This window comes from Bacillus sp. WC2503 (assembly GCF_052682895.1).
Map to the genome: position 1 here is coordinate 4486200 of NZ_JBQYMD010000001.1, position 115343 is coordinate 4601542.

Annotated in this window: 101 protein-coding genes, 1 pseudogene and 1 riboswitch (2 of these 103 cut by a window edge); of the genes and pseudogenes, 37 read left to right on the forward strand and 65 right to left on the reverse strand. The window is 35.3% G+C overall.

The features are described 5' to 3' along the window. Positions 1-2039 carry the 3' portion of a DUF4084 domain-containing protein gene (locus ACUN26_RS23200; protein WP_000609945.1) on the forward strand. The gene continues 640 nt to the left of window position 1, outside the view, so 2039 of the gene's 2679 nt are visible here — the last part of the coding sequence; its start codon lies beyond the left edge, outside the window; it ends in the stop codon at positions 2037-2039. Positions 2040-2055: 16 nt separating this feature from the next. Here ACUN26_RS23200 and papR read toward each other — a convergent pair whose 3' ends face one another. Continuing rightward, positions 2056-2202 carry a quorum-sensing peptide PapR gene (papR, locus tag ACUN26_RS23205; protein WP_000734723.1) on the reverse strand — a complete coding sequence of 49 codons (147 nt, stop codon included), beginning with the start codon at positions 2200-2202 and terminating at the stop codon, positions 2056-2058. Between the two features lie 89 nt (positions 2203-2291). Beyond that, positions 2292-3149: a helix-turn-helix domain-containing protein gene (locus ACUN26_RS23210; protein WP_000542899.1), complete on the reverse strand. Its 858-nt coding sequence runs from the start codon at positions 3147-3149 to the stop codon at positions 2292-2294. Positions 3150-3314: 165 nt separating this feature from the next. Here ACUN26_RS23210 and ACUN26_RS23215 point away from each other — a divergent pair, with 165 nt between their 5' ends. Beyond that, a complete protein-coding gene (locus tag ACUN26_RS23215; protein ID WP_001109521.1) occupies positions 3315-5063 on the forward strand; it encodes a M4 family metallopeptidase in 1749 nt (582 codons plus the stop codon). 40 nt (positions 5064-5103) lie between these two features. On the opposite strand, the gene ACUN26_RS23220 is transcribed toward ACUN26_RS23215, so the two are convergent. The 4 genes from ACUN26_RS23220 to ACUN26_RS23235 are packed head-to-tail and all read right to left on the reverse strand — an operon-like array spanning position 5104 to position 8467. Beyond that, positions 5104-5706, reverse strand: coding sequence for a response regulator transcription factor (locus ACUN26_RS23220; protein ID WP_000619274.1), 603 nt, complete (start codon positions 5704-5706; stop codon positions 5104-5106). Continuing rightward, complete coding sequence (locus ACUN26_RS23225) at positions 5703-6833, reverse strand: sensor histidine kinase (protein ID WP_000570637.1); 1131 nt, start codon at positions 6831-6833, stop codon at positions 5703-5705. Before ACUN26_RS23225 ends, ACUN26_RS23220 begins: the two co-directional genes overlap by 4 nt. Next, positions 6834-7568 (reverse strand): ABC transporter permease, encoded by a 735-nt coding sequence (locus ACUN26_RS23230; protein WP_000646291.1) that lies wholly within the window; start codon positions 7566-7568, stop codon positions 6834-6836. Continuing rightward, the gene (locus ACUN26_RS23235) at positions 7565-8467 is read right to left on the reverse strand and encodes an ABC transporter ATP-binding protein (RefSeq protein ID WP_000416592.1); all 903 of its coding nucleotides are present in this window, start codon (positions 8465-8467) and stop codon (positions 7565-7567) included. The genes ACUN26_RS23230 and ACUN26_RS23235 overlap by 4 nt, the downstream gene beginning before the upstream one ends. A gap of 157 nt (positions 8468-8624) precedes the next feature. Here ACUN26_RS23235 and map point away from each other — a divergent pair, with 157 nt between their 5' ends. Together map and ACUN26_RS23245 are read left to right on the forward strand one after the other, a co-directional pair. Next, positions 8625-9419 (forward strand): type I methionyl aminopeptidase, encoded by a 795-nt coding sequence (gene map, locus ACUN26_RS23240; RefSeq protein WP_002106654.1) that lies wholly within the window; start codon positions 8625-8627, stop codon positions 9417-9419. Between the two features lie 515 nt (positions 9420-9934). Next, positions 9935-11332 (forward strand): M28 family metallopeptidase, encoded by a 1398-nt coding sequence (locus tag ACUN26_RS23245; RefSeq protein WP_000749151.1) that lies wholly within the window; start codon positions 9935-9937, stop codon positions 11330-11332. A 425-nt stretch (positions 11333-11757) separates the two neighbouring features. Here the strand turns inward: ACUN26_RS23245 and ACUN26_RS23250 are convergent, their stop codons facing one another. The 3 genes from ACUN26_RS23250 to ACUN26_RS23260 all read right to left on the reverse strand — a co-directional run bounded on the left by ACUN26_RS23250 (position 11758) and on the right by ACUN26_RS23260 (position 21446). Continuing rightward, a complete protein-coding gene (locus ACUN26_RS23250; protein WP_445540889.1) occupies positions 11758-18060 on the reverse strand; it encodes a Cna B-type domain-containing protein in 6303 nt (2100 codons plus the stop codon). 1278 nt (positions 18061-19338) lie between these two features. Then, a complete protein-coding gene (gene argS, locus ACUN26_RS23255; RefSeq protein ID WP_001086438.1) occupies positions 19339-21009 on the reverse strand; it encodes an arginine--tRNA ligase in 1671 nt (556 codons plus the stop codon). Beyond that, entirely contained in the window at positions 21009-21446 is a 438-nt protein-coding gene (locus tag ACUN26_RS23260) for a DUF1934 domain-containing protein (RefSeq protein ID WP_000744343.1), read from the reverse strand. Before ACUN26_RS23260 ends, argS begins: the two co-directional genes overlap by 1 nt. A 148-nt stretch (positions 21447-21594) precedes the next feature. Between ACUN26_RS23260 and ACUN26_RS23265 the strand changes: the two genes are divergently transcribed. After that, positions 21595-22635, forward strand: coding sequence for a S66 family peptidase (locus ACUN26_RS23265; protein WP_002040072.1), 1041 nt, complete (start codon positions 21595-21597; stop codon positions 22633-22635). Positions 22636-22660: 25 nt separating this feature from the next. Here the strand turns inward: ACUN26_RS23265 and ACUN26_RS23270 are convergent, their stop codons facing one another. After that, positions 22661-23023, reverse strand: coding sequence for a YxeA family protein (locus ACUN26_RS23270; protein WP_000779927.1), 363 nt, complete (start codon positions 23021-23023; stop codon positions 22661-22663). 234 nt (positions 23024-23257) lie between these two features. On the opposite strand from ACUN26_RS23270, the gene ACUN26_RS23275 reads away from it, so the two are divergent. Beyond that, positions 23258-24295, forward strand: coding sequence for a PTS sugar transporter subunit IIC (locus ACUN26_RS23275; protein WP_000996326.1), 1038 nt, complete (start codon positions 23258-23260; stop codon positions 24293-24295). A gap of 388 nt (positions 24296-24683) precedes the next feature. Here the strand turns inward: ACUN26_RS23275 and speB are convergent, their stop codons facing one another. From speB to ACUN26_RS23295, 4 genes are all read right to left on the reverse strand, one after another. Then, entirely contained in the window at positions 24684-25556 is an 873-nt protein-coding gene (gene speB / locus ACUN26_RS23280; protein ID WP_001209829.1) for an agmatinase, read from the reverse strand. A 218-nt stretch (positions 25557-25774) separates the two neighbouring features. Continuing rightward, the gene (speE, locus tag ACUN26_RS23285) at positions 25775-26602 is read right to left on the reverse strand and encodes a polyamine aminopropyltransferase (RefSeq protein WP_000424693.1); all 828 of its coding nucleotides are present in this window, start codon (positions 26600-26602) and stop codon (positions 25775-25777) included. Between the two features lie 186 nt (positions 26603-26788). Then, on the reverse strand, positions 26789-27952 hold the full coding sequence (locus ACUN26_RS23290; RefSeq protein WP_000444237.1) for an MFS transporter: 1164 nt from the start codon (positions 27950-27952) through the stop codon (positions 26789-26791). 5 nt (positions 27953-27957) lie between these two features. Beyond that, on the reverse strand, positions 27958-28365 hold the full coding sequence (locus ACUN26_RS23295; RefSeq protein WP_000276559.1) for a MerR family transcriptional regulator: 408 nt from the start codon (positions 28363-28365) through the stop codon (positions 27958-27960). 151 nt (positions 28366-28516) lie between these two features. Here ACUN26_RS23295 and ACUN26_RS23300 point away from each other — a divergent pair, with 151 nt between their 5' ends. Continuing rightward, entirely contained in the window at positions 28517-29242 is a 726-nt protein-coding gene (locus ACUN26_RS23300) for a glycerophosphodiester phosphodiesterase (protein WP_001039753.1), read from the forward strand. A gap of 100 nt (positions 29243-29342) precedes the next feature. After that, the gene (locus ACUN26_RS23305; RefSeq protein WP_001077069.1) at positions 29343-31394 is read left to right on the forward strand and encodes a transglycosylase domain-containing protein; all 2052 of its coding nucleotides are present in this window, start codon (positions 29343-29345) and stop codon (positions 31392-31394) included. Between the two features lie 35 nt (positions 31395-31429). On the opposite strand, the gene ACUN26_RS23310 is transcribed toward ACUN26_RS23305, so the two are convergent. Next, a complete protein-coding gene (locus ACUN26_RS23310) occupies positions 31430-31939 on the reverse strand; it encodes a YwhD family protein (protein WP_000136676.1) in 510 nt (169 codons plus the stop codon). A gap of 25 nt (positions 31940-31964) precedes the next feature. Then, on the reverse strand, positions 31965-32639 hold the full coding sequence (locus ACUN26_RS23315) for a site-2 protease family protein (RefSeq protein WP_000372440.1): 675 nt from the start codon (positions 32637-32639) through the stop codon (positions 31965-31967). Positions 32640-32748: 109 nt separating this feature from the next. Here ACUN26_RS23315 and ACUN26_RS23320 point away from each other — a divergent pair, with 109 nt between their 5' ends. Beyond that, the gene (locus ACUN26_RS23320) at positions 32749-32934 is read left to right on the forward strand and encodes a 2-hydroxymuconate tautomerase (RefSeq protein WP_001147171.1); all 186 of its coding nucleotides are present in this window, start codon (positions 32749-32751) and stop codon (positions 32932-32934) included. A gap of 39 nt (positions 32935-32973) precedes the next feature. Here ACUN26_RS23320 and ACUN26_RS23325 read toward each other — a convergent pair whose 3' ends face one another. The 6 genes from ACUN26_RS23325 to ACUN26_RS23350 all read right to left on the reverse strand — a co-directional run bounded on the left by ACUN26_RS23325 (position 32974) and on the right by ACUN26_RS23350 (position 38987). Beyond that, entirely contained in the window at positions 32974-34278 is a 1305-nt protein-coding gene (locus ACUN26_RS23325; RefSeq protein WP_000262735.1) for an HD domain-containing protein, read from the reverse strand. A gap of 146 nt (positions 34279-34424) precedes the next feature. Then, positions 34425-35363, reverse strand: coding sequence for an ABC transporter substrate-binding protein (locus ACUN26_RS23330; RefSeq protein ID WP_000787722.1), 939 nt, complete (start codon positions 35361-35363; stop codon positions 34425-34427). Between the two features lie 189 nt (positions 35364-35552). Further along, positions 35553-36365, reverse strand: a complete 813-nt coding sequence (locus tag ACUN26_RS23335; protein WP_000212075.1) for an ABC transporter ATP-binding protein — start codon at positions 36363-36365, stop codon at positions 35553-35555. Between the two features lie 15 nt (positions 36366-36380). Continuing rightward, positions 36381-37397, reverse strand: coding sequence for a FecCD family ABC transporter permease (locus ACUN26_RS23340; RefSeq protein WP_001260585.1), 1017 nt, complete (start codon positions 37395-37397; stop codon positions 36381-36383). Then, positions 37394-38449 (reverse strand): FecCD family ABC transporter permease, encoded by a 1056-nt coding sequence (locus ACUN26_RS23345; protein ID WP_000388290.1) that lies wholly within the window; start codon positions 38447-38449, stop codon positions 37394-37396. Before ACUN26_RS23345 ends, ACUN26_RS23340 begins: the two co-directional genes overlap by 4 nt. A 313-nt stretch (positions 38450-38762) precedes the next feature. Next, positions 38763-38987: a DUF1450 domain-containing protein gene (locus ACUN26_RS23350; RefSeq protein ID WP_000526075.1), complete on the reverse strand. Its 225-nt coding sequence runs from the start codon at positions 38985-38987 to the stop codon at positions 38763-38765. A 427-nt stretch (positions 38988-39414) separates the two neighbouring features. On the opposite strand from ACUN26_RS23350, the gene ACUN26_RS23355 reads away from it, so the two are divergent. Beyond that, positions 39415-40107 (forward strand): RsfA family transcriptional regulator, encoded by a 693-nt coding sequence (locus tag ACUN26_RS23355; RefSeq protein ID WP_000868366.1) that lies wholly within the window; start codon positions 39415-39417, stop codon positions 40105-40107. A 151-nt stretch (positions 40108-40258) separates the two neighbouring features. Continuing rightward, a complete protein-coding gene (locus ACUN26_RS23360; RefSeq protein WP_000071939.1) occupies positions 40259-41104 on the forward strand; it encodes a lipoate--protein ligase family protein in 846 nt (281 codons plus the stop codon). 49 nt (positions 41105-41153) lie between these two features. Here ACUN26_RS23360 and pta read toward each other — a convergent pair whose 3' ends face one another. Further along, positions 41154-42125, reverse strand: a complete 972-nt coding sequence (gene pta, locus ACUN26_RS23365) for a phosphate acetyltransferase (RefSeq protein WP_000067215.1) — start codon at positions 42123-42125, stop codon at positions 41154-41156. A 279-nt stretch (positions 42126-42404) separates the two neighbouring features. On the opposite strand from pta, the gene hemQ reads away from it, so the two are divergent. From hemQ to gerQ, 4 genes are all read left to right on the forward strand, one after another. Continuing rightward, positions 42405-43148: a hydrogen peroxide-dependent heme synthase gene (gene hemQ, locus ACUN26_RS23370; protein WP_001287596.1), complete on the forward strand. Its 744-nt coding sequence runs from the start codon at positions 42405-42407 to the stop codon at positions 43146-43148. A gap of 203 nt (positions 43149-43351) precedes the next feature. Then, positions 43352-44623, forward strand: a complete 1272-nt coding sequence (locus tag ACUN26_RS23375; protein WP_000722862.1) for a serine hydrolase — start codon at positions 43352-43354, stop codon at positions 44621-44623. Between the two features lie 328 nt (positions 44624-44951). Then, complete coding sequence (gene cwlJ / locus ACUN26_RS23380) at positions 44952-45374, forward strand: cell wall hydrolase CwlJ (RefSeq protein ID WP_000538166.1); 423 nt, start codon at positions 44952-44954, stop codon at positions 45372-45374. A gap of 27 nt (positions 45375-45401) precedes the next feature. Continuing rightward, positions 45402-45830: a spore coat protein GerQ gene (gene gerQ, locus ACUN26_RS23385; protein WP_000068641.1), complete on the forward strand. Its 429-nt coding sequence runs from the start codon at positions 45402-45404 to the stop codon at positions 45828-45830. 32 nt (positions 45831-45862) lie between these two features. Here the strand turns inward: gerQ and ACUN26_RS23390 are convergent, their stop codons facing one another. The 3 genes from ACUN26_RS23390 to ACUN26_RS23400 form a co-directional block, all read right to left on the reverse strand. Further along, entirely contained in the window at positions 45863-46231 is a 369-nt protein-coding gene (locus ACUN26_RS23390; protein ID WP_000688313.1) for a DUF423 domain-containing protein, read from the reverse strand. 64 nt (positions 46232-46295) lie between these two features. Continuing rightward, positions 46296-46592, reverse strand: a complete 297-nt coding sequence (locus ACUN26_RS23395; RefSeq protein ID WP_001167342.1) for a YwdI family protein — start codon at positions 46590-46592, stop codon at positions 46296-46298. 6 nt (positions 46593-46598) lie between these two features. Then, positions 46599-47591 (reverse strand): potassium channel family protein, encoded by a 993-nt coding sequence (locus ACUN26_RS23400; RefSeq protein WP_000994012.1) that lies wholly within the window; start codon positions 47589-47591, stop codon positions 46599-46601. Between the two features lie 95 nt (positions 47592-47686). Between ACUN26_RS23400 and ACUN26_RS23405 the strand changes: the two genes are divergently transcribed. The 3 genes from ACUN26_RS23405 to ACUN26_RS23415 all read left to right on the forward strand — a co-directional run bounded on the left by ACUN26_RS23405 (position 47687) and on the right by ACUN26_RS23415 (position 50525). Further along, positions 47687-48970 (forward strand): purine/pyrimidine permease, encoded by a 1284-nt coding sequence (locus ACUN26_RS23405; protein ID WP_000847016.1) that lies wholly within the window; start codon positions 47687-47689, stop codon positions 48968-48970. Positions 48971-49198: 228 nt separating this feature from the next. Then, complete coding sequence (locus ACUN26_RS23410; protein WP_000221386.1) at positions 49199-50020, forward strand: Cof-type HAD-IIB family hydrolase; 822 nt, start codon at positions 49199-49201, stop codon at positions 50018-50020. 211 nt (positions 50021-50231) lie between these two features. Then, complete coding sequence (locus ACUN26_RS23415; RefSeq protein WP_000953396.1) at positions 50232-50525, forward strand: DUF3817 domain-containing protein; 294 nt, start codon at positions 50232-50234, stop codon at positions 50523-50525. Positions 50526-50634: 109 nt separating this feature from the next. Here the strand turns inward: ACUN26_RS23415 and ACUN26_RS23420 are convergent, their stop codons facing one another. The 5 genes from ACUN26_RS23420 to ACUN26_RS23440 are packed head-to-tail and all read right to left on the reverse strand — an operon-like array spanning position 50635 to position 55100. Beyond that, a complete protein-coding gene (locus tag ACUN26_RS23420) occupies positions 50635-51312 on the reverse strand; it encodes a uracil-DNA glycosylase (protein WP_000432533.1) in 678 nt (225 codons plus the stop codon). A 19-nt stretch (positions 51313-51331) separates the two neighbouring features. After that, positions 51332-52324, reverse strand: a complete 993-nt coding sequence (locus ACUN26_RS23425) for an ABC transporter permease subunit (RefSeq protein WP_001206471.1) — start codon at positions 52322-52324, stop codon at positions 51332-51334. Beyond that, positions 52317-53234 carry an ABC transporter ATP-binding protein gene (locus tag ACUN26_RS23430; protein WP_000207703.1) on the reverse strand — a complete coding sequence of 306 codons (918 nt, stop codon included), beginning with the start codon at positions 53232-53234 and terminating at the stop codon, positions 52317-52319. Before ACUN26_RS23430 ends, ACUN26_RS23425 begins: the two co-directional genes overlap by 8 nt. Next, a complete protein-coding gene (locus tag ACUN26_RS23435) occupies positions 53231-54112 on the reverse strand; it encodes an SGNH/GDSL hydrolase family protein (RefSeq protein WP_002092964.1) in 882 nt (293 codons plus the stop codon). Before ACUN26_RS23435 ends, ACUN26_RS23430 begins: the two co-directional genes overlap by 4 nt. A gap of 10 nt (positions 54113-54122) precedes the next feature. Then, on the reverse strand, positions 54123-55100 hold the full coding sequence (locus ACUN26_RS23440) for a LacI family DNA-binding transcriptional regulator (protein WP_000181952.1): 978 nt from the start codon (positions 55098-55100) through the stop codon (positions 54123-54125). Positions 55101-55198: 98 nt separating this feature from the next. On the opposite strand from ACUN26_RS23440, the gene ACUN26_RS23445 reads away from it, so the two are divergent. Beyond that, positions 55199-55825 (forward strand): YczE/YyaS/YitT family protein, encoded by a 627-nt coding sequence (locus ACUN26_RS23445; RefSeq protein ID WP_000943407.1) that lies wholly within the window; start codon positions 55199-55201, stop codon positions 55823-55825. Positions 55826-55995: 170 nt separating this feature from the next. Here ACUN26_RS23445 and ACUN26_RS23450 read toward each other — a convergent pair whose 3' ends face one another. From ACUN26_RS23450 to ACUN26_RS23460, 3 genes are all read right to left on the reverse strand, one after another. Beyond that, entirely contained in the window at positions 55996-57291 is a 1296-nt protein-coding gene (locus ACUN26_RS23450; protein ID WP_000659113.1) for a homoserine dehydrogenase, read from the reverse strand. A 141-nt stretch (positions 57292-57432) separates the two neighbouring features. Then, positions 57433-58338 carry a homoserine O-acetyltransferase MetA gene (metA, locus tag ACUN26_RS23455; RefSeq protein ID WP_001121528.1) on the reverse strand — a complete coding sequence of 302 codons (906 nt, stop codon included), beginning with the start codon at positions 58336-58338 and terminating at the stop codon, positions 57433-57435. Beyond that, complete coding sequence (locus ACUN26_RS23460; protein WP_000504770.1) at positions 58322-59620, reverse strand: bifunctional O-acetylhomoserine aminocarboxypropyltransferase/cysteine synthase; 1299 nt, start codon at positions 59618-59620, stop codon at positions 58322-58324. Before ACUN26_RS23460 ends, metA begins: the two co-directional genes overlap by 17 nt. A gap of 92 nt (positions 59621-59712) precedes the next feature. After that, positions 59713-59817, reverse strand: a riboswitch (SAM riboswitch). Between the two features lie 311 nt (positions 59818-60128). Between ACUN26_RS23460 and ACUN26_RS23465 the strand changes: the two genes are divergently transcribed. Then, positions 60129-61358 carry a chloride channel protein gene (locus ACUN26_RS23465; protein WP_000185593.1) on the forward strand — a complete coding sequence of 410 codons (1230 nt, stop codon included), beginning with the start codon at positions 60129-60131 and terminating at the stop codon, positions 61356-61358. Between the two features lie 197 nt (positions 61359-61555). On the opposite strand, the gene ACUN26_RS23470 is transcribed toward ACUN26_RS23465, so the two are convergent. Beyond that, positions 61556-62251: a YjjG family noncanonical pyrimidine nucleotidase gene (locus tag ACUN26_RS23470; RefSeq protein WP_000760212.1), complete on the reverse strand. Its 696-nt coding sequence runs from the start codon at positions 62249-62251 to the stop codon at positions 61556-61558. 106 nt (positions 62252-62357) lie between these two features. On the opposite strand from ACUN26_RS23470, the gene ACUN26_RS23475 reads away from it, so the two are divergent. Continuing rightward, the gene (locus tag ACUN26_RS23475; protein WP_000868705.1) at positions 62358-63029 is read left to right on the forward strand and encodes a transcriptional regulator YeiL; all 672 of its coding nucleotides are present in this window, start codon (positions 62358-62360) and stop codon (positions 63027-63029) included. Positions 63030-63088: 59 nt separating this feature from the next. Here ACUN26_RS23475 and ACUN26_RS23480 read toward each other — a convergent pair whose 3' ends face one another. The 3 genes from ACUN26_RS23480 to ACUN26_RS23490 all read right to left on the reverse strand — a co-directional run bounded on the left by ACUN26_RS23480 (position 63089) and on the right by ACUN26_RS23490 (position 66146). Beyond that, positions 63089-63715, reverse strand: a complete 627-nt coding sequence (locus ACUN26_RS23480; RefSeq protein WP_000246726.1) for an FMN-dependent NADH-azoreductase — start codon at positions 63713-63715, stop codon at positions 63089-63091. A gap of 191 nt (positions 63716-63906) precedes the next feature. Beyond that, positions 63907-64554 (reverse strand): response regulator, encoded by a 648-nt coding sequence (locus ACUN26_RS23485; RefSeq protein ID WP_000695810.1) that lies wholly within the window; start codon positions 64552-64554, stop codon positions 63907-63909. Between the two features lie 20 nt (positions 64555-64574). Further along, a complete protein-coding gene (locus tag ACUN26_RS23490; RefSeq protein WP_000488134.1) occupies positions 64575-66146 on the reverse strand; it encodes a GAF domain-containing sensor histidine kinase in 1572 nt (523 codons plus the stop codon). Between the two features lie 134 nt (positions 66147-66280). Here ACUN26_RS23490 and pdxK point away from each other — a divergent pair, with 134 nt between their 5' ends. Next, the gene (gene pdxK / locus ACUN26_RS23495) at positions 66281-67105 is read left to right on the forward strand and encodes a pyridoxine/pyridoxal/pyridoxamine kinase (RefSeq protein ID WP_000174247.1); all 825 of its coding nucleotides are present in this window, start codon (positions 66281-66283) and stop codon (positions 67103-67105) included. A gap of 88 nt (positions 67106-67193) precedes the next feature. On the opposite strand, the gene ACUN26_RS23500 is transcribed toward pdxK, so the two are convergent. From ACUN26_RS23500 to ACUN26_RS23535, 8 genes are all read right to left on the reverse strand, one after another. Then, complete coding sequence (locus tag ACUN26_RS23500; RefSeq protein ID WP_000942910.1) at positions 67194-68249, reverse strand: diguanylate cyclase; 1056 nt, start codon at positions 68247-68249, stop codon at positions 67194-67196. 147 nt (positions 68250-68396) lie between these two features. Continuing rightward, positions 68397-68600 carry a YbdD/YjiX family protein gene (locus ACUN26_RS23505; RefSeq protein WP_000914411.1) on the reverse strand — a complete coding sequence of 68 codons (204 nt, stop codon included), beginning with the start codon at positions 68598-68600 and terminating at the stop codon, positions 68397-68399. Beyond that, positions 68593-70668, reverse strand: coding sequence for a carbon starvation protein CstA (gene cstA, locus ACUN26_RS23510; RefSeq protein ID WP_000854304.1), 2076 nt, complete (start codon positions 70666-70668; stop codon positions 68593-68595). Before cstA ends, ACUN26_RS23505 begins: the two co-directional genes overlap by 8 nt. Before the next feature lie 122 nt (positions 70669-70790). After that, complete coding sequence (locus ACUN26_RS23515) at positions 70791-71507, reverse strand: LytR/AlgR family response regulator transcription factor (protein ID WP_000698261.1); 717 nt, start codon at positions 71505-71507, stop codon at positions 70791-70793. A 141-nt stretch (positions 71508-71648) separates the two neighbouring features. Next, positions 71649-72848: an MFS transporter gene (locus ACUN26_RS23520; protein WP_000521088.1), complete on the reverse strand. Its 1200-nt coding sequence runs from the start codon at positions 72846-72848 to the stop codon at positions 71649-71651. Between the two features lie 151 nt (positions 72849-72999). Beyond that, the gene (locus tag ACUN26_RS23525) at positions 73000-73740 is read right to left on the reverse strand and encodes a WecB/TagA/CpsF family glycosyltransferase (protein ID WP_000290755.1); all 741 of its coding nucleotides are present in this window, start codon (positions 73738-73740) and stop codon (positions 73000-73002) included. Positions 73741-73755: 15 nt separating this feature from the next. Beyond that, positions 73756-74856 carry a glycosyltransferase family 4 protein gene (locus ACUN26_RS23530; protein ID WP_000865929.1) on the reverse strand — a complete coding sequence of 367 codons (1101 nt, stop codon included), beginning with the start codon at positions 74854-74856 and terminating at the stop codon, positions 73756-73758. 77 nt (positions 74857-74933) lie between these two features. Then, positions 74934-76352: an O-antigen ligase family protein gene (locus tag ACUN26_RS23535; protein ID WP_000943143.1), complete on the reverse strand. Its 1419-nt coding sequence runs from the start codon at positions 76350-76352 to the stop codon at positions 74934-74936. A 271-nt stretch (positions 76353-76623) separates the two neighbouring features. Here ACUN26_RS23535 and ACUN26_RS23540 point away from each other — a divergent pair, with 271 nt between their 5' ends. The 3 genes and pseudogenes from ACUN26_RS23540 (at position 76624) to ACUN26_RS23550 (ending at position 78687) form a co-directional block, all read left to right on the forward strand. Beyond that, positions 76624-77256 (forward strand): trimeric intracellular cation channel family protein, encoded by a 633-nt coding sequence (locus tag ACUN26_RS23540; protein ID WP_000924369.1) that lies wholly within the window; start codon positions 76624-76626, stop codon positions 77254-77256. A gap of 249 nt (positions 77257-77505) precedes the next feature. Further along, positions 77506-77883: pseudogene (locus ACUN26_RS23545) on the forward strand (protoglobin family protein); the annotation flags it as partial. Beyond that, positions 77881-78687 carry a methyl-accepting chemotaxis protein gene (locus ACUN26_RS23550; protein ID WP_370512683.1) on the forward strand — a complete coding sequence of 269 codons (807 nt, stop codon included), beginning with the start codon at positions 77881-77883 and terminating at the stop codon, positions 78685-78687. The pseudogene ACUN26_RS23545 and the gene ACUN26_RS23550, both read left to right, overlap by 3 nt. A 67-nt stretch (positions 78688-78754) precedes the next feature. Here ACUN26_RS23550 and ACUN26_RS23555 read toward each other — a convergent pair whose 3' ends face one another. Further along, entirely contained in the window at positions 78755-80068 is a 1314-nt protein-coding gene (locus ACUN26_RS23555; RefSeq protein WP_001015657.1) for an ArnT family glycosyltransferase, read from the reverse strand. A 321-nt stretch (positions 80069-80389) separates the two neighbouring features. Between ACUN26_RS23555 and ACUN26_RS23560 the strand changes: the two genes are divergently transcribed. The 3 genes from ACUN26_RS23560 to ACUN26_RS23570 all read left to right on the forward strand — a co-directional run bounded on the left by ACUN26_RS23560 (position 80390) and on the right by ACUN26_RS23570 (position 83657). Continuing rightward, complete coding sequence (locus ACUN26_RS23560) at positions 80390-80902, forward strand: acyl-CoA thioesterase (RefSeq protein WP_000412115.1); 513 nt, start codon at positions 80390-80392, stop codon at positions 80900-80902. A 451-nt stretch (positions 80903-81353) separates the two neighbouring features. Further along, on the forward strand, positions 81354-82808 hold the full coding sequence (locus ACUN26_RS23565; protein ID WP_002040054.1) for an oligosaccharide flippase family protein: 1455 nt from the start codon (positions 81354-81356) through the stop codon (positions 82806-82808). A gap of 27 nt (positions 82809-82835) precedes the next feature. Continuing rightward, positions 82836-83657 (forward strand): glycosyltransferase family 2 protein, encoded by an 822-nt coding sequence (locus ACUN26_RS23570; protein WP_000672689.1) that lies wholly within the window; start codon positions 82836-82838, stop codon positions 83655-83657. Between the two features lie 47 nt (positions 83658-83704). Here ACUN26_RS23570 and ACUN26_RS23575 read toward each other — a convergent pair whose 3' ends face one another. Then, positions 83705-84640: an SDR family NAD(P)-dependent oxidoreductase gene (locus ACUN26_RS23575; RefSeq protein WP_002046064.1), complete on the reverse strand. Its 936-nt coding sequence runs from the start codon at positions 84638-84640 to the stop codon at positions 83705-83707. A 56-nt stretch (positions 84641-84696) separates the two neighbouring features. Continuing rightward, the gene (locus tag ACUN26_RS23580) at positions 84697-85269 is read right to left on the reverse strand and encodes a TetR/AcrR family transcriptional regulator (protein WP_000075002.1); all 573 of its coding nucleotides are present in this window, start codon (positions 85267-85269) and stop codon (positions 84697-84699) included. Between the two features lie 169 nt (positions 85270-85438). Here ACUN26_RS23580 and ACUN26_RS23585 point away from each other — a divergent pair, with 169 nt between their 5' ends. Beyond that, positions 85439-86992, forward strand: a complete 1554-nt coding sequence (locus ACUN26_RS23585) for an ABC-F family ATP-binding cassette domain-containing protein (protein WP_000055386.1) — start codon at positions 85439-85441, stop codon at positions 86990-86992. A 94-nt stretch (positions 86993-87086) separates the two neighbouring features. After that, a complete protein-coding gene (locus ACUN26_RS23590; RefSeq protein ID WP_001191900.1) occupies positions 87087-88544 on the forward strand; it encodes a glycosyltransferase family 39 protein in 1458 nt (485 codons plus the stop codon). A gap of 74 nt (positions 88545-88618) precedes the next feature. Here the strand turns inward: ACUN26_RS23590 and ACUN26_RS23595 are convergent, their stop codons facing one another. Then, complete coding sequence (locus tag ACUN26_RS23595) at positions 88619-90079, reverse strand: glycosyltransferase family 39 protein (protein ID WP_001048187.1); 1461 nt, start codon at positions 90077-90079, stop codon at positions 88619-88621. 322 nt (positions 90080-90401) lie between these two features. Here ACUN26_RS23595 and ACUN26_RS23600 point away from each other — a divergent pair, with 322 nt between their 5' ends. After that, entirely contained in the window at positions 90402-90785 is a 384-nt protein-coding gene (locus tag ACUN26_RS23600; protein WP_002092954.1) for a GtrA family protein, read from the forward strand. A gap of 36 nt (positions 90786-90821) precedes the next feature. Continuing rightward, positions 90822-91793, forward strand: a complete 972-nt coding sequence (locus tag ACUN26_RS23605; RefSeq protein ID WP_000413116.1) for a glycosyltransferase family 2 protein — start codon at positions 90822-90824, stop codon at positions 91791-91793. Between the two features lie 30 nt (positions 91794-91823). On the opposite strand, the gene ACUN26_RS23610 is transcribed toward ACUN26_RS23605, so the two are convergent. After that, positions 91824-92696, reverse strand: a complete 873-nt coding sequence (locus ACUN26_RS23610; RefSeq protein WP_000659602.1) for a TetR/AcrR family transcriptional regulator — start codon at positions 92694-92696, stop codon at positions 91824-91826. A 152-nt stretch (positions 92697-92848) separates the two neighbouring features. Between ACUN26_RS23610 and ACUN26_RS23615 the strand changes: the two genes are divergently transcribed. After that, entirely contained in the window at positions 92849-95965 is a 3117-nt protein-coding gene (locus ACUN26_RS23615; RefSeq protein ID WP_001033538.1) for an efflux RND transporter permease subunit, read from the forward strand. A gap of 28 nt (positions 95966-95993) precedes the next feature. Here the strand turns inward: ACUN26_RS23615 and msrB are convergent, their stop codons facing one another. The 6 genes from msrB to lytS form a co-directional block, all read right to left on the reverse strand. Continuing rightward, positions 95994-96959: a peptide-methionine (R)-S-oxide reductase MsrB gene (gene msrB, locus ACUN26_RS23620; protein ID WP_000290143.1), complete on the reverse strand. Its 966-nt coding sequence runs from the start codon at positions 96957-96959 to the stop codon at positions 95994-95996. A 91-nt stretch (positions 96960-97050) separates the two neighbouring features. Beyond that, positions 97051-98094: an AI-2E family transporter gene (locus tag ACUN26_RS23625; RefSeq protein WP_001166022.1), complete on the reverse strand. Its 1044-nt coding sequence runs from the start codon at positions 98092-98094 to the stop codon at positions 97051-97053. A gap of 317 nt (positions 98095-98411) precedes the next feature. Then, positions 98412-99104, reverse strand: a complete 693-nt coding sequence (gene lrgB / locus ACUN26_RS23630; protein WP_000168869.1) for an antiholin-like protein LrgB — start codon at positions 99102-99104, stop codon at positions 98412-98414. A gap of 34 nt (positions 99105-99138) precedes the next feature. Next, the gene (lrgA, locus tag ACUN26_RS23635; protein WP_000104898.1) at positions 99139-99570 is read right to left on the reverse strand and encodes an antiholin-like murein hydrolase modulator LrgA; all 432 of its coding nucleotides are present in this window, start codon (positions 99568-99570) and stop codon (positions 99139-99141) included. A 132-nt stretch (positions 99571-99702) separates the two neighbouring features. Then, positions 99703-100443 carry a LytR/AlgR family response regulator transcription factor gene (locus tag ACUN26_RS23640; RefSeq protein WP_000921837.1) on the reverse strand — a complete coding sequence of 247 codons (741 nt, stop codon included), beginning with the start codon at positions 100441-100443 and terminating at the stop codon, positions 99703-99705. Further along, entirely contained in the window at positions 100421-102190 is a 1770-nt protein-coding gene (lytS, locus tag ACUN26_RS23645) for a two-component system sensor histidine kinase LytS (protein WP_000933605.1), read from the reverse strand. Before lytS ends, ACUN26_RS23640 begins: the two co-directional genes overlap by 23 nt. A 327-nt stretch (positions 102191-102517) precedes the next feature. Between lytS and ACUN26_RS23650 the strand changes: the two genes are divergently transcribed. Next, positions 102518-103813: an MFS transporter gene (locus ACUN26_RS23650; protein WP_001028013.1), complete on the forward strand. Its 1296-nt coding sequence runs from the start codon at positions 102518-102520 to the stop codon at positions 103811-103813. Positions 103814-103872: 59 nt separating this feature from the next. Here the strand turns inward: ACUN26_RS23650 and ACUN26_RS23655 are convergent, their stop codons facing one another. Both ACUN26_RS23655 and ACUN26_RS23660 read right to left on the reverse strand, forming a co-directional pair. Continuing rightward, complete coding sequence (locus ACUN26_RS23655; RefSeq protein WP_001242402.1) at positions 103873-105441, reverse strand: BCCT family transporter; 1569 nt, start codon at positions 105439-105441, stop codon at positions 103873-103875. A gap of 365 nt (positions 105442-105806) precedes the next feature. Continuing rightward, positions 105807-106877 carry a nitric oxide synthase oxygenase gene (locus ACUN26_RS23660; RefSeq protein ID WP_000047638.1) on the reverse strand — a complete coding sequence of 357 codons (1071 nt, stop codon included), beginning with the start codon at positions 106875-106877 and terminating at the stop codon, positions 105807-105809. Between the two features lie 215 nt (positions 106878-107092). Between ACUN26_RS23660 and sodA the strand changes: the two genes are divergently transcribed. Further along, complete coding sequence (gene sodA, locus ACUN26_RS23665) at positions 107093-107719, forward strand: superoxide dismutase [Mn] (protein ID WP_000094062.1); 627 nt, start codon at positions 107093-107095, stop codon at positions 107717-107719. 88 nt (positions 107720-107807) lie between these two features. Here the strand turns inward: sodA and ACUN26_RS23670 are convergent, their stop codons facing one another. Beyond that, on the reverse strand, positions 107808-108701 hold the full coding sequence (locus tag ACUN26_RS23670) for an NAD-dependent epimerase/dehydratase family protein (protein WP_000847857.1): 894 nt from the start codon (positions 108699-108701) through the stop codon (positions 107808-107810). Positions 108702-108795: 94 nt separating this feature from the next. Then, positions 108796-109386, reverse strand: a complete 591-nt coding sequence (locus tag ACUN26_RS23675) for an AmiS/UreI family transporter (RefSeq protein ID WP_000542573.1) — start codon at positions 109384-109386, stop codon at positions 108796-108798. Between the two features lie 372 nt (positions 109387-109758). Between ACUN26_RS23675 and ACUN26_RS23680 the strand changes: the two genes are divergently transcribed. Beyond that, complete coding sequence (locus ACUN26_RS23680; RefSeq protein WP_001128273.1) at positions 109759-110160, forward strand: hypothetical protein; 402 nt, start codon at positions 109759-109761, stop codon at positions 110158-110160. Between the two features lie 167 nt (positions 110161-110327). Here ACUN26_RS23680 and galE read toward each other — a convergent pair whose 3' ends face one another. Then, positions 110328-111344: a UDP-glucose 4-epimerase GalE gene (gene galE, locus ACUN26_RS23685; protein ID WP_000996154.1), complete on the reverse strand. Its 1017-nt coding sequence runs from the start codon at positions 111342-111344 to the stop codon at positions 110328-110330. A gap of 221 nt (positions 111345-111565) precedes the next feature. Continuing rightward, positions 111566-112213: a PAQR family membrane homeostasis protein TrhA gene (trhA, locus tag ACUN26_RS23690; protein WP_000995370.1), complete on the reverse strand. Its 648-nt coding sequence runs from the start codon at positions 112211-112213 to the stop codon at positions 111566-111568. 164 nt (positions 112214-112377) lie between these two features. On the opposite strand from trhA, the gene ACUN26_RS23695 reads away from it, so the two are divergent. Then, on the forward strand, positions 112378-112938 hold the full coding sequence (locus ACUN26_RS23695) for a DUF1836 domain-containing protein (protein ID WP_000427895.1): 561 nt from the start codon (positions 112378-112380) through the stop codon (positions 112936-112938). A gap of 42 nt (positions 112939-112980) precedes the next feature. Here ACUN26_RS23695 and dbpA read toward each other — a convergent pair whose 3' ends face one another. Then, entirely contained in the window at positions 112981-114426 is a 1446-nt protein-coding gene (gene dbpA / locus ACUN26_RS23700; protein WP_000037213.1) for an ATP-dependent RNA helicase DbpA, read from the reverse strand. A 188-nt stretch (positions 114427-114614) separates the two neighbouring features. Continuing rightward, positions 114615-115343: the 3' portion of an acyltransferase gene (locus ACUN26_RS23705; RefSeq protein ID WP_000827026.1), read on the reverse strand. The gene runs 303 nt beyond the window's last position; 729 of the gene's 1032 nt are visible here — the last part of the coding sequence; the start codon falls outside the window, past its right edge; it ends in the stop codon at positions 114615-114617.

Consider the following 115343-nt stretch of genomic DNA (forward strand, 5'->3'; position numbering starts at 1 on the left):
TAAACACAGGAATAAAAACTTCTGCTGAATTCTCTTATTTAATACATACTGCTTCGATTTTATTAATTGGTTTATCGTCCATACTATACATTTTAGATAAGCCAATGCAACATGAAACAAAAACGAAATATTATCGATTTGATTATGTACGCTTTATATTGCCTTATTTTAGTATAATCATTACTTTTTCCTTTATTATCATTCAGCCTTGGGATGATAAATTCATGTTAATTGGTCTTGTATTATCACTTATTTTATTATTCTTGCGACAACTTTACATGTGGAAAGATAATAAAGTCTTAATTGATACATATGAACAGCTGACTACACAACTAGAAGATGAAGTTGAAGAAGGTGCTTCTGCGTTATCAAAAAGTGAACAACGTTATAAATCTTTATTTGAAGATCATCCTGATGCCGTTTTCTCTTTAAATATGCATGGTGTTTTTCAGCAATCTAACACAGCTTGTGAAAGCTTATTTACTGCTTACTATTGTGAAGTAGCAAGCTATTCCCTTCTGCACTTTATTGATCCAAAAGATCATGACTTACTAAAAAGAGCATTACAAATAACAAAAGAAGGTAGACCACAAACTTTAGAGGTTCGTACGAAAGAACAAGAAGGCTATTACTATTACCTTCACATTACACTCATACCTACTTTTATAAATAAAGAAGTTGTTGGGATGTTTGGGATAGCGCGTGATATTACAACTTTATATGAAAAACAAAAACAAGTAGAACATTTGGCATTTCATGATGCACTTACTGGATTACCAAATCGCCGCAAATTCGAAAAAGATTTAAAAACTATTTTAAATACAGCTCAAACTAGCGCAAATGATGTTGCCGTCATGTTTCTTGATTTAGATCGATTTAAAAAAATTAACGATCGACTCGGTCATGATGTCGGAGACTTATTACTAATTGAAGTAGCAAAAAGGTTACGCGGATGTTTGCGTTCAAAAGATATCGTTGCCCGCCAAGGCGGAGATGAGTTTACAATTCTATTACCAGATATGTACTCAGAAAAAAGTGCGGTTTTTATAGCTGAACAGATTTTAACTATTTTAAACAAACCATTCTTCATTAAAGATGAAGAACTATCTGTTACACCGAGTATCGGCATTGCAATGTATCCTGATTACGGAACCGATGTAACTGAATTAATGAAAAATGCCGATTTAGCTATGTATCGTGCGAAAGCAAATGGAAAAAACAGATTTGTTTTCTTCTCGAAAGAAATGAGTATTGCACAAAATGAGATTGAGTTCTTAGAAGGTGAACTTTCAAAAGCATTACAACAAAATGAATTTTTCCTTGAATACCAACCACAAGTAAGCACAAAAACAAAACAAATTATCGGTTTTGAAGCGTTAATTCGTTGGAAACATCCAAAACTCGGTATCGTATCTCCTGCCCAATTTATTCCTCTAGCAGAGGAAACAGGATTTATTATTGAACTTGGAAATTGGATTTTACGTACTGCCTGCTCAGAAGCAAAAAGATGGCATAATCAAGGTTTTTCTCACTTAAAAGTTGGTGTGAATTTATCTGTTGTTCAATTTAACCATACAGATTTAATCCCAACTATTTCAAAGGTGTTGAAAGAAACAGAACTAAAACCGGAAGCACTAGATATTGAAATTACAGAAAGTATCGCTATTAACCAAAATCAATCTGTAGTTGCAAAGCTAGAGCAGCTTCAAAATCTCGGTATTCAAATTTCAATAGATGACTTTGGAACTGGTTATAGTTCTTTAGCTTATTTAACAAAATATCCAATCAACACATTAAAAATTGCTCGAGAATTTATTTGTGGAATTACAACAAGTCCTTTAGAGGAAGCAATTATCTCTTCCATTATTACACTATCAAAAGAATTAAATTTAGAAGTTATTGCAGAAGGTGTAGAAACAGAAGAACAATGGAAATTTCTTTATGAACAAAACTGTGACCACATTCAAGGATTCTTTATTAGCAAACCTGTTTCTAGTAAAGACGTTTGGATGTTACTCCATAAAAAAACAACCGCCTAAGTAAGACGGTTGTTTTTTAGTACTCATAAGGTACCTCTTGAGCTAATTGTACCTCTTGATCATTATGAGAAATTATTTGGCTTTTCTCTAATGCTATATCTCCTAATGAAATACCCCATGCCATCGCTAACGTTAATAGACTACCAATAAGCAGTTTCTTCATATTCCATCACCTGCATTTTTTCTTTAAATATACCATGAAAATTTATCCACATTTTATGCAATTATGCATATTTGTTTTTTAGGTCTTTTTTATTTTTTCATTTTTTTCATAAGTGATTCTTTTAATGCGTGGTTTCCTAACATATCAAAAAAGAAGCATGCTTTTTCGTAAGCATCTTCAATTTCTGCTCTATCAGACCCTAGCTTTGCTAAGCATTCACCTTTTCGAAAGTATAGCTGTCCAATCAATGTCATACTATTAATTTGACACGATAGTTCAATAGCTTTATTTGCGTGGCAAAGCGCTTCTTCGTATTGATTATCTGAGTATAATGCTTTTGCATGATTATGTCTCACCTTTACATCAAATTCTTTATTATCATGCAATGTCTCTAACTGTTTTAATATATTTTCAAATAACTCAATAGCCTTCTTCAAATAGCCATTTTCAGCATAAATGTTTGCAATTGCGTTTTCAATATAAAGATTCTGATATACATCTATTCCTGCCAATTGTTGATTGAGCAATTTCTTTAATTCTAAAATACAATATTCGTAATCAATTTTTTTCAATACGTAAGCTGCTACATGATATTGCCATTGAAGAAATTGCTGAAGCTCGGGATGATATTCTTCCTTTTTCAGTTCATTCCATACCCTATTATAAATTTCTTTATATTTTTTTTGCTTACAAAGCGTAATAATTCGATCTTTTAACTGCTTATTCCTCTCAATATCAGAATAAATGAGTACCTCATAAAAATGAATAATGGGAACTTGTAATTTTGCTGCTATACCTTGCAATATATCCATACTTGGGTATACCGCACCCGATTCAATTCTACTCACTTCTGATTGATGACATATGTTCTCGGATAACTGTTTTTGTGTTAATCCTCTCATCACCCTAATTTTCTTAATTTCAATTCCTAATTTTTCTGCGTGCATACTTACTCACCATCCCATTATAACAATCTAATTTTTTGAGTTGTCATACCACTACAATAATGTGAATTCGACAATTTTTGATATGAAATAATGCATAATATATATAAAATCTGGCAAATGTTTCATACAATTCATCTCACATACAATAGATTAGGAGTGTTATAGATGAATTATAGAAAACTTGCTAGTGCATTCGTTACATTCGGTCTCCTTTGTCCTTTATCCACAGAAGCTATTCATGCCCAAGAATTAAACAAAAATGAAGTGAAAGTTGAAATTGCTCAGCCTGGTTTAACAATCGGAAAATTAACAGAACCTCAAAATGATACGAAAGAGAATATTGCTAAAAAATATTTAAAAGGTGAGGTAAACGGGGCTAAAGCTCAACAAGAGCAAGTTACAACTGAAAAAAATGTTGATTTTCAACCTACAAATAAAGAAACAAAAGAAAATCAAACCGAAGTTCGCCTTGCACAAACTTACAAAAACTATAAAGTATATGGTCAAGATCTTATTGTAAACGTAGATAAAAATGGAGTAATTACAACTGTTAGTGGTAAAGTTGTCCAAAATTTAGACCAACAACCTAATCTTACTATAACAAATTTTTTGTCGAAAAATGAAGTAAAATCTAAATTACGCGATATACTTCAAATTCCAAGCGATGCGACTGAGACAGAATTCACCAACGAAACCGTTGTTTATAAGAAAAAAGATGGATATTACACATTTGCAACTGTTATTACCTTTACTTACGAAAACAATGAACAAATTATAAACGGTAATGCAATCCTTGATTTAAAAACTGGCGAGGTACTTTTCCAAGAAAAATTCATTAAAAATAAAGAGAATAAAACTATAAATCAAGTAACATCACCTAGACTATCCCTCGCAAGTGAGCAAGGAACTGGGAAAAATGCACTTCAAGAAAACATCTCTTTCAATATCGCCAAAGGGACTGACGGAAAATTTTATTTAGCTGATTTATCACGCGGAACTGGCATATATATTTATAATGCAAACTATGCGGACTCTCTCGGCGGATATAGTCAAGCTGGTTATCCAGGGACACTAGTTTCAAGTAGCACTCCTAACTTTGCAGATAAAGAAGCAGCGGGTGCTATGAAGAATATGAGTGATATTTATGACTACTTCAAAAAAGAACATAATCTAAAAAGTTACGATAATAAAGATTCAAAAGTTGTTGCTAGTGTACACGGTTTTGATTCTACTGAAGTTAGTGATGGTGTAAAAGAAGATTATGTAAATGCATTTTGGCACCCTGCTTGGAATCAAATGGTATTTGGTGATGGTTTAAACGGAAAGCTCACTTCAGCCCTTGATGTAACAGCCCATGAATTTGGACATGCTGTATTCAGCGGTACGACAAAGAATAAAATTGTGAGATATCCAAGCGCTGAAACATCTGCGTTAAACGAGGGACTAGCAGATTTCTGGGGCACACAAATCGAATATTATGTAAAGAAAGATAAGGGAAACTGGATTATGGGCGATACACTAGGTGGCCTAACAATCCGTGACATCCCGGGAGAAATTGGTGACGGTGGTCATAAATTATATACAAACTTACAAGATTTTTATAACGATGGAAATAATCAAGAGTCTCACGTAAATTCTGGTATCATCAGCCACGTATTATATCAATTAGCTGAAGGTAAAACATATAACAATGTTGCTGTTCAAAAACAAGGCAACGAAAAAGTAAGTAAAGTTGTTATGCGCACATTGCAAAATTACGCAACTTCAGCTGAAGATTTTGAATCACTCCAATCCCACATCGTACAAGCTGCAAAAGATTTATACGGAAATGCCGTATCAAATGAATTTGCAAAAGCATTTGAAGCACATGGTTATAAACCATTACAAAAAATAAATAGAGTAATAGAAGTATAATAATAAAAAAGAAGTTTACCGTTCGTAGGTAAACTTCTTTTCATATCCATCCCTTTTCTTCCGCAATTGTAATTGCCTCAATTCTATTTTTCGCGTCGAGCTTCGTTAACACTTCAGAAATATAATTACGTACTGTGCCCGGTGAAAGATAAAGTGTTTTCGCAATTTCATTTGCAGTCTTTCCTTCTTTAGCAAGTAACAATACTTCTTTTTCACGATCTGACAACGGATTTTGCTCCTGCCATAAACCAAACATTAAATCTTGAGAAACCTCTCGTTTTCCCTTCATTACATTACGAATCGCTGCGGCTAAATCTTCACTTGGGCTATCTTTTAACAAATATCCGTGCACACCAGCTTTCATTGCTCGTTCAAAATAACCAGGTCTTGCAAATGTTGTTAAAATCATTACTTTGCATGATGATTTTTCTTTCTTTAAAGTCTCAGCGACATCCAATCCACTTTGAATCGGCATTTCAATATCCATAATACTTACATCTGGCTTTAACGATTCAATTAATTTTAACGCCTCTTCTCCGTTCGCAGCTTGCCCAATCACTTCCATATCATCTTCTAAATCAAGTAGGGCTCCTAATGCACCACGAAGCATCCGTTGATCTTCCGCAATAATAATTCGAATCATACCCTCACCTCATCTTTTCCTGTTCTAATGACCACTGGTACTTTTACTGTTAATAGCGTCCCTGAATGTATCGTATTTAGTTCAACAAATCCATCAATAAGAGCAATTCGTTCTTTCATGCCGCGAATACCATTTCCATCATTGTTTTGATCCTCTAAACCAATTCCGTTATCTTCTACTTTCAAAATCAGTTCACCTTGTGATTCTAATACAGAAACTGTACACTGCGTCGCCTTACTATGTTTTACAACATTCGTCACAGCCTCACGTAAACACATGCCTAAAATATTTTGTTCAATCGGTGATAACGAACTTGCACTCGCTTCTTGTTCTATTTCTAACTCAATGTTAGCAGCTTGTAAGATCGCTTTTATTTGCTCAAGCTCTTCTTCTACTGTAATCATGCGCATATCAGAAATTAATTCCCTCAGCTGTTTTAAAGCGGTACGAGATGTTTGTGTAATTTCCTTTGCTTCCACACTTGCACGCTCTGGATTTTTTACGATTAACTTCTCAACAAGCTGGCTTTTTAACGTAATAAGAGATAACGTATGACCTAACGTGTCATGAAGATCCCGTGCAATTCGCTGCCGTTCTTCACGTTTTACTAAATCTTTAATTTGCTCATTCGCTTCGTTTAATTGGTTCTTTAACATCTTTTTCTGATTAAAATTACGCATACCAAATGGCGTAAGAAGCATTAAAATAAACATCGGAACGATATTTACTAAATTTGCCGGTGTTAGTTGATTCATATTTACAAATACAAATGCTCCGAGCATTACAACTAACAGACATAGTAGCACTCGAAATACTTTCTTACTTGGCGCAAATCCCATCGCACTTGCCGTGAAAAAGCCAAAGAATATCATGAAAGGATTATAAAATATGGCAAATAAAAAGGTTAATATCATTTGAATAAACGCCCACAAAACGAACGTCTTCTGAACAAAATAAAGTTGACGGTATGTGATAATGAAGACTATCAACATACCGATCCCCATTACAAGTTTCCATCCTGATACTTGTGTTAAATTATAAATTGGAAATAACAAATATACGAGCCACATATACGGAAAAAAACCCATATGTTTCGGAAAAATTTCCATCCTCTTCTTCTCTATCATTTATACCGCTTCCTGTCTTTTTCTTATATATATTGATACTACAACAAATATAAGGAAATAACCTCCTAATACCGCGATATTTTCCCATCCAATTGATTTTCCAGCTACAATATCCCACGCACCGCTTCCAAAATGATATGTCGGTGTCCATTCACCAATCGTTCTTAATATTTTCGGGAATACTTCAATCGGCATCCATAACCCGCCAATTACAGCTAAACTCATATTTAAAATATTTGCTAGGCCAGCAGCTGCATCCGCCTTCTTAATGGAACCTATTACTGTTCCGAGTGCTAAAAATGGTGTCACACCTAACAATAACCATAATCCAGCACCAATCCATTGTCCTACCGTTAACTCAACATGATTAATTAATATCCCTGCCATAAAAATAACTAAGATTGAAAAAGCATTTACTACTGTTTGAGCGATAATTTTTGCTGTTAAATACGCCCCTTCAGGAAGCGGTGTAATTTTTAGAAGATGTGTCCAACCTTGCCCTCTTTCCTGAGAAAGTCTCACACCAAAACTAAAAAGTGCAGTCCCTACAATACTAAAAGTCGCCATAGAAATTAAATAATGTGCTTTCCACGCATCTCCGTTTTGTGGCACTTGCACAACATTTGTGAAAATGTAGTAAAACATAACTGGCATTAATAATGAGAAAAAGATAAATAATTTATTACGGAACGTACGTAAAATTTCTATTTTGCATTGCATCCATAAAGCTTTCATGCAATTTCCCCCTTTTGATTTGCGACAAACTGTTCAAATGCTTCATCGAGACTTCCACGTTCAACTGAAACATTTGTTACAGGTAGATTCTTCTGATAAATTGCTTGTAGAGTGGCATCTGTATCTTCCGTCGTTAAAGTGAAGCGCCCTTCATTTGACTGTACTTCTGTTACATGCGGTAATTCCTTTAGTAAACTCTTAGGGATTTTTTCTTTAGAATAAAACGAGATCGTTTTTCGAGAAATCGTCGCTTTCATTTCATCTGGTGTGCCATCTGCGATAATTTTTCCGTTCGCAAACAATAAAATACGATTCGCCAACGCATCTGCTTCCTCTAAATAATGTGTTGTTAAAATAATCGTTTTCCCTTCACTTGCTAACTTTTTAATCGTTTCCCAAAACGTTCTTCGAGACGTAATATCCATTCCAACTGTCGGCTCATCTAAAAATAACAAATCTGGATTTCCCGAAAGTGCGAGTGCAAAATTTAATCTTCTTTTTTGCCCACCTGATAACTTTTCACATCTTTGCTTTCGCTCTGATTCCAAATTTGATAACTGTAGTAATGTTTCTTTCGCTACCGGGTTTGTATAATAACTGCGGAATAGCTCAATTGCCTCTTCCACTGTAATGCTATCAATCACACTTACTTCTTGTAACATTGCCCCAAGGCTATTACGAACGCCTCTATGCTTTGGACTCTTTCCAAATATAGAAACTGTCCCTTCTGTAGGATCTTTTAATCCAAGCATCATCGAAATCATCGTCGTCTTCCCCGCACCATTTGGTCCAAGTAATGCTACTATTTCCCCTTTATCCACGTGAAATGAAACGTTACTTACTGCGTTTTTATGTTTAAATGTTTTAGAAACACCATTTATCTCAATAACCTTTTCCATCTCTCCACCCCCGCTGTTTCTTATATTTACATTGTATTCCTTGGAAAAGTTAGGAAACAGTATGATGCGTCATGACATCCATATGACAATTGTCATGTATTCTTTGTGTGAGGAATCAACCCGCATACCGCAAGCGAGTAGCAGGACGAAAATAAACATGATACAATCGGGTAAGATATATATTCGAGGAAGGACAGTGGTTTTCATGATTATTCGTAATGAACAGGATTTAGAAAGCTTACGAAAAATCGGCCGCATCGTTGCGCTTGCACGTGAAGAAATGAAAAAAGAAGCGAAGCCAGGTATGACAACGAAAGAGCTTGATTTGATCGGTAAAAAAGTATTAGATGAGCATGGTGCTATTTCTGCACCTGAAAAAGAATATGATTTCCCTGGTGTAACTTGCATTAGTGTAAATGAAGAAGTTGCTCACGGCATTCCAGGAGATCGTGTATTAAAAGAAGGCGACTTAGTAAACGTCGACGTATCTGCCGCACTTGATGGTTATTATGCAGATACGGGTATCTCATTTGTACTTGGGAAAGACGAAGAAAAAGAAAAACTTTGCCAAGCAGCTGTTGACGCATTTTGGGCAGCAATGAAAAAAGTTAAAGCTGGTTCAAAACAAAATCAAATTGGTCGTGCGGTTTCAAACTTCGCACATAAAAGTGGATACAATGTTATTCAAAACTTAACTGGTCATGGTATCGGTCTTAGTTTACATGAAGCACCAAACCACATTTTAAGCTATTATGATCCAATGGATAGTGCGCTTCTAAAAGACGGTCTTGTTATCGCTGTAGAGCCATTTATCTCTATGAAAGCTGATCATATTATCGAACGCGGTGATGACGGTTGGACATTCGTTACTCCTGACAAAAGCCTTGTTGCACAATGTGAGCATACAGTTGTCGTAACACGTGGTGAGCCGATAATTTTAACAGAAATATAAAAAATAGCCGTTTGGTAGCAGAAACCTACCAAACGGCTATTTTTTATTACTTTTAGGTATGCAAAAATTTATATAAATAAAAGGTGATGCATCAAAGCATCACCTTTTTAACGGGGTGAGGCTGCCCAAAAGTACGGAAAACCTTTGAACAGCCTCGTATTTTCATATGGATGCCTTACATATATCACTGATGATAATTATGAAATGCGGAAACATATTTATCATCACATGATTCAAACATGAGAAAAGAAACCCTACAGTGGATTCTTTTCTCTACATAATCTAAAGTTTGGGTACACTAGATTCATGCAATGTAGGAGCTTTCCAAGCAGAAAGCGAACCTTCATTTAAAATGATAGCATACATATCTCCATCAAAAATATGCAAATATGCATATAGTATTTTTTATTTATCAATGTCAGAATATTGAAAAATAAAAAATATAAAGGTAAAATAAAGTCGTTATCCGTCTTCTTTTGTCAGTCAGAGAGAATAGAAGAATAGGAGAGGAAAAAATGAAAAAATCTTTAAAACAAAAAATAGTAAGCTCTTTACTTGCTGTATCACTCGCTGTTAGCTTGGCTCCAATTGGACAAGTCAAAGCTGATTCCACGTCAGAAATCACACAGACTTCACCTATCACAAAACAAGTTGATGCAAGTCGCGCCATCGAACACATCCGTTTCTTATCCGAAACAATTGGTCCTCGCCCTGGTGGAACAAAATCAGAAGAATGGGGTTCTCGCTACGTTGGTATGCAACTTAAATCAATGGGTTATGAAGTAGAATATCAGCCATTTCAAGTGCCGGATCAATACGTTGGCTTTATTGAATCCCCATTATCCACAAAGCGTAATTGGCAAGCTGGCGCTGCTCCTAACGCACTAATTTCTACAGAAACTGTTACAGCTCCTCTTATCTTTGTTCAAGGTGGGACAAAATTAGAGGATATTCCAAATGAAGTAAATGGAAAGATTGTTCTATTTGAAAGAGGAACAACAGTTGCAGACTACAATAAACAAGTTGAAAACGCTGTTAGTAAAGGAGCAAAAGGTGTTCTTTTATACAGTTTAATTGGCGGTCGTGGAAACTACGGACAAACTTTCAATCCTCGCCTAACGAAAAAGCAGTCTGTCCCTGTCTTCGGTCTTGCTTATGCGCAAGGAAATGCATTTAAAGAAGAAATCGCTAAAAAAGGGTCAACAATTCTTTCCCTAAAAGCGAGACATGAATCTAATTTAAAATCCTTAAACGTCATCGCTAAAAAGAAACCCAAAAACAGTACAGGTAATGAAAAAGCTGTCGTTGTAAGTTCGCACTATGATAGTGTCATTGGAGCACCTGGAGCAAACGATAATGCTTCTGGTACAGGATTAGTATTAGAGTTAGCTCGTGCTTTTCAAAATGTAGAAACTGATAAAGAAATTCGTTTTATTGCTTTTGGTTCTGAAGAGACTGGCTTACTCGGCTCCGATTATTACGTTAATAGTCTATCCCAAAAAGAACGTGATCGAATTTTAGGTGTCTTTAACGCAGACATGGTTGCAACAAATTACGATAAGGCAAAAAATTTATATGCTATGACGCCTAACGGTTCTCCAAACCTTGTAACAGACGCAGCCTTGCAAGCAGGTAAACAGTTAAATAATGATCTCGTACAACAAGGGAAATTTGGCTCTAGTGATCATGTACCGTTTGCTGAAGTCGGTATTCCTTCTGCACTATTTATTTGGATGGGCGTCGATAGTTGGAATCCATTAATCTATCATATTGAAAAGGTATATCACACACCCCAAGATAACGTATTAGAAAATATTTCGCTAGAACGTATGAAAATGGCATTAGAGGTCATTGGTACAGGCGTCTATAATAGCCTTCAATCTACCGTGAAAACAGAACAAAAAGCCGCTTAATACTATTTCAAGCCACCGATTAATCGGTGGCTATTTATTGAAAAAGAAAAAAAACAAATATGCATAAAAGCATATTTATTACATGGTATTATCGTGTATAATTAAAATCGTAATATATAAATAAAAACACATTTATTGTATAGCATTGACCTTACATTACATGCGATACCACGCTCTAAGCTTATGGTCCAATGGATAATAGGCTTTTTAAAGACGGTTTTGTTATTACTTTAGGGCCGCTGATTGAGTCCATCTTGAAATTGCTCTCTTTTTTCTATAAAAAAAACCCTTCAGGCTGCATTCTTCCCTTCACTTTATCGTGAAGTGTTTTTGAATACTTACCCAAAGGGAGCAATATCAATAGTAATTTTTTAATTTGTCAGCTACTCAGATTACAGTGTAATCAATAATCTAAAGCTTTTTTATTATTTTATTCGCTGACGAGCGAGTAGGATTCCACCTAAAAGGAACAATACCATACCTCCAAGAATTGAACTCATTTCTGCTGATGTTCCTCCTGTGTTGGGAAGTAATGTTGGCTTATCATTTTCTGTAGTAGGTGGAACTTTTGAATCGCTATTTTCGTCTGCATTTGTGTTTGGATCTTTTGGATTTGTGCTTGGATCTTTCGGATCTGTGCTTGGATCTTTCGGATCTGTGCTTGGATCTTTCGGATCTGTGCTTGGATCTTTTGGATCTACATTTGGTTCGTCCTTGATTTTTGTATTTGTGATGTCATAACCATGTACGTCAGATTGGTATCCGGCTACTGGTTGTTCTTTCACTTCATACTTGTACGCTACTCCATTTGCATCGTATGCTGCTAAATCTTTGAATTCGTATTTCCAGCCTGTTGCTTCGCTTACTTCTTGCGTCGCAATCACTGTACCATTTTGTAGAAGGTCTACTTTAATCATTTTCGGACGATCTTTCGCGTTATCGTCTTTCCATGTTTTCGTTCCTTCTACTTTTGTTTCACCTACTTTTGTATTTGTGATGTCATAACCATGTACGTCAGATTGGTATCCAGCTACTGGTTGTTCTTTCACTTCATACTTGTACGCTACTCCGTTTGCATCGTATGCTGCTAAATCTTTGAATTCGTATTTCCAGCCTGTTGCTTCGCTTACTTCTTGCGTCGCAATCACTGTACCATTTTGTAGAAGGTCTACTTTAATCATTTTCGGACGATCTTTCGCGTTATCGTCTTTCCATGTTTTCGTTCCTTCTACTTTTGTTTCACCTACTTTTGTATTTGTGATGTCATAACCATGTACGTCAGATTGGTATCCAGCTACTGGTTGTTCTTTCACTTCATACTTGTACGCTACTCCGTTTGCATCGTATGCTGCTAAATCTTTGAATTCGTATTTCCAGCCTGTTGCTTCGCTTACTTCTTGCGTCGCAATCACTGTACCATTTTGTAGAAGGTCTACTTTAATCATTTTCGGACGATCTTTCGCGTTATCGTCTTTCCATGTTTTCGTTCCTTCTACTTTTGTTTCGCCTACTTTTGTATTCGTGATGTCATAACCATTGACTTTGGATTCGTATCCGGCTACTGGCTGTTCTTTCACTTCATACTTGTACGCTACTCCGTTTGCATCGTATGCTGCTAAATCTTTGAATTCGTATTTCCAGCCTGTTGCTTCGCTTACTTCTTGCGTCGCAATCACTGTACCATTTTGTAGAAGGTCTACTTTAATCATTTTCGGACGATCTTTCGCGTTATCGTCTTTCCATGTTTTCGTTCCTTCTACTTTTGTTTCGCCTACTTTTGTATTCGTGATGTCATAACCATTGACTTTGGATTCGTATCCGGCTACTGGCTGTTCTTTCACTTCATACTTGTACGCTACTCCGTTTGCATCGTATGCTGCTAAATCTTTGAATTCGTATTTCCAGCCTGTTGCTTCGCTTACTTCTTGCGTCGCAATCACTGTACCATTTTGTAGAAGGTCTACTTTAATCATTTTCGGACGATCTTTCGCGTTATCGTCTTTCCATGTTTTCGTTCCTTCTACTTTTGTTTCGCCTACTTTTGTATTCGTAATGTCATAACCATTGACTTTGGATTCGTATCCGGCTACTGGCTGTTCTTTCACTTCATACTTGTACGCTACTCCGTTTGCATCGTATGCTGCTAAATCTTTGAATTCGTATTTCCAGCCTGTTGCTTCGCTTACTTCTTGCGTCGCAATCACTGTACCATTTTGTAGAAGGTCTACTTTAATCATTTTCGGACGATCTTTCGCGTTATCGTCTTTCCATGTTTTCGTTCCTTCTACTTTTGTTTCACCTACTTTTGTATTTGTGATGTCATAACCATGTACGTCAGATTGGTATCCAGCTACTGGTTGTTCCTTCACTTCATACTTGTACGCTACTCCGTTTGCATCGTATGCTTGCAGTTTTTCAAACGTGTACTTCCATTCACTTGCTACTGTTACTTCTTTTGTATCTACTACTTTACCGTTTTGTAGTAAGTTTATTTTGATTGTGCTTGGACGATCTGTTGCGTTGTTATCGTTCCACGTCTTTGTTCCTTCTACTTTCGTTTCGCCCACTTTTGTATTCGTGATGTCATAACCGTGTACGTCAGATTGATATCCGGCTACTGGCTGTTCCTTCACTTCATACTTGTACGCTACTCCATTTGCGTCATATGCTTCTACATCTGCAAATGCATATTTCCAGTTTGTTTCCGCTGTTACTTCTTTTGTATCTACTACTTTACCGTTTTGTAGTAAGTCTACTTTGATTGTGCTTGGACGATCTGTTGCGTTGTTATCGTTCCATGTTTTTGTTCCTTCTACTGTCAATTTCGCTACTTTTGTATTTGTGATGTCAGTACCACTTACTTGGGATTCATATCCGGCTACTGGCTGTTCTTTCACTTCATACTTGTACGCTACTCCGTTTGCATCGTATGCCTGTAGTTTTTCAAACGTGTACTTCCAATTTGTTGCCGCTGTTACTTCCTTTGTATCTACTACTTTACCGTTTTGTAAAAGATCCACCTTGATCATTTCCGGACGATCTTTCGCGTTATCGTCTTTCCATGTTTTCGTTCCTTCTACTTTTGTTTCGCCTACTTTTGTATTTGTGATGTCAGTACCACTTACTTTGGATTCATATCCGGCTACCGGTTGTTCTTTCACTTCATACTTGTACGCTACTCCATTTGCATCATACGCTGCTAAATCTTTGAATTCGTATTTCCAGCCTGTTGCTTTGCTTACTTCTTGCGTCGCAATCACTGTACCATTTTGTAAAAGGTCTACTTTGATCATTTCCGGACGATCTTTCGCGTTATCGTCTTTCCATGTTTTCGTTCCTTCTACTTTTGTTTTGCCTACTTTTGTATTTGTGATATCAGTACCATTTACTTTGGATTCATATCCAGCTACTGCTTGTTCTTTCACTTCATACTTGTACGCTACTCCGTTTGCATCGTATGCTGCTAAATCTTTGAATTCGTATTTCCAGCCTGTTGCTTCGCTTACTTCTTGCGTCGCAATCACTGTACCATTTTGTAGAAGGTCTACTTTAATCATTTTCGGACGATCTTTCGCGTTATCGTCTTTCCATGTTTTCGTTCCTTCTACTTTTGTTTCGCCTACTTTTGTATTTGTGATGTCATAACCGTTGACTTTGGATTCATATCCAGCTATCGGTTGTTCCTTCACTTTATACTTGTACGCTACTCCATTTGCATCATACGCTACTAAATCTTTGAATTCATATTTCCAATCTGTTACTTTGCTTACTTCTTGCGTCGCAATCACTGTACCATTTTGTAAGAGGTCTACTTGAATCATTTCTGGACGATCTGTTGCGTTATCGTCGTTCCATGTCTTCGTTCCTTCTACTTTTGTTTGACCTACTTTTGTATTTGTGATATCAGTACCACTTACTTTGGATTCATATCCTGGTACTGGCTGTTCTTTCACTGTATACTCGTAAGCCTTTCCTTCCGCATCATATGCTTCTAGATCTGAGAATATATATTTCCAACCCAATACTGCTAGTACGTCGTGTGTTTGAATCACATTCCCGTTTTGTAGTAAGTCTACTTTGATCATTGTCGGACGGTCTGTTGCATTTCCGTCGTTCCATGTCTTCGTTCCTTCTACTTTTGTTTTGCCTACTTTTGTATTTGTGATATCAGTACCACTTATTTTGGATTCATATCCTGGTACTGCTTGTTCTTTCACTTCATACTTGTACGCTGCTCCGTTTGCATCGTATGCCTGAAGTTTTTCAAATGTGTACTTCCAATTTGTTTCCGCTGTTACTTCTTTTGTATCTACTACTTTACCGTTTTGTAAAAGATCTACTTTGATCATTTCCGGACGATCTTTCGTGTTATCGTCTTTCCATGTTTTCGTTCCTTCTACTTTTGTTTCGCCTACTTTTGTATTTGTGATGTCATAACCTTTTAATTCAGACTTGTATCCGGCTACCTGCTGTTCTTTCACTTCATACTTGTACGCTACTCCGTTTGCATCGTATGCTTGCAGTTTTTCAAACGTATACTTCCAGTTTGTTTCCGCTGTTACTTCTTTTGTGTCTACTACTTTACCGTTTTGTAGTAAGTCTACCTTAATCGAGCTTGGACGATCTGTTGCATTGTTATCGTTCCATGTTTTCGTTCCTTCTACTTTTGTTTCGCCTACTTTTGTATTTGTGATGTCATAACCGTGTACGTCAGATTGGTATCCGGCTACTGGCCGTTCTTTCACTTCATACTTGTATGCTTTTCCATTTGCATCGAATGCTACTAAATCTTTAAATTCATACTTCCAACCTGTTTCTTTGCTTACTTCTTGTGTCGCAATCACTGTATCATTTTGTAGTAAGTCTACTTTGATGGCTTTATGCTCTTCCTCTGTGCCACCTTTCCACGTCTTCGTTCCTGCAACTGATGTCTTGCCTACTTTTGTATTCGTGATGTCATAACCATTGACTTTGGATTCGTATCCGGCTACTGCTTGTTCTTTCACTTCATACTTATATGCTTTTCCGTCTGCATCGTTTATCGCCAAATCTTTAAATTCATATTTCCAGCCTGTTGCTTCGCTTACTTCTTGCGTCGCAATCACTGTACCGCTTTGTAGTAAGTCTACTTTAATCATCGTTGGACGACCTTCCGCATTTCCGTCCTTCCATGTTTTCGTTCCTTCTACTTTGGTTTTTTGTACCACTTTTGTATTTGTAATATCATAACCGTTTATTTCTGTTGTGTATCCATCTATCGGTTGTTCTTTTACTTCATACTTGTACGCTACTCCATTTGCATCATACGTTGCTAGGTTGTCAAATTTGTATTTCCAACCATCTGCCGCTGTTACTTCTTTCGTGTTTACTACTTCCTCATTTTGTAGTAAGTCTACTTTGATTGAACTTGGACGATCTTTCTCGTTATCGCCTTTCCACGTCTTCGTCCCTGCAATAGATGTAGTTTTCAACTTATTCGGAATTGGCAACTTAACTCCATTTACAGCATCTGATTTAACTTCAAAAATTACTTTTGCTTGAGGATCGAAATCAACATAGTCTGGAGCTGAAACTTCTTTCACATAATATTTACCTGGTTGTAAATTAGGGATTTCAATTATCCCTTTTTCATCTGTTTTATATACATCTCCAACTTGTTCATCAGACTCTTTATACAACTTAAACGAAACATTTGGGATTACTTTTTCTTCATCCCCTTCAATATGCTTCACAATTTTTAGTGTTCCTTTTGGAGTCACATTACCTTCAGCACCACCGCCAGCTATCATATTTTCGACTGGATGAGTACCCGATTCGGTAACTGGTTCCTTGTTTAGAACTTGGTAATCAATCGTATAATCATTCTTAAAAAACTCTTGCTTCTTCCCAGCTTCCGTTATAGTAGATGTATAACCAATCGAAAAGGAGGCAAGACGCGCTTTACCCTTATTAAGCACAACTTTAAATGATTTGTCTCCAGTAAAGGTAATCGTTCCGTAACCTTGCTTTTCAAGCTCTTGTAGCGTTAAAGATCGACGACCTATATAATCATCTACAATTATATAGAAACTATCCTTATTAAGTGTTTGACCTTCCTGTAAATTATCAGTCACAACAATATCACGACTTAACTCTTCTTTAGCCAAGTTTATATTCAAGAACCAACGTACTTCATCGCTCTTACCTGAGTTCATATCACCAGTTTTATAAAAAAATGGTGGCTTTCCAGGATCTGTACCCCCACCACTGCTTGGGCCGGTAATTGTTACAGATTGCTTATCTACATTTGTACCGAAATTGGTTTCAATCTCTTTCTTTTCATCCGTTCCTACATTAGCAGCTTCCACAAAAAAGTTTAAATACCCTTTAATATTTTGATGTGTACTCACTTTATCATTAAATGTACATACCACAGTACCTGCAGTGACTTTACAAGTACCATAATCATCTAATAGAAACTCTGTATTTAATCCTTTTAATTCTGGAGGCAGTGTTAATGTTAGTGTGTCTCCAGGCTTCATCTTAAGACTATCTTTTTCACTGAAGTTTATAGTTACTTTAGTCCGTTGTCCGATAGAAAGATCTGTTTTATCAATTTTAAAACTATCCACAAGTCCTAATGTATTTAATTCTTGTGCGTTTGCTACTATAGGTAAAAGACTCTGACCTATAGTAAACATGAAAATCATTATAATCGAAAAAATTGAAGTTATCCTTTTTAAATACATGCTTTCTGTTATCCTCCCTATAAAATATTTCTAGATTCTAGAACAAATATACTATGACAAAGATTCCACTATATCAATGTCATTAAGCCACTCTACTAAAATATGTTTGATAGCTATTATCATCACCAACGCAAACGCTTGCTCTATAAATACAAAAATTTATTGCCGACAAGTATGGAAGAGCTATTTCACAGTAAATATGCATTTGGACAACTTCCTTACTTATCCTCCTAAAGAATACCAAGAAGTACAATCTATAATCGAATTTAGCATATCCGCCGAAGAAGGTTACGACTGTGAAACATGCTAGGATACTCGTATTCTAAAAGATGTCATTGAAGGTGCGTTTTCTGTCATTATGAGTTGAGGTGAAATTGGGCATATGTTAAAACGTTTTGTGTTTAGTTACACAACCAACCTACACACCGAAACAAATAGAACAAGAAGCATTATATAATTAAAAACGTTCTGGATGAAGTATTGGTTGCCTATGCAAGATGAAAGTCATATTCTCCAAATTTGAATACAGTGGAACGAATTTGGGGGTAACTAAAAAAGGGTATGATTGTCAACTGATTTCATATAAATCGTATAGAAATACGAAATTCAGCCTTTTCATTTTTGGAGTATATAAATGAGTGTCGAGAAAAAACACTTTGCCTAATGGGTTCCATGGCTATGTCGAAGAATTAAAATGAGCTTATATGTGATGATACTATCAAAACCGAGAGATTTATATCCTTTCATTATTTTTTATCAAATCATGAAAACTTTAATTGTACTATATGTACTATTTTAAACATACCACCCCTAGTTTCTTGACTAAGTTGGAAGTTTTCAAGATTGATTACTAATTGTTTAGATACTTGGTTAGATGCATTGTTATTTTAGTATTTGGCATAGCTGTAACAATATCTTTCAAAACAATCACACCATTTCCTAGTAACATTCCAACAACTAATAATACATATATGGATTTTGATAATCTTACCCCCAACAGTCTATTATTCTAGAATCGTTCCTAAAAATCAATAGTTAATTGGTATTTTTCTATTTTCACTTCATCACTATCACATATATTTAGATTAGAAAATTGGGCACAGAAAAAGAGATAGCTTTGCCATCTCTTTTTCTGTTTCAACTTCCCCTTATCAAGCCATACAGCTTTTCATTGGTCTTCTTTCTTTGACATCTAATCAGTCTATACATTGAATAGATGTTTTTATGTCAACTCGTATATCACTTCTAAACAAAAATAAGCATCTTTTCTTTTGTCTATTACATTTTTTCTGGTGCAGATACTCCTACGATTGCTAGTGCGTTTTGAAGTGTATTTCGTACTGCTTTCATTAATTCGTAACGAGCTTTACTTAACTCTAAGTTATCTTGGTTTAATACTTTCTCTGCATTGTAGAAGCTGTGTAGTGCTGCAGCTAATTCAAATGCATAGTTTGTAATGCGGTGTGGCAGACGTTTTTGCGCTGCATCCGCAACTACAGCTGGGAATTCACCAAGTTTTTTCAGTAATTCTACTTCTTTCTCAGAAGTAACAAGTTTATAGTTCACGTCTCCGCCTGTAGCTAATCCTAACTCTTCACCTTGACGAAGGATACTGCATACACGAGCATGTGCATATTGCGCATAGTATACTGGATTTTCATTAGATTTTGATACAGCTAAGTCCATATCGAAGTCTAAATGAGAATCACCGCTACGCATTGCAAAGAAGTAACGCATTGCGTCCACGCCTACTTCTTCCATAAGCTCACGAAGTGTAACTGCTTTACCCGTACGCTTACTCATCTTCATTTTTTCACCGTTTTGGTATAGTTGTACCATTTGGATGATTTCTACTTCTAATGTGTCTTTATCGTAACCAAGTGCTTGAATCGCAGCTTTCATACGAGGAATGTAACCGTGGTGGTCAGCACCCCAAATGTTGATTAATTTATCGAAACCACGCTCTAATTTGTCGCGATGGTAAGCGATATCTGGCGTTAAGTATGTGTAAGAACCGTCGTTTTTAATTAATACACGGTTTTTGTCGTCACCGTAAGTCATTGAACGGAACCAAGTTGCGCCGCCTTCTTCAAAGATTTCGTCACGCTCTTTTAATACAGCAAGAGCCTGATCAATCTTTCCGTTTTTGTATAATGATGTTTCTGAGAACCATACATCGAATTTAACACGGAAGCTCTCTAAGTCTTTTTGAAGTTTTGCTAACTCATATTTCAAACCGTATGAACGATAGAACTCATAGCTTTCTTCTGCATCAGCTTTCGCATAACGATCGCCAAACTCTTCAGCTAAACGTTTACCGATACCGATAATATCTGCACCGTGGTAACCGTCTTCTGGCATTTCTTTATCTAAACCTAACGCTTGCATGTAACGAGCTTCAACAGAAAGAGCTAAATTATGAATTTGGTTACCCGCGTCATTAATGTAGTACTCACGAGATACATCGTATCCTGCTTTTGCTAATACGTTACATAAAGTGTCACCTACCGCAGCACCGCGTGCATGTCCTAAGTGAAGGTCACCTGTTGGATTTGCAGATACGAACTCAATTTGTACTTTTTCACCTTTACCAGTGTTCGTTTCACCGTAAGCTTCACCAGCATTAACGATTGTTGGGATTAAGTCTGTTAAGTAACTATTATCCATATAGAAGTTAATAAAACCAGGACCAGCGATTTCAATTTTTTCAATAGAAGCTTTTGCTTTATCGAAGTTTGCAACTAATTCTTCTGCAATCATACGAGGTGCTTTTTTCGCAACACGTGCAAGTTGCATTGCCATATTTGTAGAGAAATCACCATTTGTTTTATCTTTTGGAGATTCTAATACAACGTTTGGAATTTGTTCTTCTGTTGCTAATTCTGCCTTTAATACAGCAGCTTGAATTTCTTCTTTAATCAATCCTTTTACCTGTTCTAAAGAATTCATTATTTTGCCTCCTTCAAGTTAATTGTAATTGTATATCTGCCAGCTTCTTGTTCACTTAGAAGCAATGCGTACGTTAAGAAGAGTTGTCCTTTTTTCTTTTCATCCGACCATTTAAAAAGAACGTTATCAGTTTTCGTTTGCAGTGCAAACGTACCAAGTTCACTCGTGTACGTACCAGTTGTCCATTCACCTTTCACATGCGTCTGACGCATAGAAATAGCACCTGAACGCATAATGAGAACTTGTTCATCTTGAATTTTTATAATTGTCTTCACTTCGCCTTGTTCGTTCGGCTCTTGGAATGTTACGTATGTACCTTGACCTTTTACATAGTATTGACCATTTGCTTCAAAAGCAACGGTTTCCTTCCTCGCCCCTTCACGGATTTCTGTTACGAAATGAACGTGTACCGGCAAGCCTGCAAGTTGTTTCTTCACGTCTTGCACACCTTTCAAATGTTATAGATATTAAATACTACTTATAATAAATCACTTTTCCTATCATATCAAAAAAAGATGCTGTCTGTCTGCTGAAAAATCAGGAAAACTCCTTTTCAAAAAATAATTCACCCTCACTTTATTTCATATGATAAAATATTTTTTAAATCTAAATATTCTTTTAATTAAAGGGGGGAATGTTGTGATACCAACAAAATTAAAAAAAGGGGATGAAATAAGAGTTATTTCACCATCTTGTAGTTTAAGTATTGTCTCAAATGAAAACAGAAACCTTGCTATAAAAAGATTAACCGACATGGGCTTTCAAGTTACATTCTCAAAATATGCTGATGAGATAGATCGATTCGCTTCCTCTTCTATTTCTTCACGTGTTCAAGACCTCCACGAAGCATTTAGAGACCCTAATGTAAAAGCAATTTTGACGACACTTGGCGGATATAACTCTAACGGCTTATTGAAACATCTCGATTACGATTTAATTCGCGAAAATCCAAAGTTTTTCTGCGGCTATTCTGACATTACTGCTTTACATAACGCACTTTATACAAAAACAGGTCTTGTTACATATTCAGGTCCTCACTTCTCTTCATTTGGAATGGAGAAAGGTCTCGCGTATACAACCGATTACTTTTTTAAATGCTTAACTTCTAATGATTCTATTGAAATCCTACCATCCGAAACGTGGAGTGATGATTCTTGGTATATAGATCAGGAAAATCGAGAATTTATTAAAAATGAAGGATATATTTCGATTCAAGAAGGAGAAGCTACAGGGGATATTATTGGCGGAAATATGAGCACTTTACATTTACTACAAGGTACTCCGTATATGCCAAGCTTACGAGATAAAATTTTATTTCTTGAAGAAGATAGTTTAACGGGAAAAGCTACACTTAAAACTTTCGATCGATACTTACATTCTCTTATGCAGCAAACTGATTTTGAATACGTAAAAGGTATCGTTATAGGGAGAATGCAAAAAGGAGCAGAATGTATGATAGAGGACATTCAAGAAATGATTACTTCAAAGCCTGAACTTGTACATATCCCTATTATTGCGAATGCAAGTTTCGGACATACAACTCCGATCTTTACTTTCCCAATTGGCGGACGTGCAAAAATCATTTCTAATAAAGAAAGTTCAGCTATCACCATTTTAACGCACTAAAAAAGGAGCGAACGATTCGCTCCTTTTATGGTTTTTCTATTTTTTGCAACGCTTTTTGTGGGATTGATTCTTTCGGGATTTCAGCCCATCCTTTTCCCTGCATACCTTTTGCATAAATTTTTATAAAAGCACCCGTATGCAATTCACGGTTCACCATTCTTTTAATAACTTGTAAATTTCCATCTTCTGTATATCCTTTAAATGTATACAAATATTCATCGTCTTTTTTCTCGCTTTTATCTATAACAGCATAATAATCTTGTATTTCTTTATTTGAAAAGAAGTTGTCTACAAAAGCATGCACACCTTCTGTTTTCGTGTTTAAATAATATGCTGTTCCTCCTAAAATAATGGCGAACACAGCTAAAACTTTAATTACCAATTTCATAAATGCGCCTCCTGTTTGCACTACTTTCTCACTAACCGTATGTCTATACCTGTATTATACGAAAAAAAGCATACTATACTCTATCGAAATGCCTTACACTTTCCTTACATTATTGTAAGGGTTTTTCACCTTACAGCAATTTCCCAATAAAAAATTTTTCCGTTTCACAAACTTTTATATTATTATTGAATGATACAAATTTTTATTACAAAAATCAAAGGAGACAGTTTTCAAATGGCTATCTTGCAAGGTTTAGCACTATTACTTGTTGTACTTTGTCTATTTACACTTTTCAGTTACCGTGCGCCTTACGGAATGAAGGCGATGGGTGCTTTAGCTAATGCAGCAATCGCAAGTTTTCTTATTGAAGCATTTCACCGTTATATAGGTGGAGAAATGTTTCATAATGACTTTTTACAATCAGTAGGAGAAGCTTCTGGTAGTATGAGCGGTGTTGCAGCAGCAATTTTAGTAGCATTAGCAATCGGCGTTTCACCCGTATACGCTGTTTTAATCGGTATCGCTACTAGTGGATTCGGTATTTTACCAGGATTTTTTGCTGGATACGTTTGTGCCTTCGTCGTGAAATTTCTCGAAAAGAAATTACCAGCTGGTGTAGAGTTTTTAGCAATCCTATTTATTGCTGCACCAATCTCACGTGGAATGGCCATGCTTATGGATCCACTCGTTAACGCAACACTTGGTAAAATCGGTTCTATGATTTCAGTTGCAACTACAGAAAGCCCTATCATTATGGGTATTATGCTTGGTGGATTAATAACAGTTATTTCTACCTCTCCATTAAGTTCTATGGCATTAACTGCAATGCTTGGATTAACAGGTTTACCAATGGCAATTGGCAGTCTTGCCGTTGCGGCCTCAGCCCCGATGAACTTTATTTTCTTTAAACGACTAAAAATTTGTTCAAAGAAAGATACAATTGCTGTAGCAATCGAGCCTTTAACACAAGCCGATGTTGTCTCAGCAAATCCAATTCCTATCTATATGACAAACTTCGTTGGCGGCGCGCTTGCCGGTATTATTACATCGCTATTCCAGCTCGTTAATAATGCGCCAGGAACAGCATCACCAATTCCAGGGCTTCTCGTCTTGTTTGGATTTAATGACGTTATAAAAGTAACGATCGCTGCTGTACTATGTGGAATCGTTACCACTATTGTCGGATACATCGGATCTATTGTGTTCCGCAAATATCCGATCCGCTCTGCTGATGAAATTCGCGGCATTGCTTCAGAAGAAAAGGTTGCATAAGAAAAAGAGTTATTCTCACCTTTTGAGAATAACTCTTTTTTTCATGTCTTGCTATGGTAAATGGGATTATATCGACGATTTTTTTAATATATCGACTTACCGACACATAACGGATAAAATAAAAGCCCCTATTCATAGGGGACTCTTACTTTATCCAGCTACAGCGGCTAGAATGATCGGTGGCTTCGCTTCTTCCTTCGAGGCAAAAAGCGCCTCTACGTCTGAAGCTCCATCCTCCTCACATTCTGAGCGAGCCGCTTCCGCTTTTATTTCTATCCAGTTACGCCTCCTAGCCCCTTGCGTCTAAGAACCTTCCCTGCCAAAAGATAAAAAGCACCTTTTGCAGGAAAGAACCTTAGTCACCGGGTCTAAACAGTCGGCTTCACTTTTACTTTACCCAACCGAGCAGCATTTCCCGCACGAATTTGCTTGCTGCGACTGGTGTTTGATCACTATGGTCGTAGACAGGAGCTACTTCTACTAAGTCTGCTCCAACTACATTTATATTTGAATTTGCAATTGCCATGATGGAATCTAATAGTTCTTTAGATGTGATACCTCCAGCCTCTAACGTTCCTGTTCCAGGAGCATGAGCTGGGTCTAATACATCAATGTCGATTGTGACATAGACTGGACGTCCTGCAAGTTTCGGTAATACTTCTTTTAACGGCTCTAATACGTCAAATTTGTATAAGTTCATACCTACTTCTTTCGCCCATTCAAATTCTTCCTTCATTCCAGAACGAATTCCGAAAGAATATACGTTTTCCGGACCAATTAAATCACACACTTTACGAATTGGTGTAGAGTGGGATAAAGGCTCCCCTTCATACGATTCACGTAAATCAGTATGAGCATCCATGTGGATGATTGCTAAATCCGGATATTTTTTTGCCATTGCCTTAAAAATTGGCCAAGACACTAAGTGCTCACCGCCGAGACCTAGTGGAAACTTACCGGCATCTAAAAGTTTTGATACATACTCTTCAATCATGTCTAAGCTGCGTTGTGCATTTCCGAATGGTAATGGGATATCACCCGCATCAAAATATTTTACCTCTTCTAGTTCACGATCTAAATACGGACTATATTCTTCAAGACCGATTGATACTTCACGAATACGTGCAGGGCCAAAGCGAGATCCTGGACGGAAACTTACTGTCCAATCCATAGGCATCCCATAAATAACCGCCTTTGACTCTTCAAAACTTGGATGACTTTTAATAAATACTTTACCTGAATAAGCTTCATCAAAACGCATATTCTTTTCCTCCTTATGTGGAACTTAAGGTATCCCAACCTTTCATTATTTCTCAAATTTGGAGCGTACTGCTCCTCTTTCTCGATTTACCTGGGCCTTCTTGTTATCACAAGAAGACTACTTCATTTGTAGCAGTGTAAGTAACTAGCATGTTCAAGCCTTCTAGACAAACACCTTAAATGAGTTACTTACACTTTATTTATTTCAATTTAACGCTCTTACTTAATTAAATCGCCAACAAATTTCGGTAATGCGAATGCTGCATTGTGTAATTCTTTTGTGTAGTATTTCGTTTCGATTTCGTGGAAACGCTCTTCACTTACTTCTAGTGGATCATGTTTTTTAGATCCGATTGTGAATGTCCAAAGTCCACTTGGATACGTTGGAATGTTTGCTGTGTATAAACGAGTAATTGGGAAGATCTCTTTTACGTCTTTGAACACAGTTGTAATTAGTTCTGGTGTGAACCAAGGGTTGTCCGTTTGTGCAACGAAAATACCATCTTCTTTTAACGCTTTAGAGATTCCAGCGTAGAAACCTTTCGTAAATAAGTTTACTGCTGGTCCTACCGGCTCAGTAGAATCTACCATAATTACGTCATATTCATTTTCGCTTTCTGCGATGTGTAGGAAACCGTCTCCTACTTTCACCTCTACACGCTCATCATCTAATGCGCCTGCAATTGATGGTAAGTACTGTTTAGAGTACTCAATTACTTTTCCATCAATTTCAACAAGAGTTGCTTTTTTTACGCTTGGGTGTTTTAACACTTCACGAATAACACCGCCATCACCACCACCGACAACTAATACGTTTTCAGGGTTTGGATGTGTAAATAAAGGTACGTGCGCTACCATTTCATGATAAACGAACTCATCTTTTTCTGTTGTCATGACCATGCCATCTAAAATAAGCATGTTTCCGAACTCTTCCGTTTCAACCATATCAAGTTTTTGGAATTCTGTTTGCTCCGTATGTAATGTGCGGTTAATACGTGCCGTAATCCCAAAATGTTTTGTTTGTTTTTCAGTGAACCATAGTTCCATCGTACAATCACGCCTTTCAATGCAAATTTATAATAGGGACATCATTAATGTCCCCTAACAAAAATAAAACAAAACATCCAAAATGTATAGTTAAAAGTACAAAAATACCGAAAATATATTTTAGTCAGAGGGTTCTAACATATATGTGGAAAGGGTTTGTCTTGTAATAGGAAAGAAAACCCTTTCTTAAGAAAGGGCTTTTGTCTCTATTTCTACCGGTTTACGAATCGGAATTAAGATCATAACGCAACCAACTAATACAACAACTCCACCGACTAAAAATGGACTTTGTGGTGAAACAGTGTGTCCGATAACTCCTGATAAAATGGGAGCAATCGCTCCTCCTAACCAACGAACGAAGTTATAAACACCTGAAGTAACAGATCTTTCATAAGGTGAAATATCCATTACATAGCTTGTATATAATGCATTATTTAAACCAGATGCTAATCCTGATAGGACAATTAATACGATTTGTAACCACATAATTTTCACAAAGAATAATGCAATTAAGAAAATCGCAAATACGAGTAAACTACCTTTTAACAATGTTTTCGGTTCATATTTTCCTTCTAGCCTATGTGCTAAAATTGCGGAACCGTAAGCTAACGCTAATCCCCATCCACAAAATACAAAACCTAATTGAATAGCTGATAAATGCATAATAAGTGGTGAATATGCTAGCACGACGAAAAATCCGTAGTAGTATAACATCCCTGAAATCGCACCTTGCATAAACGGTTTATATTTCACCAAGTTAAGTAATTCACCTACGCCCGCTGCTTTACGCTTCACTTTTCGCTCCGGTTCTTTTACAAAAAAGAATACTAAAATAAATGCTAAGAAAATTAAAATACTCGTTGCGAAAAATGGGTAACGCCAAGAATGTCCACCTAATATACCACCTAACAATGGGCCACCTGCCATTCCTAAACCGATAGCTGCTTCATATAATCCTACTGCTTCATGAACCTCCTTACTTAATGCTATTAAAAGTGTCATTGCTGTAGCAAAAAACATCGCATTTCCTAATCCCCATCCAGCACGGAAAAGAGATAATTGAGCAATCGTTTGCGATATACCGCATATAAACGCAAATACAGTTACAATTGCAAGACCGATTGTCATCATGCGCTTATCACCAAATCTTGATGCGAATATACCAGCTGGTAACATCATAATTGCCATCGTTAAAATATATGCGGTAAATAACATTTCAACTTGCCAATGTGTTGCACCAATTTTCTCAGCAATAATTGGCAAGATTGGATCGACTACCCCTATACCAGAAAAGGCAAGGAAAGTAGCCACCACTGTAATCAATCTCCCTAGTTTTTGTTTGCTCTCCATTTCAATCATTCTCCTTTTATGCTCTCTAAAAATGTCACTGCACGATGTAAACTATCTTCAAGTTCTGCCTTTACACGCTGCATTTGCTCCATTTTTTCATCCAACGTTTGCACTTGTTTCTCAAGCATATCTTTAATTTCTTGAATCACTTCGCGATCGCGAGGATTCTCGCTATTTCTTCTTTGTTCCATTCTTTCTTTTAACGATAAGAAATGTTGCATTTCTTGAAGCGTGATTCCTAATACTTCTTTCGCTTCCACGATCCTTTTAATTCTTGCAATATCCTCATCCGTATAAAGCCGAATGTTCCCCTCACTACGCTCCGGGGGATGAATTAAACCAATTTCCTCATAATAACGAAGTGTACGCTTTGTTAAACCAACTTGCTTTGTTACTTCATCAATTTTATACATGTTTATTCCTCCCTTCACTCAATTATTACATTTTACGTTAACGTTAACTTTTGTGCAACTGTTAGACTTTTGTAAATTTTTTTCATATAAATTGTATTTTTCTCATAGCGGTTTCATAATGAAGGAAAAGAGATGATAAGGAGATTTTCACATGAATAAACCACTTATTTTCGCTCACCGCGGGGTAAAAGGAACACATCCAGAAAATACGATGATCGCCTTCCAAGAAGCTGAACGCATTGGCGCTCATGGGATTGAACTTGATGTTCATCTATCAAAAGATGGCGAACTTGTCGTAATCCACGATGAAACAGTTGATCGCACAACAAATGGCGCAGGGATTGTTTCTGAAAAAACGGTAGAGGAACTACAATCATTGGACGCTGGTAGCCATAAAGATCCTTCTTTCCATGAAGCAAAAATCCCAACGTTACGCGAAGTTTTCATCTGGCTTTCCACAACGAACTTACAACTAAATATCGAATTAAAAACAGATGTGATTCACTACCCAAATATTGAAGAGAAAGTTGTTGCACTTGTTCGTGAATATCATCTTTCTAATCAAATTGTATTCTCATCATTTAACCATGACTCTGTTTCATTATTAGCAGAAATAGCTCCTGAAATCCCAAGGGCAATTTTATATGATACGCCACTTGCTGATCCTATTGCTGAAGCAAAAATTAGAGAAGCAACTGGTTTACATCCAAACTTTCAGCTACTAACTAAAGAATTCGTACAGTTAGCACAAAAACAAGGGTACGTTTTCCGCCCTTATACAATTAACGAATACAAAGATTTACAAACGATAATTGATTATGGTGTAGATGTCATCATCACCGATTGGCCAGCACGTGCCTTTGAGCTCCTTTCTTAATTGAAGGGGCTTTTTTGTTTTCAAAATTTCATTGTTTAAAATAAATGAAAATCCTCAATACTAATACAATAATGTTTGTATTAATGAGGGGCTGAAAAAGATGAATCAAACTATGAATCCAAAACTTAAAAAATATAAACGTCTTTTCTTCACCGTAATGTTTTCTTGTGTTCTTTTTTTCGTTTTTTCCTTTTTTGTTATTATTATAGTTGCGAAAATTATGGGACCACCTCCTGTCGCAGTCCCGCAAACAAGCGTCTTTTACGCGAATGATGATACAGTTATTGGACAAAGTAACGAAATACAAAAGCGTTACAATGTCTCTCTTAATGAAATTTCCCCCTATGTAAAAGAAGCGACACTTTCTATTGAAGACCAAAGATTTTATAAGCATCATGGCTTCGATATGAAACGTATTGCAGGTGCAATTGTTGCTGATTTAAAAGCGATGGCAAAAGTGCAAGGTGCTAGTACAATTACACAACAATACGCACGTAATCTATATTTAGATCATGATAAAACGTGGAAACGGAAACTATTAGAGGCAATGTATACTGTCCGCCTTGAAGTGAATTATAATAAAAATCATATTTTAGAAGGTTATTTAAATACAATTTATTACGGACATGGTGCTTATGGCATCGAAGCTGCGTCTCGTCTATATTTCGATAAAACAGCAAAAGAATTAACATTAGCAGAAGCCAGTATGCTTGCAGGAATCCCGAAAGGACCTAGTGTCTACTCTCCCTTTTTAAAAGAAGAACGTGCTAAAGGACGTCAATCTCTCATATTAGATGAAATGGTAGAACAAGGTTATATTACGAAGCAGCAAGCAGCTTCTGCAAAAAAGGAACCGCTAACTTTTGCCTCGCTTGATACGAAAAAAGTAGCAGAGGTTGCGCCTTATTTCCAAGATGCTGTACAAGCTTCTCTTCTTCGGGATATCGGACTGGATGAGCAAGCCTTACAACGAGGTGGCTTACGTATTTATACAACGTTAGATCCTAAGTTACAATCTGTAGCAGAACAAGCTGTCAAAGATCATATACCTGAAACAGCAAACATACAAACTGCCCTCGTCTCTATGAATCCAAAAACAGGTGAAGTGGCTGCTCTTGTTGGAGGAACTGATTATAATACGAGTCAATTTAACAGGGCTACACAAGCCGTCCGTCAGCCTGGATCTACATTTAAACCCTTTCTATATTACGCAGCTTTGGAACGAGGATTCACCCCTGCTACGCGCTTAAAAAGCGAATACACTGTATTCACTTTAGGTGACGGTGTTTCAAAGTATAAACCGAAAAACTATAAAGATTATTACGCAGATGATTTCGTAACGATGGCACAAGCTCTCGCAGTCTCTGATAACATATACGCTGTGAAAACAAATTTATTTTTAGGTGATGACACGCTCGCAAAAACAGCGAAGCAATTCGGAATTAAGAGTGCATTAAAAGATGTGCCTTCCCTAGCTCTCGGTACGTCTCCTGTAAAACCAATTGAAATGGTGAATGCTTATAGTATGTTCGCAAACGGTGGAAAAGAAGTAAAACCTATCTTTATTCGCCGTATTATGGATCATGAAGGGAACATGTTATACGATGCTCATTTGGAGAGCAAACAAGTTCTCGATAAGAGCAAAGCGTTTGTGATGGAAGAAATGATGACTGGTATGTTTAATAAAAAACTAAGCAGTTATGCCGCTGTAACTGGTCAATCTATGTTATCAAAACTATCAAGAACATATGCCGGAAAGTCTGGTTCTACTGAAACCGATAGTTGGATGATTGGATTCACTCCGCAAATTGTAACTGGTGTATGGGTTGGATACGATCAACCTAAATCTATTTCAAACGTAGCAGAACAAGGATATGCGAAAAAAATATGGACCGATACGATGGAGAAAGGCTTAGATGGACAGCCTAAAAAGGATTTTAAACAACCAAGTGATGTCGTAGCCGTTAATATTAACCCAGAAAACGGCAAGATCGCTACAAAGAACTGTCCAATTTCAGTTAAAATGTATTTCGCCAAAGGCACCGAGCCTACTGAATATTGTATGGATCATGTCGATGATAAAGAGGAATTTGAAAAAACAAGTGAAGAAAAGAAAAAAACAAGTTGGTGGAAAAAATATCTTCCTTGGTAAAAAAAATAGCTGACGGACATCCGTCAGCTATTTTTTTATTCACTTAATAATGCATGACGCAATTCTTCACTAGACTCGTTCCAAATCGCTTCATTATGTTCTTTCAAGAACGTACCAAGTACTTTTTTAGAAGATTCATCCATATGTTCAACCATAATGTGACGCTTCAATGATTTATCCATTTTGTTTACATGCTCTGGAAGTGATTTATATCCGCGGCGAATTTCACGGTCTACTGTCATTTCACAAGCTGTTACCCCTGCGTAATAAGCACCGTTCGGTGTTCTTTCAATTGTTACCCAAACAAGCCAAAATGGTTTTCCGTTTGGAACGTCATCTTTATTTGTTAAAAACTTAATTCCTTTTTCTACCGTACTACGCGCATGCATCGCACCGATATCAACGAATGCAGTTTTCTCTAGTACATCAACAAATACAGGTGAAATGTTTTCTAAGCTTAATGCCCCAACACCAAATCCACCATGTCCATCTGTTGAATCATTTTTCACGATATTAAAACCGATTTTCTTCTTTTTCTCTGTCATATGTAACTTCCTCCTCACTTAAAAATTATAAAAGCCCAAAAATAGGCGCAATGATACTTTGTAAAAATACGAATACATACGGAATGACAACATTGAAAATAGGTTGAATTGTGTAATTGCTAAGCGGTGTAATAACAAGAATTAATAACGCAATTGCTCCATATTTTTCATACTGTGTCATTTTCGCACGAATATTTGCTGGTGCTAAATCTTCCACAACGCGATATCCATCAAGTGGCGGAATCGGTAATAAGTTAAATACAAGTAAAACGATATTAAGCATAATAAAAATTTGGAAGAATCGACCTAATGTATCTGCTACTGCAAATGGAATTGAGTCTAGTACGCCAAATGTTAATAAGCTATACCAAATAATTAAACCAATCGCACTTAAAATTAAGTTACTAATCGGTCCTGCAATAGAAACTAATATCCCTGCAAGACGTGGTCTTTTAAAGTTATACGGGTTAACAGGCACCGGTCTTGCCCAACCGAATCCAAGAATTAATACTGCAATCATCCCGATAGGATCTAAATGGGCCATCGGTGATAACGTTAAACGTCCTTGTTTTTTCGCTGTATCGTCCCCAAATTTATATGCCACATATGCATGTGCAAATTCATGAACGGATAGTGCAATAATAATCGCCATTGCTACTAACGGAATTTCGTGCAATGGATATCTAAATAACTGATCCATACTTCATCTCCTCTTCAATATGTCAAAAAAGAAATTATTTTTTTCCGATTGTTCTTCCCCATAATCCGCTATAATAAGAGTGTAACTTACATAAAAGGAGCGATTGTACATGCCATACGTAACAGTGAAAATGCTAGAAGGACGCACAGAGGAACAAAAGAAAGCTCTTGCTGAGAAAGTAACAGCAGCAGTAAGCGAAACAACTGGTGCTCCTGAAGAAAACATCGTTGTTTTCATCGAAGAAATGTCTAAAAACCATTATGCAGTTGGCGGAAAACGCTTAAGCGACAAATAATTTCAAGTTCTTTCATAAGAAGCAGCCATTAGCTGCTTCTTATTTTTTGCCTTCTAACAACTCGATAATTCTCTCTTTATATTTTCCTTTTCTTCCATCTTCATAGATTAAATCATGCGGATAGAATAACTTTTGGTCCGTTCTCTTCTTCCCCGTAATCGCCTCAACAATATCCGATTCACGTGAAAGCTCTCTAAGTTCCCCGTTCGGCATAAGGAGTAAGATTGGCAGACGCTCTTCCTCTTCTCCTGCGCGATAAAAGTCATATGGTAAATCCGATGTTGAATCAACAACTAAATAATACTCTGGATCTAGTCCAATCTTTTTAAATAAGCTGCTTAGCTCCATCCAATTATCTAAACCGTGCTTATCTGTAAACTCTACATATTTAAATAGATTTCGATTCATAAAACGACGGCATAAGTCACTTAAAATTGGATCTTCTTCGTCTTGCCATACTTGGAAGTAATAATACATTACGTTCTCGTCTAGCTTTAAATAATCCTCTACTGTCACTTCTTCTTCAAACAAAGAATAGAAATGAACAGGATGATTTTTAAACGCATAATACTTCTCATGCAATGATTTAGCACGGTGTAAAATCTTCGTTAAAATAACTTCTGCACTGCGCGTTACCGGATGGAAATATACTTGCCAATACATTTGATAACGGCTCATAATATAATGCTCAACAGCATGCATACCACTATTTTTAATAACTACTTGATTCCCATACGGACGCATGACACGCAATATACGTTCCATATCAAAGTTCCCGTACTTTACACCTGTGAAATAAGCATCTCTTAATAAATAATCCATACGATCTGCATCAATTTGACTTGAAATCATACTAATCGCTAATTTATTAGTAGATGTTTTCGCAATTACATCTGCCACTTTTTGCGGGAAGTCCTTATCCACACGACTTAATACACGATTAATTTCCGTATCTCCTACGATAATCTTTTGCGTAAATTTCTCATGATCTAATGAAAATACTTTTTCAAACGAATGAGAAAATGGGCCGTGACCGACATCATGAAGTAATGCCGCACATAAACATAACAATCTATCTTCAGCATTCCAGTTCGGTCTGCCATCAAACACATCATCAATCATACGACGAATAATTTCATATACACCTAACGAATGAGTAAAGCGACTATGCTCTGCACCGTGAAATGTAAAAAATGTTGTTCCAAGCTGCTTAATACGGCGCAAGCGTTGAAATTCTTTCGTTCCGATTAAATCCCAAATAACACGATCACGCACGTGCACATATTTATGTACTGGGTCTTTAAACACTTTTGTTTCGCTGAGTTTGTCGTTTAAATATACCACTTTTCGACATCCCCCTTTCTTTACTGCATTCTTACTATATATTATAAACGAAATAGGAAACAGAAAGAAATGAAAGACTGTATTAATTGCCCTTATATAAAGAAAAAATCACCTTTACCGAAGTAAAAGCGATTTCTTTTTATACATTATTTTCCTAAAACGAACTCAGCAACTTCATCTAAGATCATTTCTTTTCCTAGTGGGAAGTAACCTTTGTTTAGATCTTCATTTTTAATTGTAAATACGTGGTTATTTTTAACAGCATTCATGTTTTTCCAAATTGATTCTTCTTGGAATTCTTTTAGACGCTGAGAACCGTCACCCGTTGTAAATACAAATAAGTAATCTGGGTTGTAATCGATTAAAGCTTCTTTTTGTACTTGTACTAATGGTTTATCAGTTGGTGTACCTTTAACTGCTGGTAATTTTAAATCATTAAAGATTACGCTACCGTAACCGTAGTCACCATATACACGGAATGCATTTGGATATGCAGCCATTTTCATGAATGTTGCATCACCAGTTTTAGCGATAATTTTATCATGTAATTTGCTTGCTTTTTCATCATACTTTTTAAACCATTCTTTTGTTTCTTTCTCTTTACCAAGAATTTGGCCTACTTCTTCAAACTTTGGACGCCATTGATCTAATGGAGTGTTTAACATAACTGTTGGTGCAATTTTAGATAATTGATCGTAAATCTTTTCTTGACGATTATTTACAAGAATTAAGTCTGGTTTTGCAGCAGCTACTGCTTCGATGTTAATTTTATCGCCCCAAGCAGAACCAACTGGTTTAACGTCTTTTAATTTATTTGCAATATGTGCATCAATTTTTTCTTGAGATGTATTAGCTGTAATAATTGGTTTCATACCAAAGATTAATAATTCTTCTGTTGAACCACTAAGGTCAGCAATTTTCTTTGGATTTGCAGGGATTTTAATCTCCCCTTTTGCATGTTTTACAGTGCGCTCTTCAGTCTTCGCATCTGCTTTCTTTTCTTCTTCTTTGTTAGAACAAGCTGCAAATAGTACAGAAGTAACCACTAGTACCATTGCTAATAGTGCCATTTTAAAATTCTTCATGTTCCCACTCCTTCTGGCTGTATTTATCTTATAATTTAGGATGAACTATAAGAAACAAAAATAACAATTAATCAATATATATTTATTAACCGTTGTTAATGACCCATTCTAACGGGCGTTCAACTTCCCATTTATAAGTAAGAAGCTCAACGTCCATTAGAAGTCCCCCTCTTTACGAGGGGGTTCTACTTATGCTTTTTTACGCAATTGATTACTAATCATCGCTAAATCATATGTTAAACAAATCGGTTTACAGTTTACTGGACATGGAACGATTTGCGCTTCAATCTCAAACACGTTACGAAGTGTTTCACTTGTCATAACCTCATCTGGCGTTCCTTGTTTCATTAACTTACCTGCTTTTAATGCAATCATATGATCAGAGAAACGAGAAGCATGATTTAAATCGTGAATAACCATCACAATTGTCCTACCTTCTTCTTGGTTCAATTTCTTCAGTAAGTTTAATACTTCAAGTTGATGTGCCATATCTAAATATGTCGTTGGTTCATCTAATACAAGTAAATCTGTTCCTTGTGCAAGAGCCATCGCAATCCATACCCGTTGACGTTGACCACCTGATAAGGCTTCTGCTGAACGATTTGCGAACTCTGTCATTCCCGTCACTTCAAGTGCCCAATGAATGTAGCGATAGTCTTCTTCTTTCAATGTTCCAAATCCTTTTTGATGAGGAAAACGTCCATATGAAACAAGTTCAAACACAGTAAGGCCTGTTGGCACTTCTGCAGTTTGTGGTAAGATCGCCATTTTCTTTGCGATTTCTTTCGTTGGCTGTTTCTCAATTGCTTTTCCATCAAGATAAACAGTACCTTTTTTCGCCTTCAAAATACGAGAAGCCGTTTTTAATAATGTGGATTTCCCACAACCATTTGGTCCAATAATCGTTGTAATTTTTCCTTCCGGAATTTCAACTGTTAATCCATCAATAATTAATCCTTCATTATAGCCAACAGATACCGAATCAACTGCTAAAGTTGCCATACAAAAAGCCTCCCTTTATTTTGTCCTCATAAGTAAATATATGAAATATGGTGCACCAATTACAGAAATAACAAGACCGACCGGTATTTCTGAAGTTGGCAACACACTTCTTGAAATTACATCTGCAAATAAAAGCAAGAACGTTCCTATTAATGCTGCAGTTGGTAACATGATTTGATGTTTACCACCAACAAGGCGTCTCGCTAAATGAGGAGCCATTAAACCGATAAAACCTATTCCGCCCGCCACCGCAACAGATGCACCAGCTAAACAAACTGCAATAAATAATAATTTACGTCTTTCTTTTTCTACGTTTACACCAAGGCCAACAGCTGTAGAGTCGCCTAAATTCATTACATTTAATATGTGTGCTTTACTAATAGCAAGCGGTAAGAAAATAACCATCCATGGAAGTACACTTAATACGAATTTCCAATCTGTACCCCAGAGACTTCCTGCTAACCAAATCGTAGCAAAACGAAAATCGTTAGATGTCATCTTCATAGAGAAAATTAAACTAACGGCACCAAATCCAGCCGCAACGGCAATACCAACAAGTATTAATCGAGTCGATGAAACGCCGTCTTTCCATGCTAATAAGTAAATAATAACTGCCGCTAATATCGCACCAACTAGGGCGAAAAATGGAAGGATAAATACAGATAAAAATGTACCTGTCCCAACTTTTCCAAAGAAAAAGTAGACGAATATAACAACCGTTAATCCCGCTCCAGCGTTAATACCTATAATACCTGGATCAGCAAGTGGATTTCTTGATAGTCCTTGCAGAATTGCACCTGACATGGCTAACGCAGATCCTACTAATATAGCGATAACCATACGCGGCATACGAAATTCAAATAAAATAACTGACTGATCTTCAGCCCCGAGTCCAACCAATGACTTTAATACATCCATTGGTGGTATTTTAAAAGTTCCTGTATTTAAACTAATAAGAAATATAGAAATGATTAATCCTACTAAAATTGTTAAAACAGAAACGTTCTTTTTTGTTAAAATGCTCGTCCTCACATTTTTCCTCTCCCTTCGTTACGTGCTAAGTAGAGGAAGAATGGAACCCCAATTAGCGCTGTAATTGCTCCAATTGGCGTTTCAAATGGTGGATTAATAACGCGAGATAACATATCTGCACACTCAATTAACAATCCACCTAAGACTGCAGAACATGGAATAACCCATCTATAGTCTGAGCCTACTAGGAAACGAGTCATATGTGGAATTACAAGACCAACAAACCCAACTGACCCTGCCATAGAAACTGCAGAACCTGTTAACACAAGAACAAGTACTGTTCCGATAAATTTAATTAATGTCGTATTTTGACCAAGTCCAATCGCAATTTCTTCACCGAAGCTCAAGATTGTAATATACCTCGACATCATAATTGCAATAAAGAGACAAACTAGACCAATTGGCACTAACATATTAATACTTTGCCATTTCACTCCAGCAACTCCGCCTGCATTCCACATACTCACCTCTTGGGCAAGATTGAAATACAGCGCAATTCCAGATGAAATTGCCCCTAATAAAGCACTAATTGCTGCACCTGCTAAAGCTAATTTCACAGGTGTTAATCCACCTGGTGAAGAAGACCCAATTCCATATACAATACTTGCGCCAAACGCAGCTCCAATAAAAGATGCGATAACAAACATTAAATAAGGTGAATTAGGGAAGAATGCATACATAATTGCAATCCCGAATACAGCGCCATCTGTAATCCCCATTAACGATGGTGATGCAAGTGGATTTCGCGTCATACCTTGCATAATTGCTCCTGATACTGCTAAAAAGGCACCTGCAACTACGCCCCCTATTGCTCTAGGCATGCGAAGTTCTTGAATTACGTTATGATGCGTAATAGATCCGTCAAACTGAAACACAGCTTGCCATACAGTCTTTAAACTAATATCTGCCGCGCCAAACGAAATAGAAACTGCCATGCTTAAAGCTAACAAAATTGTACCCGCTACTAAAATAATAGAAGCGATGAGCGGCCTGCTCTTAATCTCTTTAACACTCTCATCTTGTTGTTCTACACTCCTTGCGCTCGCTTCCATCCCTCAACCATCCTAACCAACAACATATATTTAATAAAATGAAATTTATTCTCAAATAGTAATAAAAAAATAGGTGAATTGGCTTATTCTTGATAATGATTATCAGAATCAGACACTTTCTATTCTACCCACCGCTTCAAAAGGCTGTCAACCATTATTTCGAAATACAAATTCATATAAATTGACAATGTAATGAACAGTTGATGTCCATCTGTCACTGACTATCAGTAATAACCAATTAAGCTTCCATAGAATAACTCATTCTTCTTATGGGTATAAAAAAAGAAGAGTAGTCTGTTCACTCTTCTTTTTCTTACTTATTTAACTTTGCTTCAATTTTTACAATTAATTCATCTTCTGTTGGAGCTGCAACTGGACGATTATTTACAAATGCGAATGATTTTTTACGACCAGGACCACAGTAAGACTGGCATGCAACTTCAATCGTTGCACATGAATCTACTTTTTTTAACTTCGGAATTAACGTTTTAACGTTCGTTGCCTGACAATCATCGCACACACGAAATTCGTTTCCCATTATATAACACTTCCTCTATTTTAAACTTTTCTCAAGTACATTTAAAAATAAACACTAAATGGTATTTTACCGCTCTTTTAAGCTCGTTGCAAGTTTCCTTGCGACGCTCTTTCCTTCATATAAAGCTACATATTTTTATGCTCTCCTACAGAAGCTTCCATCATTCTTGGCAAAATTTATCCCGCTGTTTGCGTGCAGTAAGACTTCCGCCTTAAAATTCGGCGAATGAGAGAGAGTTAGGTAGAAAATCCACTGCCCGTAAAAACCCCTAATAATCAGCGGGAGACGGAAAAAACTTTCACTGATTAAAGTTTCACTTTATTCCTTTCATCGAAATCTACCATATTTTTAAAAGCTTTGTATAAAAGCACATTTTTTTGCCCATTATAAAAATAGGAAGTTCATAAAAAGAAAGGGAGTTGAATCTATGAAAGTAAGACAAGATGCTTGGACAGACGAGGATGATTTATTACTTGCTGAAACGGTACTTCGCCATGTTAGAGAAGGAAGTACGCAATTAAATGCATTTGAGGAGGTAGGAGATCAGTTAAATCGCACATCCGCTGCTTGTGGTTTCCGCTGGAATGCCGTTGTTCGCTATAGTTATGAGCAGGCTCTTCAACTAGCAAAAAAACATCGTAAAGATAAAATGCGTGCTGCGAGCGGTGAACAAGCGAAAAAACGTTTACTTTATACACCACCAGCTTCAGGAGCGATAACTGATTATGAAGAACTAGTACAAGAGGAAACAACTGTACAATATAAAGAAGCTAGTCTATATCAAGAGCCTACTATCCCTGCTGTAAAAAGCTCTATCACAATGCAAGATGTTATTTACTTTTTACAAACTGTTGGATCTTCAAATATAAAAGTAACCGGTCTTGAAAACGAGAATACGAGATTGAAACAAGAAATTAAATCACAAATCTTGCGAAATGAAGAACTAGAAAAGAAACTAGAAAAATTAGAACAACAATCTCATACTGTACAAGAGGATTACGAAACACTTATGAATATTATGAACCGCGCTCGTAAATTAGCAGTAATGGATGATGAGGAACGTTCGCAAACTTCTTTCCGAATGGATCGAAACGGTAATTTAGAAAAAATTGCAGAATAAAAAGGATGCATGCAATGCATCCTTTTTATTATTTCACTTCAAGCACACACGCTTCTTTTACTTTAAAATCTCTCTTTATATATGGGAAAACTCCTTTCATCATTTTTTGCTATAATAGAGATTGTCATTTTAAAGATAAGGGGTTAGTTATATGAGCAATTCCCGTTCAATTTTATCTCAGCCAGAGTGGCGTATTGTAGATCAGTCTAGTTTAGGACCGACATTCCATGCCTTGCAATCATTCGCAATGGATGACACATTATGCACAAGTATTGGGAATGGCGCATCCGCTGCAACAATGCGTTCTTGGGTTCATCACAATACAATCGTTCTCGGCATTCAAGATTCACGCCTACCACACTTAGAAGAAGGTATTTCCTTTTTAAAAGAAAACAACTTCAATGTTATCGTTCGTAATTCCGGTGGACTTGCGGTCGTACTTGATGAAGGTGTGTTAAACGTATCACTTTTATTCCAAGAAACAGAAAAAGGTATCGATATTGATCTGGGATACGATACAATGTGGCATTTAATTAAGGAAATGTTAAAAGATTACGACGTTACAATCGAGGCAAAAGAAATTGTTGGTTCTTATTGTCCTGGTAGCTATGATTTAAGTATTCGCGACCAAAAATTCGCAGGTATTTCTCAGCGCCGTATTCGCGGTGGGGTTGCTGTACAAATTTACTTATGTGCTACAGGAAGCGGATCGGAACGCGCTGCGCTTGTTCGCGACTTTTACAATGTAGCAATTCAAGGAGAAGAAACACGCTTCACGTATCCCGAAATTGTACCGAGTACAATGGCCTCACTCTCAGAATTACTTGGTGAAACAATTACAGTACAAGATTTAATGATGCGTCTTTTAAAAACATTACAGCAATTCGCTCCAAAGTTAACACCATCTCAATTAACAGTAGATGAAGTTCCTTTATATGAGACGAATTTACAGCGTATTATTGATCGTAATAATAAAGCACTTGGCTTAGAAAAATAAAAATGACCACCCTAAGGGTGGTCATTTTTCATAGCAATTCATTATAGAATTAAAGTGCTTGAGCTGCTGTAATTAAAGCTAACTTGTATACTTCTTCTTCGTTACATCCACGAGATAGATCATTTACAGGCATGTTTAAACCTTGTAAGATCGGTCCTACTGCTTCGAAGTTACCTAAGCGTTGAGCGATTTTGTAGCCAATATTACCAGCTTCTAAGCTTGGGAATACGAATACGTTAGCATCACCTTTAATTGTAGAACCTGGAGCTTTTTTCTCAGCTACAGATGGTACGAATGCAGCATCGAATTGGAATTCTCCATCTAAAGTTAATTCTGGAGCCATTTCTTTTGCAATGCGAGTTGCTTCTACAACTTTTTCTGTTTCTGGAGATTTCGCAGAACCTTTTGTAGAGAAGCTTAACATAGCAACGCGTGGGTCAATGCCAAATAGTTCAGCAGTTTTCGCACTTTCAATACCAATTTCAGCTAAATCTTGACTGTTTGGTGCAATGTTAATTGCGCAATCAGCGAATACATATTTCTCTTCTTCGCGTACCATGATGAATACGCCAGAAGTTTTTGTAACGCCTGGTTTTGTTTTAATAATTTGAAGTGCTGGACGAACTGTATCAGCTGTAGAGTGAGCTGCACCACTTACTAAACCATGTGCTTTGCCCATGTATACAAGCATTGTACCGAAGTAGTTTTCGTCTTTAAGGATTTTACGAGCGTCTTCTTCAGTTGCTTTACCTTTACGGCGTTCAACGAAAGATGCTACCATTGCATCCATTTCTTCGTATGTAGCTGGGTCATAAATATCAACGCCTGCTAATGTTAAATTCATGCTAGCAGCTTTTGCGCTAATTTCTTCTTTATTACCAACTAAAATTGGTTTTACTAACTCTTCTTTTGCTAAACGCTCTGCAGCGCCTAAAATTCTTTCATCAGTTCCTTCAGGAAGTACGATAGAAATGCCTTTTCCTTGAACTTTTTCTTTTACTGTTGTAAATAAGTTGCTCACGAATAAACCCTCCTACATATGTTAAAAAACTCTATCTTTAAGAATACTGCTTTTCCTCTATATTTTAAACTTATAGCTCCCAAAAAATAGATAAAATGAAAATGATTATATTTTCATAAAATTCAGCCGAAAAATACGTCCTACTTAAGCCTTATTTTCTCCCGATTTCTAATAAATATAAATATGACAATTTTATGTGCCGGAACTTTATATAGATGATTTTAAAACTATATATGCTATAGTTAACGTGTAAAACTATCATTAACTGAGGTGAATAGAATGAGTGAAGCAACAACAACGTTAGATGGCTGGTATTGTCTACATGATTTACGTTCTATTGATTGGGCTGCATGGAAAACATTATCTAGCGACGAACGCGGACAAGCTGTGTCTGAATTTTTAAATGTCGTTGAAAAATGGAACGAAGTAGCTACTGCAAAAAAAGGTAGTCACGCAATGTATACAGTTGTTGGTCAAAAAGCTGATATTATGCTTATGATTTTACGTCCAACAATGGAAGAATTAAATGAAATTGAAACAGAATTAAATAAAACAACATTAGCTGAATATATGGTTCCTGCATATTCTTACGTATCTGTTGTTGAACTAAGCAACTATCTTCCAGCTGATGAAGATCCATACCAAAACCCACAAATTTTAGCTCGCTTATATCCTGAATTACCAAAAGCAAATCATATTTGCTTCTATCCAATGGACAAGCGTCGCCAAGGTGATGACAACTGGTACATGCTTCCTATGGAAGAACGTAAAAAAATGATGTACAGTCATAGTAAAATTGGTCGACAGTACGCAGGTAAAGTACGCCAAGTTATTTCAGGATCAGTCGGATTCGACGATTTCGAGTGGGGCGTAACATTATTCGCTGATGATGTTCTTCAATTTAAGAAACTTATATATGAAATGCGCTTCGATGAAGTAAGTGCTCGTTATGGTGAATTCGGAACATTTTTCGTTGGAAACATTTTACCGAACGAAAAAGTAGAAAAATTTTTACACATATAAATAGTGAAAAAGGAACGAATTTCGTTCCTTTTTTTATTATCCTCTATATTTCTCCTCAAAAAACTTCTTTTCTCCGCAAATTTGAACAAAAATCGACAAATTCTTTTCAAATTTCTTGTAAAATTGTAACCTTTTTATATATAAAATTATGCTAAAATGATACGAGCTATATGCTAAATACCGATGCGAAGGTGATAATCTATATGAAGAAAATCTTGTCTATTTTACTATTGCTTTTATTGTCAATTTATTCCTTAGTAGTAACAACATCCCATGCGGAAGAAAAAATACATATTGAGGCAGCCGCTGCACTTCTATTTGATGCAGATACAGGAAAAATACTGCATGAGCAAAATCCAGATGAATTACTAGCTATCGCTAGTATGTCAAAATTAATTGTTGTTTATGCTGTTTTAGAGGCAATTAAAGAAGGGAAAATTACTTGGGATACAAAAGTAAATATTTCTGATTATGCTTATGAAGTCTCTCGTAATAACGAATTCTCTAACGTACCGTTTGAAAAAGGACGTCAATATACTGTAAAAGAATTATATCATTCTATCGTTATCTTCTCTGCGAATGGATCTAGTATTGCTTTAGCAGAACTTCTTGCAGGAAGCGAAAAAAACTTCTTAAATCTTGCAAATGACCATGCAAAAAAACTAGGGTTAAAGAAATATAAATTTGTAAACGCTACTGGGTTAAATAACGCTGATTTAAAAGGGAAACATCCTGAAGGAACTGATCCGAATGGAGAAAACTCCATGTCAGCTCGCGATATGGGTATTCTTTCAAAAACAATTATTACAAAGTATCCAGAAATGCTAGAGGATACAAAACAAAGATTTAGAAACTTCCCGGATAATCATCCGAAGCCAATTCGTATGGAAAACTGGAACTGGATGTTACCAGGTGCTGCTTTCGCTTATGAAGGGTCAGATGGTTTGAAAACAGGAAGTTCTGATACGGCTGGATATGGATTCACTATTACAGCAAAACGTGGTGATTTACGTCTTATTTCCGTTATTATTAAGACAAAATCAATGGACGAACGTTTCACAGAATCTCGTGCATTAATTGAATATGGATTTAATAGCTTCAAAAAACAAAAGCTGAAAATTGATAAAAATAATACAATCTCTGTAGTAAAAGGGAAAGCAGATCAAGTAACTGTTGCACCTGAAAAAGAAATAACAGTAATTGCGAAAAAGGGTGACAAGTCACCTTACAAAATTTCTACTGAAGCAGATAAGTCACTCGCTGAAGATGGACATTTAATTGCTCCTATTAAGAAAGATACAAAGGTGGGTTCCATCGTTTTAGAATCAACTGATAAATATGGTTTCTTAGATGGAAATAAGAGCATGAAGGTTGCTGCAAAAACGACAGAAGAAGTAGAAAAAGCAAATTGGTTCGTATTAACAATGCGTTCCGTTGGTGATTTCTTCTCAAACTTATGGTCCAAAATATTTTAATGATAAAAAGCTAGCACACGCTAGCTTTTTTATTTTCCTCTCTCAATGTAAAACTTCGTTTGGTTGTCATATCTGAGTCCTTTTCCTCATACGTATGAACTAGTAATTGTTCCACACTTCATCTAGAGATAAAGTGAAACTTTAATCAGTGGGGGTTTTGTTCATCCCCCACTGATTATTAGCCTTCACCAATCGGGCGTTTAGGGGCAGTTTGATCTCCCACCCACCTTCTTTGCTCCAGCCAAATTTCAAGGTGGGAGTCTTACTGCCCATTAATGCGGGATAAACCTCTTTCCAAAAGGTATTCCACAAAGAGAGGTGACACATAATGGGTGTTATTGCTTATAACGAAGAAGATGTAAAGTTATTAGCTAGACTGATGCGTGCTGAAGCCGAAGGAGAAGGGCAACAAGGAATGCTAATGGTCGGAAACGTTGGGGTAAATCGTGTCCGTGGAAATTGTTTAGATTTTAAAAGGATACGTAATTTACGTCAAATGGTTTATCAAAATCCTGGTGGTTTTGAGGCAACTCAAAAAGGATATTTTTATCAGCGAGCGAGGGAGCAAGATATCGCATTAGCAAGACGGACCATTCAAGGACAACGTTTTTGGCCCGCTAACTTTGCCTTATGGTTTTTTAGGCCTGAAGGTCCTTGTCCGCCAACTTGGTATGACCAACAAAATTCTGGTCGCTTTAAAAAGCACTGCTTCTTCCAGCCATCTGCCGGAGACTGTCCAAGCGTATATTAGGGAATGAAAATGAGGAGGGATTTTTGAATGGCACAGCAACAAAACCCGTACTATGGAACAGGTTTTTATCAACCATCAGGCACTTACGTACAACCGCAACAAATGACCGCGCAGCAACAGCAACAACAGCAAGCAATGCAACAACAAGCTGCTCAGGCTCAACTTGCAGTTTCTCAAGGGATGTTACCGCTCGAGCAATCATACATTGAAAACATTCTTCGCTTAAATAAAGGAAAGCAAGCTACAGTTGTAATGACTTATGAGCGTGGTAGCTCGCTCGGTACACAATCTTATACAGGGATTATCGAAGCGGCCGGACGTGATCATATCGTTATTAGTGAACCACAATCAGGGAAACGTTTTTTACTATTAATGATCTACTTAGATTATGTAGAATTCCCAGAAGAGATTACGTATTTACCTAGTCAACAAGCAACTTATGCTCCGAGACCATAAAAAAAAGCTGGCAAATGCCAGCTTTTGTTTTTTTATAACCCTTTTACTACTGCAGTTCCTACTAAAATCCACGCCACAATAAACGCTACACCACCAAGAGGTGTAATTGGACCAAAGAACTTAATACCTGTCGTACTTAGTGCGTAAAGACTACCTGAGAACATAATCATCCCAGCTACCATAAGCCAACCAGCAGTAGTTAAAAGTGATGATTGAATCTTATCCATCAATAGAGCAACTACGAATAGTCCACCTGCATGAAACATTTGATATGTAACGCCTGTTTTCCAAACTTCTAACATTTTCGCAGAAATTTTATTTTCTAAACCATGTGCCCCAAAGGCTCCTAACGCAACAGATAGCCCCGCTGCAATACAACCTAGTAAAAAGAAAATTTTCATCTTAATTCCCCTTTTTTACTTTTATCATAAGCAATTTTTTCATATAAGCCAAACGATTTAATCCTTAAAAATCAAATAAAGAATTACCATTTGCCCCTTCTTCTTTTATATACACAGGTTCTCCAGAAACCGGTATAACTGGTTGAACTGGTTGAACTGTTGTTATAGGCTGCGATCTAATTACTTGCGATTGAATTTGCGGCTCTCTATACGTAGAAGATTCAACCTGTTCATCTAATAGTAAATCGCATAAAGCACGCACAACTAATAAATGATCTTTTGATTTTTGTCCTTCACTACTTTTTGCCTTTGCAATTTCATTCGCCATTTTATTTAAAATCTTATCGCTCGATATTTGCATTCCTTATCACCTCGTACTTTGTAGTTCTTTCTCAAATTGCCCCAGCTTCTCTACTGAACCAAATACTATTATCATATCATGTTCTTGCAATTTTTCCTGCCCCGTCGGATTATGTATAATATCCCCACTTCTCAAAATCGCTAAAATTGTTACATCAAATTGATTTCTCACATCACTCTCTAGTAACGATTTATTGACTAAGATAGAATCGTTTCCGACTGAAATTTCTTCAATTACAAATGATTGCTCTATTCCATACAGTACTGTATCAATATAATGAACTGTTAGCGGATTCGCAATACCTTTTGCAATATGAATTCCTGCCATACTAGATGGATTAATAACCTTATTTGCACCAGCACGCCTTAATTTTTCTTCGGTTTCTTGCTTTTCCGCTCTTGCTACAATTTTAATTGCATCGTTTAATCCTCTTGCCGTTAATGTAATAAATACATTTTCAGCATCATTTGCAACAATAGCAACTAAACCAGCCGCTTTTGAAATTCCAGCATGATGTAAAACTTGATCCTCCGTCGCATCTCCATGTATATACAAAAGCTTTTCCTTCTCTAATATGCTTTCATCTTTATCGACAACAACAAATGGAATTTTCTTTTCTTGCAATTCATGTACAACTTGAAGCCCCACTCTACCGCAACCACATACTATAATGTGATTTTGTAACTGTGCTATTTGTTTATCCATCTTCTTCCTCCGCACTGCATGAAATAAATTCCCTTCAATAATTATAGCTGCCACTACTCCAATTGCATATGTAACAATACCAACACCAACAGGAATAATAAGGAGCGCAAATACTTTCCCTGCTTGCGTTACAGGAACGGCATCTCCGTATCCAACAGTCAATACAGTAATCATCGTCATCCAAAATGCTTGAAACAAACTAATCTCTTCAATTGTCATAAATCCTAGTGTTCCTAAAATTACAACAAAGGTCATACATACAACAGCTATCCATAATTGCTTACGTGCATTCATATCGTGTTTCAACTCTTTTCTCTATCTACAATCTTTGCCAGTGGAAATAAAATACGTATATACTAGATACGGAATCTATGAAAGAGGTTGATATAATGAAGACATTTCTTTCCGCCTTACAATGGGCACTATTTATTTTAGCAGGAAGCCTTATTGTACCAATTAGTGTCGCAACTAGTTATGGTCTTGATGGCGCTGAAGCTATCGCATTCATACAAAGAACATTATTTGTTCTAGGCTTTGCTGGTCTCTTGCAAGCTATATTTGGGCATAAACTTCCTATTCAAGAAGGTCCTGCTGGCCTTTGGTGGGGAATTTTCTCCCTTTACGCAAGTTTAGGCGTCATATTATTTGGATCAAGCAATGAGACACTTAAAGTTCTTCAATATGCTTTCTTATTAAGCGGTATTATTTGCATTATTCTTAGCGTTTTTGGACTCATTGATAAACTAGTTCGCTACTTTACACCGACAGTTATTGGAACATATTTATTTCTTCTTGTCACGCAACTCAGTGGCTCCTTCTTAAAAGGAATGTTTGGTCTTGATGGACAACATACAGAAGTACAACCAAAAGTATTTATTCTTTCACTCATTGTTATTTTACTATCCTTTTTCGTTATGAAGCTACCTATTATTGGACAATATTCCGTTCTCTTCAGTATTGTCTGCGGCTGGATTTTATTTGCATGCTTCGGATTATCTAATCCTGTAACACCTGTAACAGACATAATCCGGCTTCCATCTCTATTCGTTTTCGGAATGCCTCGCGTTGAATGGAACATGGCAATTACAGTCATTTTCGTTACACTATTACTTCTAACAAATATGTTAGCAAGTATTCGTGTTGTACAAAAGGTTGTTTCTAAATACGAAACAGATGCAGCTCCAGATCGCTTTAAACAAGCTGGCATTATAACGGGAATAAATCAATTGCTAGGCGGTCTATTTTCAGCTATTGGACCTGTTGCTATTTCTGGATCAGCAGGATTTATTGCAACGACTAATATTTATAAACGCCTTCCATTTATATTAGGATCAAGCTTTATTATTGCCGTTAGTATATTCCCAAAGATCACTTCATTCTTTGCAGCAATCCCAGTTGCAGTTGGTTATGCCGCTATTTATCCTGTATTCGCAAGCATGATTGGCCTCGCCTTTCGAGAATACGAAACTGTCCAGGATAAAGAACGATTATTTAAAGTAGCCGGTCTTTCCATCTTTACAGGAGTCGGGGTTATGTTTGTTCCAGCAGGAGCATATTCCACACTTCCACCATTTCTAGCATCTTTTTTAAGTAACGGTCTCGTTCTTGGATCTGTAATGGCAATCTTGCTAGAAATACTATTTTCTCGTTCCACAGCAAAACAACTATCGTAAATTGGAAAACTTCCATTATTGCACTCTACCTTTAGAGTTGTTACGATAAAATCAAACTTTAATCATTGGGGTTTTATTCATCCCCAATGATTATTAACCAATATTATGAGCAACACACTCATAATAATTTATCTACTTCTTTTCAAAGAGGTTTGATGTCTTACTATTATTCCTCAACATCTTCATGAACATGTATTTTGATTTCAATTAAAGAAAGGAATTTTCTATATGACTTATAAAATGATTGTTTTAGATTTAGATGATACTTTATTACGTGATGACCATACTATTTCACCTCGTACGAAAGAAGCTTTAATGACTGCACAAGAGCAAGGGGTAAAGGTTGTACTTGCTTCTGGACGTCCAACGTTTGGTATGCGCAATGTAGCCAAAGAACTTCGTTTAGAAGAATACGGCAGTTTCATTCTATCTTTTAATGGTGCAAAAATTATTAACTGTAAAACAAACGAAGAAATCTTTAGTAGTACGCTATCTCCTGAAATCGTTCACAACCTATTTGAAATTAGTAAAACTGAAGATGTATGGATTCATACTTATATGGGCGATGATATCGTAACGGAAGAAAATAACCCTTATACTGAAATTGAGGGCGATATTACTGGTATGCCAATTGTTGTAGTAGATGACTTTAAAGCCGCAGTTAAAGAGCCGGTAGTAAAAGTATTAATGAATAAAGAGGCTGAACGTCTTGTTGAAGTTGAAAAGAAACTACAAAAACAACTAGAAGGCCAATTAAGCGTGATGCGTTCAAAACCATTCTTCTTAGAATTTACTGAATATGGTGTTACAAAAGGAACAAGCCTAAACCAACTCATCCAAAAACTTGGTATTAAACGCGAAGAAGTTATCGCAATGGGCGACAGCTATAACGACCAAGCGATGATTGAATTCGCAGGTCTTGGCGTTGCAATGGGTAATGCGCCAGATGATATTAAAGAAATTGCAAACTATGTAACAGATACAAATATGAACGATGGCGTTGCAAAAGTTGTAGAGAAATTCGTTTTAAAAACAGAAGTACTTATTTAATATTTTCATTCATAAAACCTATTTGAAGTCAAACACTTCAAATAGGTTTTTATTTAAATTCTCGTGCTTTTGTGACTATATTTTGAACTTTGCACTATTCTCGTAGTGTAAACTTTCTTTTTGTATATAATGAAACAAAATAGACTATTTTATTTTGAAAAAGAATACAAATTTACTATAAACAAGCATACGTTAAAGGAGGCTACTTTACATGTTATCTACACCAATCGGACGATTAAGAGCAATTGGACTAGTTGAAGGGATTTCTTTCCTATTACTATTATTTGTAGCAATGCCATTGAAATACTTCGCAGGATTTGCAACAGCTGTTAAAATTACAGGCATGGCTCATGGTGTTCTATTTATTCTATTCATCTTTGCAGTCATTCAAGTAACAATCGTACACCGTAAATCAATTTTATGGGCACTTGGGGCATTCGTTTCATCAGTTATCCCATTTGGTACTTTTGTACTAGATGCAAAATTAAAGAACGAGCAACAATGATAATAAAAAGGTAGTTAACGACTGTTAACTACCTTTTCTATTTACCCCGATTGGTGAGGGCTGATAATCAGTAGGGGGTGAACAAAACCCCACTGATTAAAGTTTCACTTTACAAATTTGGAATTTCCCAATCAATTTCTCTCTCATCCATATTAGCTAAAATCGTATTTACTTTAGAGTACGGCTTACTTCCAAAGAAACCACGTCTTGCTGACAATGGGCTTGGATGTACAGATTCGATAATATGATGATTTGGATTCGTAATTAACTTCCTCTTCGCCTGTGCATGGCGTCCCCACAATATGAAAATAACTGGTTTTTCACGTTCATTTAATAGCTCAATTACACGATCAGTGAAATACTCCCATCCTTTTCCTTTATGAGAATTTGCTTCACCTTGCCGAACTGTTAATACAGTATTTAATAATAAAACTCCTTGCTCTGCCCACTTTACTAAATAACCGTTATTTGGAATGTCATACCCATATTCATCTCGAAGTTCTTTATACATATTTAACAACGACGGTGGCGTTTTAATACCGGGTTGCACAGAAAAGCTTAAACCATGCGCTTGATCCGGTCCATGGTATGGATCTTGTCCTAAAATAACGACCTTTGTATTTTCATAACTTGTATACTCTAGAGCGTTAAAAATATCTTCTATCTTTGGATAAACAACATGTGTACTGTATTCTTCTTTCAAAAAATTAGCCAATTCGCGATAATATTCTTTCTCAAATTCTGGTGCCAATAACGGCCCCCAATCATTTTTTAAAACATTTTCCATACTGTCACTTCCTGTCTAATTAATTCAACATATCCTGTTTTGTAAATACTATGAACGAAATAATAAGGGAAACAACTGCCCAAACAGTTAAATTCATCAAAGAAAATCCCATCGATAAACCTTGTAATGCAGGTAATTTTCCTGATAAATAATCCGTTAATGATAGGTTCACACTAAAAATATATTTTGCGCCTTCCCAAGACGTTGCAAATGAACTTAAAATACCACCTGCAATTAATGCAGCTAACATAACACCCATACCAGCTGGTGTATTGCGAATTAAAACAGAAACCATAAACGATATAGTTCCGACAACGATAGCAACAAACCAAGCTAATCCGTACGCCATTAAAATATATTGCCACTGCGGAATAAGATGTACAAAATTCGTATTTAACGTTTCCTTATCAATGACAAATCCAGTTAAAACAGGTAAATTCCATCCCGAGTACCCAAATACAAGCCCTGATAATATGTAAGCAAACAAACCTACAAGAAACAGTATGAGCGAAATGAAAAATAACATCGTCACGTATTTACTAAGTAGTATTTTCCAGCGCCGAATCGGCCGCGTAAGTAACATCTTCATCGTCCCATCACTTCGTTCTCCCGAAACGATATCAATAGCGACAATCATCACGAGAAGCGGAATAAACAATGTAATTCCTTGTTCAATAAATGCTCTGACAAAAGTCGGTGCACCCGGTGCCATCGGGTTAATATCATGATCTAAATAATATTGTTGTTGCTCAACTCTTACTTTTAACCAATCACGCCATTCTTCTGGCAACCTAGAATTGTTCAACCGGTTCTGGGAATCAACAATTTGCTGTTGTAATGAAACTTTCCAATCCTTTGTACCGAGTCTTTTTTGTGTCGTTTCTATTTCACGATACTGCGCATACACAAAAAGCGGGATCAAGATTGCTAAAATAAGCATGACAACAAAAATACGTTTCTTACGGTAAATCTTTTCTGATTCATTTAAAACTAGATTCGCAAATTCACGCATGCTGCTCACCCCTTGTGAGTTCAATAAATAAATCTTCTAGCGTAAATACAAGCTCCTTAACGCTATGCACATCTATCTCATTTTCTACAAAGTGTTTATTCCAACTACTTATAGATGCAATATCCATGCGGCATAGTAATCGCTCGCCTTCTACACTCACTTCTCTTACTTCCTCGGCCGCTTCTAGCATATCTTTCGCCTTAGAAATTGGTGTAACAATCCATTCTACACGATCACTTGCTGTTTTAATTAACTCTTCAACCTTGGCAACTGTTATCATTTTTCCTTTATGAATAATTGCAACACGATCACATATCATTTGTACTTCACTTAGCAAGTGACTTGAAATAAACACGCTCATATTTTCTTCTTTCACAAGCGTATGTATAAATTCTCTAAGTTCTCTAATCCCGGCTGGATCTAAACCATTCGTTGGCTCATCTAATATGAGCAACTTCGGATTCCCAAGGAGCGCCTGCGCAATTCCAAGGCGCTGTTTCATACCGAGTGAGTACGTTTTTACCTTGTCATGAATTCTTTCATCCAAATGAACCATTTGAGCAATTTCAATAATACGTTCATCTGATATATCACCTAACATACGAGCAAATTGCTTTAAATTTTCCCATCCTGTTAAATATGTATACAGTTCTGGGTTTTCAACGATACTCCCAATTTGACGCATCGCTTCTCTGAAATTTTCCTTAATTGAATAACCACCGATAGAAATCGTACCTTCTGTCGCCTTAATCAATCCGACTAACATTCGAATGGTAGTCGTCTTTCCAGCACCATTCGGTCCTAGGAACCCGAACACTTCTCCTTGCTTTACATCAAAGGAAATATTCTCTACAAGAGTCTTCTTTCCAATTACCTTCTTCAAGTCTTGCACGGAAAGTATCGTCGTCATTTTACCCCTCCTTGTTCTAGTTTTAACTTACTCACAACATTTTGAACTAATCGTTCTGCCATATATGTGTACCCTACTTCATTCGGGTGAAAATGATCAGAGTATAATAAATCTTTTCCACGGTTTTGGAATAAATCAAATGTCGGTGTAATATATACATTTTTATCATTTAACGCTAACTTCTCTAAAGAAGCGTTCCAATCCACAACAATGTTTGAAGACCCTTTTAAATCTTCTACATCTTCAAAAGGATTATATAAACCTAGCCAAAAAATAGGGCTATCTGTATTTAACTTACGAATTTGTTCTATAATTTTCTTAGCTTCATTTTGGAACGTTTCCGTATCAGGACGGTATGTTTCTAAATCTATCTTTCCAAGCGATTCCCAGCCTGGAAATAAATCATTTCCGCCAATTGTTAAAACGATCACATCTGCTTGCTTAATTGAATATTGAGCACCGCTGCTTTCAATTTGTTTTAATAAATCAGGCATTTTCGCACCACTCACTGCCAAGTTAGTTAGTGCAACCTTTTGCTTATAATCTTTTTGTAAATCTTCTTTCATTCGTCCAATATAGCCAATGCCTTCTTTATCACCGACGCCGCGCGTTAACGAATCACCTAAACTAACGACTTGCAATGTTCCCGTTTTCTTTTTCTCTTTTGCTACTACATCCGTTTTCTTAATTAAACTTGAAGCTTTCGGATTTAATACATCATTTACACCTGAAACAAAGCCATATGCAAATAAACAAAAAGATGCAATTGTAATGAGTAGGATTACTTTTACTACTTTTGATCTCATGTCAAAACCCCTTTTAGCCCTCTTAGATTGTCCATAATTATACCAAACGAAATTTTGAAAAGCGATTTTCACACCTTCCCTATCACGTTGTTTCTCTATTTACTAACTTTGGTAATAACTCTATATGTTTCACATCTAATTTCTCTGCATTAATCTTTTCATATAATAATTCAAACGCTTTTATCCCGACATTTTTACTAGGATGGGAAATTGTTGTTATACCTAATATATCTGCTACCTCTTGATCGTCACATCCGATAATCGTCATATCTTCTGGAATTCGAATTCCTTGTTTTTTTGCTTCTGTTACCATTCCCGCTGCAATATGATTACAAGATACAAGAAACGCCGTCGGTTTTACAGACATACGAGCCCATTCTCTAATTACGTTACGTCCATCTTCCACCGTAAAACACTCTTCAAATTTCCAAGTCTCTAACGGTGTTACGGTACTCTGTTGAAGCGAATCTGCATACGCCTTTTTTCGTCTTTGGCTATTAATGCTATTACTTCTTCCAATGCAATATCCAATACGTGTATGACCGACATCTATTAAGCTTTTCATCCCATGCGAAAATACTTTGTAGTAATCAATATGCACACTTGAAATGCATTTCGAATCTATTTCTTCACACATAACAATCGGGCCGAATTTCGTATATTCTTCAAGTTTCTCCTTACTATTGGCACGGGAACATATAATAACCCCATCAAGCTTTTTCATTTTTAACATATGTAAAATTTCTAGTTCTCTTTCTTCGCTGTAATTTGTCTGGCAAAGCATCATATTATAATTATTCTTTGCCGTTTCTTTTGATATCCCCTCAATAATAGCACTATAATATTGATCATTTACGTGTGGCAATAAAACGCCAATTACATTCGTTTTTCCTTTCACTAAATGAATCGCGTTCACATTTTGCGTATAATTCAATTCCTCTATAATCGCTAAAATTTCTTTTCGTTTCTGTTCATTCACGTATGGATGATTATTTAGTACACGCGAAACGGTTGAAACCGATACCCCGGCAAGTTCAGCAATCTTTCTTATATTCGTCATCTCATTTTCCCCTTCCCCTCAAAAATTTTCACTTGACCTGGTAAGCTTTCCACAATATATCCTTTCCTAGCAAATACATTTAGAAAGGATATGCAACTATGCTTCGATTCAAATTAGAATATATATTTTTCATTGGCGGTTTACTCATTCTTGCCATCGGTATTAATATGATGACGACAATTACTTCCTTTGGACTTAGCCCTTACGATTCCTTCTTTATTGCACTATATCAAAATTTCGGGATAAGTATTGGTTTTTGGATTTTCATGATTAACTTTGCTTTTACACTTATCGTACTCTTTTGGAATAAAAAACAAATTACAATCGGCACAATTGTAACGATGATTCTTATTTCTCTTTTTGTTGACTGGATTGGTTCCATTACAATTATTATGGACGCTATCCGCTCTCTTCCAAAATATATAACACTTATTTGTGGAAATCTATTTGTCGGAGCTGGCATTGGCCTTTATGTCTCAACAAACCTTTGCGCAGCACCTCAAGAAGCTTTCGTTTTAACAGTTGCTGAGAAGAGAAAATGGACGTTTAGAAAAACAGAGATTTCATTGGCTTTTCTATTTTTAACATTAAGCTTCTTATTAGATGGACCCATCTATTTTGGAACAATTATCTTATCCTTTACAACAGGTTGGATCATTCAAGCATTTATTCAAATTGGTACGCAGATTTTAAATAAAAAAGAGCCTATTAAGCAAGCTGCTTAATAGGCTCTTTTTTATTTTATCCCGTTATTTGTGGGCAGTAAAACTTCCACCTCAAAGTCCAGCAAAGGCAAAGAAGTTAGGCGGGAGATAACTTCCCCTAAATGCCCGATTGGTGAAGACTAATGATCAACTTAGGATGGACACCCCGTTTCACTTTATGATAAGAGATACTACTTAGCATCCCCTTCAATTCGATAATTTGCTTTCACGCAATCAATTTCTTCATACCCTTGCAATGTATGTAGAATGTACTCGTAATCCGCAAGAGAAGCACGATGCGTTACAATTACAATTTCTGCTTTCCCTTTCTCTTCAAGCGGCATTTGAATAATTTTCTCAAAGCTAACTCCGCGCTCAGAGAACAATGAAGTAATTTTTGCAAATACACCAATTTCATCTTTTACATGCAGTCTTAAAAACTTTTTCACGACAATTTCGTCTGGCTCTTTTAATACTTTTTGATATTGCGGGACTACAGCACTATTTCCTGTTACCCCTAGTCTAATATTTTGCATCACAGCAACCAAATCCGAAACAACCGCTGTTGCTGTCGGTAAGCTTCCTGCTCCCGGCCCATAAAACATCGTTTCTCCTACCGCTTCACCGTACACATACACAGCATTATATTCATTTTGCACTGCCGCAAGAGGATGTGTATTGGGAAGTAAAGTCGGTTCAACTGTAACCTCTAATTTTTCGCCATCTCTCTTTGCAAGACCAATTAATTTAATTGTATAACCTAAGCTCTTACTATATTCAATATCTTCTTCTGTAATAGAAGTAATTCCTTTTACTTTCACATCTCCAAGCTCTACGTTTGTAGAGAAACCGAGAGTAGCTAAAATCGTCATTTTTCTTGCCGCGTCTAAACCTTCTACATCTGATGTTGGATCTGCTTCTGCAAATCCAAGTTGTTGGGCTTCTTTTAACACGTCGTTATATGCTCTCCCTTCATCTGACATTTTCGTCAAAATAAAATTTGTCGTTCCATTTACAATTCCCATTACTTTCGTAATAAGATCTGAAGAAAGTCCTTCTACGATGCTTCGCAAAATCGGGATTCCTCCAGCTACACTTGCTTCATAAAACAAATCAGCCTTATTATCCTTTGCTACTGCTAATAGTTCCGCTCCGTGTAACGCCATTAAATCTTTATTTGCAGTCACAACGTGCTTCCCACTTTGTAAAGCTTGTAAAATATATGCCTTTGCATCATCAATGCCACCCATCACTTCGATGACAACATCAATATTTGGATTATCTAAAATTTCATTTGCATTTTGTGTTAATAGAGTAGAAGGTACCTCTACCTCTCTCTCTTTCTCAATGTTTTGCACCAATACTTTCGTTACCTTCACTGGACAACCTACTTGGTGTATAAGTCGCTCTTGATGATCTGTAATAATACGAACTACACCGCTACCAACTGTTCCAAGACCTAATAGACCAACCTGAATTTCTTTCATAATACTGTCCACCCCTCAAAAATTGTGTTTAGATGAAATTATATGAGTAAAAAATATGAAAAACAATGTATTTTGAACATTCGGAAAAATAAAGAGTAATCCTTACAAAGAAAACGTTGCCACGTGTTACACAATCTTTTTTTACAATACATAAGGGGTTTCTTGATACACGTAATAATTCAACCAATTAGAGAATAATAAATTCCCATGACTCCTCCACCTAACAAGCGGCTTTTCATCTGGATTATTATGTTTAAAATAATTTTTTGGCACGTCAATATTTAACCCTTTGTCACGATCTCGTTCATATTCTTGTTTTAACGTCTCACAACTATATTCACTATGTCCGAGGGCGAAAACTTGCCTTCCTTCTTGCCCAATAACAAGGTGAACACCAGCTTCTTCAGAGTTTGCTAACAACGTTAATTCTTTCACCCCTCTAATATCACTCTCTCGTACTTCTGTATGACGGGAATGTGGGGCAAAAAACAACTCATCAAACCCCTGTAACAGTTTCACATGTTGCTCACAGACTTCATGTTCAAATACACCGAACATTTTTTCCTTAAGGGGATACTTCGGAACGCCGTAATGATGATACAAACCAGCCTGTGCCCCCCAGCAAATATGAAGCGTAGATGTTACATTCGTTTTTGAATACTCCATAATACGTTTAAGCTCTTCCCAATAATCTACTTCTTCAAAAGAAAGAGTTTCAACTGGTGCTCCTGTAATAATGAGTCCATCAAATTTTTCATTTTCAATATCACGAAACGTTTTATAAAAGCTTGTTAAATGGTCCTGCGCTACATTACGAGACAGATGTGATTCCATATGAAGCAAATGAACATCTAATTGCAATGGTGTATTTCCAATTAATCGAAGTAATTGTGCCTCTGTGTCTTGCTTCGTTGGCATTAAATTTAATATAGCAATTTTCAATGCCCGAATATCTTGTGTTTCTGCTCGTTCCTTCGTCATTACAAAAATATTTTCTTTTTGCAATACTTTACGAGCTGGTAAGTCTTTATCAATTATGATCGGCATGTTGTTTGCCTCCGACTAATGCCGCTTCTAAATCTGCAATAATATCAGAAACATCTTCTATACCAACCGATAAACGAATTAAATCAGATGTAACACCAGCTAAACGCTGATCTTCAGCACTTAATTGTCTATGCGTCGTACTAGCAGGATGTATAACACAAGTTCTTGCATCAGCTACATGCGTTACGAGAGTCGCTAGTTTTACATTTGCGATAAATTCTTTTGCTGCTTCTAATCCACCTTTAATACCGAAAGTTAAAACTCCACTAGCACCTTTTTTCAAATACTTTTGTGCTAACGAGTAATTTTCATTACTATCTAACCCCGGATAACTCACCCATTCAATACGTTCATGGTTAGCAAGCCACTTGGCAACTGCGAGAGCATTTTCGCTATGACGCTCCATTCGTAAATGCAGTGTTTCTAAGCCAATATTGCTAATATACGCATTGAATGGGCTCATACAATTTCCATAGTCTCTTAACAGCTGAACACGTGCTTTCACAATATAAGCTGCTGCCCCAAAGTTTTGAACATAGCTTACGCCGTGATAACTTGGATCTGGTTCAACAAGCTCAGGATATTTCCCTTTTGTCCAATCAAAATTTCCTCCATCAATTACAATGCCACCTAAAGAGCTTGCATGCCCATCAATATATTTCGTCGTAGAATGAACAATAATATTTGCTCCATGTTCGAACGCTTGGCATAAATAAGGAGTCGCTAATGTGTTATCAACGATAAAAGGTACTTCCAGCTCTTTGGCTGCATCTGAAAATTCTTTGAAATTTAAAACGTTCATTGCTGGATTTCCTAACGATTCTGCATAGATGAGTTTCGTCTTATCATTAGCAAGTGCCACAATTTCATCTGCTGCTAAATTTGGATTAAAGAACGTAACATCAATGCCAAGCTTACGTAAACTTACTCCAAATAAATTAAACGTCCCCCCGTAAACTGTTGAAGAACAAAGAAGATGATCTCCACTACTACAAATATTTAAAACTGCTAGCATAATGGCTGCCTGCCCAGAAGCTGTTGCAACCGCTCCTACACCGCCTTCTAAATCTGATAACTTCTGCTCGAATGCAGCTAGAGTAGGATTGCCAATACGCGTATATATATATCCTTCTGCCTCTAAATTAAATAGTGCTGCTAAATCATCCGACGTATCGTATTTATACGTTGTACTTTGATAAAGCGGCAAAACACGTGGTTCACCATTCTTTGGTGTATAGCCACCTTGCACACAAATCGTTCCTTTTCCCCATGATTCTCCCATCTCTCATTCTCCTTTCTTTTATACAAAATAAAAAACTGCCCCTTTCCTGAAAATAAGAAAGGAGCAGTTTAAAAACACGCTCTAAAGGCTCTTTCTTATCTCTCAGGATTATTACCTGCAGGATTTGGCACAATTCCGTTATACGGCTGTTGCCAAGGTTTCATCGGGCCTGTCCCTCCACCTTTTCTTGATAAGACTATGCAATTACCGTTGATTTTATAGCAATAATTTCCTAATGTCAATCGATTTTTCCGAATGTTCTAAAATAAATGTTAACAGTTTTATAGAAAGCAACAAAAGAAATATATTCCATTCTATTTCAAAAAAGACCTTTAAAAAACTCAAATCAATCTATAAAATTAAATAAGTAACTTAAACTATAAATTCAAAAAATCGCCCTACATATTGAATAAGCAATCCTCTCAAAAAGATACTATACATATTCAATCCATTTCACACTAACATCTGCAACCTTTTCCTACTAAGACTTGCATAACGGAGGTATAACATGACAAATACAAAAGACATGCATTATATAATCGTCTTATATGGCATTCTTCTAGGATCCATAGTAGGCGCTACAGTCTGGCTATTTTTAGTTACGATAAATATCGGAATCCATTTTATTTGGGGTTATTTACCTAGCGTTTTCTCTTCCCCCCCTTATTACACCCTTTGCGTAACCACAATCGGCGGGATTCTTGTTGGTTTATCACAAAAATACTTTGGTACATATCCACGTCTTATGCCAGAGGTTATGGATGAATATAAAAAAACAGGTAGGATTGAATACCGTTTTGTCCATCAAGCTACTTTAACTGCGATTATTGTCTTAATATTTGGGGCTAGTCTCGGTCCAGAAGCCGCACTTGTTGGAATTATTGGCGGACTTTGCACATGGGTTGGTGATCGCTTTAAATTTGCTTTAAAGGGAATGAATGAACTAACAGAGGTTGGAATTGGTGCTACTTTAAGTGTCATTTTTAATGCACCATTATTCGGTTACTTGGCCCCAAATGAAAATGAGAGTGAGCAAATTAACGAATTTTCTAAAAGAAAAAAAGCAATTGTATACTTAACTACTACTTTTGCAGGTTTTTCTGTTTATTTACTACTGAGTAAACTCGATAATCGAGGATCCTTTATTGTTGATTTTGGAGAAGGTTCACTTTCTTTCAATGAATGGATCGCATTTCTCCCGCTTGCTAGTATTGGTGCTATAATTGGTTTCTTTTATTTCAAATTAGAATTCATATTAGAGAAGTTAATTCATCCTTTTACAAAGTACAAAATTACACTTGGAATTATCGGTGGTATTTTATTAGGAATTGTAGGCACTTTTCTTCCGTACACATTATTTTCAGGGGAACATCAATTAAAAGAATTAGTTGTTGAATGGGGGCATTTATCCTTTTGGATACTACTTCTTTCAGGAGTTTTAAAGCTATGCATTACTGCCGTTTGTTTAAATACGGGGTGGCGTGGTGGACATATTTTCCCAATTATATTTTCAGGGTCAAGTATTGGATACGCTATAGCTTCTATTCTTCCTATAGATCCAGTAGCATCTGTGGCCATCGTAACGACAGCGATTTCGAGCTATGCGTTACGAAAGCCAATAGCTATAACTTTGCTATTACTTATGTTTTTCCCGCTTAATTTACTATTACCAATGCTCGGGGCAGCAGCGATTGGTAATGCATTTCCGCTTCCTAAACGGAACGAAACTACAAATTAATAAAGTGAAACTTTAATCAGTGGGGGTTTTGTTCATCCCCACTGATTATTAGCCTTCACCAATCGGGCGTTTACGGGCAGCCCGACCCCCACCTAACTTCTTTGCTTCCGCTGAATTTTGAGGTGTGGGTCTTACTGCCCGGCAAATAGCGGGATAAAAGTAGGCAGTAGGGACAAAAATTCCACTGCCTATTTTTGTTATACATGCCGCTTCAATAGAGCGTATAAATCTTCAAAACTATGCACTTCATATGTTGGCACAATCTCGCTATCATTTAATTTCTTTTCTGGATTAAACCAACAAGTATCAATTCCCGCTACATATCCACCTTTAATATCGGCGCTTAATGAATCCCCAATAATAAGCCCTTCTTCAGAAGCAAAGTTAGGAATCCGTTCAAAAACATACTCAAAATACTCTTTCATCGGCTTTTGAAAACCTGTATCTTCAGAAACAAAAATACCTTTAAACAATGAATGTAACCCTGCATTACGTAAACGTTTATCTTGCGTCTTAGAAACGCCGTTTGTCACTATATATAAATCATACTCATTTTGAATTTGATTTATAAATTCAAATGCACCTTGTATGAGTTGATTTCCTTCTTCTAAGTAGCTACGGTAATTATTTTCGAATAATATCCCATCTACTTCTTCCCCGTACTCTTTGAATAAAATGGAAAACCGTGTATTTACAACTTCATCGCGGTTGATTTCGCCTTTTTCAAAAACATCCCAAAGACCTTTATTAACTTTTTTATAACGCGCTTCAACCTCACTAGTTAGAGGAATCCCTTTCTCCTCAAAAAGCATACGTAATGCCACTTTCTCCGTCTTCTGGAAATCTAACAGTGTATCATCTACATCAAACAACAATGTTTTATATTTTTTCATAAACCCCTCACACTCTCTTTTCTACAAAAACAAATTTAAGTAAATCGTATCATTCTTTCTTGTAAAAATAATAGGCGATATCTCATACTAAATATGAGGTGAAAATATGAAAGTCAGCAAAAACAACGAAGAAATTTCTCATTACATGCAAACTTACAATCTCCACACTCTTTTTTCTTTTGATGTCTTACCGTATGCTGAGCTACATTCCTTTCAAAAGAAAGAAAAGATATGTACTGAAGGGGTTGATTTCCCTTATCTTTATTATTTAATTTCTGGGAAAGCAAAAATATATATGAGTCACAAAAACGGAAAGGTTTCATTAATTAACTTTATTCAAGCACCTTCGTTCATTGGAGAATTAGGATTAATTGGTGTAGAATCCTTTACTAAAGCAGTTGAGGTAATCGATGATTGTATTTGCTTAGCACTTCCTCTTAAAGATTGTCAGCATCTTTTATTGCAAGATGCTACCTTTTTACAGAAACTATGCAAATTCATTGGCGAAAAAACAATTGCCCGAACAGAAAGTTATGCAAAAAACAATAGTTATCCGTTCGAAAATCGATTAGCGGCGTTTATTCTATTAACAGAACAAAATAATTGCTATACCGAAAAACATACCGAAGCCTCAGAATACTTAAACGTCAGTTATCGTCACCTTTTATACGTATTAAACCAGTTTTGCCAGCAAAATTATTTAAAAAAAGAAGGCCGAACATATTATATACAAGATCGAAGTCAATTAGAAAAACTTGCTGATGAGTTAAAAATATAAAGAAACAGCATTAACGTTTATGTTAATGCTGTTTCTTTGAGTGGCGATTATAATTTCAATTAAAATTTGCTTGCTACTTTAGCTGCTTCTTCAAGACCCGCAGTAATGATTTCTTCTGCTTTATCTGGGAATTGGTTATGTCCTTCAATAACCACTGTTTCCATGTTTGTTGCACCGAAGAAGCCCATCATACTTGCTACATATTTAACGGCCATTTCTACTTCAGCCGCTGGACCTTCAGAATATACGCCACCGCGTGCGTTTAATAATGCGATTTTTTTATCTCCAATAAGTCCAACTGGACCTTCTGGTGTATATTTAAACGTTTTACCAGCACGGTTTAAATAATCAATATACGTGTGCAATACTGCTGGAATCGTTAAGTTCCATAATGGGAAACCGAAAACAACTTTATCAGCTTCTAAAAATTGATTTAAGTACTTATCAGCAACTGCTACTGCCTTTGCTTCCTCTTCCGTTAAATCAAATCCTTTACCTGCTTTGAATGTACCATTAATCATGTCTACGCCTACATATGGTAATTCTTCTTTATATAAATCAAGTTCTACTACTGTATCATTTGGATGTGCTTCTTTATAGTTTGCTAAAAATGCCTCATATAATTTCACACTAACTGCTTGTTCCGCTGGACGATTGTTTGCTTTTACGAATAAAACTGTTGCCATTATTTCTTCCTCCTAATACTCACTCTTACGTTGTTATATGTTTTTAAAAAAGGTATCCCTTGTAATTGTTGTTTTGTTGCTTACAAACATATTTTATCTTTATATCAAGACAATTTCGTCCTCACATAGACGTATTTTTCCATAAAAAAAGTCCACCTCCTAAAGGCGAACTAGGTCTTACGACTTTCGTCTTATACAATCCCATTTTTCACTGCATATAATGCTGCCTGCGTGCGATCAGATAAGTTTAATTTACTCAAAATACTACTTACATGTGCTTTAACCGTTTTTTCTGTAATAACTAAAACAGAGGCAATTTCTTTATTGCTCATCCCTTTTGCTAATAGTTGTAACACTTCGTTTTCTCTTGCTGTCAATACATCTACATGAACGAAATGTTCCTCTGCCCTCTCTTCTTGAGGCAATGTTTGAGAGATAAGGGTGCTCGCAATATCGGGATGTAATTGAATATTACCTTTATATGCGCTTCTAATAGCTTCAACAAGTTGATCCGGTTCTACATCTTTTAAAATATAACCACTTGCTCCTGCTTTTAATGCCGGTAAAACATGTGCCTGATCAGAAAAGCTAGTTAATACGATTACTTTCACATCTGGATATTCATTTTTTATACAAGCTGTCGCCTCAACGCCATCCATTTCAGGCATATATAAATCCATTAGTACAACATCAGGATTTGTTTCTCCTACTTTCACTAATGCTTCTTTCCCATTATTTGCTTCTCCAACTAACTCTAAATCTTCCTGTGTACTCAAGAAAAATGCTAACCCTTTTAAAACGACTGTATGATCATCAACTAACAATACTTTTATTTTCACAAACTTCCCTCATTTTCACATCATAATGGTACATTTACTTTTACGCTCGTTCGTTTCTTGCTACTTACAACTTTAATTGTTCCACTAACTAATTCTACTCTTTCACGCATCGTAGTCATACCGAGTGATTTTTTCTCTTTTATATCTTTTTCTACAAAGCCATTTCCTTGATCAACTATTTCTAATGATACATTTTTCTCAGTCACTGTAAAATAAACCGTCGCTTCTTTTACACCTGCATGCTTACTTACATTGTTTAACGCTTCTTGTCCAATGCGCCATAATGCCTCTTCTACCACACGAGGTAAGTCACGAACACCGGTAACTTGCTCCCTAATTTTCAATCCTAAGTTTTCACCGTACTGCTTTAGAGCAGGTAATAATCCTTTTTCTAATCCTGCCGGACGAAGCTGCCAAATTAATGTCCTCATTTCTTTTAATGCCCCTTGCGCTAGTTCACGCATGTCATGCAAAGATCGATCCACTTTTTCGTTTTGACCTTTTAAAACTGCCTCAGCACCTTTTGTCATAAAGGTTAATGAAAATAATTTCTGTGAAACAGAATCATGTAAATCTCTTGCTAATCGATTTCTTTCTTCCATTCGTACAAGTTCACGACGCTGCTCGTTTAATCTTAAATTCTCTATTATTAACGAAATATGATTCGATAGCGCTTGGATTACATCTATTGTATTCACATCAAATTCTCCATTATTTAAACTTACACATAAAACACCAAATACATGGCTTTGAATATGTATTGGCGTAGCAATAACAGCTCCATTTAGATGTACATTATGACCAATTTGACGTTTTAAAAGAACCGATTCACCTTTTACTAGCGCCTTCTTTGCCGCTTCTTTTACATCTTCTTGTAACTCTTCCTGACTAAAAGACGCTCGCAAAGATAATTCTTTTTCTTCTCTAATAAAAAACGCCACTTGATTCCATTGAAATACTTCACCTACGTGATTTACAACTTTTTCAGGTAATACATTAAACCTATGAATTGTTTTTAAATCTTGAATAAAACGTTCCAATTTCACATAATAATGTGCTCTTCGTTTTTCATTTTCATATAATTTCGTTCGTTTTAAAGCCGTCCCAATTTGGAAAGCAACGGATTGGAGCAATACTAATTCTTCTTCTGAAAAATGTGTTTTACCTGGACTCGCTACATTTAATAAGCCAAACTTTTCTCCTCCTGCTTTTAAAGGAACTGTAGCATGATGAAGAATTCCTTCTGTATCTCCCCAATTGTATTCAATTGCATTATTAATTCTTTTACATTCAATAATGTTAACAGCTCGTTCTAATTTCCCATCTACAAATCCACGTAAACACCAACATTCACCTTCACACATCGGGCGTTTGTTTTCATATGTCAGTGCCTCTGGTAACTGGTAATCGATCAACTTCGTATACTTCCCATTTTCATCCGCAAGAAAGATCCATCCTGTCGTCAAACCTGTTACACTTAGCAATTTTTCTAGCACCGCTTGCAATACATGATATGTATCATTTGATGTATTTAGTGTTTCTGCAATTTCTTTTAATATAACTAATTCATTTGTACGATTATCTCGAAACATGCTCAATCTCCTACATACAAGATTTTAAATCGCCTCTAAAGTAAATCATCTACTTTTCACTTTGTACTTATTCGTAACATTGATATAATGGTGAAAACATAGTTTTCATTATATCACTTGAGGGGGATTTCATAATGACATTAAATAAAGCACTTACTATCGCTGGTTCTGATACAAGTGGCGGTGCTGGTATACAAGCAGATTTAAAAACATTCCAAGAACTTGGCGTATATGGAATGACATCTCTTACGACGATCGTAACGATGGATCCACATAACGGTTGGGCACATAACGTATTCCCAATCCCAGCTTCTACATTAAAACCACAATTAGAAACAACAATTGAAGGTGTTGGCGTAGATGCTTTAAAAACGGGTATGCTTGGATCAGTAGAAATTATTGAAATGGTTGCAGAAACAATTGAAAAGCATAATTTCAAAAACGTAGTAGTTGATCCTGTTATGGTATGTAAAGGCGCAGATGAAGCATTACATCCTGAAACGAATGATTGCTTACGTGACGTTTTAGTTCCAAAAGCATTAGTTGTAACACCAAACTTATTTGAGGCTTACCAATTAAGCGGCGTGAAAATTAATTCTCTTGAGGACATGAAAGAAGCAGCGAAGAAAATCCACGCTTTAGGTGCTAAATACGTCCTAATTAAAGGCGGTAGTAAACTAGGTACAGAAACTGCAATCGACGTCCTATATGACGGAGAAATATTCGATCTTCTAGAATCAGAAAAAATTGATACTACCAACACACACGGCGCTGGTTGTACATATTCTGCTGCAATTACAGCAGAACTTGCAAAAGGAAAATCTGTGAAAGAAGCAGTAAAAACTGCTAAAGAATTTATCACAGCTGCTATTCGTTACTCATTCAAGATTAACGAATACGTAGGACCAACTCATCATGGTGCATATCGTAAATTCGTTGCACCGAAAGAGCTTGTCTAGCGTATAAATAAAAACACCCGCAGAGCTAATACGTTGGCTCTGTGGGTGTTTTTTTTAATAAACTTTACATCTTCTGGTCATCTTACCTTTAAGATGCAGAATTGACCTGATTTCTACCATTTCTTTTTGAGTAATATAATGCGTCATCAGCCGCTTGAATAAGCTGTTCCTGTGATCCTTTATACTCTGAAATCCCTACCGACACTGTGATTTTTATTTTCGTTCCATCTAACAATTGAAATGAATGTTTTTCAACAGCTATACGGATTTGTTCCCCAAGATGAATACCATAAGATAGTCCCCTCTGCGGTATCAAAAGTGCAAATTCCTCTCCACCCTTTCGAAAAACCAAATCCGGAAATGTTGAAATTCCTCTTAAAATACACCCTATTTGTTTTAACACTTCGTCTCCTGCAGGATGCCCATACGTATCATTTACATACTTAAAGTGATCAATATCTATAAGTAGTAAACAAAGTGAATCATTTTCCATGTGTTTATTACCAATATGATGATTCATCTCTAGATCAAACTGCCTTACGTTTCCTAAACCTGTCAATGCGTCTATCGTTGCGTATTGCTTCATCGTTTGAAATAGCTCATTGGATTGTAAAACATAGTTTGCACTTACGAATGTTATGTAGCCTGTAGTAATACTTGAAATTAAATACAGTACAACTACAGATATATCGTTAAATAATATATACATCGGTACTACTAAAATAGAAAGGCAGTATACGTGTAACCATATCAACTTTAACATAATGGAAATTTGCATTCTTGCAATAAAGATAACACCAATTCCACTTAATACAATTGTATAGCAAGCCAATTCAGAGGCTAAAGAGTACTCAGTAAAAACTATCCTTGTAATTAAAATCATAATAACTGTTATACTACTAGCTATCGGGCCTCCAACTATAATTGCTAAAATAACAGCTAGATAGCGTAGATCCAACATAATATCTTCAATATGTACACCAAAATGCATTAGTAATATACCTAATATTCCAGTAAAAATACCTACTACACATTTCTGCCAGAAAGAGAATCCTTCTTTTAACGGACTATCTCTTAAAAGCTGACCTCCAATAAAGATAAAGGAAAGAATGATTGTTGTGTTTACAAATAAATCCCTTAACATAAAATAATCTCCCTACTTTTTCGTCTATCCCTTTCCTTACTTTATTGTATACGAACTCCCTATAATTCCCAAAGCTTTTTATTTGTTTTTGCTGTTCCACGTGAAACAGCAAAAAATAAAAAAGGACGAAGATTCGTCCCTTTTTTATTAACAACAACGTGATATCTTGCCGCCTTTCGCATTAAATCTAGCTTCTTGCGCCTCAGCGAAAAATTGCTTCTGACATACAATCTCTTCTTCTGGATGATGCTTTTTCATATGCTCCACATATGCTTCATAACTTGGTACCCCTACAAGTAAACTAATAAACTGTTTCCTTTTACCCCATACTTGCCGTAGTTTTTTAAGCATAATTCCTCGACTCACTTTCATCCCTAGGAATATATGGTGCCTCTTTTAACGGCATCGGCTTATTTCTTAATACTTGAATCCAAATTCGAATTGCAGAAATTAATACGGCGATTACAACTATCATAAAAATCCCACAAAGTGCAGCATCGATATAATCATTGAAAATAATTTGTTTCATTTGAGCGACATTTTTAGCTGGAGCTAACACTTTCCCCTCATCTAATGCTCCCTGAAACACCTTTGCATGAGATAGAAATCCTATTTTTGGATTTTCATGAAATAGCTTTTGATAACCAGCTGTCATTGTTACAATTAACAATCCGACAGTCGGGATAAGTGTCACCCAAACATACACCTTTTTCCCCATTTTGAATAAAATTGTCGTCCCAAGTAATAATGCAATACCCGCTAACATTTGGTTTGCAATACCGAACAATGGCCATAATGTATTAATTCCACCAAGTGGATCTATTACTCCTTGGTATAAGAAATATCCCCAACCTAATACACATAACGTTGTAGCTATTACATTCGCTAATGTAGAATCTGTTTTCGCAAACGGCTTATATACATGTCCTAAAATATCTTGAATCATAAAGCGACCGACACGCGTTCCTGCATCAATCGTTGTTAAAATAAATAGTGCTTCAAAAAGAATGGCAAAATGATACCAAAATGCCATCATTGCGGTCCCACCTATTACTTGTGAGAAAATATATGCCATACCTATCGCTAACGTTGGTGCGCCACCTGTACGTGATAAAATCGTTTGTTCTCCAACGTTTACAGCAAGATCTTTTAATTCATTTGGTGTAATAGCAAATCCCCATGAAGAAATAACTTGGGCCGCCTGAGATACATCCGTACCGATAAGTGCTGCCGGACTGTTAATTGCAAAATAAGTTCCTGGTGTTAATACACAAGCCGCAATCATAGCCATCGCTGCTACAAACGACTCCATCAACATTGCTCCATAACCGATTGGCTGTGCATGCCCCTCTTGCTCAATCATTTTTGGCGTCGTACCAGATGAAACAAGCGCATGGAATCCAGACACCGCCCCACAGGCAATCGTAATAAATAAGAACGGGAATAAGTTACCTGAGAAAACAGGGCCTGTTCCATCGATAAATTTTGAAACTGCTGGCATTTGTAAATCTGGTGCTACAATTAAAATACCGATTGCCAATCCAACAATTGTCCCTACTTTTAAAAATGTACTTAAATAATCACGCGGTGCCAAAAGCATCCAAACTGGTAATGCCGATGCAATAAATCCATATACGATAAGCATAATAGCAATTGTTTCACCACTAAACGTAAACATACTTGCAAGCGTTGGGTTTTCAGCTACATACTGACCTCCAATAAGAGATAGAATAAGTAGAATAATACCAATTACCGATCCTTCACCAACCCGGCCAGGTCTAATGTAGCGCATGTATACTCCCATTAAAATAGCGATAGGAATCGTTGCCGCTATCGTAAACATTCCCCAAGGGCTTCCGATAAGTGCCTTTACTACAACTAATGCTAATACTGCTAATAAAATAATCATAATGCCTAAAATACCTATCATGGCAATGAGCCCAGTCACAGGGCCTATCTCATCTTTAATCATTTCACCTAACGATTTACCATTACGTCTCATCGAAGCAAATAAAATTACAAAATCTTGTACAGCTCCAGCGACCACTACCCCGACAATAATCCAAATTGTCCCTGGTAAATATCCCATCTGTGCTGCCAAAATAGGTCCTACTAAAGGCCCTGCCCCAGCAATTGCTGCAAAGTGATGCCCGAATAATACCCACTTATTTGTCGGCACATAATCTTTTCCATCATTCAATGTATGGGCTGGCGTTTGCCGATTATTATCTAAATCAAAAACCTTTCTCGCTATAAATCTACTATAAAATCGATAAGCAACTGCATACACACATACTGCAGCTACTAAGAGCCACACAGCATTAATAGTTTCACCTTGTGATAAAGCTATTACACCAAAAGCACCTGCTCCTACTGCCGTAATAACCCCCCAAAGTAAAATCGACTTCAACGTCTTCACATACAATCCCCCCAATACTACTTCTTAGTGGAGATTGTACTAAATTTTCTGAATATTTAAGTTGAATCCTCCTTATCATGAAGGATTTTTAGTTTATCATGTTAAAATACTCTCATTACCTACTATAATTCAATTTTATTTCGAAGGCGCTTTACATAATTACGGCTGACTGGAATCGGTTGCTCATCATACCTGTCTAAATATAAATTATACGTGCCGTTATAATATGGTTTCAGTTCTTGTACATATGACATATTAATTAAATAGCTTTTATGCACACGTAAAAAATCATATACATTTAGTTTATTTTCCAATTCCTGAAGTGTATATGTTGAAATATACTGATTATTTGTTGTATAAATTGAAACCGTCTTATTCTCCTTATTTTTACTCACATATACAATATCTTCTGGGAAAACATATCTAATTCCCTCTTGACCTTCTATCGGTAGTTTTCGCAAATAACTCTTTGCTCTCTCTCCTTGCTCTTTACCCATTCTATATAAAAGAAATTGTAAATCTTCTTCACGAAATGGTCGTAATAAATAATAAAATGCTTGAAAACGAAATGCTGTAATGGATTCTTCTATATCCTCACCCATAAAAATAAATTTCGTATAGCAATTTACTTCTCGTAATAAACTCGCATATTCAAAACCAGTACCATCTATTAATTGCGAACTTAAAAAAACAAAATCTGGTGTATGTTTTTTCATTATTAACAAAGATTCTGTTCCTGTATTCGCTTCAAAACATTCTATATTTCGAATATTCTCAGTAAAGTTCTCAACTAATTTCCTTCGCTCTTCTGCCTCTTCCATGATAAGTAAAATTTTCATTTATCCAACCACCTAATTCCTTTGTCCGTATGTCCTGTTGTATACATTCTCTTTAATAAGAAACAATCCCTTTTTCTTACTATACCATTATTTATCTAAAAAAACAGAAAAAAGGAAACCACCTCGGTCCCCCCTTTCCTTTTACGCTAATTCTCGTTGCTTCGTTTCTTGCCCAAGTATAACTACAGCAAATGCTCCAATTAAAATTGATCCACAGAAGATCGTAAATATTAGCGAAAGTGAAGCTTGTGCAGCAACTAAATAGCCTACTAATAACGGGCCAATAATACCACCAATACGGCCAAATGCGGCCGCCATTCCTGCACCTGTACCACGAATAGCTGTCGGATACTGTTCAGGTGTATAAGCGTATAATGCCCCCCAGGCACCTAAATTAAAGAAGGATAGTAACATGCCTGCCACGATTAAAACTGTTAATGAATCTGCAACTCCAAACAAGTAGGCACTGCACGCTGTACCGATTAAATACGTAACTAAAACAAACTTTCGCCCAAGACGTTCAATAAACCAAGCGGCTGTGAAATACCCTGGAAGTTGAGCTAATGTCATAATAAGTACGTACTGGAAACTTTTTATTAAACTAAATCCTTTTAATACCATTACACTAGGTAACCAAAGGAACATTCCATAATAGGAAAAGACAACACAAAACCATAAAATCCATAACATAATTGTAGCTTTACGATATTCTCCAGACCAAACTGACTTTATATTTTCGATAACAGACGGTCTTTTCTCGACCCTTTCAAATCTCGGAGAATCTGGTAAATTCCATCTTAAATATAAAGCATATAGTGCCGGAACCGCACTCAACACCATCGCAACTTCCCAACCATATTTCGGAATAACGAAATATGAGATAAGAGCTGCAATTAGCCAGCCACCTGCCCAAAAACTTTCTAATAGCACAACTATTTTACCTCGTTCATGTGCTTCAACACTCTCTGATACTAGTGTAGAGGCAACCGGAAGCTCACCGCCAAGCCCCATACCAATTAAAAATCTTAAAACGAGGAACATCGCGAGTGTCGTCGTTAAAGCAGTTAAACCACTACCGATAGAAAATAGTAATAATGTAATAATAAAGACTGATTTTCGGCCTATTTTATCCGATAGTATCCCAAAAAGGAGCGCTCCTACTGCCATACCAATTGAATTAATACTACCTATCCATCCCATTTCTTGCGTACTTAATCCCCAATCTTTTTGGAGTGCCACCATTACAAATGAAAGCATTCCAACATCCATTGCATCAAATAGCCATCCAAGCCCCGCTATGCCAAGTAGCTTTCGCTTCGAAATTTCTTTTACCTTGCCCACAAGAAGTCCTCCTCACACAGGTGTCTTTACACATCATTTTACATGTGTGAATTACATAAGTAAAATACTTTCGTGTAAAAAATTCTCCTTCATCATTCCCAAAATTTAAAATATTTATCAAAAATCAACAAAAAAAAGTAGCGAGATTTCGCTACTTTTTTGAACGCATTACTTCTTTTAAAAATTCCGCTAATACTAACTGACGACGCCAGCGTGTTGGATTACTACATAACCTGTAAAACCACTCTAAATGAATCGCTTGAATCCACTTTGGTGCGCGTTTTACCTCTCCCGCCCATACGTCTAAACTTCCACCTACTCCAACAGCCATTTTCGTTTCTAAACGATGCTTATTGTTTTGGATAAAGTTCTCTTGTCTTGGGAAACCAAGTGCAACAAGTAGTAGATCTGGTTTTGCTTCTTGAATACGAGAAACGATATTCTCTTCTTCTTCTTGCTTAAAATACCCATCTTGCGTACCAACAATAGATACAGCTGAATATGTCTTCTTTAAATGATCCGCTGCAGCTTGTACAACATGTGGTTTTGCTCCTAATAAGAAAACGGATACTGGTTTATTCTCTTCTGATAACTTCGCAAACAAATTACACATTAAATCAAAACCTGCTACACGCTCTTTTACAGGTGTACCAAGCATACCACTTGCTTTTACAACCCCAATACCATCAGGTGTAATTAAATCTGTATTTAATAATGTTTTATGGAACTTTTCATCCTTTTTTGCACACATAACAATTTCAGGATTTGCTGTTACTACCTGAAAGGTATCATTTTGCTCCGATTCTAGTTGTTCCTTTAAATATTGGACTGTTTCATCCATTGTCATTGTAGAGAAAGGAACGCCTAGAATATCAACTGTTTGTACTGCCATAATTAAATATCCTCTCTATTTCAATAAAAGTTTTTTATATGCACTACGAGTATCTTCATACAAATTCTTTAGCGAGAAATGAGTAGATGCGTAATCATATAAACGATTTCCCATCTCTTCTAATTCCCCATTCAACCACTTTTCATAAGCATTTTCTAATGATTTTGCTAACGAATCTGCATCACCAATCGGTACAATCCATCCATATGTATCATCAACTATTAGCTTTCTCATATCCCCCACATTTGTTGCAATAGATGTTAAGCGTTGATTAGCTGCTTCTAATAAAACAAGAGGGAAACTTTCACTATAAGAAGTTAACAAATTAATGTGTGCAGATGCATATAATTCTTTTGAATCTGTACGAAAACCTAGAAAAACCACCTTATCCTCTAAGTTTTTTTGTTTCACCATCGCTTTTAATTCTGCTTCTATAGGTCCATCACCAAGCAAAAGTATCTTTATATTTTGGATTTTAATTTTTTGTAACGCTTCAAATAAAATACTATGTCCTTTAACAGGATGAAGACGAGCTACTTGGATCGCTGTAAATACTCCTTCATCGATACCAAATTCACTCTTATCATAAGCCTTTGCTGGAATATTATCATACTCAATTCCATTATAAATTGTACAAATTTTCTCTTCTGATACCCCAAGCTTTATTATATTTTCCTTAAAGTTTTCCGTAATTGCAAAAAACAAATCTACCTTCTTGAAAGAACGTAAATTTAATTTCGTAAATACCCATCCTTTTAATCCCCCCTTCATAAAATCTAAGGTTGGATCACTATGAACGGTCATTATCCATTTCGCTTTTATACCTTTTTTCAAGAGGGAGAGGTAGAAATTCGCTCGTGCGCCATGTGTATGCACAATGTCAAATTGATTTTCATTAATAAATGATTTTATTTTTGAAAGAATTGATAGGTCGTACCGAGATGACTGAGTAAAAACATGTACTTGAATACCAAGGTTCCTCGCTTCTCTAGCAATCGCCCCTTCTTCAAATACCATTAATTCCACTTCTTTCTGTGGAAACTGAGATAAGAGTGAAATAATATGTGTTTTCCCCCCACCTTCTTCTGCACCAGCATTAATATGCAACACTTTCATTTCTTACATCCTCCATTTTTATTTTTATTTACTATAACAAAAATAAAAGCTAACATATGCTAGCTTTTATTTTTCTATCATTCAATTTCCAAGTCAACTATTAAATATGCCATGAGTAATACTAAGTAAAAACTTACTCCAGGTGCCATTAAAATATGTCCAGCGATAAATGAGATACCTAACCCTAACAGGATTGCTGCAATTACCATTGCGTACCTCACTGTAAATATTTGTTTAAACTTAGTAAATACACATGCGATGAATTTAATACCAAAGTATACGAACGGAACTACCAGTAAAATAAATCCTATAATTCCGAATGAATAGAACCAATCATGAAAATCACGTTCAATTAATTTCGGATCTGCTTTATAGTTACCAGCATACCCCATACCTAATAATTTTTGAGACATTGGGGCTTCCTTATAAAAATCTTTATACATTTGCTCGAATATTTGACGCCCACTAAAAATAATAGCTTGAGTTTCTTCCTTTTTCTCAGCTACTTTTTCTTTCTCTTTTTCTTTCTCTCTTTCTTTTTCTTGTTCCTTTTCTTTCTCTGTCACTGGAGGTTTATGCTCTTTCGCTTCCTCTTTCTTTCTCTCTTCATTTTTCGCACTCTGTTGCTGTTCAATAAATTGGAAATGGAATCCCATATTTTTCATGAATGGCGAAAAAGGTGTATATGCCATTATGCCTACAAAAACAGTCATTGCAATAAAACCATTTAATAAATAGACATTTTTCTTTCCATCTTTACGCTGTGTAAATGCCTGGATAAAGCACATAACAACTGCAATAGCCATTGCCACAAAGATGGCTCCTACACCAACTTTCGTTCCAATTGCAAATAGTGAATAGACAACTAAAACTGAAGGAATCCAATAATATACTTTACCTATACTTTTTGTTTTTTCAATTGAATACAAAATAACAATTGGGCACATGATGGCTAAAATAGATCCTAGCTCGTTACCTGCATAAAACCAACCACGAGACCCTAATTTCAACCACGTATAACTATTGTAATCTGTTCCCGTTGCAATCGAAACTACCATTACTATTCCTATGATTAACGATGCATACGTAATATATTCAAGCATTTTTGAATGTCTTTTTTCTTTTAAAGATTTAAAAACAAACACATAACAAGTAAGCATAACAAACGGATATAAAGCTTTTGCTATAAACTTAACTTCTTCTGTAAACACCATAGGGTTCTTTGTAAATTTATTATTTATTAACCCAATAGTGAAAACAATTCCAACTAGAATTATATACGATATATATTTTATACTCTCTCTCTTCTTTGTTTGAATTAAAATATATATTCCACCTAGAAGCATAACGAATAAACGTGTAATAACTCCAATAGTCGTATCAATTTTTAAAACCATTATACAAAATGCTGTAAGCAAATCTAAAATGGGTTGCAACAAAATAAAGATTAATAGAAAATTTTCAAATTTATTACTTGTACTATTTTCCCTTAACATCTAGAACCTCCATAACTTATACCTAAATTCACTCTATACAATTATTATTATTTTTCTCATCTCAAATATGTATTATAACATATATTTTTTAATTAAACGTCTCACATTTCTATCCAACCTTACCTCATAAAAAAAGTAAATTTGCATTTTCAAACGCTTTCCTTCCTTATTTTTTCTTTTTTTCTACATGTAACGAAAATGCATTGTTATTTACATAACTTTAGTGTATATTTTTTCTCTGGAACATCTTTAGGAGGAAGGGATTACAGCCATGTTATTAATCGACATATTTACGTTTCTTGGCATTATCGCCGCTGCTATTTCTGGTACATTAGTTGGTTTAAAAAAAGATTTAGATTTATTCGGTGTCCTTTGTTTAGCTGTAGCTACTGCGCTCGGCGGCGGTATTATTCGTGATATTATGATCGGTAACCTGCCTCCTGTCGCATTTGTAAAACCTATTTACTTTTTCGTAAGCGTATTATCAGCACTATTTACTTGTATGTTTTTTGAGCGTATCAATAAACTTCAAGTCGTTATTATGCTTTCTGATGCTGTTGGCTTAGGTGTTTTTACAGCCATTGGTGCAAATGCGGCAATGTCACATCATGTTGATGCCTCATTTTTAGTTGTTTCAATGGGAGTCATTACGGGGATTGGAGGCGGTATTTTGCGTGATATATGCGCCCAAGATATCCCTTACGTATTCCGAAAAGAAATTTACGCAATCGCTTCTATATTAGGAGCAATTAGCTTCTTAATCACACATGCAATGGGGGCGCACGTATTAGCTTTCTATGTTTGTTTATTAGTAACATTCATTATTCGTGTCGTCACTGTAATATATAATGTACATTTCCCTGTTTTCTTTAAAACACATGCTAAAATTAATAAAGGTCATTAAGAGAATTCTACATAGAATTCTCTTAATTTATATACTATTCTATACACAGATATAGAGTAATTGAATATAAAAATATATAATTATATTAGAAACAAAAATGAAAACGCTTCACAAACAGGGGGAAGAACGATGCTTGGGGTTTTTAAAAAACATACTCATAAAACAAACACCAGTATAATTGAATTAAGTAAGGAACAACAAATAACCTTTAACGTACCTGCTAATTCCGAATTAAGGATTCAAATGGATATGCTACATATTTCAAAGGAAGATTTACAAATTGTAAAAGTACTACAGCCCTTTATTTATGAGGAAATAGATTGGATTACAGAAAAATTCTATGCCAATATTACAAAACAACCTAATTTAATTACTATTATTGAACGTTACAGCTCTATTCCAAAACTAAAACAAACTTTAAAAACACATATTAAAGAATTATTCAGTGGAGATATGCACGAAGATTTTATTGAACAACGTGTCAGAATTGCCAAAAGACATGTTCAAATTGGCTTACATAGAAAATGGTATACGGCTGCCTATCAAGAATTATTCCGTTCCATCATAAAGATTTTACAAACAAAGATTACAATAATCGATGATTTTTCATATTCTATAAATGTAATAAACAAATTATTCACACTTGAACAAGAGCTTGTTCTTGCAGCTTATGAATCTGAGTATGAACAAATTCAAAAAGAACATGAAAAAGAAAAAGAAATAACGGCTATGACAATTACACATATTGCAAATGAACTAGCAGCTGTATCTGAAAAAACAAGCTCTTCTATTCAAAAGTTAACTGCTAAATCCGAAACTATTGTAGAGATTGCCAAAACCGGTACATCATTAGCAACAACATCAGAAGAAAAAGCTAATAAAGGTAAAGAACAATTAAATCAGCAAAACAAACGAATGGGATACATTCAAACAAATATGGAAACTATCATTACAGATACTCATGAACTTCTCAATATTTCCAACAAAATTAACGAAATCATAGATATCGTTAAATCAATTGCAGAGCAAACAAATTTACTAGCACTAAACGCTGCTATTGAATCTGCACGTGCTGGAGAGTTTGGCAAAGGTTTTTCTGTTGTAGCTGGAGAAATCCGAAAATTATCAGAGCAAACGAAAGAATCTATCTCCAACGTTACAAAACTCGTTGAAAAAACAAATGAACAGATTATTCATGTTTCTTCTTCTGTAAAACAAATTAGTTCTCTCGTATCTGAAGGAACTGATAGTATGTACGCGACAGATCAATACTTCCATGAAATCGTAAAAGATATGTCTAATTCGAAAGAACAGAATAAAAAAATTGAAAATGAATTAGAAGCTATTTCGCAAGTAATGAAGGGCATTCAAGACGATTCTTCAAAAATGGCTCTAACAGCTGATAGTCTACAACTAGAACTAAACCGATAAGGCGAAACTTATATTAATAACGATTTTTCATCATCTAACAATAAAAAGAATCCATTTTGGATTCTTTTTATTTTCTAAAAAATATTTTTTGACAATATATATAACTCATATAGACACCAAAGCTTTGTAAAATAAACAATGCTGGCATAATAATATTATAGTATGCCATATCTACTTGAAAGATTTTTAGCAATACATATCCGCTAATCAACAATAAGAACAACATGTATCCTTCATTCTTTTGTTTCTTAATAAGAAAATGTAATAAAGCTATAGCCATGAATAATGTTATTGCTATATATATCAGCTTTTCACATTTGAATAGGATAGAATTTATCCCCTCATCTGAAAACTGATTCATTACTGGTTTTAGCAGTTTAAATCTTTCACTCTCAATCTCTTTTAACTTTTGATCAATATGTTCTATTACAGTTTGATTTCCCGGTATTTTTTCCTCTTTTTGATTTTTACCGATTAAAACCGATTGAACATACGTCTCATTCGAAATCGTATATTGTGACATTCCCATCGTCTTAATTCCGTAACTCACGCCAAAATGAACACTATAAAATAGAATAAGCATCCCTATCATCTTTAATAGTATTTTTTGTTTCGTTGCGGATTGAAACAATTCAATTAACAACACATATACCGCAATAAAAATAGGAAGAAATAACCCCATTGGGAACAGCATATTGCTAAATGCAAATAAAACCGCTGAAAGCACCCACATATAAGGATGATCTAATCCTTTATATAAAAGTATGTAACAAGCAAAATAAAATAAGCATATTGCGAGCGATTCAGGCGCTAATAAGGAACTCATAAATATATTTGGAATATATAAAGCGTAAAATACGGACGCAACGCGACCACATTCTTCCCCAAAAACCATAGCGGCAATACGATAAATTAAAAACGCAGTTCCTGTACAGAACAAAATATTAAATAACTGTAAAACAAATGCCGTATCACCAAATATACGAATAACTATCGATTCATAAATGATAAAGGGTAACTGTGTTATATTCTCTATATTATTGCCAATTGCAATCTGCTTTGCAGACTCATACATCGCTTTCATATCACCGATAATCGGAACATCTACAATTAACACCATACTAACTCTCACAACTATAGATACGCTCATAAGAAAAATAAAAAATTGTTTATCTGTAAAACGATATTGTAAAATTGATGCCACTAACAATATGAGGATGACGAAAATTGCCAATACGATTGTTACACTCGTTGTACTTCCTCCAAAAAATTGCTTACTTGTTTCAAACGCTGACCAACAACTATAAACAAAAAATGCGAGCATCGCACCAATCATTATTTTACTGAAAAAAGACGAAAAATTTGTTTGTATATGATTCATATGTCCATTGCACCTCTATCTCCATTCATAACAAAACGATTCTATCATGAATAGGTACACGGCTGATAGGGAATTTCTATGACAAATATATAGTCATTACTTTTTCACTTGCAATGTAAGCGAATCCTCTTTTACACTACACTTTAGACAAAATAAATTTTCTTTCAGTTACATGAATATACTTTCAAAAGTATTATTACTCCTCTACTCATACATTTTACTTGTTTAAATACCCGGTAAAATCAAATAGGAACTAACCTTCCTTTTATGTCATAAAGAACATGTCACTCTGATTGAAAATGTACACTAGGGGCTGAATATATGGAAAAGAAATTTATGAGAGAATCAAAAGCAATTAAAACAACACGTGTTTTTCCAAATGATTTAAACAACCATCAAACATTATTTGGTGGCAAATTATTGGCTGAAATTGATAGTATTGCTTCTATTGCAGCAGCAAGGCATAGTCGCAAGCATTGTGTGACAGCATCCATTGATTCTGTTGATTTTTTAACACCTATTCATCAAGCTGACTCTGTTTGTTATGAGGCATTTGTTTGCTATACTGGTAAATCATCTATGGAAGTCTTCGTAAAAATAATTGCAGAAAATTTATTAGAGGGAGAACGCCGTATCGCCGCTACTTGCTTTATTACATTCGTAGCATTACAAGATGGCAAACCTTCTTCTGTACCTCAAGTATTACCAGAAACTGAGGAAGAACATTGGTTGCATAAAACTGGTTCCGAACGTGCTGAGACCCGAAAAAAAGGACGTTTAAAAAGCAAAGAAATGGCTGAGGTATTAACTTTAAATAAGCCTTGGAGTGTATAAAATTTCAATATCGAAAATACCTTCTGAGCGGATAACTAACTTGTATTCGCTCATTTCTTTATAAACAGTTCAAGTCTCTCATACAATCTCTACGTCTTTTCACAAATACTATGTAATATTTTTATACATATCTTGGCTAGGCTATTTCAATATTAACTTTTTCTAGTGTATAAAGTTCTATTTATAACTCGCTTCTAATCGAGGAATAGTTGCTTTACAAAGTTTATGTAAGGTACACTTATACGGGCGGTCAGCAAACTAATTTAAAAATTTGCAAGTTGTGTAGAAAACGCCTTGTTTTTTACTATATCAAAATACAATAAAGAACGATCATTATTCTTTACCAACTAAAAACAATTTCATTTTAGTTGAAGTAATTATCCCTACTTAAAAACTTTAATATAAAACGCATTTTAATTAAATTGTATTACTTTAATGGAAAGGTGAAACTATGCAAAAGTCTATTGTTTCAAATATTTTTTATAAAATACTACTCAATACGTTTAACATTATACTTCCAATCTTAGTTGGTCCATACGCATACCGCATGCTAGGAGCCAATTCGATGGGAACCGTTAACTTTGCTGAAACTATTTTTAATTACTTTTTCATATTCGCGGTTTTTGGTGTATATCAATATGGCTTACGTGAAGTTAGCTTAATTAAAAATGATAAAAAGAAAGTTTCTCAATTATTCACAAGTCTCTATGTAATTAATGTTACAACTAGCCTTTTAGCTTTATGTGCTTTTTTAACCTTTAGTTATATTGGATATGGAAATGAAAGCTTATTTCCTGTTCTTCTTATTTTTGGCTTCAATTTTATTTCCAATCTATTTTATGTGGAATGGTTCAATGAAGCGTATGAAAATTATGACTTCATCACTAAAAAAACAGTTATTGTTCGACTAATTTATGTTGTACTGCTTTTCTGCCTAGTTCATGGAGTGGATGATTATAAAACATTCGCAGGTTTATTAGCACTATCAACATTTTTAAATCATTCTATTAGCTTTGTATATGTGAAACGCCAAGTAAAGTTTGATTTTTCTAACTTAACCATTATCCCGCATTTAAAACCGTTGCTATTAGTCGTCATTTTTTCAAATGCTAATATTTTATATACACAATTAGATCGTCTTGTGTTAGGTGAATACGCCGGAAAAGCAGAGGTCGCTTACTACGTTATGGCTTTTCAAATTATGACCATTATTAATACACTTATGTTAAGCGTTGTACAAGTAACGATTCCACGGCTTTCTTACTTATCAGGAAATGCATCTGAAAGTGAGTATGAATCTTTGTTAAACAAAATTTCAAAGGTGTATTTTATTACCCTATTTCCCGCCGCAATTGGTTTAATGCTCATTGCTCACGGAGCTGTTGTCATTTATGGTGGATCAGAATTTGCTGGGGCTGGTAATACATTAATTGTGTTCGCTTTCTATATGATTACAGTTGGTATTGAATCTATTTTATCGAATCAAATTATTTATGTTAAAAAGAAGGAAGGTATTTTAGTACGCTTTTTATTCATTTGCGGGTTTATTAACCTAGCATCCAATATTGCACTAATATTCTTCCATGTGCTTACACCAGCGACAGCAATTTTCACAACTACAATTGCTAACAGTTTATTAATTGTACTTGAATATATTTATGTTAAAAAGAAATTAAAAGTGAATTATACATTATTTGATATGCAAAAACTTAAATATCTATTTTATTCACTAACATTTGTACCAATAGCATTCGTTATTCGTATGTTCGTATCTGGGCAAATACTACAAGTTCTCCTAGTCATGGTAGCATGCGGATTAACATATGCTCTTATCCTTTTCTTAACAAAGGATGAAATTCTCTTTACTCTAATAGAAAAAATACAAGCACGATTTAAAAAAGCTTAAACGTAATTCTTAAAGGAGCTGTTAAAATTGAAATTCTCTTTAATCATGGCTACTTGTGGCAGACGTGATGATATTCTTGACTTACTAAAATCACTTGAAAAACAAACTTACCAAAACTTTGAACTCATCGTAGTAGATCAAAATGATACTCCAATCTCGGATCTCTTTGATGAATATAAAGAAAAATTTTCTATTAACTACATTTATACACCTATTAAAGGGTTATCTAGAGCTCGAAATACTGGATTAAAAGTAGCGGATGGCGATATCATCGCTTTTCCAGATGACGATTGTATTTATGAAACAAATGTTTTAGAAAGTATATTAGAAACTTTCAACTCTAATAACGATGTTCAGTTTATATCAACAAACACTACTAATGTTGAAGGAACTGGTTCTTTAATACTTGCACCTAATACAGACATTATTCTTAATAACAAATATGGATTTTTAGGTCCCTCTTTTACACTATTCTTTACAAAACAATTTGTACAAGATGTAGGTACATTCGACGAGGATTTAGGTGTTGGCTCTGGAACGATTTATGGAGCTGGTGAAGAAACCGACTTTGTTCTACGCGGTATGAAAAAAGACCACACTGGTTTATTTAGAAAAGATCTGTTCGTATACCATCCTGTAAAAGAAGAAGTTATAAATGAACAATCATTAAAACGTGCCATTTCTTATGCTGGCGGTTTTGGCAGAGTGATTCGCTTACATTATGGATTCCCTTATTTCTTACGTGCTGTTGCTGCTGCCACATTCCGTATGACACAAAATATTTCTAATGATAAACGTAAATTCCATGCAAATCGTTTACGCGGGATTATTCGTGGATATTTAAAATAAACTCATATGAAAAAGGTGTAACCATTTCTATGAAATGGTTACACCTTTTATTTCTTTTGCATAGATAAGATTGTTTCCTCTAATCCTTCGCGATAAGATGTTTTAGGTACTTTCCCAATGAGCATTTCATATTTTTCTCCACTTAATACAACCGGTTTTTCTGTCAAATAGAGCATTTCTACATATTCTTTCATCTGCTTATCAAATAAACCCATTAACTTTATTATTCCTCTTTTTACGGTCATAACTTGTTTTGTATATCCCGTCAATTCACGTATATATTGCATCATCTCTTCTCCGGTAATGACACCGCAACCTGGTATGTTCCACTGTTGTCCATAAGCCTCCTCACATAACGCTAATTCAACCATCGCTTTTGCACCATCTGGCGTAAAAATATACTCGCGTGCAATTCTCTTATCTCCAACAAAGCTAGACACTTTATTTGCAAGTACGCCATGTAAAGTATGATGAACAAGTGTGCTTTCCGCATTTGGACCGTAAAAATCAGGAAAATGAGCAATAAACATTTTGACGCTACTCTGCTTTGCCATCGCTTCAAGTTGTAATCGTATTTTCCCCTTCTTCGTATGAGGATTCTTTTCAGCATCTTCTTTAACCAGCCTTTGATTTTGCCTTCCATATGCATAAATATTATCAACGATCCCTAACTTACTATCACTCTCTTTTGCTACTTCCAATATGTTTCTTAATAGTTTATGTTGCTTCTTTTCCCAATCTGAATATGGGATATTTACAGCATGGAATATAACATCTACACCTTTCGCAGCATCTATTATATCCTCTTTTACAAATACATCTCCTGCTACTGTTTGTATATGTTCCTCTCCTTGAAATAAATTCTCCAACTTCTCCTTATTTCTTGCAAAGGCAACTACATCAATCCCTCTATTACATAACTCCTTTGTAATCGCATAACCCATTGCTCCTGATGCTCCCAGTACTAACGCTTTTCTCATCATAAGTTCCCCCTCCAATTAATTAACCACTGTTCAATTAATAACAAAAAGAAAATCACCTACATTAGAAGCGATTTTGAAATAAACTCTACATGCACTTGAGCAAGCCCCTTTAATTCTTCAAATGTTTGCCCACTTCCGCAATAATGTGCGACAAACCCATGTAATGATAAAAAGACAGACCATATCGTCATTGTATCTATTTTTTTATTACATAAAGAAAAAACAACCTTTGCAAATTTTTCATAACTAACATTTGGGCCGTCTGCCAAACATTCCTTTAACTCATCGTTTTTAATTAAAAACATCATTTCATAATGACTTTGATTTTTCAAACCAAACTCTATAAAACCAAATAAAACTGCTTTTAACTGCTCTTCTCGAGATAAGTTTCTTTTACTAATTTCATCTAACTTTTCATTTAACAATTGAAAGTCTTGTTCTACCATCGCATAAAAAAGTTCAGCTTTATTTTTAAAATGGTAATAAATTGAACCATGGCTATACCCTAGTTCCGTCGCAATTTTACGCATTGAAGTGTGCTGATATCCTTGTTGTACAAATAAATTTCTTGCTACGTTCATAATCATTTCTCTTGTTAACTCTTGTTTGACTGCTCTTCTTGGCGACATTTTTTATACCTCACGATTTAATTAACCACTGTTCAATTATATTATATATTTTTTCCAAAATAATGCAACTCCTTATTTGAAAAAATATACATTTTTGAAATGATAGCATTATATCGAAGAATTTAGTATCATGATTCAAGACACTATTTAGAATTGAACGGAGGACATTATGAGCTTATTAACTGTTGAAAAATTAGGCCATACATTTGGTGATCGTACATTATTTAAAGATGTATCCATGCGCTTACTCGCAGGAGAACACGTTGGATTAGTTGGAGCAAACGGTGTTGGTAAATCAACATTTATGAATATAATTACTGGTCAACTTATCCATGATGAAGGCCGAGTTGAATGGACACCTGGTACAAATTATGGTTACTTAGACCAACATACAATTTTAACACCTGGCCGCACAATTCGTGACATATTAGCAGATGCGTTTTTACCTTTATTTGAACAAGAAAAAGCTTTAAATGAAGTTACAGAAAAAATGGGAACTGCTACACCTGAAGAATTAGAAGAGCTTCTTGAGCAAATGGCAGAAATACAAGATGCTCTTGAAGCAGGGGGTTTCTATTTATTAGATATGAAAATTGAGGAAGCAGCGCGTGGTCTTGGAATTGACGCAATTGGTTTAGATCGTGATGTTGCCGCATTAAGTGGTGGGCAACGTACAAAAGTGTTACTTGCAAAATTACTACTTGAACAACCAGAAGTATTACTATTAGATGAACCTACCAACTATCTAGACGTTGAACATATTCATTGGTTAACAAATTATTTAAAAGAATATCCACATGCATTCCTATTAATTTCCCATGATACGGAATTTATGAATAAATGTGTCGATATTATTTTCCATCTAGAGTTTACAAAAATGACGCGTTATACAGCGACATATGAAAAATTCCTAGAACTTGCTGAAATTAATAAAAACCAACATATTAATGCTTACGAAAAACAAAAAGAATTTATTAAAAAACAAGAAGATTTTATTGCGAAAAATAAGGCTCGCTACTCAACGACAGGTCGTGCAAAGAGTCGTCAAAAACAACTCGATCGTATGGAACGTATTGATCGTCCTGAAACAGCAATTAAACCTGAATTCTCATTTAAAGAGAGTCGCGCAAGTAGCCGATTCGTCTTTGAAGGAGAAAATGTAGAGATTGGATATACACATCCGTTATTACCAAAATTAACGATGACAATCGAACGTGGTGAAAAAATTGCAATCGTTGGATGTAATGGGGTCGGTAAGTCAACACTATTAAAGACAATTTTAGGTAAGATCAAACCATTAAGCGGAAAAACAAGTCTTGGTGACTTCTTAAATCCATCATACTTCGAACAAGAAGTAAAAGCTGATAATATAACACCAATTGATGATGTTTGGAATACATTCCCTAGCATGGACCAACACCAAGTACGTGCAATGCTAGCAAAATGCGGTTTGAAAAATGAACATATTTCTCGTCCACTGAACCAATTAAGCGGTGGTGAACAAGCAAAGGTTCGTTTATGTAAGCTAATGGGAGAAGACAGCAACTGGTTACTATTTGACGAGCCGACGAACCACCTTGATGTTACAGCAAAAGAGGAACTAAAAAAGGCGATGAAAGCATATAAAGGAACAATTCTTCTTGTATGCCACGAACCCGATTTTTATGAAGATTGGATAACAAAAACTTGGGATGTAGAAAAATGGGCCCAAGAAAATTCTTAATCACCTGAAATCATCCCTTTACACCACCACTTAGTGTGTAAAGGGATTTTTCCTTGAAATAGCCATAAAATTCAATAAGGAGTTTTTAATTATAATGCAAAGTTCATTTTTTCTAAAACTCAATACATTTTTTGTGAAATCATTGTTAGTGCTATGTCTCATTATTTCTGGAGCTATTACATGGCACTCAGTATATGTAGTTAGAGAACAGGCCAACACTCGTTTACTTATTATAATCCCAAGTATTATTCTAATAGGGATTTTATTTTTACTAATTGGCTATATTTCCAATAAATATATGTCAAAATTAATGTTCGCCATTTCACTTATCATTTTAGCTTTCTCTATTCGATTAATCTGGATTCTTAATATCCAAACTCCTGTCGAATCAGATTTTGGTATGATGTACAATGGTGCTTTGCAAGCGACTAAAGGAGATTTTAGTTTTGCTCAAAGCATATATTATACTTCGTGGGTTTATCAACTTGGATTTACAATGTACGAAGCTTTTATTGTTAATTTATTTGGTGAAGGAACCTTCCTTCTAAAGCTCTTAAATGTATTCTATTGCACTGGAACAACATTTCTCGTTTATAAAATAACTTCTCACATATTTAATGAGTGGTCCGGACGCGTGGCTGGATTACTATATGCAGTATATATCCCAAGTATTGTGCTGAGCTCAGTCCTAACAAATCAACATCTTGCCACGTTCCTATTTTACCTTGGATTTTATTTATTAATTACAAAAGGATTAAGCCATAAATATATGTGGATTTTTATAGGAGTTTCACTTTCCTTAGGGGACATCATGCGTCCGCTTGGTGGTATAATCTTGATTGCAGTAACTATTTATGTCTTTTTACACGGTATGTTAGGGAAATCAAAGCAAGATATTTTCACTTCTATAAAAAAACTTTGTGGAATTTTCGTTGTATTTTACCTTGTTCATTACATTATAAGTTATTCGTTTATATCTGCGGGAATTACACAATATCCACTATCTAACCGTGATCCTCTCTGGAAGTTTACAGTAGGATTTAATCACGAAACAAAAGGTGGCTATTCTGCAGCAGATGCGGAATATATTATGTCCCTTGAGATTGGCGAAGAACGAAAAGCTGCTGAAAAGAAACTGATTCAAGAACGATTAGCTGATCCACAAAAGGTTTTATCGTTATTTGGTGATAAGTTCATACTCATGTGGGCAGAGTACGACTCCGCCCCAGTATGGAGTCTACTAACACTTGGGAACACAGATAATGATATGATTACTTTAAAAGACGACCTTACGAAATATGAAAAGTATATATATACTACATCTATGCTATTCAGTACATTAGCACTTCTTTATCTCATATTGACTAAGCAAAACAACACGCATTACACACTATTTTTATTATTAATAATTGGTTACGTAACTGTTCATTTCTTAATCGAATACCAAACAAGATATCGATACTTCATCATGCCTAGCTTTACAATCATTCAAAGCTATGGGCTATATTTATGCTATCGATTTATATCAAATAGAAAAACCTCAAAAGTATAAAATACAGTAAGGTTTTAATCATCAAAACAAATTAAAACCGAATAAAAAGGCATGAGCCCGGTACAATACCGAACTCATGCCTTTTCATTTATATCTATATTCTCTTTTTTATTGAAAGCATGATTTATACCAAAAGCAGCCAAGATTACCATTGATATTGTAGCTGAATAATGATATCTTGATGCCACTTCTACTAACAACTGTGCCATTGTTAGCCCTATTGCAAATAAGCAAATAATAAATAGAGAAGATTTATTTTTATTTTTTATAGCCACTAATACACCTAGTATTGAGGTAGCAATTAAGAAGTAATAAAACATATTCGATGCTACAGTGTATCGTACTATATTATCTAATACAGGCCCAGCATAGTCCACTGCTGAACTATCATCACCTAAAAACGAAAAGAATTTATCGGAGAATAGTTTCACAAAGTCGATATTACCACTTTGCACCCTTTCTTTTGCTTCTTCTAGCATTTTCTGTTGAGCATCATCAGCAGTCCATCCTGGTTTATCACTATAATAAAACAATAGTTCAGCATCTGGCTTATTCCATTTCCCCGAACTTTCCTCATTAAATCCTACATAAATATTATAACCCGGGGTTGATGCTATTTCTTCACCTAAACGTAATGTTATATACTGATTTATCGCCGAGGAAAAAATAAGGTATCCGACAACGATAACCCCTACATATGTTATCTTATTTAACCATATTTTTTTATTCCCAATTTGCTTTATATCTATAATAAAGAACCATATCACTAGAGCTATAATTGGAACTGCTGCAATTGGTCGTACCATATTCATAAATGCAAGTAACGCTGCTATTAAAATGGAATAAACAAGTAATCTTTTTATATTTATATTGGCGATTTTCTCATGAACGATTATCATAATCATCCAAATCAACAACAGTACTGTACAATAGAGCGGCTCTGACAATGCAAACATATTATACATGGTTTGCGAAGGTAACGCGATCCATAAAACACTTGCTGTTATTGCAGTTTTTACCCCACCAATTTTTCTAGATATAGCATATATTAATCCCATTGATATTGTAGTTAGGATAACATTCAAAATAGGTGGTATCATATAACTAGAGCCAAATATCTTCAAGAAAATACTTAAGACTGACGCATAACCAAAAATATGTGGAAATAATGCTATGTATCTCTTATTAATAACGAAGCTTTCACTTAATTCTTCTGCAGTATAATAAAACGTAGCATAATCAACTAACGGCTGAATTTGATAGCTGAGCACCCATGTTAATTTAACTGCTAAACAAACGATTACTAAAACGAAAAAGCATTTTTTTTCATTTAATTTTTCTAGATACAGCGAGCCTTTTCTAAGGATAAAACTTCCTACTATAGATAATAATAAAACACCCGTTAATAATATTACGTAATTATATTTTTGTGTATCTGAAAAATAATTAATAAATAATACCGAAGCAAAAAATCCGTATATGATATATACCGCTCGTGTAGAGAAAGTAGACATTCCTTTTAAAAATAAGTTCAATACAATTTACTCCTTTATACATTACTATAAGAATAGTGGTATCTCCTTTACAAAAACGTAATGAATATGTAGGGCCCTTCAGTTCCACCCAAAAACCTAAAATACCCATTTTTTTTTGCTCACACTATACCTCTTCTAATTGTCGATCCGTAAATCAATCATACCATATATATAACTAGACTTTACATATATCGCTCGTTCTTTTCATATTTTCCCTAATTAAAACAAATAACGTTTCAGCATAAAATATGTTATAATATGTATTTGTTATGTATGAATAATCTTTCTACATTTTCTATTTTATAAAAATGAGGATACTATGATGGAAAAACTCTTAAAGTTTGGTTTAGTAGGAATCTTTAATACACTCATTACAATTATTAGTTTTGGGATATTGGTAAAGCTCGGGATGAACTATCTTGTTGCGAATACCATTGCCTATTTAATTGGTGTTGCCAATAGCTATTATTGGAATAAAAATTGGGTGTTTAAACCTAATAATAAAAGCATGTCAATGTTCTTTAAGTTTCTAACTGTAAATTTAATTGTATTGGCTTTTAATACATTATGTTTGTTTATATTAGTAGATAAACTTACCTTTAATGCATTTATTGCACAAATCTTCGCAATTGGTGTTGGAATGGTTATAAATTTTATCCTTAATAAAATTTGGACATTCAACCAAACTGAACAGGCTACCAATTAAACTTAAGCAACTTATTAAAACTACGGAGGATACAACATGGAAAAATTAATTTCGGTTGTAGTTCCTATGTACTTCGAGGAAGAAGTAGCACAGGAATGTTATAATCGTTTAAAGTCCGTTATGCTTCAAAATAATATTAATTATGAATTTGTCTTTGTAAACGATGGCAGTACGGATCGTACAATGGACATTTTATCTGAGATTGCAGCAAATGATTACCGTACAAAAATTGTTAATTTTGCACGTAACTTCGGACATCAAGTAGCTGTTACAGCGGGTATTGCTGCTGCAAAAGGTGACGCTATTGTAATTATAGATGCAGATTTACAAGATCCACCAGAAGTTATTCCTGAGCTTATTGCCAAATGGGAAGAAGGATATGAAGTTGTTTATGCAAAACGTAAACAACGTAAAGGTGAAACTTGGTTTAAACTTTTAACTGCTAAATATTTCTATAAATTCTTAAACTATATGTCTGATATCGATATCCCAAAAGATACAGGTGATTTCCGAATCATCGATCGCAAAGTTGCTGATGTGTTCAATCAAATGACAGAACGAAATCGCTTTATTCGCGGTATGATGTCTTGGGTTGGCTTCCGCCAAACGTATGTTGAATATGAACGTGACGAGCGTTTTGCTGGCGAAACAAAATATCCATTAAAGAAAATGATTAAATTTGCATCAGACGGTATCATTGCCTTTTCGACAAAACCGTTACGAATTGTTATGTCTTTAGGCTTATTATCAGTTCTCATTTCTATAATTGTCTTGCTTTATACAATTACTGTGAAAATCATCGGCGATGGTACTCAAACAGGTTGGGCATCCATTATGGTTGCTATTACATTCTTTAGCGGTATTCAGTTACTTGGTCTTGGAATCGTCGGTCAGTATATTGCTCGTATTTATGACGAAAGTAAAAACCGTCCGATTTATATCGTGAAAGAAACGATCAATATTGAACAAGAAGAGGCTGCACAGAAAAAAGAAAAAGTGAATGCATAATAAAAAAGGTAACAATGAAAACTATCATTGTTACCTTTTTATATTGTAATACCCCATAAGTCTCAAACGGAACTCTTTTAAATTTGGGTATACATCTAAATTAGACAACATCCCTTGAATGACTGGGACCCTTGGATTTGGCAATCTCATTTCTGCCTCTAAAACATCTAGCGTAATAAGTAATTCATCATCTTCTAATTGATCAGCTAATGTACGCTTAAAAACAATTATTTCTTTTAAAAAATGCTCCTTAACTTGTTCTTTAATAAGCTCTGATTTACAAAGAAACTCTCCAAGTCTTTCTTCATGTAAAACAGGTTCTTCCGAAGATTCTATAAGTCCATCTACTAAATGATCCACCCTTTTTAAAATAAAAGCCGATACATAGGACAAATCAATTTCTGGCGCTTGTAAAATAATTAATTCTAAATATCCACGGCAGATCCCTTCTACCATAATTACTAAATCTAATAAATACGGCATAACCTTGTCACCATAAATAGACAACAAACTATTTCGATAAAATGCATGAGATTCCAATTTCATCCTCATCATAAATTCTTCTACTTCTTTATTAAATGGAATAGCATTTTCCCTCGCATGCATAATAATAAATTCCTTATGCTTTTGTATATCATTAAACTGACAGCACAATTGTTTTTCAAATTTTTCACGGGGAAATAGTGATTCTTTTTCAATATCCATCATTTTATTTTGAATCTTGTCATAATAATATCGAAGTGTTGCTAATAAAAGCTCATCTTTCGATTTAAAGTATAAATAAAAAGCTCCCTTAGATATACCACAAGCTGTCACAATTTCCTGCACTGATGTCGCATTTACACCCTTAGTCGCAAATAACTTCATAGCCATCTCTATAATTAAGCGCTCTTTTTCTTTCATATCTTCTCTCCTACGTTTAATCTCGCATCATATTATAAACTCGAATTTGATTTTATTATACCATCTCTTTTCATTGACTACTGACCAACCAGTCAGTTATATTATGTATTAGACTGACCAGTTGGTCAATACAATATAAAGGGAGCGCAAACATGAACAAAATCATCAATTTCTCATTAAAAAATAAGTTCGCAGTTTGGCTACTAACCATTATTGTTACCATTGCAGGGATATATTCTGGGCTTAATATGAAACTGGAAACAATTCCTGATATTACAACACCTGTTGTAACAGTAACTACGGTTTATCCTGGTGCTACACCAGAAGAAGTAGCTGACAAAGTTTCAAAACCGATGGAAGAGCAATTGCAAAATTTAAGCGGTGTAAACGTTGTTAGTTCATCATCTTTTCAAAACGCATCTTCTATTCAAGTAGAGTATGATTTTGATAAAAATATGGAAAAGGCCGAAACAGAAATTAAAGAAGCTCTCACGAATGTAAAACTTCCTGAAGGCGTAAAAGATCCGAAAGTTTCACGAGTAAACTTTAATGCTTTTCCTGTTATTTCGTTAAGTGTAGCAAGTAAAAATGAATCTTTAGCTACGTTAACAGAAAATGTAGAAAAAAATGTTGTTCCAGGATTAAAAGGACTTGATGGTGTTGCATCTGTTCAAATTTCAGGTCAACAAGTAGATGAAGTACAACTTGTTTTCAAGAAAGATAAGATGAAAGAATTAGGTTTAAGTGAAGATACTGTAAAAAATGTGATTAAAGGATCGGATGTATCTTTACCACTTGGCTTATATACATTTAAAGACACGGAAAAATCAGTTATTGTAGATGGAAATATTACAACAATTAAAGCATTAAAAGAGCTAAAAATCCCAGCTGTACCTTCAGCACCTAGCGCTCAAGGTAATCAAAATGCTGGAGCCGGTGCACAAACGCCGCAAATGAATCCAGCCGCTATGAATGGAATTCCAACAGTTACATTAGACGAAATTGCTGACATTAAAGAAGTTGGGAAAGCAGAATCTATTTCTCGAACGAATGGAAAAGAAGCCATTGGAATTCAAATTGTGAAGGCTGCTGATGCAAATACGGTTGATGTTGTAAATGCTGTGAAAGATAAAGTAAAAGACCTTGAGAAAAAATATAAAGACTTAGAAATCATCTCAACCTTCGACCAAGGTGCACCGATTGAGAAATCAGTTGAAACAATGCTTAGCAAAGCAATTTTCGGGGCTATCTTTGCGATTGTTATTATAATGTTGTTCCTACGAAATATCCGAACAACATTAATCTCTGTCGTTTCTATACCACTTTCTTTATTAATTGCTGTTTTAGTTATAAAGCAAATGGATATTACGCTTAACATTATGACGCTTGGAGCAATGACAGTCGCTATCGGACGCGTTGTCGATGACTCAATTGTTGTTATTGAAAATATTTATCGACGAATGTCGTTATCAGAAGAGAAACTACGCGGAAAAGATTTAATTCGTGAAGCTACGAAGGAAATGTTTGTCCCAATTATGTCTTCTACTATTGTAACCATTGCTGTATTCTTACCTCTTGGACTTGTAAAAGGTATGATTGGTGAAATGTTCTTACCATTCGCCTTAACTATCGTCTTCGCTTTATTAGCATCGTTACTAGTAGCAGTTACAATCGTACCAATGCTAGCTCATTCTTTATTTAAAAAAGAGAGCATGAGAGAAAAAGAAGTACATCATGAAGAGAAACCAAGTAAATTAGCAAACGGTTATAAACGCATACTTGCATGGGCTTTAAATCATAAAATCATTACATCAAGTATCGCTGTCCTTCTATTAGTTGGTAGTCTCGCACTTGTGCCGATTATCGGTGTAAGCTTCTTACCTTCTGAAGAAGAAAAAATGATTATTACAACATACAATCCAGAGCCAGGTCAAACATTAGAAGACGTTGAAAAAATTGCAACGAAAGCTGAGAAGCACTTCCAAAATAATAAAGACGTCAAAACAATTCAATTCTCATTAGGTGGCGAAAACCCAATGAGTCCTGGTCAATCAAATCAAGCAATGTTCTTCGTTCAATATGATAACGATACGAAAAACTTTGAAAAAGAAAAAGAACAAGTCGTGAAAGATTTACAAAAGATGTCTGGAAAAGGCGAATGGAAAAACCAAGATTTCGGAGCAAGTGGCGGTAGTAATGAAATTAAACTATACGTTTACGGAGATAGCTCGGAAGACATTAAGCCTGTCGTAAAAGATCTTCAAAATATCATGAAGAAAAACAAAGATTTAAAAGACATAGACTCTAGTATTGCAAAAACATATGCAGAGTACACTTTAGTAGCAGATCAAGAAAAGCTAAGTAAAATGGGTCTAACGGCCGCTCAAATTGGAATGGGCCTTTCTAATCAACATGATCGCCCTGTTTTAACAACAATTAAAAAAGACGGTAAAGATGTAAATGTATATGTAGAAGCTGAAAAACAAAATTATGATACAATCGATGATTTAACAAATCGAAAAATTACAACACCACTTGGCAATGAAATTGCTGTTAAAGATGTGATGACTGTAAAAGAAGGTGAAACTTCTAACACAGTAAAACATCGTGATGGTCGCGTTTATGCAGAAGTTAGTGCGAAATTAACATCGGATGACGTTTCAAAAGCATCTGCTGCAGTTCAAAAAGAAGTAGATAAAATGGATCTTCCTTCTGGTGTAGACGTTTCTATGGGAGGCGTTACAAAGGATATTCAAGAATCATTCAAACAACTTGGCTTAGCGATGTTAGCTGCGATTGCCATTGTATACTTCGTTCTTGTCGTTACATTTGGTGGTGCCCTTGCACCATTTGCGATCTTATTCTCGCTACCATTCACAATCATTGGTGCACTCGTTGCCTTACTAATCTCTGGTGAAACGTTAAGTGTATCTGCAATGATTGGTGCGCTTATGTTAATTGGTATCGTTGTAACAAACGCAATCGTGCTTATTGACCGTGTTATTCATAAAGAAAATGAAGGTTTATCCACACGTGAAGCATTACTAGAAGCTGGTGCTACACGCCTTCGTCCAATTTTAATGACTGCAATTGCAACAATCGGGGCTCTTATCCCGCTTGCATTAGGATTCGAAGGCAGCGGCTTAATTTCTAAAGGACTTGGTGTAACAGTAATTGGTGGATTAACAAGTTCAACGTTATTAACACTTCTTATCGTTCCAATCGTTTATGAAGTATTAAGCAAGTTTAAAAAGAAAAAAGTAAAATAATAAAAAAATAACCTCGCAATTAGCGAGGTTATTTTTTATCTCCAAACAAGATTAGGCAATCCCCATATCCTTCTTTCTCTAACTCCCGTTTTGGGATAAATCGAAGAGCTGCTGAATTTATACAATAACGAAGGCCATTTGGTCCTGGGCCGTCTGGAAATACATGCCCAAGATGTGAATCTCCTTCCTTACTTCTCACTTCCGTGCGCGTCATATTATGACTAACATCCATTTTTTCTTTCACACTAGCTGACATCACCGGTTTCGTAAAGCTCGGCCAGCCACATCCACTATCAAATTTATCTATAGAAGTAAACAATGGCTCGCCTGAAACGATATCTACATAAAGACCTTCTTCTTGATGGTTCCAATACTCATTTCGAAATGGTGGTTCTGTACCGTTTTCCTGTGTTACATAAAACTGCATCTCATTGAGTTTTTCTTTTAAATGAGCATTATCCTTTGGCCAATGTTGCTTAATAAAAGCATCTCGTCCCGATCCTTTACGATATAACTCATAGCGGAATGTATTTTTCTTATGATATCCTTGATGATATTCTTCAGCTGGATAAAATGTAGCAGCTGGCAATATTTTTGTCGCAATTGGCTTTGAAAAGCGCTCACTCTTCGCAAGTTCTTCTTTTGAAGCCTCTGCCTTTTTCTGTTGTTCTTCATTATGATAAAAAATCACTGTTTCATAAGACTGTCCACGGTCATGGAATTGTCCGCCGACGTCAGTTGGATCAATTTGTCTCCAATATATTTGAAGCAACTCTTCATACGGCATTTTATTTGCATCAAATGTAATTTGTACCGCTTCATAATGTCCCGTCGTTTCTGAACAAACTTCTTTATAGGTTGGATCTTCTTTATGACCACCTGTATAGCCAGAAACAACCTTTATAATACCTTCCATCTCTTCAAATGGCGAAACCATGCACCAGAAGCACCCGCCAGCAAATGTAGCCAATTCTATCTTTTCATTTACAGCCATTATTTCACCCCTATTCTATATTCTTCTTACAGTATGGCATAAGAAACATAATGTTATAAAAGAAAAAGCATCGAATATCGATGCTTTTTCTTTACTTCACTCTATTTTTTTCAATATCCCTCTCCATTTCATCACTCGTTACATCTAAAACATCTAATAAGAAAATGAAGATCGGAATACCGATAATAAGTCCCCACACACCTAAAAAGTGCTCTGAGAATATTAATACCATAAACGTATAGAAAATCGGTAAATTTGTTTTTTGGGACATAAACTTCGGATTCAATACGTAACTTTCAAGTGCATGAATAACTGTTACGATAATTAAAATATAAACAACGTACATAATACCGCCGATATTGTAAGCAATCATACAAAGCGGGAATAACGAAATAATAACCCCAGCTACTGGAATTAAACCAAGTAAGAAGATCATTAACGCTAAACCTAATAATTGTGGAAATCCTAATATCCATAATGCAATAACAGATAAAACACAGTTAACAACCGCAATTAAAAATTGTGCTTCAATTACTTTTCCAAATGAACGTGCAAATTTCTTTCCGAAGTACTCAATTTCATGATAGAAAATTGCAAGCCTGCTTTCTTTAAACTTTGCAGTAAAAGCAACGATACGGGCCTTTTCCAACAAGAAAAATAAACTTAAAATTAAAGAAAGTAAAACTTGAAGACCGAACTTCCCAACATTCGTAATAGATTTATACAAAATGTCTACGCCTTGTCCTACATATTTCGAAAGTTCCATATGATTGACAGCATTAACCGCATACTTAATCAATTCACTATCCGGTGGATTTCTTAAAAATACGTTAAATTGATAAATCAATTGTGAAATTTGTATCGTTAATACTGGTAAATATTTAAATAGTGTAATAGCAATTCCACCAATTAACATTACGTATAGAAATGCTATAATGAGTTTTCGATTAATGGGCATAAAATTATCTAATTTGCGAGAAATAAACTTTTGGAATCGATCCATTAAATACGTAAGAATAAACGTAATTAATATTAAATTCAACATACTTTGCAACCCATATAACACGAGAGCAAGTATTACTAATACGAGTAACCTCTGAAATCCTTTGCTTTGAAACAGGTTTTTTATTTGCATAATCGACGAGTACTCTCTCCTGTCCTATAAAGTAAAACGTTAATAAGTAGATTTCTCTCTATTTTCTACCTATAATTTATTCATTCATATGAAGATGAGCTATCATATAATTCCTAAAACCATACAGTAGCTTACTTCTTATTTTACAATACAATGACCTAATTCAAAACGTATTCTACACAGTATTAATGAAGATTTAAGGAAACTTGCATTTTGCTAACAATAGGTCTTACCACTACTGTAACATAAAAAGCAAGCCATCAGTAGGAATGTGTCCTACAAATAGCTTGCTTTTCTCATTTTTTAAGTAAGTTTTACTATCCAATGAATGGCATGAACATCGGTATGACGACAACTGTTACAACCCCAACTACTGTTACAGCAATACTTGCCATAGCTGCCTCTACTTCACCCATTTCAATTCCTACCGCAACACCTAATGCATGACCTGCTGTTCCAAGTGCTAGACCTTTCGCAATTGGATGTTTCACTCTAAATGTTTTTAAAAATAATGCTCCTAATGCGTATACGATAACTGCGTTAAAAATAACTGCAAACGATGTTATGGCTGGAATACCACCAATACTTTCAGAGATTGGTAATGCAATTGCTGTTGTTGCTGCCTGTGGTAACATTGAATTCATTACTGCTGTATCTAAACCAATTGCCTTTGCTACAATGAATACGACAATTACTGAACAAATAGATCCAACCACGATAGCCGATAAAATTTGCCACCAATATTTTTTTAACTTATCAACTTGTTTATATAATGGAATGGCAAATGCGATTGTTGCTGGCTCTAAGAAGAAACTAATCATTTTTCCGCCAGTATTATATTCTTCAAAAGTAAAATTACCTACCTTTAGAAAGACAATCCCTAATACCATTGCCACGAATAACGGTGTAAATAAGAAGAATCCTTTTGAGTGCTTAAATAATAATGTGCCGATTCCGTATGCGATTAATGAAACGACGATTCCGAAATATGGAGTCATTGTACTTGCCATGTTCATTACCCCCTAACAATATATACTAAAATGGTTACGCAACTTTTCCGTGCTTGCGTCCTTTATTGACTACTTTCAATTCTTTTGTATCTTTTGTTTCTTTGTCATCTTTTCCTAAAATAAATTGTGCAAATAACCCTGTTACAGCGAGTAAAATAATTGTTGCGACAACAATTACAGTTAGTATTTGTACAAAATATTGTCCCATTACACCAAGAGAATTAATAACTGAAATACCTGATGGGACGAAAAGGAATCCGATAATACCTGTTAAAGCTGTTCCGAGTGATTCAACCTGCTCTAATTTAATAACTTTTAAGCATAATAGACTAAATAAAATGACTAACCCGATTACCGATGAAGGCATCGGAATTGGTAAATGTGTTGCAATAATATTAGAAATTAACATAATAGCTGAGAATATGAATGCTTGTGATAAAAAACTATATACTTTTTTCGTACTCATTTTGGCCACCTCTTTCGATTTGGTACCTTTATTGTATAAGATGTACACGTTTTGGTAAGCGTTTACAAAACAGAGCGTCACATATACAGAATCAGTTACAAAAATAAGAGGATGAAATACAAAAGCTGCTTCTTAAATACGAAGCAGCTTTTTAAGTTCTTTTGCATATGTACGGCTAACAGGTACTTTTGATCCTTCTTTCATAATTAAATTATAAGTAGAATTGAACCACGGCTGCACTTCTGTAATATGATTAATATTTGCAATAAAACTACGATGAACACGCATAAAACTTGTTTGTGGTAACTTCTTTTCCAAAATTACAAGTGTATCGTGTGTTACATATGTTTCCCTCATTGTTTTTACTGTTACTTTCCCATCTACGAGTCCTACATATATAATATCTTCAATATTTACAAGTACGATTGATTCCTCAATTGGCAATGCTAATTTATGCATCTCTGCTGTTACATCTGTCCCCTTTATTTCTTGCTTCGTTTCTATTTTCGCTTGTTTTTGCTTTTTATATTTCTTCAATGTCTGTACAATGCGTTCTTCATCGAATGGTTTTAAAATATAATCTAACGCATCTACTTCAAATGCTTGTAATGCGTATTGATCATAGGCCGTTGCAAATACAATCGCAGGAGGATTTTTCATCTTTTTTAATATATTTGCGATTTCAAATCCATTATCATCGGATAATTGAATATCCAGAAATACAATATCTGGTTTATGGTTCATTAGTTCCTCTAATGCGTCTTCCACACAATCAGCCTCACCAATTATCTCAACTTCTTTCGTTCTTTCTAATAAATATTTTAGCTCATCACGTGCTAACATCTCATCATCAACTACTAATACTTTTAACAACCCGTTCTTCCTCCCCTACTTTTTTTGGAATTATAAAGGTAACCTCCGTCCCCTTATTTAATTCACTTTCAATATGAAGCATCGTGTCTTTCCCAAATAAACCGACTAGACGTTCATTAATATTATATAAAGCTGTTCCAGTCCCTTTCTTTGATGAAACTACCATTTTCCCTAATTGTTCTAAACGTTCTATCTCAATTCCCTGCCCATTATCCCTCACTTCAAAGTGAACCATACCTTCTCTTTCAAACACATGCACTTCTACTTCGCATACTGGTTGTTTCTTTGGAAAAGCGTGCCGCAATGCATTTTCAACCAATAATTGAAGAACAAATGGTGGTACTAGAGTTGTCTTTAGCTCTTCCTCAATATACAGCTTTACTCCATACTTATTTGGGAACCTTGCTTGTTCTAGTGATAAGTATGCCTGTACATGGTTTAATTCTTGTTCTAGTGGAATCAATAACTGACGTGCCCCTTGCAAATTACAGCGGAAATACACACTAAGCTGTAATAATAACTTCCTTGCTTTTTCTACATCGGTTCGGCATAAAGCTGATACTGTATTAATCGCATTAAATAAAAAGTGCGGGTTAATTTGTGCTTGTAATGCTTTTATCTCCGCATCTTGCAATAATTTGCTTTGCAATTCAGCTTCACCTAATTCAAGTTGTGTAGAGAATATTTTTGCCAACCCTTCTGCTAATTCCTCTTCCACACGACTTAATTGGTTAGGATTTTTGAAATACAGTTTTAATGTCCCTATCGTATTTCCATGTGAAGTGAGTGGAATAACGATCGCCGCTTGCAAGGGACAACCTTCATGTTGACAATTAATAACCTCACGTGATTTTGCTTTCATTATTTTCCCTGTGTTTAACACTTCTTTCGATAAACCAGTTATTAAACTATGTGAAGGAATATGGTGATCTGATGCTAATCCAACATGAGCTAATATTTTCTCTGTATCTGTTAAGGATACCGCATCTGTTCCTGTAAAGCGGTGAATAATTTGTGCCACATGCTTACACGATTCTTCTGTTAAGCCTTGGCGAAAATACGGTAACGTTTTATCAGCAATACGTAATACCTTATGGGTCTGAAGTGCCTTTGCGTTCTCTTCCTGACGCAAAATAGCTTGTATCATAGAAAGTAAAATAAAACTTCCAAAACTATTTACAAGGATCATTGGTATCGCAATTGTTTTCACAATACTAATTCCATCCTCTACAATTAATAGGATCATAATCATTTCTAAAGAAACGATAACAACACTTAAAATTGCTGAAAACTTAGGTGTAATTGTACGGTTATATTTTTTGAAAAGGTATCCGATATACCCTGTTATAATCCCTGCTAAAATAGAAGAAATTGCACAACTTAGCGCTGTCGTACCACCGAGCATATAACGATGAATACCAGCGATAACTCCTACCCCAACTCCTACGATTGGTCCACCAAGTAAACCACTAATACCCACACCCATAATACGTGTATTCGCAATGGTACTTGATGAAGAAACACCTTGTAGCCAATTTTCATTCATAATCGTATTTCCTGCTATTTCAATACCGGTGTAATTGCTTACAATTGTAAACACAGAAAAAATACAAATAAGCTTAAGCTTATCTACATATCCGTCCTGCCTATGGAGAAGGCGCCTAAACGTTTTAATATGAGAGAGTAAAAATCCTAAAATAACGATAAGTCCGACGCGTTCAATCATCATGAGTACTAAATTTAACATCTTTGATTCATTCCTTTTTATTTAGTTAGTTTTATTATGGGAAAATAACGAAGTAGGCGTCAAGAAGAATGAAATGTTTTTTGAAATATTTTAAACATGGAAATCTCCTCTTTATTTGACAATGTAATAGAAGAGTGCTAAAAATAAAGTAATATCATACAGTCCTTTAACCCAACCCCGTGAGGTTGAGAAGGAAGTCGGAATACTATATACGTATGTTCTTTTTTAGAGATACGTATGCTTTTTGGGCCTTCTCATCATATCAGGTGAGAAGGCCTTTTGTTATTCTTCCATAGCGACTGTAGAAGAAAATAAGGAGGAATAATAATGAACATCACCACTGATGTACAAACAACAGAGGAGACGAAAGAGAAAAGATATAAAACACTGTTTGGTTCTGCACTAGGATACGCCGCAGAAGGTTTAGATATGCTGCTCTTATCTTTCGTACTCGTCTATATTTTAAAAGAGTTTCATTTAAGCCCTGTTGAAGGTGGGAACTTAACATTAGCTACGACAATTGGTATGCTAATTGGTTCTTATTTATTTGGGTTTATCGCTGATTTATTTGGTCGTATCCGTACAATGGCTTTCACCATCTTACTATTTTCACTAGCAACAGCACTCATTTATTTCGCAACAGATTACTGGCAATTATTAATTCTTCGCTTTTTAGTTGGAATGGGAGTTGGTGGTGAATTCGGAATTGGAATGGCCATCGTAACTGAAACATGGTCAAAAGAAATGCGTGCTAAGGCAACATCGGTCGTTGCACTTGGATGGCAATTTGGTGTTTTAGTAGCTTCACTTCTTCCAGCATTTATTGTCCCGCATTTTGGATGGAGAGCTGTTTTCTTATTCGGACTAATTCCAGCTTTACTAGCTGTTTATGTACGTAAAAGTTTAAGTGAACCGAAAATATGGGAGCAAAAACAACGCTACAAAAAGGAATTGTTACAAAAAGAAGCTGATGGTATTTTAACAACTACTGAAGCAGAACATCTAAAACAAATAAAAAAATTCCCACTTAAAAAGTTATTTGCAAATAAAAAAGTAACAATAACAACAATTGGTCTTATTATTATGTCGTTTATCCAGAACTTCGGATATTATGGGATTTTCACATGGATGCCAACTATTTTAGCAAATAAATATAACTATACATTAGCAAAGGCGAGCGGTTGGATGTTCATCTCTACGATTGGCATGCTCATTGGAATTGCAACCTTTGGTATTCTGGCTGATAAAATTGGTCGTCGTAAAACTTTTGCAATCTATTATATCGGTGGTACTATATACTGTCTTATTTACTTCTTCCTATTCACAGATTCAACATTATTATTATGGGGAAGTGCATTGCTCGGATTCTTTGCAAATGGAATGATGGGCGGATTCGGAGCCATTTTAGCTGAAAACTATCCCGCCGAAGCTCGCTCTACAGCGGAAAACTTTATTTTCGGTACAGGACGTGGTTTAGCTGGATTTGGCCCTGTTATTATCGGTTTACTCGCTACAGGCGGAAATTTACTTGGAGCATTATCCTTAATTTTCATCATCTATCCAATCGGATTAATTACAATGTTATTATGTGTGCCAGAAACAAAGGGAAAAGTATTAGACTAAACGAAAAAGAGGAAGCATCTCATTTAAAATGCTTCCTCTTTTCAGTGTTTATTTATCATTTATTTTGATTTACTAGCTTTCTGGAATAAGAAAGCAGTTTTATCTTTTTCTTGTACAATGCCTTGCTTCAATGCTAATTCTCCTGCAACTTTAGGTGCCAGCCACAGCATCGGGAATAACAAAATTGATACCGGAACAGCTGTCACTACAATGAAAGATTGTAATGCATTAATGCTTCCTTCTCCCATATATAAAAGAATTGCTGCAACTGCTCCCATAATAAGCGACCAAAAAATTCGCAAGCTAATTCTAGGATCTCCATCTCCAGTCACTGCCATTGAAATGGAATAAGCCATTGAATCTCCTGTTGTTACTACAAATAAAATTGTTAATAAAAGAAATGCCGGTCCAATAATATTAGATAGTGGCAGTTGCTCTGTAATTGCAATCATAGCTGCTGGCATACCAGATTCACTTAAAGCGTTCGAGATAGATCCAGGCTTCATTAATTCATAAAATACACCCGTTCCCCCCAATATAGTGAACCAGAACGTTGTAATAATAGGTGCAATAATTCCAATTGCAACGATGATTTCGCGAATCGTTCTTCCTCTTGAAATTCGACTTACTAAAATTGCCATCATTGGTCCATATCCAATAAACCATCCCCAGAAAAAGATTGTCCAAGATCCTAACCAACCTGTATCCCCGCGGTATGTGCTCATTGGTATAAACTCATTTATATAAAACCCAAACGAAGAAACAAATGAATCAATAATAAATCCACCTGGTCCAAAGAATAACACAAACACCATCAATAAAATCGCTAGTTTAACATTTAAATCACTTATTATTTGAATCCCTTTATCAATACCCGTTACCGCAGATATAGTAGAAACAGCTACCACACAAATAATAATTGCTAATTGAGTAGTAAACACGTCGGAAATTCCGAATAATGCTTGTAAGCCATAACTTGCTTGTAAGCCTAAAAATCCGATCGGACCAATTGTTCCTGCAGCTACTGCAATAATTGCAAATGCATCAATCATCGTTCCAAGCAAACTCTTTCGCAATTTCTCTCCAAAAATAGGATATAAAAGCGTACGAGGTTTTAACGGCATACCTTTATGATAATGTCCATACATCATAACTACCGCACTAATTGTACCTAAAATCGTCCAAGCTAAAAATCCCCAATGCATATAACTTTGTGCTAAAGCAGGCATGACTGCTTCTTTCGTTCCAGCAGATATACCTTCATGTATTGGTGGCACCGTCATCAAATGGTACATTGGCTCTGCCGCTGCCCAAAAAACGCCACCTCCGGCAAGTAGTGTAGACATAATAATAGCAAGCCACTTTGCCGTACTAATCTCAGGTTTTTCTAAATTACCTAGTTTGACCTTCCCATATTTCGAGAATGCCATACACATCGCAACAATAAATGTACCTAACAATAAAATCTGCCAAAAAGCCCCGAAGTACTTAATTGAAAATGCAAAACTGCGATTAATAGCTCCCTCTACATAACCTTTATTTAAGAAAACTGCGATTACAAATAATAAAAGCGAACCACCACTAATAAGAAATACAGGCCAATCTGTTTTTTGATTCTTCATCCTCATTTACACATCCTCCTTCCTCAGCAATCTAAAAAAACAACTTTATTATGTTTTCTTGTTTAAATCCAAAACACAATTATTATATAAATATAATAATTCATCAATTTTCCACATACTTATGTTGTCCCTAAAAATATGCTAAACCCCTTATTTAAAAGAAATATTCTATTCCTCTTACATAAAAAAGCAAAACAAAAGACCTTATATGTCTATAAGGTCTTCGAAACAGAAATTTGATTATAACATAAGGAACTCCCTGGTTCAAAAAGCTCCTGCCAAAAATAACCGAGAGTAAAGGCTTCCATTTGCTACATAACAGTAATTAAAAAAATTTTATATTTTACAGGAAATCCCCCCTATACTAAATATTATTTATGAAAGAAATTTGGCTTCAAAATATCATTCGGATACGGTTTATGATAAATATGAGTGGCAGCTGGCGATAATGGCGGTATTAACCATACCCAATTTCCTGTTACAACGCGACCACAGGCAGCTTCTTGCTTCTCAAATTGCTGAAATTGTTGTGCAGCAGTATGGTGGTCAACAATACTAATTCCTTGTTTTTTAAATGAATATAATACAGCAATGTTCAACTCAATTAATGCCTTGTCTTTCCATAACGTGCTATTTCTTGATGTATCTAAATTCATCATTTCTGCAACTGCTGGAAGTAAATTATAACGATCCTGATCAGCTAAGTTCCGAGCTCCAATTTCCGTCCCCATATACCATCCATTAAACGGAGCTGCCGTATAAGAAATACCACCAATCTCTAAACGCATATCTGAAATCATCGGCACTCCATACCATTTCACTTCTAAAGATGAGATTGGGTAATCTGGATGCTCAATTGGTACTTCTTTTACTTCTTCTTTTGGAATTTCTTTATATATAGGCTCTTTTCCATCAACAGAAAATACAAGCGGTAATACATCAAAATTCGTACCTTCTCCTTGCCAGCCAAGTTCCTGACAAAAATCCGTAAATGTAGCGGAATGAGAATCACCGATTACTCCCATTTCTGTTTTATATCCTGCATATCGAATTAATTGATGATTATAAATTCGTATATTATTTTCTTCACTTTCATATTGCTTAAAAATTGTAATTGTCGGTTTAACTTTCCCGTCGTTCGTTGCATATTTAATGTGATGAATTAACGCATTATATACACCTTCTTCATCATTCACTTCACGTGCATCTAATATGTGCATCTTACTCCAGAATAGCCTTCCAATACATCTATTACTATTACGCCATGCCATTCGCGAACCATGAACAAGTTCTTCAAATGTATGCTCATACGTTCCCGTTCTCTCTATTTCCATGTGAATTTCTTTTATACGCTCTTCTATGAATTGCTCTTTATTAAGCTCTTTATAGCAAGTAGTAATAAAATTACTCGCTTCCTCTATTAATTGTTTCGTTTTACTCATAAACAATCTCCTTCTATTTCAACAAACGCTACTAATTTACAGTATAAGCAAAAAGGATAATAGTCACAAACGAAAGTGAAAGTGTTACTTTTATTGTAATATTTTCAGAAAATTATAGAAATCTCTCTTGACTTCTATGAAAAATAAGTGTATTTTTGACTCAGGTAAAATATTTTTACCTAGGTCAACTTTTAAACTAGAAAGGAGGTAATATTATGTCTTCATTTCAATTGCCAAAACTTTCATATGACTATGATGAATTAGAGCCATATATTGATAGCAATACACTTTCTATTCATCACGGAAAGCACCATGCGACATATGTAAACAATTTAAATGCTACTTTAGAAAACTATACTGAATTACATAATAAATCTTTAGAAGAGTTACTATGTAATTTGGATGATTTACCAATGGAAATTATTACAGCAGTTAGAAATAACGGTGGTGGTCATTATTGTCATAGTCTTTTTTGGGAAGTGATGAGCCCTCGAGGTGGCGGCGATCCTAATGGAGACGTTGCAAAAGGAATTGATTATTATTTCAATACCTTTGACAACTTAAAAGACCAACTGTCCAAAGCGGCCATTAGTCGTTTTGGAAGTGGATATGGATGGCTTGTTCTTGACGGTGAAGAACTTTCTGTTATGAGTACACCGAATCAAGATACACCTTTGCAAGAAGGGAAGATCCCGTTACTCGTCATTGATGTATGGGAACATGCCTATTATTTAAAGTATCAAAATCGGCGCCCAGAGTTTGTTACCAACTGGTGGCATACAGTGAACTGGGACCGGGTAAACGAGAAATATTTACAAGCAATTCAATCACAAAAACATTAGTCGTGCGTATAAGGTAAATTTGGTAATGTAAAATCAGTATTGTCGAAATCCTCCAGAATCCCCCGGATTGCCACCGGGGGATTTATGATTACTTCATTGTATTTATGTAATGGCGTAAAATATTTTTCATTTCTAGTTTCAACTCTCGGAATGGAAATCCCAATTCACGAGCCTTTTCATTATGTAACGTACAATTAATTACTTCATTATAAGGCGCTTTATTATCTCCTACTTCTTGAATGAGAGCTTTTATCCCCGTATTTTCTTCTATGAAACGAATAACTTCTCTGGTAGAAACTACCCCGTTGCTACAAGCATTAATCGGCCCTTCTATGTTTTCCATCCCACACCAAGCTAAAAACTCTCCTGCTTCTTTCTCATGTATAAATGCCAAATCTCCATCTACATGATCCACAACGATAGGCTCTTGTTTCACAACATGTTCAACGTAAAATTGTAATCTTTTCGTATAATCATTTTCTCCAATAACAACTGGAAAACGCACTGCAACAACTGGGAATGCTGCATGTTGAAATACAACTGCCTCAGCTAATCTCTTACCTTCACTATAATTAAAATCATTCCTATCTCCATACGTGATTGCATACTCATATGGATTAAAGTCCTCTTCTAACAGACCTAGCGCAGGCTCATAGACAGCCATTGAAGATGTCATAATATACTTCTTAGTTTTTCCTTTTAACACTTCACATGCTCTCTTCGCTGCATTTGAGCTATAGCATAAATTATCGTATACAATATCATAACTTTTACCTTCTAAACGCTTTGCTAGTTCTTTTTCGTCTTCTCTATCTACGATGATTCTTTTTACTGCACTTCCAAAGGAATCTTTAGTAACTCCCCTCGTCGCAATCGTTACATCATGTCCAACTTGCAACAGTACTTCTACTAAATGTTTACCAAAAAATCTTGTTCCCCCTAGTACCAATACTTTTTTCACCTTCATCATCCCCGTTTTCATAAATTGTAAAATACTACCTCCCTTATTATAAATGCTAAAATAAAAAAACATGGAATCAGTTTAACGATTCCATGTTTTTTCTACATATGACGCATTAACGTACTCGATATTTAAAAATACAATAACAGAAATATAAAATAGAAATTACTGATACATAAACCCATAGTTCATATACAAATCCCTCTCCCCAAACTCCCATAAAATAAAAGAGTGAAGGCAGTGTCAATGTTACCCATGATTGTACGAAAGCAATTCTTCCAAGATATTGATTGATATTCTTTTTTTGTGTATTTAATACAAAGAATAAATACCAAAGTAATGCCCACATAAACCATGTTAACGCATTAACAACATCGTTGAATTGAACAAATGAAACGACCATATAGAATAAAGCAATAATCGCTACCCAAATACAGAACCATCCTAGACCACTACTATCCATTCCCTTTATAAAAGTAACACCTACATATAAATAGGTTAATCCAAATAAAAAGGTAGCTGCATATGAATATACCGTCCAATTACTTTGATCAGAAATCATAATCAAATAGAACGGAATGATAATTTGTAATGCCCCCACAAATAAATTAAAAACACCTGCGCTTTTCATCTCTGCTTTTCCTAATATAACAAGACTATTTAAAAATAAAGCTGCACCTGAAAGTAATAATCCTACATAACCCATATATATTCGTGTGAAAATCTTATCTTTTCACACTTTTAACCTCCCCACACTTTAAAGTGATACCTATATTATTTTTCTTCCCATTTAAAACTACATACATAATTTTTCATCTGAATAAGTCAGACTTCCTACCTTAAAAAAGAGCAAACTTAAAACGCTTTCAATAATAAATAACCCTATCAAAATATGCAATAGGATTCCTTGATTATAAACGGACTCTAACAAGGATACAAGTGTTGGAATACTTTTCAATCATACGTTTTTAATTTCTATAAAAAATGAATAGAATGATACATTTTCCCTATCTCATTCTACTAATGCCTAGCATAAAATATAGTACAATCATATCATTTTAAGGAAGGTTTGATATTTATGCCTCTTCATTATCCAAATCAACCTGTTTTTCACTCCACAGGTGTATTAACAAGAGAGCCTGCAACTGTTTCAGCAGTAGTAAACATTGTAAATTTAGATGCATTTTACGCACACTATGTAAGTATAGAGGTTTGGGATTGGTCTAACTATTCTAATCCTGTAAAATTACCTGTACTAATTGGTGAAAATGCGGAAGTAGTATTTCCATATATTTTACAAGGGAACAACTTAGCAGTTTTTTATGCTGATTTAGGTGACGCTGTTGACTTGTATGAAATTCGTATTTCTTATCCTAGCCACTCCAATATTATCGCAAATTGTTTTGGACGAAGCATACCGCCATACGCAAGCCAAGAAGGTAATACCGTATATCATAAACAACTTGTTCGAATTCATTAAGTTCTCTTTCCAAATCACCAATTTATAAAAGCATTCAATAGATTAAATTCCTATTGAAGTGCTATGGTCAGTAATACTCTCTTTCATTTTCTTTTCCTCAACGAAAACTATTACTGACCTTTGGTTCCTTTATTATACATAAATACAATAAAAATAAAGTATCCTCCTTAAATCATTTGATAGCCATTTTTATTATTTACCTGCCATCTCCAAGAATCTAAACACATTTCTTCTAATCCATATTCCGCTTCCCATCCTAATTCTCGCTTCGCTTTAGATACATCAGCAAAACATATCGCTACGTCCCCAGGACGACGCCCGATAATTTTATACGGTATTTTTTTGCCCGAAACCTTCTCAAAAGCATTAACCATCTCCAATACACTATACCCTTTCCCTGTACCAAGGTTATATGCATCTATTCCTGTAGTTTCAAGCACTTTCTCAAGTGCCTTTACATGTCCTTTTGCAAGGTCAACAACGTGAATATAATCACGAACACCTGTCCCGTCTTTTGTTGGATAGTCATTTCCAAATATATTTAATTCCTTTAACTTCCCTACCGCTACTTGTGTTACATATGGCATTAAATTATTAGGAATCCCATTTGGATCTTCTCCAATACGACCACTTTGATGCGCCCCAAATGGGTTGAAATAACGAAGTAACGCGATACTCCATTCACCATCAGCTTTTGCAACATCACGCATAATTTGCTCTATCATTAACTTTGTTTGCCCATATGGATTTGTCACGCTTAATGGAAATTCTTCCGTAATTGGTGATGTTTTTGGAATTCCATATACAGTTGCAGACGAACTAAAAATAAATTTTTTCACATTATGTTTTTGCATTACATCACATAATATAATCGTACTTATAATATTATTATAATAATATGTAAGCGGAATTGTAGTAGATTCCCCAACTGCTTTGAAGCCAGCAAAATGAATAACTGCTTCAATGTTATTTTCCAAAAAAATCTCATTCATTTTTTCACGATTTAAAACACTTTCATTATAAAATTTAAATTGTTTCCCTGTTATTTCTTTTACTCGGTTTAAAGACTCTATTGAACTATTTGAAAGATTATCTACGACTATAATTTTATAATTATTATTTAATAATTCTATACACGTATGACTACCAATATATCCTGCTCCACCCGTTATAAGTATCGCCATATATATAGTCCCCCACTTATCATCAATTATAAAATTTTATAATCTCAATACACATCTATCCTATCATATTCCAAGATATAAATTCTAAATATTTTAAATTTTCTTTTATATAAAAAGCTACATAACCTTTAAGTTATGTAGCTCTTCAACATCTATATTTTTCTATATCATTTTTTATTACCCAAAAATTTTAGTAAAAGCTATCCAAACGTTCTGATTTGTTAAATTACGTAACAATATACACTTAAAAAGTGTGCCAGGCTTCCTAATAATACGAAAACATGAAAAATTTCATGGTGTCCCATATATTTAAACTCCAACCATTTTGGCTTAGCACCGTAAATAAACCCACCAATTGTATAAAAAATACCTCCAAGTATTAAGAAAAGGATACCTCCTGTACTTAAATTCTCAGCTAGCGGTGCAAAGAATAGAACAATTAACCAACCCATCAGAAGATAAATTCCTGTCGATAACCATCTTGGGCAATTAAACCAAAACATTTTAAAAACAATACCACAAATCGCAGTTGCATAAACCAAACAAAATAGTAGTAAACCATTTGCCGAACTTAATGTAATTAAGCAAAAGGGTGCATATGTACCTGCAATTAATATAAAAATCATAGAATGATCTAACTTCCTAAAGAAATAAATAACACGTTCACTGGCTACAACACTATGATACACAGCTGATGCCATATAAAGGACCATCATCCCAATACCGAATAAAATAACAGCTGTAATTGCAGCAAAAGATGGCATCTTAACAGAAACTTTCACAAGCATGGCTAATAATGCAATAAATGCTAATACAGCTCCTCCTAAGTGAGTAAATGCATTAACCGGTTCTCTTACATAAGCATTCATATAAACACCCCTCATATAATTACATGTAGTTTTAATAACTACATGTAATTATATACGCATTATTTATACTAGTCAACATTTACAATTCACTTGTTTCGTAATACCATATTTAAAGATATACTAAACATTCAGTTCCACTAAGTGATAAAAGTGAGGGGTTTTACGTGGAAAATATAAATAAATTACTTGAATCATTACATTTAGAAAAAAATATTAAACTTGAGGATATCCCAAATGTCGACTTATATGTAGACCAAGTTGTTCAACTATTTGAGAATACTTATGCGGATACAACAAGAACTGATGATGAAAAAGTATTAACAAAAACAATGATTAACAATTACGCAAAAGGGAAACTATTCATCCCTATTAAAAATAAAAAGTATTCAAAAGAGCATATGATTTTAATTAGCTTGATTTACCAATTAAAAGGAGCCCTTTCCATTAATGACATAAAAAGCTCCTTAGAAAATATAAATGTACCTTTACTAAACGATGATACATTCGAATTAAATACTCTCTATAAAGATTATCTTGCTCTTACTGAAACCAATGTGGAAACCTTTAACCAGGACGTAAATAACCGTATTAGGGAAGTAAATGAGATTTCCTCCTTAGAAGATCAAAAGCTAGAAAAGTTTTTATTACTAACATCCTTCGTGACGATGAGTAATATGTACAGACGATTGGCAGAGAAGTTAGTGGACGATTTAAAAGAATCGTAAATAAAAAAACTATCCACCTGTTACAGTGGATAGTTTTTTTATTTACTTAATTGCTTCATGGACTTTTAATTGTTTCCCTTTAATCGTTGTATTTTTCATGGTCTTTAAAACAATTGGTCCTTTTCCATTTAATATTTCAACGTAAGAAACATTGTCCTGTATCGTAATAATTCCTATATCTTCTGCTGTAACACCTTTAATTTTAGCAATTGTGCCGACAAAATCTACCGCTCTAATTTTCTTTTTCTTCCCACCATTAAAGTACAGCTTCATAATCCCTTTGTTTAAGTCTGCACTTTTATCTTTCTTTATAATTGGTTTAGCATGTATTTTTTCCTCAAATACTGCCTTCCCTTTCATAACCTCTTCTTTTGAAGGTGCATATGCCTTTGGAATTTCAAAGCCGATGTACGCCTCAATTTCTTCTAAAAATCTATTTTCATACGGAGTTATGAATGTAATAGCTTTTCCTTTATTGCCAGCTCGTCCCGTTCTTCCTGTACGATGTACATAACTTTCTTTTTCTAACGGAATATCATAGTTAATAACATGTGTAATATTATCAATATCAATTCCTCTAGCAGCTACGTCTGTCGCTACTAAATAACGGAACTTTCCTTTTCTAAAATCGTCCATAACTTCAAAACGATCTTCTTGCACCATACCACCATGTATTTTGTCACAAGGATAGTTAACACGGTTTAACTGTCTAAATACGTGATCTACATTTTCTTGTGTACGGCAAAAAATAATACAACTATCTGGATTCTCAATTGTTGTTACATCTTTAAGAAGTGAAAGCTTCTCCTCTTCTCTCGTCTCAAAAAGTGTATGTTCAATTTTGTCTGTGGTAATCCCGGCAGCCTTAATTTCAATATACGTTGGCGAATCCATATACGTACGGGATAACTTTTCAACATCTTCTGGAAGTGTTGCCGAAAATAGCATTGTCATTCGCTTTGTAGGTAATTCATCAATAATTGCCTCTACTTGATCAATAAAGCCCATATTTAGCATTTCATCTGCTTCATCAATGACTAAATACTTCAGACATTCTAAAGAAAGGGTACCTTTTTCAATATGATCTAACACACGGCCAGGAGTCCCTACTACGATATGTGTCTTTTGTTTTAACTCTAATTTTTGACGTGCAAATGGAGACTTACCATAAACGGCCGCAGCCTTAATTCTTTTGAAGCGGCCTATATTCGTAATATCTTCTTTCACTTGAACAGCAAGTTCTCTCGTCGGCGTCAAAACTAATGCTTGTGGCTTATTCTCTTCCCATTCCACCATTTCACAAAGTGGAATACCGAATGAAGCTGTTTTTCCACTTCCAGTTTGCGATTTTACAACAAGATCCTTCTTTTTCAATGCAACTGGAATAACCTCTCCTTGCACTTCTGTTGGATGTTCATATCCTAAACCAGTAAGTGCTCGTATTATTTCTTTACTTAATGCATAATTACTAAATTCCTTTTTACTCATATACTAACCTCATTTGAATTTTATATTTAAATAACTATACTCTCCATATCTAACGTCAAGTTATACCAAGATACTATATTAAATCAATGTTTTCAATTCATTTAAGTTTCAATTTATCTACGTATAATTCTTAAATAATAAAGGACAGCCTTAATTATAAGTCTGCCCCTCTAAATTGTATTCATCTTTTATGGAACTAATTTTTTTACAACTGGTATTCTTTGCAATACTAAAGTAATTACCATACTAAGAACAATTGTGATTGTTACATTAATAGGTATTGCCAATATTGCATGTGCATGTTCATTCACCTTTGGAAATACTCTGTACAGATAGTTATTTAATAAGAAATAGTGAAGGATATAAATACCAAGGCTCGCTTGATTTATACCGCGTAATACAAATGGTAATTTTCTTTCTGAATTTCCGAAAGAATATTTGAAAAATACAAATAAACTAATCGCCATAAGTACAACACCTGGAGAAAAGTATCCATACCAAAACTGATCCAATTGTCCGTTTGCCTGAACTGTATAATAATATGTAACAAAGAATGTAATAATAAATCCTACAATTCCTCCAATGTAAGCCAAATTCCTCCACTTTTTCACAATATCATAATTGGATAAATAATAACCAAGAAGGAAATAGCCTACATAATTTGTAACGTAAAATAATTCAATATTAAAGTTGATAGGATAATAATATTTTGCCAAATTAACGACAACAGATGCATATAACCATAAAATTAAAAAATACTCTATCTCTTTCTTTTGAGCATTCTTCACAAAAATTTTCAGTAAAGGTGTAATTAAGTATATCCCTACAATCATGTACATGAACCATAAATGTCCACCAATACTATCTGTTAGAAAATATTTTATCCCCTGTTTTATAGAACGCGGGAAATATCCTGC

Excerpts from the sequence above, each read along its gene's own strand:
- papR (WP_000734723.1), bottom strand. The coding sequence starts at position 2,202 with ATGAAGAAACTGCTTATTGGTAGTCTATTAACGTTAGCGATGGCATGG.
- ACUN26_RS23210 (WP_000542899.1), bottom strand. The coding sequence starts at position 3,149 with ATGCACGCAGAAAAATTAGGAATTGAAATTAAGAAAATTAGGGTGATG.
- ACUN26_RS23215 (WP_001109521.1), top strand. The coding sequence starts at position 3,315 with ATGAATTATAGAAAACTTGCTAGTGCATTCGTTACATTCGGTCTCCTT.
- ACUN26_RS23220 (WP_000619274.1), bottom strand. The coding sequence starts at position 5,706 with ATGATTCGAATTATTATTGCGGAAGATCAACGGATGCTTCGTGGTGCA.
- ACUN26_RS23225 (WP_000570637.1), bottom strand. The coding sequence starts at position 6,833 with ATGATAGAGAAGAAGAGGATGGAAATTTTTCCGAAACATATGGGTTTT.
- ACUN26_RS23230 (WP_000646291.1), bottom strand. The coding sequence starts at position 7,568 with ATGAAAGCTTTATGGATGCAATGCAAAATAGAAATTTTACGTACGTTC.
- ACUN26_RS23235 (WP_000416592.1), bottom strand. The coding sequence starts at position 8,467 with ATGGAAAAGGTTATTGAGATAAATGGTGTTTCTAAAACATTTAAACAT.
- map (WP_002106654.1), top strand. The coding sequence starts at position 8,625 with ATGATACAATCGGGTAAGATATATATTCGAGGAAGGACAGTGGTTTTC.
- ACUN26_RS23245 (WP_000749151.1), top strand. The coding sequence starts at position 9,935 with ATGAAAAAATCTTTAAAACAAAAAATAGTAAGCTCTTTACTTGCTGTA.
- ACUN26_RS23250 (WP_445540889.1), bottom strand. The coding sequence starts at position 18,060 with ATGTATTTAAAAAGGATAACTTCAATTTTTTCGATTATAATGATTTTC.
- argS (WP_001086438.1), bottom strand. The coding sequence starts at position 21,009 with ATGAATTCTTTAGAACAGGTAAAAGGATTGATTAAAGAAGAAATTCAA.
- ACUN26_RS23265 (WP_002040072.1), top strand. The coding sequence starts at position 21,595 with ATGATAAAATATTTTTTAAATCTAAATATTCTTTTAATTAAAGGGGGG.
- ACUN26_RS23270 (WP_000779927.1), bottom strand. The coding sequence starts at position 23,023 with ATGAAATTGGTAATTAAAGTTTTAGCTGTGTTCGCCATTATTTTAGGA.
- ACUN26_RS23275 (WP_000996326.1), top strand. The coding sequence starts at position 23,258 with ATGGCTATCTTGCAAGGTTTAGCACTATTACTTGTTGTACTTTGTCTA.
- speB (WP_001209829.1), bottom strand. The coding sequence starts at position 25,556 with ATGCGTTTTGATGAAGCTTATTCAGGTAAAGTATTTATTAAAAGTCAT.
- speE (WP_000424693.1), bottom strand. The coding sequence starts at position 26,602 with ATGGAACTATGGTTCACTGAAAAACAAACAAAACATTTTGGGATTACG.
- ACUN26_RS23290 (WP_000444237.1), bottom strand. The coding sequence starts at position 27,952 with ATGGAGAGCAAACAAAAACTAGGGAGATTGATTACAGTGGTGGCTACT.
- ACUN26_RS23295 (WP_000276559.1), bottom strand. The coding sequence starts at position 28,365 with ATGTATAAAATTGATGAAGTAACAAAGCAAGTTGGTTTAACAAAGCGT.
- ACUN26_RS23300 (WP_001039753.1), top strand. The coding sequence starts at position 28,517 with ATGAATAAACCACTTATTTTCGCTCACCGCGGGGTAAAAGGAACACAT.
- ACUN26_RS23305 (WP_001077069.1), top strand. The coding sequence starts at position 29,343 with ATGAATCAAACTATGAATCCAAAACTTAAAAAATATAAACGTCTTTTC.
- ACUN26_RS23310 (WP_000136676.1), bottom strand. The coding sequence starts at position 31,939 with ATGACAGAGAAAAAGAAGAAAATCGGTTTTAATATCGTGAAAAATGAT.
- ACUN26_RS23315 (WP_000372440.1), bottom strand. The coding sequence starts at position 32,639 with ATGGATCAGTTATTTAGATATCCATTGCACGAAATTCCGTTAGTAGCA.
- ACUN26_RS23320 (WP_001147171.1), top strand. The coding sequence starts at position 32,749 with ATGCCATACGTAACAGTGAAAATGCTAGAAGGACGCACAGAGGAACAA.
- ACUN26_RS23330 (WP_000787722.1), bottom strand. The coding sequence starts at position 35,363 with ATGAAGAATTTTAAAATGGCACTATTAGCAATGGTACTAGTGGTTACT.
- ACUN26_RS23335 (WP_000212075.1), bottom strand. The coding sequence starts at position 36,365 with ATGGCAACTTTAGCAGTTGATTCGGTATCTGTTGGCTATAATGAAGGA.
- ACUN26_RS23345 (WP_000388290.1), bottom strand. The coding sequence starts at position 38,449 with ATGGAAGCGAGCGCAAGGAGTGTAGAACAACAAGATGAGAGTGTTAAA.
- ACUN26_RS23350 (WP_000526075.1), bottom strand. The coding sequence starts at position 38,987 with ATGGGAAACGAATTTCGTGTGTGCGATGATTGTCAGGCAACGAACGTT.
- ACUN26_RS23355 (WP_000868366.1), top strand. The coding sequence starts at position 39,415 with ATGAAAGTAAGACAAGATGCTTGGACAGACGAGGATGATTTATTACTT.
- ACUN26_RS23360 (WP_000071939.1), top strand. The coding sequence starts at position 40,259 with ATGAGCAATTCCCGTTCAATTTTATCTCAGCCAGAGTGGCGTATTGTA.
- hemQ (WP_001287596.1), top strand. The coding sequence starts at position 42,405 with ATGAGTGAAGCAACAACAACGTTAGATGGCTGGTATTGTCTACATGAT.
- ACUN26_RS23375 (WP_000722862.1), top strand. The coding sequence starts at position 43,352 with ATGAAGAAAATCTTGTCTATTTTACTATTGCTTTTATTGTCAATTTAT.
- cwlJ (WP_000538166.1), top strand. The coding sequence starts at position 44,952 with ATGGGTGTTATTGCTTATAACGAAGAAGATGTAAAGTTATTAGCTAGA.
- gerQ (WP_000068641.1), top strand. The coding sequence starts at position 45,402 with ATGGCACAGCAACAAAACCCGTACTATGGAACAGGTTTTTATCAACCA.
- ACUN26_RS23390 (WP_000688313.1), bottom strand. The coding sequence starts at position 46,231 with ATGAAAATTTTCTTTTTACTAGGTTGTATTGCAGCGGGGCTATCTGTT.
- ACUN26_RS23395 (WP_001167342.1), bottom strand. The coding sequence starts at position 46,592 with ATGCAAATATCGAGCGATAAGATTTTAAATAAAATGGCGAATGAAATT.
- ACUN26_RS23400 (WP_000994012.1), bottom strand. The coding sequence starts at position 47,591 with ATGAATGCACGTAAGCAATTATGGATAGCTGTTGTATGTATGACCTTT.
- ACUN26_RS23405 (WP_000847016.1), top strand. The coding sequence starts at position 47,687 with ATGAAGACATTTCTTTCCGCCTTACAATGGGCACTATTTATTTTAGCA.
- ACUN26_RS23410 (WP_000221386.1), top strand. The coding sequence starts at position 49,199 with ATGACTTATAAAATGATTGTTTTAGATTTAGATGATACTTTATTACGT.
- ACUN26_RS23415 (WP_000953396.1), top strand. The coding sequence starts at position 50,232 with ATGTTATCTACACCAATCGGACGATTAAGAGCAATTGGACTAGTTGAA.
- ACUN26_RS23420 (WP_000432533.1), bottom strand. The coding sequence starts at position 51,312 with ATGGAAAATGTTTTAAAAAATGATTGGGGGCCGTTATTGGCACCAGAA.
- ACUN26_RS23425 (WP_001206471.1), bottom strand. The coding sequence starts at position 52,324 with ATGCGTGAATTTGCGAATCTAGTTTTAAATGAATCAGAAAAGATTTAC.
- ACUN26_RS23430 (WP_000207703.1), bottom strand. The coding sequence starts at position 53,234 with ATGACGACGATACTTTCCGTGCAAGACTTGAAGAAGGTAATTGGAAAG.
- ACUN26_RS23440 (WP_000181952.1), bottom strand. The coding sequence starts at position 55,100 with ATGACGAATATAAGAAAGATTGCTGAACTTGCCGGGGTATCGGTTTCA.
- ACUN26_RS23445 (WP_000943407.1), top strand. The coding sequence starts at position 55,199 with ATGCTTCGATTCAAATTAGAATATATATTTTTCATTGGCGGTTTACTC.
- ACUN26_RS23450 (WP_000659113.1), bottom strand. The coding sequence starts at position 57,291 with ATGAAAGAAATTCAGGTTGGTCTATTAGGTCTTGGAACAGTTGGTAGC.
- metA (WP_001121528.1), bottom strand. The coding sequence starts at position 58,338 with ATGCCGATCATAATTGATAAAGACTTACCAGCTCGTAAAGTATTGCAA.
- ACUN26_RS23460 (WP_000504770.1), bottom strand. The coding sequence starts at position 59,620 with ATGGGAGAATCATGGGGAAAAGGAACGATTTGTGTGCAAGGTGGCTAT.
- ACUN26_RS23465 (WP_000185593.1), top strand. The coding sequence starts at position 60,129 with ATGACAAATACAAAAGACATGCATTATATAATCGTCTTATATGGCATT.
- ACUN26_RS23470 (WP_000760212.1), bottom strand. The coding sequence starts at position 62,251 with ATGAAAAAATATAAAACATTGTTGTTTGATGTAGATGATACACTGTTA.
- ACUN26_RS23475 (WP_000868705.1), top strand. The coding sequence starts at position 62,358 with ATGAAAGTCAGCAAAAACAACGAAGAAATTTCTCATTACATGCAAACT.
- ACUN26_RS23480 (WP_000246726.1), bottom strand. The coding sequence starts at position 63,715 with ATGGCAACAGTTTTATTCGTAAAAGCAAACAATCGTCCAGCGGAACAA.
- ACUN26_RS23490 (WP_000488134.1), bottom strand. The coding sequence starts at position 66,146 with ATGTTTCGAGATAATCGTACAAATGAATTAGTTATATTAAAAGAAATT.
- pdxK (WP_000174247.1), top strand. The coding sequence starts at position 66,281 with ATGACATTAAATAAAGCACTTACTATCGCTGGTTCTGATACAAGTGGC.
- ACUN26_RS23500 (WP_000942910.1), bottom strand. The coding sequence starts at position 68,249 with ATGTTAAGGGATTTATTTGTAAACACAACAATCATTCTTTCCTTTATC.
- ACUN26_RS23505 (WP_000914411.1), bottom strand. The coding sequence starts at position 68,600 with ATGCTTAAAAAACTACGGCAAGTATGGGGTAAAAGGAAACAGTTTATT.
- ACUN26_RS23515 (WP_000698261.1), bottom strand. The coding sequence starts at position 71,507 with ATGAAAATTTTACTTATCATGGAAGAGGCAGAAGAGCGAAGGAAATTA.
- ACUN26_RS23525 (WP_000290755.1), bottom strand. The coding sequence starts at position 73,740 with ATGGCAGTACAAACAGTTGATATTCTAGGCGTTCCTTTCTCTACAATG.
- ACUN26_RS23530 (WP_000865929.1), bottom strand. The coding sequence starts at position 74,856 with ATGAAAGTGTTGCATATTAATGCTGGTGCAGAAGAAGGTGGGGGGAAA.
- ACUN26_RS23535 (WP_000943143.1), bottom strand. The coding sequence starts at position 76,352 with ATGTTAAGGGAAAATAGTACAAGTAATAAATTTGAAAATTTTCTATTA.
- ACUN26_RS23540 (WP_000924369.1), top strand. The coding sequence starts at position 76,624 with ATGTTATTAATCGACATATTTACGTTTCTTGGCATTATCGCCGCTGCT.
- ACUN26_RS23555 (WP_001015657.1), bottom strand. The coding sequence starts at position 80,068 with ATGAATCATATACAAACAAATTTTTCGTCTTTTTTCAGTAAAATAATG.
- ACUN26_RS23560 (WP_000412115.1), top strand. The coding sequence starts at position 80,390 with ATGGAAAAGAAATTTATGAGAGAATCAAAAGCAATTAAAACAACACGT.
- ACUN26_RS23565 (WP_002040054.1), top strand. The coding sequence starts at position 81,354 with ATGCAAAAGTCTATTGTTTCAAATATTTTTTATAAAATACTACTCAAT.
- ACUN26_RS23575 (WP_002046064.1), bottom strand. The coding sequence starts at position 84,640 with ATGATGAGAAAAGCGTTAGTACTGGGAGCATCAGGAGCAATGGGTTAT.
- ACUN26_RS23580 (WP_000075002.1), bottom strand. The coding sequence starts at position 85,269 with ATGTCGCCAAGAAGAGCAGTCAAACAAGAGTTAACAAGAGAAATGATT.
- ACUN26_RS23585 (WP_000055386.1), top strand. The coding sequence starts at position 85,439 with ATGAGCTTATTAACTGTTGAAAAATTAGGCCATACATTTGGTGATCGT.
- ACUN26_RS23590 (WP_001191900.1), top strand. The coding sequence starts at position 87,087 with ATGCAAAGTTCATTTTTTCTAAAACTCAATACATTTTTTGTGAAATCA.
- ACUN26_RS23600 (WP_002092954.1), top strand. The coding sequence starts at position 90,402 with ATGGAAAAACTCTTAAAGTTTGGTTTAGTAGGAATCTTTAATACACTC.
- ACUN26_RS23605 (WP_000413116.1), top strand. The coding sequence starts at position 90,822 with ATGGAAAAATTAATTTCGGTTGTAGTTCCTATGTACTTCGAGGAAGAA.
- ACUN26_RS23610 (WP_000659602.1), bottom strand. The coding sequence starts at position 92,696 with ATGAAAGAAAAAGAGCGCTTAATTATAGAGATGGCTATGAAGTTATTT.
- ACUN26_RS23615 (WP_001033538.1), top strand. The coding sequence starts at position 92,849 with ATGAACAAAATCATCAATTTCTCATTAAAAAATAAGTTCGCAGTTTGG.
- msrB (WP_000290143.1), bottom strand. The coding sequence starts at position 96,959 with ATGGCTGTAAATGAAAAGATAGAATTGGCTACATTTGCTGGCGGGTGC.
- ACUN26_RS23625 (WP_001166022.1), bottom strand. The coding sequence starts at position 98,094 with ATGCAAATAAAAAACCTGTTTCAAAGCAAAGGATTTCAGAGGTTACTC.
- lrgB (WP_000168869.1), bottom strand. The coding sequence starts at position 99,104 with ATGGCAAGTACAATGACTCCATATTTCGGAATCGTCGTTTCATTAATC.
- lrgA (WP_000104898.1), bottom strand. The coding sequence starts at position 99,570 with ATGAGTACGAAAAAAGTATATAGTTTTTTATCACAAGCATTCATATTC.
- lytS (WP_000933605.1), bottom strand. The coding sequence starts at position 102,190 with ATGTTAAATTTAGTACTCATGATGATTGAACGCGTCGGACTTATCGTT.
- ACUN26_RS23650 (WP_001028013.1), top strand. The coding sequence starts at position 102,518 with ATGAACATCACCACTGATGTACAAACAACAGAGGAGACGAAAGAGAAA.
- ACUN26_RS23655 (WP_001242402.1), bottom strand. The coding sequence starts at position 105,441 with ATGAGGATGAAGAATCAAAAAACAGATTGGCCTGTATTTCTTATTAGT.
- ACUN26_RS23660 (WP_000047638.1), bottom strand. The coding sequence starts at position 106,877 with ATGAGTAAAACGAAACAATTAATAGAGGAAGCGAGTAATTTTATTACT.
- sodA (WP_000094062.1), top strand. The coding sequence starts at position 107,093 with ATGTCTTCATTTCAATTGCCAAAACTTTCATATGACTATGATGAATTA.
- ACUN26_RS23670 (WP_000847857.1), bottom strand. The coding sequence starts at position 108,701 with ATGAAAACGGGGATGATGAAGGTGAAAAAAGTATTGGTACTAGGGGGA.
- ACUN26_RS23675 (WP_000542573.1), bottom strand. The coding sequence starts at position 109,386 with ATGGGTTATGTAGGATTATTACTTTCAGGTGCAGCTTTATTTTTAAAT.
- ACUN26_RS23680 (WP_001128273.1), top strand. The coding sequence starts at position 109,759 with ATGCCTCTTCATTATCCAAATCAACCTGTTTTTCACTCCACAGGTGTA.
- galE (WP_000996154.1), bottom strand. The coding sequence starts at position 111,344 with ATGGCGATACTTATAACGGGTGGAGCAGGATATATTGGTAGTCATACG.
- trhA (WP_000995370.1), bottom strand. The coding sequence starts at position 112,213 with ATGAATGCTTATGTAAGAGAACCGGTTAATGCATTTACTCACTTAGGA.
- dbpA (WP_000037213.1), bottom strand. The coding sequence starts at position 114,426 with ATGAGTAAAAAGGAATTTAGTAATTATGCATTAAGTAAAGAAATAATA.